The organism is Pseudomonas svalbardensis (assembly GCF_030053115.1).
Lineage (GTDB): Bacteria > Pseudomonadota > Gammaproteobacteria > Pseudomonadales > Pseudomonadaceae > Aquipseudomonas > Aquipseudomonas svalbardensis.
This window is the reverse complement of sequence record NZ_CP125619.1, coordinates 525360-640702: the sequence shown is the minus strand read 5'-3', so window position 1 is coordinate 640702 and position 115343 is coordinate 525360. Positions and strand designations below refer to the sequence as shown.

The 115343-nt window shown below is 59.4% G+C and carries 99 protein-coding genes, 2 tRNA genes and 1 riboswitch (2 of these 102 cut by a window edge); of the genes, 33 read left to right on the top strand and 68 right to left on the bottom strand.

Annotation, left to right across the window (positions count from 1 at the left end):
* Positions 1-1888, bottom strand: the 5' portion of a protein-coding gene (locus QFX16_RS02840) for an AsmA family protein (RefSeq protein WP_283182746.1). The gene continues 188 nt to the left of window position 1, outside the view; the window shows 1888 of its 2076 coding nt (coding positions 1-1888); its start codon is at positions 1886-1888; the stop codon falls past the left edge of the window.
* A gap of 386 nt (positions 1889-2274) precedes the next feature.
* Here QFX16_RS02840 and QFX16_RS02835 point away from each other — a divergent pair, with 386 nt between their 5' ends.
* From QFX16_RS02835 to QFX16_RS02805, 7 genes are all read left to right on the top strand, one after another.
* On the top strand, positions 2275-2787 hold the full coding sequence (locus tag QFX16_RS02835) for a WD40 repeat domain-containing protein (protein WP_283182745.1): 513 nt from the start codon (positions 2275-2277) through the stop codon (positions 2785-2787).
* A 156-nt stretch (positions 2788-2943) separates the two neighbouring features.
* Positions 2944-3576 (top strand): TetR family transcriptional regulator, encoded by a 633-nt coding sequence (locus QFX16_RS02830; protein WP_283182744.1) that lies wholly within the window; start codon positions 2944-2946, stop codon positions 3574-3576.
* A 285-nt stretch (positions 3577-3861) separates the two neighbouring features.
* On the top strand, positions 3862-4362 hold the full coding sequence (ureE, locus tag QFX16_RS02825) for an urease accessory protein UreE (protein WP_283182743.1): 501 nt from the start codon (positions 3862-3864) through the stop codon (positions 4360-4362).
* Complete coding sequence (locus QFX16_RS02820; RefSeq protein WP_283182742.1) at positions 4359-5033, top strand: urease accessory protein UreF; 675 nt, start codon at positions 4359-4361, stop codon at positions 5031-5033. The genes ureE and QFX16_RS02820 overlap by 4 nt, the downstream gene beginning before the upstream one ends.
* Before the next feature lie 23 nt (positions 5034-5056).
* Positions 5057-5671 (top strand): urease accessory protein UreG, encoded by a 615-nt coding sequence (ureG, locus tag QFX16_RS02815; protein WP_008157381.1) that lies wholly within the window; start codon positions 5057-5059, stop codon positions 5669-5671.
* Between the two features lie 35 nt (positions 5672-5706).
* Positions 5707-6279 carry a HupE/UreJ family protein gene (locus QFX16_RS02810; RefSeq protein ID WP_283182741.1) on the top strand — a complete coding sequence of 191 codons (573 nt, stop codon included), beginning with the start codon at positions 5707-5709 and terminating at the stop codon, positions 6277-6279.
* Between the two features lie 189 nt (positions 6280-6468).
* Positions 6469-7596 (top strand): AGE family epimerase/isomerase, encoded by a 1128-nt coding sequence (locus QFX16_RS02805; protein WP_283182740.1) that lies wholly within the window; start codon positions 6469-6471, stop codon positions 7594-7596.
* 118 nt (positions 7597-7714) lie between these two features.
* Here QFX16_RS02805 and QFX16_RS02800 read toward each other — a convergent pair whose 3' ends face one another.
* The 9 genes from QFX16_RS02800 to amaB form a co-directional block, all read right to left on the bottom strand.
* Positions 7715-8485 carry an SDR family oxidoreductase gene (locus tag QFX16_RS02800; protein WP_283182739.1) on the bottom strand — a complete coding sequence of 257 codons (771 nt, stop codon included), beginning with the start codon at positions 8483-8485 and terminating at the stop codon, positions 7715-7717.
* 144 nt (positions 8486-8629) lie between these two features.
* A complete protein-coding gene (locus tag QFX16_RS02795) occupies positions 8630-8998 on the bottom strand; it encodes a hypothetical protein (RefSeq protein WP_283182738.1) in 369 nt (122 codons plus the stop codon).
* A gap of 235 nt (positions 8999-9233) precedes the next feature.
* The gene (locus QFX16_RS02790) at positions 9234-9950 is read right to left on the bottom strand and encodes an ABC transporter ATP-binding protein (RefSeq protein WP_283182737.1); all 717 of its coding nucleotides are present in this window, start codon (positions 9948-9950) and stop codon (positions 9234-9236) included.
* Positions 9947-10822, bottom strand: a complete 876-nt coding sequence (locus QFX16_RS02785; RefSeq protein WP_283182736.1) for an ABC transporter ATP-binding protein — start codon at positions 10820-10822, stop codon at positions 9947-9949. Before QFX16_RS02785 ends, QFX16_RS02790 begins: the two co-directional genes overlap by 4 nt.
* Entirely contained in the window at positions 10819-12102 is a 1284-nt protein-coding gene (livM, locus tag QFX16_RS02780) for a high-affinity branched-chain amino acid ABC transporter permease LivM (RefSeq protein WP_283182735.1), read from the bottom strand. Before livM ends, QFX16_RS02785 begins: the two co-directional genes overlap by 4 nt.
* A gap of 3 nt (positions 12103-12105) precedes the next feature.
* Positions 12106-13020, bottom strand: a complete 915-nt coding sequence (locus QFX16_RS02775; RefSeq protein ID WP_283182734.1) for an ABC transporter permease subunit — start codon at positions 13018-13020, stop codon at positions 12106-12108.
* 168 nt (positions 13021-13188) lie between these two features.
* The gene (locus QFX16_RS02770) at positions 13189-14322 is read right to left on the bottom strand and encodes an ABC transporter substrate-binding protein (protein WP_283182733.1); all 1134 of its coding nucleotides are present in this window, start codon (positions 14320-14322) and stop codon (positions 13189-13191) included.
* A 363-nt stretch (positions 14323-14685) separates the two neighbouring features.
* Positions 14686-15969 carry an L-pipecolate oxidase gene (amaA, locus tag QFX16_RS02765; RefSeq protein ID WP_008153371.1) on the bottom strand — a complete coding sequence of 428 codons (1284 nt, stop codon included), beginning with the start codon at positions 15967-15969 and terminating at the stop codon, positions 14686-14688.
* Positions 15970-16116: 147 nt separating this feature from the next.
* Positions 16117-17607 carry an L-piperidine-6-carboxylate dehydrogenase gene (gene amaB / locus QFX16_RS02760; protein WP_223431766.1) on the bottom strand — a complete coding sequence of 497 codons (1491 nt, stop codon included), beginning with the start codon at positions 17605-17607 and terminating at the stop codon, positions 16117-16119.
* A gap of 174 nt (positions 17608-17781) precedes the next feature.
* Between amaB and QFX16_RS02755 the strand changes: the two genes are divergently transcribed.
* The 3 genes from QFX16_RS02755 (at position 17782) to nadE (ending at position 20990) form a co-directional block, all read left to right on the top strand.
* A complete protein-coding gene (locus QFX16_RS02755; protein WP_283182732.1) occupies positions 17782-18693 on the top strand; it encodes a LysR family transcriptional regulator in 912 nt (303 codons plus the stop codon).
* 229 nt (positions 18694-18922) lie between these two features.
* The gene (pncB, locus tag QFX16_RS02750) at positions 18923-20158 is read left to right on the top strand and encodes a nicotinate phosphoribosyltransferase (RefSeq protein ID WP_283182731.1); all 1236 of its coding nucleotides are present in this window, start codon (positions 18923-18925) and stop codon (positions 20156-20158) included.
* A 4-nt stretch (positions 20159-20162) separates the two neighbouring features.
* On the top strand, positions 20163-20990 hold the full coding sequence (gene nadE / locus QFX16_RS02745; RefSeq protein WP_283182730.1) for an NAD(+) synthase: 828 nt from the start codon (positions 20163-20165) through the stop codon (positions 20988-20990).
* Between the two features lie 64 nt (positions 20991-21054).
* Here nadE and azu read toward each other — a convergent pair whose 3' ends face one another.
* A complete protein-coding gene (azu, locus tag QFX16_RS02740) occupies positions 21055-21501 on the bottom strand; it encodes an azurin (protein ID WP_283182729.1) in 447 nt (148 codons plus the stop codon).
* 343 nt (positions 21502-21844) lie between these two features.
* On the opposite strand from azu, the gene QFX16_RS02735 reads away from it, so the two are divergent.
* Both QFX16_RS02735 and QFX16_RS02730 read left to right on the top strand, forming a co-directional pair.
* Positions 21845-22432, top strand: a complete 588-nt coding sequence (locus tag QFX16_RS02735) for a cytokinin riboside 5'-monophosphate phosphoribohydrolase (protein ID WP_095127382.1) — start codon at positions 21845-21847, stop codon at positions 22430-22432.
* Between the two features lie 68 nt (positions 22433-22500).
* Complete coding sequence (locus QFX16_RS02730) at positions 22501-22692, top strand: hypothetical protein (protein ID WP_018928487.1); 192 nt, start codon at positions 22501-22503, stop codon at positions 22690-22692.
* Positions 22693-22930: 238 nt separating this feature from the next.
* On the opposite strand, the gene QFX16_RS02725 is transcribed toward QFX16_RS02730, so the two are convergent.
* The 11 genes from QFX16_RS02725 to rnr form a co-directional block, all read right to left on the bottom strand.
* Positions 22931-23821 carry a transglutaminase family protein gene (locus QFX16_RS02725; RefSeq protein WP_283182728.1) on the bottom strand — a complete coding sequence of 297 codons (891 nt, stop codon included), beginning with the start codon at positions 23819-23821 and terminating at the stop codon, positions 22931-22933.
* Positions 23821-26307 (bottom strand): circularly permuted type 2 ATP-grasp protein, encoded by a 2487-nt coding sequence (locus tag QFX16_RS02720; protein ID WP_283182727.1) that lies wholly within the window; start codon positions 26305-26307, stop codon positions 23821-23823. The genes QFX16_RS02725 and QFX16_RS02720 overlap by 1 nt, the downstream gene beginning before the upstream one ends.
* 88 nt (positions 26308-26395) lie before the next feature.
* A complete protein-coding gene (locus QFX16_RS02715) occupies positions 26396-29671 on the bottom strand; it encodes a transglutaminase family protein (RefSeq protein WP_283182726.1) in 3276 nt (1091 codons plus the stop codon).
* Between the two features lie 233 nt (positions 29672-29904).
* Positions 29905-32208: a YgiQ family radical SAM protein gene (locus QFX16_RS02710; protein ID WP_033055554.1), complete on the bottom strand. Its 2304-nt coding sequence runs from the start codon at positions 32206-32208 to the stop codon at positions 29905-29907.
* 191 nt (positions 32209-32399) lie between these two features.
* Entirely contained in the window at positions 32400-33794 is a 1395-nt protein-coding gene (gene dnaB, locus QFX16_RS02705; protein ID WP_282376703.1) for a replicative DNA helicase, read from the bottom strand.
* A 121-nt stretch (positions 33795-33915) separates the two neighbouring features.
* Complete coding sequence (gene rplI, locus QFX16_RS02700) at positions 33916-34362, bottom strand: 50S ribosomal protein L9 (RefSeq protein ID WP_003197251.1); 447 nt, start codon at positions 34360-34362, stop codon at positions 33916-33918.
* Between the two features lie 19 nt (positions 34363-34381).
* Positions 34382-35275 (bottom strand): YybS family protein, encoded by an 894-nt coding sequence (locus tag QFX16_RS02695; protein ID WP_283182725.1) that lies wholly within the window; start codon positions 35273-35275, stop codon positions 34382-34384.
* A gap of 36 nt (positions 35276-35311) precedes the next feature.
* Positions 35312-35542 (bottom strand): 30S ribosomal protein S18, encoded by a 231-nt coding sequence (gene rpsR, locus QFX16_RS02690; protein WP_002551829.1) that lies wholly within the window; start codon positions 35540-35542, stop codon positions 35312-35314.
* Between the two features lie 28 nt (positions 35543-35570).
* Positions 35571-35993 (bottom strand): 30S ribosomal protein S6, encoded by a 423-nt coding sequence (gene rpsF, locus QFX16_RS02685; RefSeq protein ID WP_003217491.1) that lies wholly within the window; start codon positions 35991-35993, stop codon positions 35571-35573.
* A 314-nt stretch (positions 35994-36307) separates the two neighbouring features.
* Entirely contained in the window at positions 36308-37075 is a 768-nt protein-coding gene (gene rlmB, locus QFX16_RS02680; protein ID WP_282376701.1) for a 23S rRNA (guanosine(2251)-2'-O)-methyltransferase RlmB, read from the bottom strand.
* Entirely contained in the window at positions 37072-39711 is a 2640-nt protein-coding gene (gene rnr / locus QFX16_RS02675; protein ID WP_283182724.1) for a ribonuclease R, read from the bottom strand. The genes rlmB and rnr overlap by 4 nt, the downstream gene beginning before the upstream one ends.
* A gap of 226 nt (positions 39712-39937) precedes the next feature.
* On the opposite strand from rnr, the gene QFX16_RS02670 reads away from it, so the two are divergent.
* The 4 genes from QFX16_RS02670 to QFX16_RS02655 all read left to right on the top strand — a co-directional run bounded on the left by QFX16_RS02670 (position 39938) and on the right by QFX16_RS02655 (position 43044).
* Positions 39938-40024: transfer RNA gene (locus QFX16_RS02670), tRNA-Leu, on the top strand.
* Positions 40025-40190: 166 nt separating this feature from the next.
* A tRNA-Leu gene (locus QFX16_RS02665) sits at positions 40191-40277 on the top strand.
* A 191-nt stretch (positions 40278-40468) separates the two neighbouring features.
* A complete protein-coding gene (locus tag QFX16_RS02660; RefSeq protein ID WP_283182723.1) occupies positions 40469-41479 on the top strand; it encodes an iron ABC transporter substrate-binding protein in 1011 nt (336 codons plus the stop codon).
* Positions 41479-43044: an ABC transporter permease gene (locus tag QFX16_RS02655; RefSeq protein WP_283182722.1), complete on the top strand. Its 1566-nt coding sequence runs from the start codon at positions 41479-41481 to the stop codon at positions 43042-43044. Before QFX16_RS02660 ends, QFX16_RS02655 begins: the two co-directional genes overlap by 1 nt.
* A gap of 107 nt (positions 43045-43151) precedes the next feature.
* Here the strand turns inward: QFX16_RS02655 and QFX16_RS02650 are convergent, their stop codons facing one another.
* The 12 genes from QFX16_RS02650 to QFX16_RS02595 form a co-directional block, all read right to left on the bottom strand.
* The gene (locus tag QFX16_RS02650; RefSeq protein ID WP_283182721.1) at positions 43152-45086 is read right to left on the bottom strand and encodes a methyl-accepting chemotaxis protein; all 1935 of its coding nucleotides are present in this window, start codon (positions 45084-45086) and stop codon (positions 43152-43154) included.
* Positions 45087-45236: 150 nt separating this feature from the next.
* The gene (locus QFX16_RS02645) at positions 45237-46529 is read right to left on the bottom strand and encodes an adenylosuccinate synthase (RefSeq protein WP_010464193.1); all 1293 of its coding nucleotides are present in this window, start codon (positions 46527-46529) and stop codon (positions 45237-45239) included.
* A gap of 54 nt (positions 46530-46583) precedes the next feature.
* Complete coding sequence (locus QFX16_RS02640; RefSeq protein WP_007939588.1) at positions 46584-47771, bottom strand: ATP phosphoribosyltransferase regulatory subunit; 1188 nt, start codon at positions 47769-47771, stop codon at positions 46584-46586.
* A gap of 318 nt (positions 47772-48089) precedes the next feature.
* Positions 48090-48959 (bottom strand): protease modulator HflC, encoded by an 870-nt coding sequence (hflC, locus tag QFX16_RS02635; RefSeq protein WP_283182720.1) that lies wholly within the window; start codon positions 48957-48959, stop codon positions 48090-48092.
* Positions 48959-50131, bottom strand: a complete 1173-nt coding sequence (hflK, locus tag QFX16_RS02630) for an FtsH protease activity modulator HflK (RefSeq protein WP_283182719.1) — start codon at positions 50129-50131, stop codon at positions 48959-48961. Before hflK ends, hflC begins: the two co-directional genes overlap by 1 nt.
* Positions 50132-50227: 96 nt before the next feature.
* Positions 50228-51529, bottom strand: coding sequence for a ribosome rescue GTPase HflX (gene hflX / locus QFX16_RS02625; protein ID WP_283182718.1), 1302 nt, complete (start codon positions 51527-51529; stop codon positions 50228-50230).
* 12 nt (positions 51530-51541) lie between these two features.
* Positions 51542-51802: an RNA chaperone Hfq gene (gene hfq / locus QFX16_RS02620; protein WP_007902656.1), complete on the bottom strand. Its 261-nt coding sequence runs from the start codon at positions 51800-51802 to the stop codon at positions 51542-51544.
* Between the two features lie 94 nt (positions 51803-51896).
* Positions 51897-52868 (bottom strand): tRNA (adenosine(37)-N6)-dimethylallyltransferase MiaA, encoded by a 972-nt coding sequence (miaA, locus tag QFX16_RS02615; RefSeq protein ID WP_283184510.1) that lies wholly within the window; start codon positions 52866-52868, stop codon positions 51897-51899.
* Positions 52868-54778 (bottom strand): DNA mismatch repair endonuclease MutL, encoded by a 1911-nt coding sequence (gene mutL / locus QFX16_RS02610; protein ID WP_439900102.1) that lies wholly within the window; start codon positions 54776-54778, stop codon positions 52868-52870. The genes miaA and mutL overlap by 1 nt, the downstream gene beginning before the upstream one ends.
* A complete protein-coding gene (locus tag QFX16_RS02605) occupies positions 54775-56202 on the bottom strand; it encodes an N-acetylmuramoyl-L-alanine amidase (RefSeq protein ID WP_283182717.1) in 1428 nt (475 codons plus the stop codon). Before QFX16_RS02605 ends, mutL begins: the two co-directional genes overlap by 4 nt.
* Positions 56203-56673, bottom strand: a complete 471-nt coding sequence (tsaE, locus tag QFX16_RS02600) for a tRNA (adenosine(37)-N6)-threonylcarbamoyltransferase complex ATPase subunit type 1 TsaE (RefSeq protein ID WP_283182716.1) — start codon at positions 56671-56673, stop codon at positions 56203-56205.
* Complete coding sequence (locus QFX16_RS02595) at positions 56661-58160, bottom strand: NAD(P)H-hydrate dehydratase (protein WP_283182715.1); 1500 nt, start codon at positions 58158-58160, stop codon at positions 56661-56663. The genes tsaE and QFX16_RS02595 overlap by 13 nt, the downstream gene beginning before the upstream one ends.
* 63 nt (positions 58161-58223) lie before the next feature.
* Between QFX16_RS02595 and queG the strand changes: the two genes are divergently transcribed.
* Positions 58224-59288, top strand: a complete 1065-nt coding sequence (gene queG / locus QFX16_RS02590; RefSeq protein ID WP_283182714.1) for a tRNA epoxyqueuosine(34) reductase QueG — start codon at positions 58224-58226, stop codon at positions 59286-59288.
* 107 nt (positions 59289-59395) lie between these two features.
* On the opposite strand, the gene QFX16_RS02585 is transcribed toward queG, so the two are convergent.
* Together QFX16_RS02585 and orn are read right to left on the bottom strand one after the other, a co-directional pair.
* Entirely contained in the window at positions 59396-60007 is a 612-nt protein-coding gene (locus tag QFX16_RS02585) for a trimeric intracellular cation channel family protein (protein ID WP_008153267.1), read from the bottom strand.
* 92 nt (positions 60008-60099) lie between these two features.
* Positions 60100-60642, bottom strand: coding sequence for an oligoribonuclease (gene orn / locus QFX16_RS02580; protein ID WP_008035288.1), 543 nt, complete (start codon positions 60640-60642; stop codon positions 60100-60102).
* Between the two features lie 107 nt (positions 60643-60749).
* On the opposite strand from orn, the gene rsgA reads away from it, so the two are divergent.
* From rsgA to QFX16_RS02560, 4 genes are all read left to right on the top strand, one after another.
* Positions 60750-61781: a small ribosomal subunit biogenesis GTPase RsgA gene (rsgA, locus tag QFX16_RS02575; RefSeq protein ID WP_283182713.1), complete on the top strand. Its 1032-nt coding sequence runs from the start codon at positions 60750-60752 to the stop codon at positions 61779-61781.
* A gap of 212 nt (positions 61782-61993) precedes the next feature.
* A complete protein-coding gene (locus QFX16_RS02570; RefSeq protein ID WP_123369060.1) occupies positions 61994-62401 on the top strand; it encodes a TIR domain-containing protein in 408 nt (135 codons plus the stop codon).
* Between the two features lie 3 nt (positions 62402-62404).
* On the top strand, positions 62405-63364 hold the full coding sequence (locus QFX16_RS02565; RefSeq protein WP_283182712.1) for a caspase family protein: 960 nt from the start codon (positions 62405-62407) through the stop codon (positions 63362-63364).
* Positions 63364-63849, top strand: coding sequence for a toll/interleukin-1 receptor domain-containing protein (locus tag QFX16_RS02560; protein WP_283182711.1), 486 nt, complete (start codon positions 63364-63366; stop codon positions 63847-63849). Before QFX16_RS02565 ends, QFX16_RS02560 begins: the two co-directional genes overlap by 1 nt.
* Positions 63850-63890: 41 nt before the next feature.
* On the opposite strand, the gene QFX16_RS02555 is transcribed toward QFX16_RS02560, so the two are convergent.
* The 3 genes from QFX16_RS02555 to motA form a co-directional block, all read right to left on the bottom strand.
* Complete coding sequence (locus QFX16_RS02555; protein ID WP_283182710.1) at positions 63891-64160, bottom strand: hypothetical protein; 270 nt, start codon at positions 64158-64160, stop codon at positions 63891-63893.
* Between the two features lie 409 nt (positions 64161-64569).
* Complete coding sequence (gene motB, locus QFX16_RS02550) at positions 64570-65598, bottom strand: flagellar motor protein MotB (RefSeq protein WP_283182709.1); 1029 nt, start codon at positions 65596-65598, stop codon at positions 64570-64572.
* Positions 65599-65601: 3 nt separating this feature from the next.
* Positions 65602-66453, bottom strand: a complete 852-nt coding sequence (gene motA, locus QFX16_RS02545; RefSeq protein ID WP_283182708.1) for a flagellar motor stator protein MotA — start codon at positions 66451-66453, stop codon at positions 65602-65604.
* A gap of 166 nt (positions 66454-66619) precedes the next feature.
* On the opposite strand from motA, the gene QFX16_RS02540 reads away from it, so the two are divergent.
* Genes QFX16_RS02540 through asd form a run of 3 tightly spaced genes read left to right on the top strand, consistent with a single transcriptional unit; the run spans position 66620 to position 69895 of the window.
* Positions 66620-68158 (top strand): HDOD domain-containing protein, encoded by a 1539-nt coding sequence (locus QFX16_RS02540; RefSeq protein WP_283182707.1) that lies wholly within the window; start codon positions 66620-66622, stop codon positions 68156-68158.
* A 42-nt stretch (positions 68159-68200) separates the two neighbouring features.
* Positions 68201-69016, top strand: a complete 816-nt coding sequence (locus QFX16_RS02535) for a rhodanese-like domain-containing protein (protein WP_283182706.1) — start codon at positions 68201-68203, stop codon at positions 69014-69016.
* Between the two features lie 18 nt (positions 69017-69034).
* Positions 69035-69895, top strand: a complete 861-nt coding sequence (gene asd / locus QFX16_RS02530; protein WP_140677185.1) for an archaetidylserine decarboxylase — start codon at positions 69035-69037, stop codon at positions 69893-69895.
* 55 nt (positions 69896-69950) lie between these two features.
* Here asd and QFX16_RS02525 read toward each other — a convergent pair whose 3' ends face one another.
* Complete coding sequence (locus QFX16_RS02525) at positions 69951-70352, bottom strand: lectin OAA family protein (RefSeq protein ID WP_042932429.1); 402 nt, start codon at positions 70350-70352, stop codon at positions 69951-69953.
* A 199-nt stretch (positions 70353-70551) separates the two neighbouring features.
* Between QFX16_RS02525 and QFX16_RS02520 the strand changes: the two genes are divergently transcribed.
* Positions 70552-72330, top strand: a complete 1779-nt coding sequence (locus tag QFX16_RS02520) for a cyclic-di-GMP receptor FimW-related protein (protein ID WP_283182705.1) — start codon at positions 70552-70554, stop codon at positions 72328-72330.
* Between the two features lie 129 nt (positions 72331-72459).
* Here the strand turns inward: QFX16_RS02520 and serB are convergent, their stop codons facing one another.
* A complete protein-coding gene (gene serB, locus QFX16_RS02515) occupies positions 72460-73674 on the bottom strand; it encodes a phosphoserine phosphatase SerB (RefSeq protein WP_283182704.1) in 1215 nt (404 codons plus the stop codon).
* Between the two features lie 135 nt (positions 73675-73809).
* Between serB and QFX16_RS02510 the strand changes: the two genes are divergently transcribed.
* On the top strand, positions 73810-75342 hold the full coding sequence (locus tag QFX16_RS02510; RefSeq protein WP_283182703.1) for an AhpA/YtjB family protein: 1533 nt from the start codon (positions 73810-73812) through the stop codon (positions 75340-75342).
* A 158-nt stretch (positions 75343-75500) separates the two neighbouring features.
* Here QFX16_RS02510 and QFX16_RS02505 read toward each other — a convergent pair.
* From QFX16_RS02505 to QFX16_RS02460, 10 genes are all read right to left on the bottom strand, one after another.
* Positions 75501-76681 (bottom strand): IS3 family transposase gene (locus tag QFX16_RS02505; protein ID WP_283182702.1). Its coding sequence is split into 2 segments (ribosomal slippage): positions 75501-76426 and positions 76426-76681, totalling 1182 coding nucleotides; the frame shifts between segments, so codons are not numbered across the junction.
* A 289-nt stretch (positions 76682-76970) separates the two neighbouring features.
* Positions 76971-77684: a PqiC family protein gene (locus tag QFX16_RS02500; RefSeq protein WP_283182701.1), complete on the bottom strand. Its 714-nt coding sequence runs from the start codon at positions 77682-77684 to the stop codon at positions 76971-76973.
* Between the two features lie 176 nt (positions 77685-77860).
* Positions 77861-80128, bottom strand: coding sequence for a DNA topoisomerase IV subunit A (gene parC, locus QFX16_RS02495; RefSeq protein WP_283182700.1), 2268 nt, complete (start codon positions 80126-80128; stop codon positions 77861-77863).
* A gap of 7 nt (positions 80129-80135) precedes the next feature.
* Positions 80136-80660: a retropepsin-like aspartic protease family protein gene (locus QFX16_RS02490; protein WP_033055504.1), complete on the bottom strand. Its 525-nt coding sequence runs from the start codon at positions 80658-80660 to the stop codon at positions 80136-80138.
* On the bottom strand, positions 80657-81646 hold the full coding sequence (locus tag QFX16_RS02485; protein WP_283182699.1) for an esterase-like activity of phytase family protein: 990 nt from the start codon (positions 81644-81646) through the stop codon (positions 80657-80659). Before QFX16_RS02485 ends, QFX16_RS02490 begins: the two co-directional genes overlap by 4 nt.
* Complete coding sequence (gene parE, locus QFX16_RS02480; protein WP_150656652.1) at positions 81646-83550, bottom strand: DNA topoisomerase IV subunit B; 1905 nt, start codon at positions 83548-83550, stop codon at positions 81646-81648. Before parE ends, QFX16_RS02485 begins: the two co-directional genes overlap by 1 nt.
* A gap of 54 nt (positions 83551-83604) precedes the next feature.
* Complete coding sequence (locus QFX16_RS02475; RefSeq protein WP_046056736.1) at positions 83605-84213, bottom strand: YqiA/YcfP family alpha/beta fold hydrolase; 609 nt, start codon at positions 84211-84213, stop codon at positions 83605-83607.
* 172 nt (positions 84214-84385) lie between these two features.
* Positions 84386-85201: a 3',5'-cyclic-AMP phosphodiesterase gene (cpdA, locus tag QFX16_RS02470; protein WP_283182698.1), complete on the bottom strand. Its 816-nt coding sequence runs from the start codon at positions 85199-85201 to the stop codon at positions 84386-84388.
* Positions 85202-85300: 99 nt separating this feature from the next.
* Positions 85301-85753 carry a DUF1249 domain-containing protein gene (locus tag QFX16_RS02465; protein WP_008153350.1) on the bottom strand — a complete coding sequence of 151 codons (453 nt, stop codon included), beginning with the start codon at positions 85751-85753 and terminating at the stop codon, positions 85301-85303.
* The gene (locus QFX16_RS02460) at positions 85744-86361 is read right to left on the bottom strand and encodes an NUDIX domain-containing protein (RefSeq protein ID WP_283182697.1); all 618 of its coding nucleotides are present in this window, start codon (positions 86359-86361) and stop codon (positions 85744-85746) included. The genes QFX16_RS02465 and QFX16_RS02460 overlap by 10 nt, the downstream gene beginning before the upstream one ends.
* 228 nt (positions 86362-86589) lie before the next feature.
* Here QFX16_RS02460 and QFX16_RS02455 point away from each other — a divergent pair, with 228 nt between their 5' ends.
* Entirely contained in the window at positions 86590-87336 is a 747-nt protein-coding gene (locus QFX16_RS02455; RefSeq protein WP_283182696.1) for an RsiV family protein, read from the top strand.
* On the opposite strand, the gene cytX is transcribed toward QFX16_RS02455, so the two are convergent.
* Positions 87305-88597 (bottom strand): putative hydroxymethylpyrimidine transporter CytX, encoded by a 1293-nt coding sequence (gene cytX, locus QFX16_RS02450; RefSeq protein WP_283182695.1) that lies wholly within the window; start codon positions 88595-88597, stop codon positions 87305-87307. The two genes, QFX16_RS02455 and cytX, sit on opposite strands and share 32 nt — an antisense overlap.
* A 150-nt stretch (positions 88598-88747) precedes the next feature.
* Positions 88748-90637, bottom strand: a complete 1890-nt coding sequence (gene thiC, locus QFX16_RS02445) for a phosphomethylpyrimidine synthase ThiC (protein ID WP_282376652.1) — start codon at positions 90635-90637, stop codon at positions 88748-88750.
* Positions 90638-90801: 164 nt separating this feature from the next.
* Positions 90802-90907, bottom strand: a riboswitch (TPP riboswitch).
* Positions 90908-91099: 192 nt separating this feature from the next.
* On the opposite strand from thiC, the gene QFX16_RS02440 reads away from it, so the two are divergent.
* A complete protein-coding gene (locus tag QFX16_RS02440; RefSeq protein WP_283182694.1) occupies positions 91100-92533 on the top strand; it encodes a TolC family outer membrane protein in 1434 nt (477 codons plus the stop codon).
* A 196-nt stretch (positions 92534-92729) separates the two neighbouring features.
* On the opposite strand, the gene QFX16_RS02435 is transcribed toward QFX16_RS02440, so the two are convergent.
* From QFX16_RS02435 to QFX16_RS02425, 3 genes are all read right to left on the bottom strand, one after another.
* Positions 92730-93659 (bottom strand): IS110 family transposase, encoded by a 930-nt coding sequence (locus QFX16_RS02435; RefSeq protein WP_283182693.1) that lies wholly within the window; start codon positions 93657-93659, stop codon positions 92730-92732.
* Positions 93660-93904: 245 nt separating this feature from the next.
* Positions 93905-95182, bottom strand: a complete 1278-nt coding sequence (gene waaA / locus QFX16_RS02430; RefSeq protein ID WP_283182692.1) for a lipid IV(A) 3-deoxy-D-manno-octulosonic acid transferase — start codon at positions 95180-95182, stop codon at positions 93905-93907.
* Between the two features lie 11 nt (positions 95183-95193).
* Positions 95194-96096, bottom strand: a complete 903-nt coding sequence (locus tag QFX16_RS02425; RefSeq protein WP_283182691.1) for a LysR family transcriptional regulator — start codon at positions 96094-96096, stop codon at positions 95194-95196.
* Positions 96097-96199: 103 nt separating this feature from the next.
* Between QFX16_RS02425 and QFX16_RS02420 the strand changes: the two genes are divergently transcribed.
* The 4 genes from QFX16_RS02420 to QFX16_RS02405 all read left to right on the top strand — a co-directional run bounded on the left by QFX16_RS02420 (position 96200) and on the right by QFX16_RS02405 (position 99721).
* On the top strand, positions 96200-96532 hold the full coding sequence (locus QFX16_RS02420; protein ID WP_008027887.1) for a DMT family transporter: 333 nt from the start codon (positions 96200-96202) through the stop codon (positions 96530-96532).
* A 203-nt stretch (positions 96533-96735) separates the two neighbouring features.
* A complete protein-coding gene (locus tag QFX16_RS02415) occupies positions 96736-97911 on the top strand; it encodes an NAD(P)/FAD-dependent oxidoreductase (protein ID WP_283182690.1) in 1176 nt (391 codons plus the stop codon).
* Positions 97908-98720, top strand: coding sequence for an aldo/keto reductase (locus tag QFX16_RS02410; protein WP_283182689.1), 813 nt, complete (start codon positions 97908-97910; stop codon positions 98718-98720). Before QFX16_RS02415 ends, QFX16_RS02410 begins: the two co-directional genes overlap by 4 nt.
* Positions 98721-98752: 32 nt before the next feature.
* Complete coding sequence (locus tag QFX16_RS02405; protein ID WP_283182688.1) at positions 98753-99721, top strand: metal ABC transporter ATPase; 969 nt, start codon at positions 98753-98755, stop codon at positions 99719-99721.
* A gap of 48 nt (positions 99722-99769) precedes the next feature.
* Here the strand turns inward: QFX16_RS02405 and hldE are convergent, their stop codons facing one another.
* From hldE to QFX16_RS02390, 3 genes are all read right to left on the bottom strand, one after another.
* A complete protein-coding gene (gene hldE / locus QFX16_RS02400; protein WP_283182687.1) occupies positions 99770-101194 on the bottom strand; it encodes a bifunctional D-glycero-beta-D-manno-heptose-7-phosphate kinase/D-glycero-beta-D-manno-heptose 1-phosphate adenylyltransferase HldE in 1425 nt (474 codons plus the stop codon).
* 247 nt (positions 101195-101441) lie between these two features.
* Complete coding sequence (gene msbA / locus QFX16_RS02395) at positions 101442-103247, bottom strand: lipid A export permease/ATP-binding protein MsbA (protein ID WP_283182686.1); 1806 nt, start codon at positions 103245-103247, stop codon at positions 101442-101444.
* Positions 103248-103262: 15 nt separating this feature from the next.
* Positions 103263-104435 carry an O-antigen ligase family protein gene (locus QFX16_RS02390; protein ID WP_283182685.1) on the bottom strand — a complete coding sequence of 391 codons (1173 nt, stop codon included), beginning with the start codon at positions 104433-104435 and terminating at the stop codon, positions 103263-103265.
* A 112-nt stretch (positions 104436-104547) separates the two neighbouring features.
* Between QFX16_RS02390 and QFX16_RS02385 the strand changes: the two genes are divergently transcribed.
* On the top strand, positions 104548-105153 hold the full coding sequence (locus tag QFX16_RS02385) for a BUD32 family EKC/KEOPS complex subunit (protein WP_283184508.1): 606 nt from the start codon (positions 104548-104550) through the stop codon (positions 105151-105153).
* Here the strand turns inward: QFX16_RS02385 and QFX16_RS02380 are convergent.
* From QFX16_RS02380 to QFX16_RS02340, 9 genes are all read right to left on the bottom strand, one after another.
* Positions 105148-106242 (bottom strand): glycosyltransferase, encoded by a 1095-nt coding sequence (locus tag QFX16_RS02380; RefSeq protein ID WP_283182684.1) that lies wholly within the window; start codon positions 106240-106242, stop codon positions 105148-105150. The genes QFX16_RS02385 and QFX16_RS02380 overlap by 6 nt on opposite strands.
* A gap of 215 nt (positions 106243-106457) precedes the next feature.
* On the bottom strand, positions 106458-107414 hold the full coding sequence (locus QFX16_RS02375; protein WP_283182683.1) for a glycosyltransferase family protein: 957 nt from the start codon (positions 107412-107414) through the stop codon (positions 106458-106460).
* Positions 107411-108841 (bottom strand): PIG-L deacetylase family protein, encoded by a 1431-nt coding sequence (locus tag QFX16_RS02370; RefSeq protein WP_283182682.1) that lies wholly within the window; start codon positions 108839-108841, stop codon positions 107411-107413. Before QFX16_RS02370 ends, QFX16_RS02375 begins: the two co-directional genes overlap by 4 nt.
* 8 nt (positions 108842-108849) lie before the next feature.
* Entirely contained in the window at positions 108850-109746 is an 897-nt protein-coding gene (locus QFX16_RS02365) for an antimicrobial resistance protein Mig-14 (RefSeq protein WP_046045681.1), read from the bottom strand.
* Complete coding sequence (locus tag QFX16_RS02360; RefSeq protein ID WP_283182681.1) at positions 109746-110876, bottom strand: glycosyltransferase; 1131 nt, start codon at positions 110874-110876, stop codon at positions 109746-109748. Before QFX16_RS02360 ends, QFX16_RS02365 begins: the two co-directional genes overlap by 1 nt.
* Entirely contained in the window at positions 110860-112617 is a 1758-nt protein-coding gene (locus tag QFX16_RS02355; protein WP_008146248.1) for a carbamoyltransferase family protein, read from the bottom strand. The genes QFX16_RS02360 and QFX16_RS02355 overlap by 17 nt, the downstream gene beginning before the upstream one ends.
* 176 nt (positions 112618-112793) lie before the next feature.
* Complete coding sequence (locus tag QFX16_RS02350; protein WP_283184507.1) at positions 112794-113126, bottom strand: YceK/YidQ family lipoprotein; 333 nt, start codon at positions 113124-113126, stop codon at positions 112794-112796.
* A 167-nt stretch (positions 113127-113293) separates the two neighbouring features.
* Positions 113294-114745 carry a lipopolysaccharide kinase InaA family protein gene (locus QFX16_RS02345; protein ID WP_283182680.1) on the bottom strand — a complete coding sequence of 484 codons (1452 nt, stop codon included), beginning with the start codon at positions 114743-114745 and terminating at the stop codon, positions 113294-113296.
* Positions 114745-115343: the 3' portion of a lipopolysaccharide kinase InaA family protein gene (locus tag QFX16_RS02340; protein WP_283182679.1), read on the bottom strand. Its footprint extends 154 nt past the window's final position; the window shows 599 of its 753 coding nt (coding positions 155-753); its start codon lies off the right edge, out of view — the gene reads right to left on this strand; its stop codon occupies positions 114745-114747. The genes QFX16_RS02345 and QFX16_RS02340 overlap by 1 nt, the downstream gene beginning before the upstream one ends.

The following is a 115343-nucleotide window of genomic DNA, read 5'->3' as shown; positions in this document are numbered from 1 at the left end:
CATCAGGCTTGATGAACTTGCCCCGCACGTACAGCGGCGAACGCAGCGATATCAACCGCCAGCCCTTGGATTCCGGGGTGATGGTCAGGTCCAGTTGCTCAGTCGCCATGTTGGCCGTGCCATCGATGTAGATGATCGCGTTTTCGGTATCGAAGACGAACAGGCGCGTGGTCGCCAGTCCGGTCTTGATGTCGAAGTCGGCGGCAGCGCAGTTGATCTTCACTTCCTTGTCGCCAAAGATCTTGCTGACCACATAGTTGCCGACGTTGAGCCCGGCCAGCTCCATCAACTCGCGACTGATAGCGCCATCGTTAATCAGCATCTTCAGATTGCCATTGGCGGTTCCCAGCAGCTTGGCCACCGAGTTGCCACGACCGGTGATGTTGGCATCGCCATTGAGCTCGCCGAAACTGGTTTTCATCGGTTCAAAGGTCGGGAACAGCTGCTTGAGTTTGAATTTGCGCGCGGTGAGTTTGGCCTTGCCTTCCAATGGTTCGGTTCGGCCATTGAGGCGAATCTGAGCATCGAGATTGCCACCGGCTACGCCGAAGCGCAGGGGCTCAAGGCTGAGCACGCCGTCAGTGAGTATCAGGTGGGTGTAGAGATCCTTGAACGGCAGTTTTTCGCTGTGGACGATGCGCTTGCCAGTGAACTCGACGTCAGCGTCCATATCGCGCCAGCGTTCGGTTTTAAACTCTTCGACCGGCAATACCTTGTCCGCCGGCTGCTTGCTTTCACCGCCACGGGCCTTTTGTTTGGTGTTGGAATCGGCACCGATCAGCGGGGCCAGGTCGGCAAACAGCAGTTGATTGGAAACCAGCGATCCGCTCAGCTTCGGGCGCGGCTGACTGGCGACATAGGCCAGGCTGCCATGGATGTCGCTCTGACCGATCTTGCCGTTGAATTCTTCGTAACGGAACACTGCACCATCCGCTTCATTCAGCTTGGCGATCAAGTGGCCGTCAGTCTCGTACGGCGGTGTATCCGGCAGGGTCACGCCGGTCAGCGGGTAGAGATTGCCCAGGCTGGTGCCGGCCAGTTTCAGGCGCAAGTCCATGGCGCCGAGGTTCAGTGGATCGGTGAGGGTGCCGGCAAGTTCGACGCGGGTGTCAGCGATCTTCATTTGTGCCTGAAGCGGGAACGGTCTGGCCGCGTCCTGCAACGCCAGCAGGCCGCCGATTTTGCCTTCGCCCGCGAGTTTCTGGCCGTGGTATTGGCCTTTGACCTTCAGCGCGAATGCGTAATCCTGCGGCGCAGCGCCCTTCTCCGACGCGGTTTTCGCCGCTTTATCACCGACGATGTCACTGAACGGAATCGGTTTGCCCAGCGGGTCGATGATCAAGTCGAGCTGAGTCTTCAGGTTCTGGTCGTCGAGGGTGACGTGGCCTTTGTCGAAGCCGATCGCACCGATGTCCACCACCCAGCTTGAAGGCTCGGCGTTCGGGTCTTTGGGGTCGAATTTGAAGGTCCAGTTGGCGCGACCATCGGCCAGGCGCTGGAGGTCGGCATTCGGCTCGATCAGGTCAATACGCGGGATCACCACGCGTCGAGCCAACAAGGCTAAGGGCGAGATGCGCAACTCGACGCGTTTGAGGGTGACCATCTGCGGCTTCTTCGACCAGTCCGGGTTGCCCAGGCTCAGGTCCTCCGCCACGACATGCGGCCACGGCACCCACGCGCGCCAGCCGCCCTCATCGGGTTCCTGCTGCCAGACCACCGCGAGGTTGCCGTTGATGGCGAACGGGCGGTGCAGCTCTTCGGAAATTTTGGCGTTAAGCGGTGGTTTGATCCGGTTCCAATCGAAGAACGCGATGATCAGAACCAGTACGGCCAGCAAGACAACAAGGCTGGCGAGGCTCCAGGTAACAACTTTACGAGTGCGCGTCATTGCACAGGGCTCCTGATACGACTGAGCGCCCTGACTGCGACGCACGTTTGAAACGTTAGGACAGAACCGGCCTGCCATGGAGTCTAGGACTGGGAAATGGCGCGCAGGTTTAACCGAAATACCGCTTAACGCTCAAATAATCGGTCGGCGACAGGATACCCCTCAATCCAGCGTTACCGGACCCGCACTTTTGCAAGGCGCAAGTGAGTCGAAAATACCCATCTCAGCGCAAAAGCGTCCGCCGGAAACGCCCGATTTAGAGCCGTCTCACGGAACAATCAATTCCGTTGATTATTACCATTGCGTTTATGAACTTTTATATCGACTTATCGAGAGTAGCATTGCCCTCGTACCCACTTTATCGCCCTCCTACGGAGCACCCAATCATGAAACGCCAATTACTGTTTAGCCTTACCCTCTCGATGCTGGCCAGCACAGCTTTCGCCCTGCCGGCTGCTGACCAGGCAACCCCACAAGTCAAATCCACCCACTCGGTGTTCAGCCAAACCGTCGCAGCCGATGGCTCCGACCGCACTCCACAAGGCCAGACCCTTGCCGAAGGTGGCAATGATCGCCTGAAGGAAAAAGGCCTGATCACCCAGGATGGTTCGGACCGTACGCCACAAGGTCAAACCCTGGCTGCTGATGGTTCCGATCGCACTCCACAAGGTCAAACCCTGGCTGCTGATGGTTCCGATCGCACTCCACAAGGTCAAACCCTGGCTGCTGATGGTTCCGATCGCACTCCACAAGGTCAAACCCTGGCTGCTGATGGTTCCGATCGCACTCCACAAGGTCAAACCCTCGCTGCTGATGGTTCCGATCGCACTCCACAAGGTCAAACCCTGGCCGAAGGTGGTGGTGACCGTGTCATCGAACGCAACAGCGCTTTGAGCTGAGCCGATGGCGGCCCTGAAAAAAAGCCCAATCTCCGGATTGGGCTTTTGACGTTATAGATGCCTCACTTCCCCGCTTGATCCCCCGATAGTCGTTCGACGCCGGTAAAGCCGATTTGCTAGAGTGCGCCGCTGTCTTATCCAGAAAATACCCTTGCGATGCTGCCCCGCGCCGAACAGAAACAACAGACCCGCAACGCCCTGATGGACGCTGCCCGCCACTTGATGGAATGCGGCCGAGGATTCGGCAGCCTGAGCCTGCGCGAAGTCGCCAGAACCGCCGGGATTGTGCCCACCGGTTTCTACCGGCATTTCTCCGATATGGATGAACTGGGCCTGGTGCTGGTGAGTGAAGTCGGTCAGACCTTCCGCGAAACCATTCGCTTGGTGCGCCACAACGAGTTCGTCATGGGCGGCATCATTGACGCCTCGGTGCGGATCTTTCTCGACGTGGTTACGGCCAATCGCTCGCAGTTCCTGTTTCTGGCCCGCGAGCAGTACGGCGGTTCGCTGCCAGTGCGCCAGGCCATCGGCCGTTTGCGCGAAGACATCAGCTCGGACCTGGCGGCCGACTTGTCCTTGATGCCGAAACTGCAACACCTGGACATCGCCGGCCTGAGTGTCATGGCTGATCTGATTGTTAAAAGCGTGTTCGCGACCTTGCCGGACATCATTGATCCGCCGGCGCAGGCGCTGCCCGAGCATCTGACGCCGCAGGCAAAAATCACTCAGCAGTTGCGCTTTATCTTTATTGGCCTCAAACACTGGCAAGGCTTGGGCAGCACCGAGTAACCCTGTGGGAGCGAGCTTGCTCCGGGCGGCGTTCCGACGATAGCGTCAGTGCAATCAACACTTCATGCGACGGATACACCGCCATCATCGCGAGCAAGCTCGCTCCCACAAAAAACAATCAACGCATCAATTCGGTGCAACTCAAACATCCACGCACCACTCCCGCTCAAAATTCTGCGACATCCAGAAATGACCACCAAGCTCCGACAGGCATTTCCCACGCATCACCCGATTGGCAAGCCCCTTGCTCTAGCCTAAGCATTGTCCATTGCTGGAAGCCTTCCGATGCTGGTGATTCATCGCAGAATCGACCCTCAACCCGTCTGGGCCGCCGAGTTGCACCTGATCTTCGAAGCCCGGAGCAAAAGCCGTTTGCGCTGTTTCAGTGCCGAGGGTGAGGACGTCGGATTGTTTTTGGAGCGCGGTCAGCCGCCCCTGTATGACGGCGAGTGCCTGCAAGCCGAAGACGGGCGCATCGTCCGCGTCTGCGCCCGGGCCGAACAACTGCTGCACGTCACCTGCGCCAATGCTTTCGAACTGACTCGCGCCGCCTATCACCTCGGCAACCGCCACGTCGCCCTGCAAGTTGGCGACGGCTGGTTACGCCTGCTCGACGACTACGTGCTCAAGGCCATGCTCGAACAGCTTGATGCCAAGGTCGAGAACATTGAAGCGCCGTTCCAGCCGGAACACGGCGCCTATGGCGGCGGCCATCACCATTCGCGCCACGGCGATGAAGACTTCAACTACCCGCCGAAACTGCACCAGTTCGGCGTGCGGCTATGAACCCAGCCTGGGCGCTGCTGCGCCTGGCCAGTCCGCAGTTGCCGATTGGCGGTTACAGCTATTCCCAAGGCCTGGAAATGGCTGTGGATAACGGTCGGGTGAATGGTCCTGACAGCGCCCGTCGCTGGATCAGTGATCAGTTGCTGCTGAACCTAGCGCGTTTCGAAGCGCCGTTGCTGCTCGCCCATTGTGTGGCCGCGGCAGAAGAAAACTGGGCCGAACTGCTGCAACGCTGCGAAGAACATCGCGCCAGCCGGGAAACTCGCGAGCTGCATCAGGAGAGCCGGCAGATGGGCTATTCGTTGCAGCAACTGCTCAACGGTTTGCCTGAGCTTGATGCTCCGGCCCGCGCCTTTCTTGAACAACGTCCCGAGCCGCACTTGGCCCTCGGCTGGGCACTGGCCGCTAGCGCCTGGAAAATCAGCCCGCAGGACGCGCTGGCGGCGTGGCTCTGGAGTTGGCTGGAAAACCAACTGGCAGTGCTGATGAAAACCCTGCCGCTGGGCCAGCAAGCCGCGCAACGCCTGACCAGCGAACTGCTGCCGCTGCTGCAAGAGGCTCAGCAGAACGCCACCCGAATCAACCCCGAACACTATGGCAGCGCCGCTTTCGGCCTGTCCCTGGCGTGCATGGCCCATGAGCGCCAGTACAGCCGTCTGTTCCGTTCCTAGGGCCTTTATTTTTGGAGAATCACATGAACACACAACCTCTGCGCGTCGGCATCGGCGGCCCGGTCGGTTCCGGCAAAACCGCTTTGACTTTGGCCCTGTGCCTGGCGCTGCGCGACCGCTACAACCTGGCGGTGGTCACCAACGACATCTACACCCGTGAAGACGCCGACTTTCTGGTGCGCAACGAGGCCCTGGCGCCGGAGCGGATCATCGGCGTGGAAACCGGTGGCTGCCCGCACACGGCGATCCGCGAAGACGCTTCGATCAACCTCGAAGCCGTGGACCAACTGAACCGCCGCTTTCCGGGGCTGGACCTGATCCTTGTGGAATCCGGTGGCGACAACCTGTCTGCCACCTTCAGCCCAGAGCTGTCCGACCTGACCATTTATGTGATCGACGTCTCGGCCGGCGACAAACTGCCGCGCAAGGGCGGCCCGGGAATCTGCAAATCGGATCTGCTGGTGATCAACAAAATCGACCTCGCGCCATTGGTGGGTGCGTCGCTGGAACTGATGGACAGCGACACCAAGCGCATGCGCAACGGCAAGCCGTTCGTTTTCAGCAACCAGAAAACCGGCCTCGGCCTGGAAGAAATCATCGCCTTCATCGAACGCCAAGGCCTGCTGACAGCGGCGTGAACACGACCAACTTTTATCAACAAGGAAGCTTATCCATGACACTTAAACGCATTCTGGGCGCCATGGCCCTGCTGCTGACCCCGGCCATCGCCTTCGCCCACCCGGGGCATGGCGACAACGGTTTGATCGCCGGCATCAGCCACCCGGTCGGTGGCCTCGATCACTTGCTGGCAATGGTTGCGGTCGGTTTGTGGGCGGCACAACAGAAAGGCGCTGCACGCTGGGCGCTGCCGTGCACATTCGTCGGCATCATGCTGATCGGCGGGTTGCTGGGGTTTGAAGGGCTGAACCTGCCGGCGCTGGAGAGCGGGATTGCGGCGTCGGTGCTGGCACTGGGTCTGGCGGTGGCTTTGGCCGTGCGTCCGCCGTTGAGCCTCGCCGTTGCGGCAACCGCTTTGTTTGCGCTTTTCCACGGGGTGGCGCACGGGCTGGAGTTGCCGCAGATGTCGAGCCCTTGGGCATATGCGGCGGGTTTTATAGCGGCGACGGCTGCGTTGCATGGATTGGGTTATGCCGTGGTGCGGGTGTTGCCGCAAGCGGCGGCGCCGTTGGTTCGACTGGCGGGTGCGGCCTCAGCGGCGACTGGCGTGTGGTTGTTGGCGGGCTGATTTCTTTATCGCCTGTGATGGCCTCATCGCGAGCAGGTCGAATCGTCGCACCGTCGCTCCCACCTTTGTTCTGTGTGCACAGTTCCAGTGTGGGAGCGAGCCTGCTCGCGATATAGGTCTGACAGACACCGCATCTCTCAGGCCTGATAACATGTCGCGCAATCAACCCTGCCGTGACGACGCCAGCCAATGCCGCCTGTTTCCCGCTCCGCCTCCCAGCCTGAATTGACCGCTCTGTTTGCCTCAGTGCAACAGCACTTCCAGGACGTGATCGTGCCGCTCTGGCAAGGTCCCGGCTGGAATGCCGACATGGCGCTGCCCTATGAGGCGCTGGACGCCGAGCACCAACCGCTGCCGCCCCAACGCTATCGCGCCATGGCCTGCGCGCGGCAGCTTTACCTGTTTTCCAGCCTGATCGGCCAGGTACCGGCCGCCGAAGAGCGCGCCGCAGCGCTGTTCCATTCCCTGCAGCAGCATTTCCACGATGCCGAGCATGGCGGCTGGTTCTATAGCGTTGACCCTCAGGGTGCGCCCCTGGATCAGCGCAAAGACCTCTACACCCACGCTTTCATCCTGTTCGCCTGCGCCCATTACTGGGACAAAGTTCGCGAACCGCTGGTGGAATCGGTGCTCAACGCCGTACTGGAAGTGGTCGCGCAGCGCTTCGCCACGGGCGACGGCCTGTACGAAGCCAACCTCGACCGTGACGGGTCCTCGCTCGAGTCCGGGCCGCTGCAAAATCCCCTGATGCACTTGGCCGAAGCCTTCCTCGCCACGCTGTCGGTGCGCGAAGACGTCGCCGTGCAAGACGCGCTCGTCGAGTTATGCACAGCCATGCAGAAGCGTTTTATCGACCCGCAACACGGTGTGTTGATGGAGAAACCGCTGGGCGCTGTGGATAACTGGTTTGAACCGGGGCACCAGTTCGAGTGGTATTTCCTGCTGGAATCGTCTTCGTTGCTGCGCGGTTCGACACTCCACGCCTCTCTGGAACGCGCCTTTGCGTTCACCGAACAGCTGGGTGTCGATCCGCAAACCGCCGCAGTGCGGGCGTCGCTCGATCTGGATGGCCGTCCCAAGGATGCCACCCAACGCATATGGGCCCAGGCTGAATACCTGCGCGCTCTGACCTTGCGTCCGAACAGCGAAGGTTCGGTACAACGCCAATTGCAGGCGTTGCAGCAACACTTTCTGCATGTGGGCGGATGGTATGAGTGTCGGGATGAGAATGGCGATGTCAGTCGCAATGACATGCCTTCGACGACGCCTTATCACTTGGCAACCTGCTATCGCGGATTAGCCGATTATCTGCGCTGACTGACACATAGCTATCGCGAGCAAGCTCGCTCCAACAGGGTTTGTGTCGTTCGCGAAATGGGCATTCAACACAAAACCTGTGGGAGCGTGGCTTGCCCGCGATGGCCGTTACGCGGACTTAAACCTTGCCAGCATTACGCTCAATCGCAAACCCGCTCCACGTCTGGCTCACCGGCATCAGCTCCAGGCTGTTGATGTTGATGTGCGCCGGGGCATTGAGCACCCAGAAAATGGTGTCGGCGATGTCTTGCGGCTGGATCGGCTCAGCACCGGCGTAGGTCGCGTTGTAACGCTCCTGGTCACCGGCAAAACGCACCAGTGAGAACTCGCTTTCGCATAAGCCCGGCTCGATATTGCTGACCCGCACGCCCGTACCTTGCAGGTCGCAGCGCAAGTTCAGGGAGAACTGTTTAACGAACGCTTTGCTCGCGCCATACACATGGCTGCCCGGGTACGGGTAGTTGCCGGCGATGGAGCCGAGGTTGACGATGCCGGCGCCACGACCGTGAGCGATCAGGCGGGGCAACAACAGACGCGTGCTGTACATCAGGCCTTTGATGTTGGTGTCGACCATGGTGTCCCAATCGTCGAGGTCGCACTTGGGCGCCGGGTCAACACCCAGGGCCAGCCCGGCGTTGTTGATCAGCCCGCGCAGTTTGGCGAAGGACGGCGGCAGGTTGGCAATCGCCTCCTCCATGGCCTTGCGATCACGCACGTCGAGCACCAGGCCGTGGACCTCGGTCTGCTTCGACAACTCGGCGCACAGCGCATTGAGGCGCTCTTCACGACGGCCGGTCAGCACCAGTTTCCAGCCGGCTTCGGCAAAACGACGGGCGCAGGCTTCACCAAAACCGGAGGTCGCGCCGGTAATAAACAGGGTGTTGGACATCGTGTTCTCCTTGCTTCGGCTGATCGTTAGCCACTGGAATAGAAAATCAGCAGCCAGCATGCCCGGCCTTGCCCACAGCGGCAACTACCGCAGAAGCTGTACAAAAAACGTCCAACCGTTGCCACGCCTTGCCCGCCGTGGCTTTCAGCCATGTGCGCGCACCTTATCCACAGGTCGGTCCACAGTTTCCGGGGGCAAGTGGAAAAGCTGTAAGCCGCTGTGCACAAGGCTTTGCGGGCAAATTGGAAATTTTTTTGCTTGACCCTGGAACGTCGGCTGTGTAGCCCATGGCATTTTGCACGATTGACCGGTCATGCCGACGATGGCGCCAAGCCAGTAACTACGGCCTTCAGCCGAGTCTTTCCAGAGTTTAACCACAGACTTATCCACAGGCAGCTCTACCCTGTTTTGGCCCGTTTTCGTCATCAACAAAAAGGTTGACAAAGCCCGCTCGCGGTCCCGCAAAAACGCCTGATCAAAAAACAACCACAACTCTGCAAGCCACGTTTTCAAAGGCTTTCAGCCAGCTACTCCCACGTTATTCACAGCCAGCTCCACAGCAAACGGGGACAAGTCAAAACCGTGACAAAACAACTATTTGCAGCGGCTTTATGTCGCGGTTTGAGAGCTTGTGAATATTGTTTTCCACAATTTCCAGAAAGCTCACTCCCACAGGGATTAGTGGTGTTTTGGAGGTGTAAAAAAGCCCCGGCGATTGCTCGTCGGGGCTTGTTGTTGCAGCGCAGACTCAGTGGCCGCCGAGATAGGCGTTGCGCACTTCCTCGTTAACCAGCAGCTCCTTGCCGGTGCCCGTGAGGCGGATCTCGCCGTTGACCATCACGTACGCCCGGTCCGACAGTTTGAGGGCGTGGTTGGCGTTCTGCTCCACCAGGAAGATGGTCATGCCGGTTTTCGCCAGTTCCCGCAGAGTCGCGAAGATCTGTTTCACCACAATCGGTGCCAGCCCCAGGCTCGGCTCATCGAGCAACAGCAATTTTGGACGGCTCATCAGCGCACGGGCGATGGCGAGCATTTGCTGTTCGCCGCCGGACATGGTCATGGCCCGCTGGGTACGTCGCTCCTTGAGCCGCGGAAACAGCTCGAACATGCGCTGCATGTCCTCGGTGGCGTACTTGTCACCGATAGGGATGGTACCCATCAACAGGTTTTCCTCGACGGTCATGTCGGGGAATACCCGCCGGCCTTCCGGCGATTGAGCGATACCGTGGGAGGCGATGTAGTGGGATGACTTGTGAGTGATATCCACACCCTGATAGATGATCTGCCCGTCCGCCGCCCGCGGCTGACCGAAAATCGACATCAGCAGGGTAGATTTTCCGGCACCGTTGGAGCCGATCAGGCTGACGGTTTCACCTTCATTGATGTGCAGCGAGACTTTCTTCAGGGCCTGGATCGGCCCGTAAAACACGTCCAGTTCCTTGAGTTCGAGGATGGGTTGGCTCATAGCACCACTTCCTCTTCATCGGCGCCCAGATAGGCCGCAATCACTTTCGGATCGCGGCGTATATCGTCGGGGCCGCCCTCGGCGATGACGATACCGTGGTCCAGCACCACGATGTGGTCAGAAATGCTCATTACCATGCCCATGTCGTGTTCGATCAGCACCACGGTCAGATCGTGCTCGTCGCGCAGCAGCCGGATCATCGCGCTCAGCGCTTCGGTTTCCTGAGGGTTGAGGCCAGCGGCCGGTTCGTCGAGGCAGATGATCTGCGGACGGGTACACATGGCCCGGGCGATTTCCAGACGGCGTTGCTGCCCGTAGGACAGTTCACCGGCCAGACGGTTGGCGCAGTCCACCAGGTCGACGACTTCCAGCCAGTAGAAGGCGTGGTCCAACGCATCGCTTTCGGCCTTGCGGTAGCCCTTGGTGTTGAGGATACCGGCCAGCAGGTTGCGGTTGACCCACATGTGTTGGGCCACCAGCAGGTTTTCCAGCACCGACATTTCCTTGAACAGGCGAATGTTCTGGAACGTCCGCGCCAGGCCGGCCCGGTTCACCAGATGGGTGCCGCCGAACATTTTGTAGTACATCCGGCTGGCGAAAGATTTCGGCGAGACGAAATCGGTCGGTTTGAACGATTCACCCAGCAGCTTGATGACATTGGTCTCCTCGCCACGCACATTGAGTTCGATCTTGCCGCCCGAGGCCTTGTAGAACCCGGTCAGGCAGTTGAACACGGTGGTCTTGCCGGCGCCGTTGGGGCCGATCAGGGCGAAGATCGAGTTGCGTTCGACCTTCAGGCTGACATCGTTCAACGCCTTGATGCCGCCGAAGTGCATCATCAGCTTCTCGACCGAGAGTACGACTTCGCTCATGGCGCTACTCCTTTACGCGGGGTCACACCGGTACGGCTGATCCGAATCAGGCCGCGCGGTCGCCAGATCATCATCAACACCATCAGGATGCCGAACAGCAGCACGCGATATTCCGCGAAACCCCGCAACAGTTCCGGGGCGACGGTCAGCACGAAGGCCGCAATCACCACGCCGATGGTCGAGCCCATGCCGCCGAGTACCACGATGGCGAGGATCAATGCCGATTCGAAGAAGGTGAACGAGGTCGGGTTGACGAAGCCTTGGTAGGTGGCGAAGAACACACCGGCCAGACCGGCCGTCGATGCACCGATGGTGAACGCCGAGAGTTTGACCAGTACATGGTTCAGGCCCATAGAGCGGCAAGCGATTTCGTCTTCACGCAAGGCTTCCCAGGCGCGGCCGACCGGCATGCGGGTCAAGCGGTGCTTGACGTACAGCACGGCCAGCACCACCAGGAACAACACCGCGTAGATGAAGAAGTACTTCACGTCCGGGTTATAGGCGATGCCGAAAAACTCATGAAACGGCACCCCGCCCTCTTTAGCCCTTTTGCCGAACTCGATGCCGAAGAAGGTTGGCAACGGAGCGGCCATACCATTCGGGCCGCCGGTCAGGGACAGCCAGTTATTGAGGATCAACCGGATGATTTCACCGAAGCCCAGGGTCACGATTGCCAGGTAGTCACCGTGCAGGCGCAACACCGGAAAACCGAGAATGCAGCCGGCAAGGCCAGCGATGATCGCCGCCAGCGGCAGCACCGTCCAGAAGCCCAAGCCAAGGTATTGGTAACCGAGCGCCAACCCATAAGCACCGATGGCGTAGAACGCCACGTAACCCAGGTCGAGCAGGCCAGCCAGACCGACCACGATGTTCAGCCCCAGGCCCAGCAGCACGTAGATCAGCCCGAGGATGACCACGCCCAGCAGGTAGGAGTTGGAGAAAAACGGGAACACCACGGCTACGACGATCAACACCGGAATGATCCAGCGCAACCGGGATTTATAGTCAGGCGGCAATACATGCACCCCGGAACCGGTGCTTTCAAAGCCTTCGAGAATTCTCAGGCCCTTGGGGGTTTGCAGGAACAGGCTCAGGGCGAAGCGGCCCGCCATGACGATGGCGACAATCAACGCCACACGGGTCGTTTCCAGGTTGAAGCCATAGCCATCGAGGACCACGCCGACAATCGGGCCGAACACAATCAGGGCGACAAGGCCGGCAAGAATCGCGTCAACCAGGCTTCTTTTGAGATCAATGGTTTTTTTAGTGGTTGAAGACATCGCTTACACCTTCGACACAAGAGGACGGCCGAGCAGGCCTTGGGGCCGAAAGACCAGAACGAGAACGAGCAGCGAGAAGCTGAAAACGTCTTTGTAGTCCGAGTTCACCAGACCTGAGAACAACGACTCGGAAATCCCGAGAATGATCCCGCCGAGCATCGCACCGGGTAGCGAGCCAATCCCGCCGAGTACCGCTGCGGTGAACGCTTTGATCCCGATGATGAAGCCGGCGTAAAAGTCGAACGTGCCGTAGTTCATGGTGATCAGCACGCCGGCCAGGGCCGCCATCGCTGCACCGATGATGAACACGTAGGAAATCACCCGATCGGTGTTGATCCCCAGAATCGAGGCCATCTTGCGATCTTGCTGGGTAGCGCGGCACATGCGGCCGAGCTTGGTGTACTTGATGACGTAGGTCAGCAGGGCCATCCCGGCAAACGCTGCGACCAGAATGAAGATCTTGGTGTAGGTCAACTGCACAAAACCTGTACCGATTTCGACGCGCCAGGCACCCGTGAGCAAGGTCGGAACCCCTTGTTGCTTCGCGCCTTGAGCGATCTGTGCATAGTTTTGCAGGATCAGTGAAATGCCGATGGCGCTGATCAGCGGTGCCAGTCGGGTGGAGTTACGCAGGGGTTTATAGGCAACCCGTTCGATGACCCAGCCATACACCGCCGTGACGATGATGGTGAAGATCAGTGTGCCAAGCATCAGCAGAGGGAAGGATTCAATACCGAAGTATGCCAGCAGAGCCAGACTGATCGCCGCGAGGTAAGCGGAAATCATGTAAACCTCGCCGTGGGCGAAGTTGATCATGCCGATGATGCCATAGACCATTGTGTAGCCGATGGCGATCAGGCCATAGACCGACCCGAGGGTCAGGCCGTTGACCAGTTGCTGCAGGAAAATACCATCCATAACGCAATCTCACGCATTTGAGAGACTGCACAGAAGCCGGGTACGACGGACCGGGGTTCAGCCGCCGGCGTAACACGGTTGTGTGCAGCTCTACGAGAAAAGACAGGTACTGCACGGACATGTTGATTGATTGCCCGGCGCAAGGCGCCGGGCAATCAGCTGTTCATATCACTTCTGTTTTTCCAGTTGGTGGTATTTGCCGTCCTTGTCCCACTGGTAAACCACGTAGTCGGAGACTTTCAGGTCGCCCTTGGAATCCCAGGCCTTCTCGCCCATCACGGTTTTGACCGTGTTGGCTTTCAGCCATTTGGCAGCTTCTTCGCCTTTGTTGGACTTGGCGCCATTGAAGGCAGCTGCCAGGGTCTGAACCGAAGCGTAGGCGTACAGGGTGTAGCCTTCAGGCTCGGTACCGGCTTTACGGAACGCGTCAACCACGGTCTTGCTGTCTGGCAGCATGCGCGGGTCAGCGCCGAAGGTCATCAGTACGCCGTCGACGAATTGCGGGCCACCAGCGGTGGTCACCAGTTCGTCGGTTACGATGCCGTCGTCGGACATGAACTTGACGTCTTTGAGGCCTTGCTCACGCAGTTGGCGAACCAGAGGACCGGCTTCCGGGTGCAGACCACCGAAGTAGACGATGTCGGCGCCAGCGCCGCGGATTTTGGTGACGATGGTGCTGAAATCTTTCTCGCCACGGGTCAGGCCTTCATACAGCACCGGTTTCACACCGCGTTTTTCCAGCTGGGCCTTGGTAGCGTCCGCCAGGCCTTGACCGTAGGTGTCCTTGTCGTGCAGGACCACGACTTTCTTGCCCTTGAGCACGTCGACGATGTAGTCGCCGGCCACGATGCCTTGCTGGTCGTCACGCCCGCACATACGGAACATGGCACTCAGGCCGCGCTCGGTAACAGCCGGGTTGGTGGAGCCAGGAGTGATCGCGATGATGCCCGCTTCGTCGTAGATCTCCGAAGCCGGGATGGTCGAGGAGGAGCAGAAGTGACCGACTACGCCAGCGACTTTCTGGTTGGTCAGGTCCTTGGCGACCGTCACAGCCTGTTTCGGTTCGCAGGCGTCATCGCCCTTGACCAGTACGATTTTTTCCCCGTTTACGCCGCCCGCTGCGTTGACCGCATCGGCCGCAGCCTGTGCACCCTTCATGTACTGTTCGCCAAATGCCGCGTTGGCGCCTGTCATTGGTCCCGCCACACCGATTTTCACATCAGCCTGTGCAAACGCAGAAACACCCAACGCAGTTGCCACTGCGAGGGCCAAAAAGCCTTTTTTGTAAAACGTCTGGGACATGAGGTGGTGCTCCAAGGTTTTTTTTAGTTAGCACTGCGACTTCCTGAATGCTCAGAGCAAGGGCCGTGCCATCGGTTTTTTATTCTGAAAAAAGTCGCTGCTTTATTGTTATTTCGACTGTTTCGATCCCATTTTCATTGGGCGTGCAACCGTCTAAACCGCGGAAGGTGAAACCATTTATTTTTAAAGGCGCAACCCTAGCGCGCCATCATTGCAACCGCGGCGCCAAACGACGTGCAACCAGCCTGTAACAACGTGCGTCACCGAAGTGCACACTGCTGGTGCGCAACTGCTACAACCCGCACCTTTTACAGGCTAGTCGCTGCGCGAAAAAGCGCCGCTTTCAGCAACAAATTTCAACAATCAAATAACGATCCGCAGGCACTGGCCTGCGTGATACAGCGAGAATCCGGCCTCGTACAGACAGCTGCGCAATCCCACGCCCGCCAATGGCTGCATGGGCGCAAAGGGAATCGGCAGTGCTTGAGGATTTCCGTTACACAGATAATCGGCAAAGGCTTTGCCGACGACTGTGCCGGTAGTGACGCCCCGGCCGTTGTAACCGGTGACTGCCACCAAACCGGGCGCCGGCTCGAACAAACGCATCAAATGATCGGGGGTGAAGGCGATGCAACCGGTCCAGGTACATTCCCATTCCACCGGTTTGAGATAAGGAAAGTAGTGCTGCTGAACCCGGTCGGCCCAGGCTTTGAGGAACCAGGTCGGCTTCTGATTGCCATTACCGAGACTGCCGAGCAGCAGACGGCCATCCTTATCGCGACGAACACTGCTGAGGACCTGGCGGGTGTCCCAGGAACCCTGGCCACCCGGGAGAATTTGCTGCGCAGCCTCTTCGGTCAGCGGGACCGACGCCACTTGATAGTAATAACCGGGGAAGAAGTTACGCCGCAATTCCGTCCAGTCACCTTCGGTGTAGGCGTTAGAAGCAATCACGACTTGCTCGGCAAGCACTGAACCCTGAGCGGTTTGTACCGACCAGCGCTGGCCCTGACGTTCGAGTCGGGTCACCGGGGAATGATCGAACAACTGACCGCCGAGACCGATGGCCGCTTTGGCCAGCCCCGTCGTGTAAGCCATTGGGTTGATCGTGCCGGCACGTCGATCGAGCAGCGCAGCGGCGATCTTTTTGGTACCCGTCGCTTGTTCGCAGGCTTGACCGGTCAGCAGTTCAACCGGCGCGCCGCGACGTTTCCATTGTTCTTCACGACTGCGCAAGTCCGCTTCGCCACGGGCGTTGTGCGCCATGTGCAATGTGCCTTCACGGCGTAACTGGCAATCGATGTTGTACTTATCCACAAGGCTGAACACCAGGGACGGTGCTGCACCGAGCATGCGATTAAGCTGACTGCCGACCGCCTCGCCAAACCCAGCTTCGATCTCGTCCGGTGGAATCCACATTCCGGCATTGACCAGCCCGACATTGCGCCCCGATCCGCCATGACCGGCGCGATGGGCCTCCAGTACACAGACGCTTTTGCCTTTTTCCAGCAGATGCACCGCCGCCGACAGACCGGTGAAACCGGCGCCGATGACGCAGACATCCACCGTCACCTCGCCCTTGAGCGCCGCGTTGTCAGGCCTTTGCGGCGTCAGTTTTTCCCACAGACACTCTTCGCGTAACGGCATTGCCAGACTCCAACAGAAACCTAACAGATACACAATTCAAGTGTGGGAGCGAGCCTGCTCGCGAATGCGGTCTGTCAGTCACATCAATGATGGATGTGCCGCCGTCTTCGCGAGCAGGCTCGCTCCCACAGGTGTTCGACTCGAAATTTAGTCGAACGTAATGCCCTGAGCCAACGGTAACTCCAGCGAATAGTTCACGGTGTTGGTCTGACGGCGCATGTAGCCGCGCCATGCATCGGAACCAGATTCACGACCACCGCCCGTTTCTTTTTCACCGCCAAACGCCCCGCCGATTTCCGCGCCGCTCGGGCCGATGTTGACGTTAGCGATGCCGCAGTCACTGCCCACCGCCGACATGAACTGTTCGGCTTCACGTACGTCAGTGGTGAAGATGCACGAGGACAAGCCTTGTGGCACGGCGTTGTTCAGGCGCAGCGCTTCGGCGAAATCCTTGTAACCGACCACGTACAGAATCGGTGCGAAGGTTTCGCTGCAAACCACGTCGCTCTGCTCCGGCATTTCGACGATGGCCGGCGAGACGTAATAAGCGTTAGGGAATTTGTCTTCCAGCTGGCGCTTGCCGCCAAACACCCGGCCGCCTTCGCTCAAGGCCTGCTCAAGCGCATCCTGCATGTTTTCGAAGCTGTGCTTGTCGATCAGCGGACCAATCAGATTGCCTTCCAGTGGATTGCCAATGCGCACTTTGGAGTAAGCGGCTTTCAGGCGGGTGACGATTTCTTCTTTCACCGATTCATGGGCAATCAGGCGACGCAACGTGGTGCAACGCTGACCGGCAGTGCCGACGGCGCTGAACAGGATGGCTCGTACGGCCATGTCCAGGTCGGCGCTTGGGCCGAGGATCATTGCGTTGTTGCCGCCCAGTTCCAGAATGCTGCGAGCGAAACGTGCGGCGATTTTCGGTGCCACTTCGCGGCCCATGCGGGTGCTGCCGGTGGCGCTGATCAGCGCGACACGCGGGTCATCGACCAGGGCTTCGCCGGCATCACGGCCGCCGATGATCACTTGGCTCAGGTGCGGAGGCGCGTCGCTGAAGTTCTTCAATACGCGGTCGAACAGCGCCTGACAGGCCAGTGCGGTCAGCGGAGTTTTCTCCGACGGTTTCCAGATCACCGGGTTGCCGCAGACCAGCGCCAGCGCGGTGTTCCAGGCCCAGACCGCCACCGGGAAGTTGAACGCGCTGATGACGCCAACGACGCCCAGCGGGTGCCAGGTTTCGCGCATGTGGTGGCCAGGACGCTCGGAAGCGATGGTCAAACCGTACAGCTGACGGGACAGGCCGACGGCGAAATCGCAGATGTCGATCATTTCCTGAACTTCACCCAGACCTTCCTGAGTGATCTTGCCGGCTTCCCAGGACACCAGCTCGCCGAGGTCGGCCTTGTATTCACGCAAGATATCGCCCAGTTGGCGGACCAGTTCGCCACGGCGCGGGGCCGGGACCTTGCGCCACAATTCGAACGCATGATCTGCACGACTGATGTGCTGCTCGACTTCAGCGGCGCCTTCCCAGTTCACGGCGGCGATCTGGCTGCCATCGATCGGCGAATGCACCGGCACTTTGCCGTTCTGGTACAGGGCCGGGTTCACACCAAGACGATCAAGCAATGCGGCAACCATGGGTCACTCCTCAAGCGAAAAACAGAAAACGTGCAGCCGGATTGATTCGGCTGGTGAGGCCTGTAGTTTTAGCGCTCCGGAGGTTACCCAACAAACGACCTTTAAGAGAGATATCATTCCGTTTATTCATGCTGCGAATTGCTGGTAAGAAAGAAACAAGCAAAAGGACAACCAATGCTGAATAAACGCTACTTGCCGTCGATCACCGCGCTGCAGTGTTTTGAGGCCGTAACCCGGCATTTGAGCTTCACCCGGGCGGCTGAAGAGCTGAACCTGACCCAGAGCGCTGTCAGCAAACAGGTCGCGCAACTCGAAGAATTGCTGCAGCACCTGTTGTTCCGCCGGGTTCGCCGACGCCTGCAAATGACCCCGGCCGGTGACTTGTACCTGGTGGAGGTAAGAAAAATCCTCACGCAGGTCGAGATGTCGACCCACTACCTTCGCTCCTACGGCGGTGAAACTGAAGTCCTGCGCGTCTCGACGCCTCCAACCTTCGGCGCGCGCTGGCTAGTGCCACGTTTGAAAGGCTGGCGCCTGCGCCATCCCTCGATCCATCTGGACCTGTGCAGCGAGCAGGAAGCCGACGATCTGCTGCAAGGTCGCAGCGACCTGGCGTTTTATTTCGGCCAAGGCTCACGACCCGGCACTGAATGCCTGAAGCTGTTCGGCGAAGAGCTGGTGCCAGTCTGCGCACCGGGCAGTCTGCCGGACACGCCGTTCACCGATCCTACGCAACTCACCGACCTGGTCCTGCTGCAAAACGCCTCCCGGCCCCAAGCCTGGCACGACTGGTTCGACAGTCAGGGCTACCACACCGAACACAGCTACCACGGCCCGCGTTTCGAAACCTTTTACATGTGCATCCGTGCGGCCCAGGTCGGTTGTGGTGTGGCGCTGTTGCCGCGGTTTCTGGTGGAAGAGGAATTGGCCGACGGCAAACTGGTCATACCCTGGCAGCACGCGATGCCGAGCACCGATGCCTATTACCTGGCGTATCCGGAGCATTCGGCGGAAGTGCCCAAAGTGCGGGATTTTGTGAAGTGGATGTTGGAGCAAATCGATAATCCGGACATACCGCAAATTTGAAGCTACACAAAATCCCTGTGGGAGCGGGCTTGCTCGCGAAAGCGGTGGATCAGACGACATCAATATCGACTGACCGATTGCATTCGCGAGCAAGCCCGCTCCCACAGGGATCTGCTGCAGCCAAAAAAATCGCTGGCAATCACCACTGCTGATATGCGCCACTAGCCCATTCATTGAAACAGCTGCAACGTCGCTGCCACGGGCTGCGGCCAGCCTGGAGAACCCCGTTATGAGCGAGAGCGTGTTTGGCGATCGCATCGTGCAGAACCTGCTCGACACCGACTTCTACAAACTGACGATGATGCAGGCGGTGCTGCACAACTACCCGAACGTGGAAGTCGAATGGGAGTTTCGTTGCCGTAACAGTGAAGATTTGCGCCCGTACTTGGCGGAAATCCGCTTCCAGATTGAGCGCCTTGCCGAGTTGAGCCTGAGCGCTGACCAGTTGAGTTTCATGGAGCGCATCAGCTTTATGAAACCGGATTTTCTGCGCTTTCTCGGGTTGTTCCGCTTCAATTTGCGCTACATCCACACCGGTATCGAAAACGGCGAGCTGTTCATCCGCCTGCGCGGGCCATGGCTGCACGTGATCTTGTTCGAGGTGCCGCTGCTGTCCATCGTCAGCGAAGTGCGCAACCGCTATCGCTACCGCGAGATCGTCCTGGAGCAGGCGCGCGAGCAGCTCTACCGTAAGTTCGACTGGCTCACCGCCAACGCCAGCGCGGAGGAATTGTCTGAATTGCAGGTCGCCGATTTCGGTACTCGCCGTCGCTTCTCGTACCGCGTGCAGGAAGAAGTGGTGAACGTGCTCAAGCACGATTTCCCCGGTCGTTTTGTCGGCACCAGCAACGTGCACCTTTCACGTGAGCTGGACATGAAGCCGTTGGGCACCATGGCCCACGAATGGATCATGGCCCACCAACAACTCGGCCCGCGGCTGATCGACAGTCAGATTGCCGCCCTCGATTGCTGGGTCCGCGAGTACCGTGGCCTGTTGGGGATCGCCCTCACCGACTGCATCACCACCGATGCCTTTCTCAGCGATTTCGACCTGTACTTCGCCAAGCTGTTTGACGGCCTGCGCCATGATTCCGGTGATCCGGTACTCTGGGCGGAAAAGGCCATCGCTCACTATCACAAGCTCGGCATCGACCCGATGAGCAAGACGCTGGTGTTCTCCGACAGCCTGACGCTGCCCAAGTCTCTGGAAATATTCCGGGCGTTGCGCGGTCGGATCAATGTCAGCTTTGGCATCGGCACCAACCTGACGTGCGATATTCCGGGTGTCGAACCGATGAGCATCGTGCTTAAAATGGCCGCCTGCAACGGCCAGCCGGTGGCAAAGATCTCCGATGAGCCTGGCAAGACTCACTGCAAAGACCCGAATTTCGTCGCCTATTTGCGACACGTTTTCAAAGTACCTGCCGCCCTTTCCAGTACATCAAGCACATCTAGCAAGGAGTGAATTCATGCAAGCCGAACAGCGTGAGATTGCTGAACAGCTCAAGGTCCAGCCGCCGTTCGCCGACCAGGCCGCCCTCGAGGCTGAAGTCGCCCGGCGGATTACCTTCATCCAGGACTGCCTGGTCAATTCCGGGCTCAAGAGCCTGGTACTCGGCATCAGCGGCGGCGTCGATTCCCTGACCGCCGGCCTGCTGGCCCAGCGTGCCATGCGCGAACTGCGCACCCGCACAGGCGACGACAGCTACAAGTTCATCGCCGTGCGCCTGCCGTACGAAACCCAGTTCGACGAACACGACGCCCAGGCATCGGTGGATTTCATCGCCCCGGACGAGCGCCACACCGTGAACATCGGCCCGGCAGTCAAATCCCTGGCCAGTGAAGTCGCAGCCTTCGAAGGCAAGCACGCGGTCTCGGTGGATTTCGTGCTGGGCAACACCAAGGCTCGGATGCGCATGGTGGCCCAATACACCATCGCCGGCGCGGCCCATGGCCTGGTGATCGGCACTGACCACGCGGCGGAAGCGGTGATGGGTTTCTTCACCAAGTTTGGTGACGGCGCTTGCGACCTGGCGCCACTGAGCGGTCTGGTGAAAAACCAGGTCCGGGACATCGCCCGCAGCTTCGGCGCGCCGGAGTCGCTGGTGGAAAAGATCCCGACGGCCGACCTTGAAGACCTGTCGCCCGGCAAGCCGGACGAAGCGTCCCACGGCGTGACCTACGCCGAGATCGACGCGTTTTTGCATGGCGAGCCGGTGCGTGAGGAAGCGTTCAAGATCATTTGTGAAACGTATAAAAAGACTCATCACAAGCGAGTGATGCCGTTTGCGCCTTGATTGAGCGAACAGACAGGCACAAAAAAAGCGTCCGGTGGACGCTTTTTTTATGAGCTCGATTCGATTACTTCAGGGTAACCGTGCCTTTCATCATCGAGATGTGGCCAGGGAACGAGCAGAAGAAGCCGTACTTCTCGCCAGCATCGAGCTTCGACACGTCGAAGGTCACCGAGTCGGTTTCCTTGGCGCCAATGATTTTGGTGTGGGCGATGATGCGCGCGTCGCCTTCCGGCAAATAGTTCTTGTCGATGCCAGCGGCCAAGCCAGCGGTAGCGATTGGCTGCATATCAGCCTCTTTACTCAGCACCCAGTTGTGACCCATGACGTTTTTTGGCAGGTTGCCGGAGTGTTTCAGCTCCACGGTGAACGTCTTGCAGCTTTTGTCGATTTCAATGGCCTTGGTATCGAAGGACATTTGATCAGTCGAGTCGACAGTGACCTTGCATTCGGCAGCCATCAATTGGCTGCTGGCCAGTGTCAGCAGGGATACCGCAACAAGTTTGGCAAACATGGTGAATCTCCAAGGCAGGGTTAACAAAAGTGCTAATGGACAGAAGACTGCCTGAAAACGTCGCAAGTTCCTATGACCTGAATCATAAATTGTATACAACTTTCGGGCTATGACACCTATCGAAACAATCTACCAACCAGACGTCTGGGGCGGCCCTATCATCAGGTCGTACTCACTCATATGGAGCGTCTGTCATGTCGATCAATAGCCTGTTGTGCAGTTTGCTTGCCGCCTACGCCTGTGGCGCCAGCGGAACCTGTGAAACACCTGCACGCGAAGTGTAGACCTTGGAACGCCGTGTGCCTGCCTTTACTCTGTGGCCATCCTGACCATGGAGTAAGGCATGTCTTTAGCGTCCGTTTGTGTATTTTGCGGTGCCAGCACTGGCACCAACCCGGCTTATCGTGAAGCGGCTGTCGCCTTGGGGCGAGCATTGGCCGAACGTAAGCTGACTCTGGTCTATGGCGGCGGTGCCGTCGGGCTGATGGGCATCGTCGCCGATGCTGCGCTGGCGGCCGGCGGTGAAGTAATCGGGATCATCCCGCAAAGCCTCAAAGACAAGGAAATCGGTCACAGCGGCCTGACTCGTCTGGAAGTGGTTGACGGCATGCATGCGCGCAAGGCGCGGATGGCCGAGCTCAGTGACGCCTTTATCGCCCTGCCCGGCGGCCTGGGCACGCTGGAAGAACTGTTCGAGGTCTGGACCTGGGGCCAGCTCGGGTATCACGGAAAACCGCTGGGGCTGCTGGAAGTGAACGGTTTCTATAGCAAATTGACCTCTTTTCTCGATCATATCGTCGGCGAAGGCTTCGTTCGCGCACCGCACCGTGACATGCTGCAAGTGAGCGAGTCGCCGCAAACCCTGCTTGATGAACTGGATGCCTGGCAGCCGACAGTGGTGCCAAAGTGGATCGAGCAAAAACCCAGCTAACGGCTGGGCATCGATACAGGGCAGAATACGCGCCGCTCAACCTCACCTTCGACCCCAGAGGATCGCCCATGGCTAAACCCAATTATTCCTTCGCCAAACGTCAGAGAGACTTGGCCAAGGAGCAGAAGAAAGAGGAAAAGCTTCAGCGCAAGAAAGCTACAGCTGAAGAAGAAGCCGCCGCACTGAACCCGGATGCAGAAGGTGAAGTGGCCGCAGAAGATGATGTTGAAGCACCGAAAGATCAGGCGCCCGACGCCTGAGACCCTCAGGGCCCGATGATCTGATCAGGCCCACCGGATCTGTGTCCAGGGTCAGCAACGATGTTGCTGACCCTCACAGGCCAATCTGAAATACCCCCTCCAGAACTGACTTGCACATCCCCATGTGGGAGCGAGCCTGCACGCGATGACGGCGGCACACTTAGCAATTATTTGACTGATACACCGCTATCGTCGGAACGCCGCCCGGAGCAGGCTAGCTCCCACAATTTGATCTGCGTTAATCCAGTGGCATCACGGTGACACGGACTTCGGGGTCATGGTTGCCGCCGCCCAAAATCACCCCACGCAACGGCGAGACATCGGAAAAATCCCGGCCCCAGGCCAAGGTGATGTGTTCCAGCGCCGGCTGCACGTTATTGGTCGGGTCGAAATCCACCCAACCGAGCACCGGGCAAAACACTGAAACCCAGGCATGTGACGCATCGGCGCCGATCAGTCGCGGCTGGCCCGGTGGTGGCTGGGTCAGCAGATAGCCACTGATGTACCGCGCCGCCAACCCACGGGAGCGCACACACGCGAGCATCAGGTGAGCGAAGTCCTGACAAACACCGCGCCGGCGCTCCAGCACTTCCACCAGCGGCGTCGCCACTTGGGTCGCCTCGGCATCGAAGGTGAACTCGCTGAAGATCTTCTCCATAAGCGCCTGTACACCCAACAGCAGCGGCCGACCCGGTGGAAAACAGCTTTCGGAAAACTCGACGAAGTTGCGCTTCAAATGCACGTAGGGCGATTCGAACCGGTAACGACACGCTTCCAGCAATTCGGGGGAGAGCGGCTGACTGCTGTAGGTCAGCGCCTTGCGGGTTTCTTCCCAGGCGGGGGATTGATTGAAATCCAGCGCAGGCCGGGCCAGCACTTCGACGGTGAGCCGGGCATTGACCAGCAATTCATCATGCGGCCGCTCGAACGCCAACCGGGTCAGCGGATTGCCGAACACATCCAGTTCATCGCGGCGGGTCGTCGGGTCGGGACTGATCCGCAGTTGCTGCTCGGTGCAGCGCTGCCAGGCACACGACCGCGGCCACAGGTGCGCAAGCTGCTGAGCCAGAGAGACCGGGCTGTCGTAGTGATAATGGGTGTCGTGGAGAATCTGGTAATGGGCGCTCATCAGACGGACACCGTGCGCTGGCTGACGTCATCGACATGGGCGAAATGGCGCAAGGCCAGACGATCCGACACTTGCCCGCTGGCGTCCGCGATCTCTTGCAACAGGTCGGCCAGCCCCTCAATGGCCGCCCGAACGCTGGCTTCGCCGAACAGCGAGTTCTCCAGGCATCCCAGATCGAACTGTGCCAAGCGTTCCACCAACTGTGGCAACCCCGCTTCGCGAGGCACGCCGAAGTCGTCATTCAAGCGTTTCAAGGTTCGAGTCACCAGTTTCAACTGAAACAGCACGGCGTGGGGGTTCTGCTCGTCGAGCAGCAACAGGTCAAGCACCGGGATCAGTTGCGCCACCGCCAGATACCGCGAACGGTAAGTGATGCTGCTGTTGCCCAGTTCCAGCAGCCATTCCAGGCCGGCCTGATCGAAAGCACTGGCTCCGCGCAGAAACGCCGCCAAGCTGGCGCTGAGAAATTGCAGGCGTTCGATCCGGCGGCCAATCATCAGGAAGCGCCAGCCTTCGTCCCGGGTCATGTCGTCGAGGGCGAAACCGGATAACGCCGCCAGGGACATCACCAGACGGTTGAGGAAATCCAGCAACTCGCCGAAATCCGGCTCTTCGGCTTCCAGCTCCATGGCTTCGCGCTGCAACTCCACCAGCGCTTGCCAGTTTTCCCGCGAAAGCTTGCCGCGCACCTGCGAGGCCGCCCACTGCAAACGTTGCAGGTTGGAGCGCAGGCTGAACGACCAGTCATCACCGAGCAATGCCGCCAGCAAACGCTCCGGCAACTCGCCTTCATCAGGCAACAACATCAACCGCTCGCCCAAGTCGACTGCCGCCTCCAGGGCTTGCGGGTCGTCGCCATCGACATACCGTGCCAGCATGATTCGCAGCAGCCGCGCGCTGTCATCACAGCGCTCGCAATAACGGCCGAACCAGAACAGGTTTTCCACCACTCGCGAAGGCAGATACGGATCCCGTCGCACCAGGTCGTGCACACCGATCGTGCGCTGGGTTTTCCATTGCTCACCGCTCGGCGGGCGATCGCCCAACACCCAGGTGTCTTTGCTCGCGCCACCACGCTGCATCGACACCACTTCGGCGTCAGCTTCGGCGGCAACCCGGGTGAGGCCGCCAGGTAGAACCCGATAACCCTCACGGCTGGCCACTGCGTACACGCGCATGCCGATGGCCCGAGGTTGCAGATGACCGTCTTCAGCCTGCCAGATCGGGGCTTGAGAGAGCTGAGCCAATTCTTGCGCAACATAGGCGTAAGGCCGGGCCTGCATGCGCTCGGCCAGTTCCTGACGCTGTTTTTCACTCAAATCGCGACCAAATATTGGCGTGAAGCTCTGTGACGGGAACGCCGGTTTGATCAACAACTTCGGCAATTTTTCCAGGGCCTGAGCCAGCACCGGTGCTTCACCGCACCACCAGGTCGCGATGGAGGGCAGAATCAGTTCTTCGCCGAACAGGAATTGATTGATCTTCGGCAGAAAGCCCAACAACCCCGGCGACTCCAGCACGCCGCTGCCGAGGGCGTTGGCCACCAGCACCCGCCCTCGACGTACCGCTTCCAGCAATCCCGGCACGCCAAGGGCCGAGTCAGTGCGCAGCTCCAGCGGATCGCAGAAGTCATCGTCGAGGCGCCGCATGATCGCGTGGACCCGGCGCAGTCCGCTCAAGGTTTTCAGGTAGACCGTGGCATCCCGGACGGTCAGGTCGCCGCCCTCTACCAGCGGGTAACCGAGCTGACGCGCCAGATAGAGGTGTTCGAAATAGCTTTCGTTGAAACGTCCCGGTGTCAGCAGCACGATCAGCGGCGCTTCGTCATCACTCGGCGCCTGACGGGCCAGGGTTTCCTGAAGCGTGCGGAAGAACCCGGCCAGGTGCTGCACTTTCAAATCTCGGTACAACTCGGGAAAGGCCCGGGACACGATGGTGCGGTTTTCCAGGGCGTAACCGGCACCGGATGGCGCTTGCGTCCGGTCCGCCGTGACCCACCAGCGACCGTCGGGTGTACGCGCCAGATCCACGGCATACAGATGCAGAAAAGCCCCGTCGGGCGGCCTGATGCCCTGACAGGGCCAGAGGAAATTGTTGTGACCGAAAACCAGCTCAGCAGGCAGCAGGCCCTCGGCGATCAAGCGTTGCGGGCCGTACAAATCTGCCAGCACAGCATTGAGCAAGCGTGCCCGCTGGGCGATCCCGGCCGATAACTGCTGCCATTCATCCGCAGCAATCACGTGCGGTAGCAGATCGAGTTCCCACGGCCGATCGGCACCCTTGGGGTCGGCGTAGACGTTGTACGTCACGCCGTTTTCCTGGATCTGCCGGGTCAGCAGCGCCTGACGCTGCACCAATTGCGTTGGCGTGCTGCGTTGCAGTTGATCGAACAACCCCCGCCAGTGCGGGCGTACAGCACCACTGTCGTCGAGCAGTTCGTGATAAGTGCCCGCCGTCAGCGGGTAGCGGTCAAGCAGGTCAGGCATGGAAAGCTCGGCAGACAGCAAAGAACGGTCAGACTAACGCAGGCTCATGACGCCCGGATATACGAAAAATCCGAGCGTCGCGTACGGTTTAGAAACGTCGTAAATCGAGTGTCATCGGCAGCTCGTCGTTAATTTCCACATTCGGTATAGGAAGTTTCCCAGGGCTGTGTCCGATGCGGAAGAAACGCGCCATGCGCCGGCTCTCTGCCTCATTGGCGTTCACCGGCAAGCTGTCGTAGTTGCGCCCGCCCGGATGGGCGACGTGGTACTGACAGCCACCCAGCGAACGCTGCATCCAGGTGTCGAGCAAGTCGAACACCAACGGCGCGTGGACCGGGATGGTCGGCTGCAGGCAGTTGGCCGGTTGCCAGGCGCGGAAACGCACGCCGGCCACAAATTCGCCGACCCGCCCGGTGGGTTGCAACGGCACCGGGATGCCATTGCAGGTCAGAAGATAACGCTGCGGCGCCAGGCCCGTGAGTTTGACCTGCAAGCGTTCCAGCGACGAATCCACATAACGCACCGTGCCGCCGACTGCGCCCTCTTCGCCCAGCACATGCCAGGGTTCCAGCGCCTGACGCAATTCCAGTTCGATCCCGCTGACGGCGTAATCGCCGACTTTGGGAAAACGGAACTCCAGATGTGCCGCAAACCACTCGGCGCGCACGGGATAACCGGCGGCATTGAGGTCGACGATGACGTCGGCGAAATCCTGTTCGATAAAGTGCGGCAACAGGAAACGATCGTGCAGCTCTGTGCCCCAGCGCGCCAGTTTCGGCGGCGCATAAGGCTCGCGCCAGAATCGAGCCACCAACGCCCGCAGCAACAACTGTTGCGCCAGGCTCATGCGCGCATGGGGCGGCATTTCAAAGGCGCGCAATTCGAGCAACCCCAGACGCCCCGTCGCGCCATCCGGTGAATAAAGTTTGTCGATGCAGAACTCGGCACGGTGCGTGTTGCCGGTCACGTCGATCAGCAAGTTGCGCAGCAGCCGATCCACCAGCCACGGCGCGCACTCCTCACCCGGCTCAGGCATCTGGGCGAAGGCGATTTCCAATTCATACAACGCATCATTACGCGCTTCATCGACCCGTGGCGCCTGAGACGTCGGGCCGATGAACAATCCGGAAAACAGATAGGACAAGGACGGATGGTTATGCCAATAGCTGATCAGGCTGCGCAGCAGATCGGGACGGCGTAGAAACGGTGAGTCAGCCGGTGTCGCGCCGCCCAGGACGAAGTGGTTACCGCCGCCGGTGCCGGTGTGCCGGCCATCAATCATGAATTTCTCGGTGGTCAGTCGGGTCTGGCGTGCCTCTTCGTAAAGAAACTCGGTGCGCTCGACCAGTTCATCCCACGTGGCGGACGGCTGCACGTTGACCTCGATCACCCCCGGATCGGGCGTGATGCGGAAGTTGCTCAGCCGAGGATCGCTCGGCGGCTCATAGCCTTCCAGCAACACCGGGCAATGCAATTCCTCGGCGGTGGCTTCGATGGCGCTGACCAGTTCCAGGTAATCCTCGACCCGTTCCAGCGGCGGCATGAACAGGTACAACCGCCCTTCTCGCGCTTCGGCGCAGAACGCCGTGCGGGTCAGCCAGTCGGCAGATTCGTCGATCTTTGGCGCGCGTTCATCAGCAACCGCAGGCTCGCCTTGGCTCTGAAGTTGTGCCGTGTCGGGCAAAGCGGGGAAATCCTGATTCGGGTCCACAGGATGAATGAACGGGTACTCCGCCGCTTTCACCCAAGGCTGCGAGCCGAGCGGCAAGCGATAGCCCAGCGGCGAGTCTCCCGGAACCAGTCGGCAGTGTTCGTCGCGCAGATACCAACGGCCGCTTTGCCACTGATCACCCTTGGCGGTGCGCGCCAGCGGCAGGACCTGGCCGATGACTTTGTCCAGCCTCTGGCTGAAGACTTTGCGCAGGCGTGCACGCTCCAACGGTTCTTCGAGACGTGAGTCTTCGGCGCTGACGTTCTGCGGCAACGTGCCTTCGCGCCAGAGGTAATAGAAATTGTCTTCGTAGGCTGGAAACACAAAACGTGTGGGGATTTTCAGGCGTTCGGCGACGCTGGCCAGAAAACGCCCGGCCAGCTCGCCATTGGCACCGTAGTCTTGCTGCTCATCGGCAATCAGCGCGCTGTTGTGCCAGATCGGCACATCGTCGCGGCGCCAGTAGCAGTTCAGCGACCAGCGCGGCAATTGCTCGCCGGGGTACCACTTGCCCTGACCGAAATGCACCAGGCCTTTGGGTGCGTAGCGCTTGCGCATGCGCTGGAACAGTTCGGCGGACAGACGCCGCTTGTCTGGCCCAAGTGCCGCCGTGTTCCACTCGGCGCCATCTGGATCGTCGATGGAAACAAACGTAGGTTCGCCGCCCATGGTCAGGCGTACATCACCCTCCAGCAGGTCGGCATCGATCTGCCGACCCAACGCCTGGATCGCCAGCCATTGGTCGTCGGTGTAGGGCTTCGTTACCCGTGGTGCTTCCCAAATCCGTTCCACCGACATTTCGTGGATGAATTCGCACTCGCACGGTTCAACCAAGCCACTGATCGGTGCCGCAGAGCCAGGATCGGGGCTACAGGCCAACGGAATGTGTCCTTCACCGGCAAACAGCCCTGACGTCGCGTCCAGGCCGATCCAGCCAGCACCGGGCAAATAGACCTCGCACCAGGCGTGCAGGTCGGTGAAGTCCACGTCAGTGCCCGACGGGCCGTCGAGGCTTTTGACGTCGGCGGTCAGTTGAATCAGATAGCCGGAGACGAAACGCGCCGCCAGACCGAGGTTACGCAACAGCTGCACCAGCAACCACGCGGAGTCGCGGCAGGAACCGGAGGCATGTTCCAAGGTGTGTTCGGGCGTTTGAACACCTGGCTCCATGCGGATCAGGTAGCCAATGTCTTCACTCAGGCGCTGGTTAAGTGCGACGAGGAAGTCGACGCTGGGTAGCGGCGTGCGGTCGATGCCGTCCAGATAGGCCTTGAACTTCGGCGTCAGGGGCAAGGTTTCCAGGTACGGCGCCAGCTCCTTGCGCTCATCCGCGGCGTAGGTGAACGGGATCTTTTCCGCGTAGGGCTCAAGGAAGAAGTCGAACGGATTGAAGACCGCCATCTCTGCCAGCAGATCGACTTCGATCCGCAGTTCATCGGTTTTCTCCGGGAACACCAATCGCGCCAGGTAATTGCCCTGGGGGTCTTGCTGCCAGTTGATGAAGTGCTGCTCCGGCGAGACTTTCAGCGCGTAGGACAGTATCCGCGTGCGACTGTGGGCGGCCGGGCGCAGGCGAACGATCTGCGGACCGAGCTCGACGGCGCGGTCGTAGCGGTAATGCGTGACGTGGTGCAATGCGACATGAATCGACACGGCGTGCCTCCTGCGAGCCTTAAGCGTATTGGAAAGCGCGCAAGACTTATGCCATCCAGCAGCGCTGGCGCTTTCTCCGGTTGCTTGAGGCAGTACAGCACCAAAATCGGGCGATGCGGGAATTTGGTTTGGGGGAGTTGCACGGAAATGTTGCGGAGGGAGGGCTGGGAACGATCAGCAGACAAAAAAAACGCCAACCCGAAGGTTGGCGTTCTGTTCAGCTCAAACGTGGCTTAGCGCGGCACTACCGGCTTACGCGCAGGCTTGGGCCCTTTGCCTTTGGCCGCGTCCTTGCGATCCTTGGCCGCCTGCTGGTTGCGGGCGAATGCCGCTGCCTTGGCCTGTTCACGCTTGTCCCACGGGTTGCCGCCATCGCTGGCGCGCGGTGGCAAGCCAGTGTGCTGGGTCAGGATCTTGGTGGTCTTTTCCCCTGCCACTTTATGGCTGCCGGCCGGTGTCGAGTTCTTGCGACGGGCGCTCTGGTAGCTGTCGGTCGCCGGTTGGTGCAGCGGGATCAACTGGTTCTTGCCCGGCCCGATCAGGTCGGCGCGGCCCATGCGAGTCAGCGCTTCACGCAGCATCGGCCAGCCTTTCGGGTCGTGATACCGCAAGAACGCCTTGTGCAGACGACGCTGCTCTTCGCTCTTGACGATGGTCACGGCGTCACTCTTGTAAGTGACTTTGCGCAGCGGGTTCTTGCCCGAGTGGTACATCGCGGTGGCGGTGGCCATCGGCGACGGATAGAACGCTTGCACCTGGTCGGCACGGAAGCCGTTCCCCTTGAGCCACAAGGCCAGGTTCATCATGTCTTCGTCGGTGGTGCCCGGGTGAGCGGCGATGAAGTACGGAATCAGGTACTGCTCTTTCCCGGCTTCCTTGGAGTACTTCTCGAACATGCGCTTGAACTTGTCATAGCTGCCGATGCCCGGTTTCATCATCTGATTGAGCGGACCTTCCTCGGTGTGTTCCGGGGCGATCTTCAGGTAACCACCAACGTGGTGGGTCACCAGCTCTTTGACGTATTCCGGCGACTCGACTGCTAGGTCGTAGCGCAGACCGGAAGCGATCAGGATCTTCTTCACACCCGGCAAGGCACGGGCGCTGCGATACAGCTGGATCAGCGACGAATGGTCGGTGTTCAGGTTCGGGCAAATGCCCGGGAACACGCACGAAGGCTTGCGGCACGCGGATTCGATTTCCGGGGTCTTGCAGGCGATGCGGTACATATTCGCGGTCGGGCCGCCGAGGTCGGAAATGACGCCGGTAAAGCCGGGGACCTTGTCGCGGATCTCTTCGATTTCGCGAATGATCGACTCTTCGGAACGGTTCTGGATGATCCGGCCTTCGTGCTCGGTGATCGAGCAGAAGGTGCAGCCGCCGAAGCAGCCACGCATGATGTTCACCGAGAAGCGGATCATGTCGTATGCAGGGATCTTTTCCTTGCCGTACGCCGGGTGCGGAATGCGCGCATAGGGCATGCCGAACACGTAGTCCATTTCTTCGGTGGTCATCGGAATTGGAGGCGGGTTGAACCAGACGTCGACTTCGCCGTGCTTCTGCACCAGCGCACGGGCGTTGCCCGGGTTGGTTTCCAGGTGCAGCACGCGGTTGGCGTGAGCATAAAGAACCGCGTCACCGCGGACTTTCTCAACCGAAGGCAGACGGATCACGGTCTTGTCGCGAGTCATTTTCGGGCTCGCCAGAATCTGCACGACCTTGGCTTCGCTCGGGTCTTCAACCGGACCCTTTTCCTGCTCGATAGCGCAAGCCTGGGTGTCCTGGGTGTTGACGTACGGGTTGATGATCTTGTCGATCTTGCCCGGACGGTCGATGCGCGTGGAATCGACTTCGTACCAGTCTTTCGGCGTGTCGCGACGGATGAACGCGGTGCCGCGCACATCGGTGATGTCTTCGATCTTGTGACCGTATGACAGACGCTGGGCGACTTCGACGATCGCACGCTCGGCGTTGCCGTAGAGCAGGATGTCGGCACAGGCGTCGATCAGGATCGAGTTGCGAACCCGGTCCTGCCAGTAATCGTAGTGGGCGATGCGGCGCAGGGAAGCTTCAATGCCACCGAGAACGATCGGCACGTTTTTGTAGGCTTCCTTGCAGCGCTGGCTGTAAACCAGGCTCGCGCGATCCGGACGTTTGCCCGCCAGGCCACCGGGGGTGTAGGCATCATCGGAACGGATTTTTTTGTCGGCGGTGTAGCGGTTGATCATCGAGTCCATGTTGCCGGCCGCGACGCCGAAGAACAGGTTCGGCTCGCCGAGTTTCATGAAGTCGTCTTTGGACTGCCAGTTTGGCTGGGCAATGATCCCGACGCGGAAGCCTTGCGACTCCAGCAGCCGGCCGATGATTGCCATGCCGAACGACGGATGGTCAACGTACGCATCACCGGTGACGATGATGATGTCGCATGAATCCCAGCCAAGCTGATCCATCTCCTCCCTGCTCATCGGCAGGAATGGCGCTGGACCGAAACATTCGGCCCAGTACTTGGGATAGTCAAATAACGGCTTGGCTGTTTGCATGACGATGACCGGTGTTGAGATGAAAAATCGCGGGCGCGGAATATAGCACAAAAAATAACCAATTCCGACGGCTATGGTCGGAAATTGCGCGTAACCCATGTGGGAGCGGGCTTGCTCGCGAAAGCGGTACATCAACCAACATTGATGTCGACTGACACTCCCTCTTCGCGAGCAAGCCCGCTCCCACAAGGTTACTCGTCGTCGAAGTTATAGCTGCCCGGCGCCAGGTTTTCGAAGCGGGTGTACTTACCGATGAACGCCAGGCGTGACGTACCGATCGGACCGTTCCGCTGCTTGCCGATGATGATCTCGGCGATGCCTTTGTGCTCCGTTTCCGGGTGATACACCTCGTCCCGGTACACGAACATGATCACGTCGGCATCCTGCTCGATCGCTCCGGATTCCCGGAGGTCGGAGTTGATCGGGCGTTTGTTCGGGCGCTGCTCCAGGGAGCGGTTGAGCTGGGATAACGCCACCACCGGGCAGTTGAATTCCTTGGCCAGGGCTTTCAAGGAACGGGAGATCTCGGAAATCTCGTTGGTCCGGTTGTCACCGCTCGAACCCGGGATCTGCATCAATTGCAGGTAGTCGATCATGATCAGGCCGACATCGCCGTGCTCACGCACCAGACGCCGAGTCCGCGCTCGCATTTCCGAAGGGCTGATACCGGCCGTATCGTCAATGAACAGCTTGCGATCGTTGAGCAAGTTGACCGCCGAGGTCAGGCGCGGCCAATCGTCGTCGTCCAGGCGACCGGCACGAACTTTGGTCTGATCGATCCTACCAAGGGACGACAGCATACGCATGATCAGCGATTCGCCTGGCATTTCGAGCGAGTAGACCAGTACGCACTTGTCGCTGCGTAACACGGCGTTTTCCACCAGGTTCATCGCAAAGGTGGTTTTACCCATGGATGGACGGCCGGCGACGATGATCAGGTCGGACGGCTGCAAGCCGCTGGTCATGCCGTCGAGATCGGTGTAACCGGTGGAGAGGCCCGTAATCGCGTTGTCAGTGTTGAACAACGTATCGATACGGTCGATGGCCTTGGTCAACAGGTCATTCACGCTCACCGGGCCGCCGGTTTTTGGCCGGGCCTCGGCGATCTGGAATATCTGGCGTTCGGCTTCGTCGAGAATCTCTTCAGCCGAGCGGCCTTCCGGGTTGAAGGCGCTGTCGGCGATTTCGGTGGCGATGCCGATCAACTGCCGCAACGTTGCTCGTGCGCGAACGATCTGCGCATAGGCCTTGATGTTGGCGACGGACGGCGTGTTTTTCGCCAGCTCACCAAGGTAACCAAGGCCGCCGACCTGCGAGGTCTGACCTTCCTTGTCCAATTGCTCGGCAAGGGTCACGACGTCGATCGGCGAGTTCTGGTCGGCGAGCTTGGCGATCGCGCGGAAGATCAGACGGTGGTCATGCCGATAGAAATCGCCGTCGGAGACTTGATCGAGCACGCGTTCCCAGGCGTTGTTGTCCAGCATCAGACCACCGAGCACGGCCTGTTCGGCCTCGATGGAATGCGGCGGCACCTTCAGGGAAGCGGTTTGCAGATCGTATTGCTCGGGAGCGGAGATATCGTTCATGGCCACTTGAATAGTTTTGTGAAAATCAGGAACTGCAGAAAGACAAAGGGCACGACCTGTAAACAGGATCGTGCCCGATGTTACCGGCAAGCACCCGAGGGTGCCAGCCGACAAGTGCTGCTTAAGCTGCTACCACGACAACGCGTACGGTGGCTTCAACTTCGGCGTGCAGGTGCACGGCTACGTCGAATTCGCCTACGTTGCGGATGGTGCCGTTCGGCAGACGAACTTCGCTTTTTGCAACTTCAACGCCAGAGGCGGTCAGTGCATCAGCGATGTCGTGAGTACCGATCGAACCGAACAGCTTGCCTTCGTCACCAGCGGTGGCAGTGATAGTCACTTCCAGCTCAGCCAGTTGGGCGGCACGGCTTTCAGCCGAAGTTTTACGATCTGCTGCGGCTTTTTCCAGCTCAGCGCGACGCTCTTCGAACGCAGCCAGGTTGGCAGCGGTCGCAGCGGTAGCTTTGCCGTAAGGCAGCAGGTAGTTACGACCGTAACCAGCCTTAACGTTCACTTTGTCACCCAGGTTGCCCAGGTTGGTGACTTTTTCCAGAAGGATCAGTTGCATGTGAAAATCCTCTTAACTTTTAACCTTCACCGTTCGCGCTATCGACGTCTTTCGGCGTCGAACGACCGCGAAAATCAATCAGGCTGTCGACGATGGCCAAGACCACCAGCAACGGATAGATCAGCTGCATGAACAGCAACAGCGTGACGTACAACCCCACCAGCCAAAACCTGGCCAGTCGCTTTTGCGCCACCAGCCCGTGAATCAGGGCCAGCCCGGCGAACACCAGCGGCACACTGCACAACGGCGTCAACATGGCCATCTGCGGACCGATGTTCGGTCCCAGAAGCATGAACGCCAGCAGTAACATCGCCAGCCCCAGCGGGAATCGGATGGCGCGAAACTCGCGACCAAAACCACCCGGGTTGTACAACAACGCCTGCCAGTAGCGCCCGACAATCAGGCTCAGCACACTGACGATTTGCAACAAGGCCGCAATCAGGCCGGTCAGGACCGGTGCGATCAGGGACGCAAAATGCGCTTGCTCGTCTACCGACAACTTCTGGTAGACATCACCGAGTAGCGACGGCATGACTTTTATCAAAGCCTGCGCCAGCATCTCGATTTGGGGACCAAAAACCGTCCCCAGCACCACTGAAAACACCACTCCCATCGCTATGCTGACCAGCAGCACGCGGTTCCAGGACTCGCTTGCGCGCAAAACCAACGCAAGGCTCCAAGACCCCAGCAGCACCAGAAGTGCCCGTGGGTCATCGGCGTAAAGCCACCAGATCAACGCCGGCAGCAGTCCCAGAGCAAGAACACCAATGGCGTCCTTCAATCCGCGCCGCAGGAGCACAAAGCATCCAGCGGCAGCACCCAACCAATACAACAACGGCAATGTTGCGCATCCAGCCACTACCAGAGTGGCCTGCATACGGCCGCGCATGATGAACTCAGCTATGGCTCGCATGCATTCAATCCTTTGCTACGTGTCGACTGCCCGATCTCAGCGGCCGTGGCTGTCGGTGTAGGCCAGCAGGGCCAGGAAGCGGGCGCGCTTGATAGCGGTGGCCAGCTGACGCTGATAACGTGCTTTGGTACCGGTGATGCGGCTTGGAACGATTTTGCCGGTCTCGGATACATAAGCTTTCAGAGTGTTGAGATCTTTGTAATCGATCTCTTTCACGTCTTCAGCGGTGAAGCGGCAGAATTTACGACGACGGAAGAAACGTGCCATTTGATAGGCTCCTTAAAAGGTCCGTGGATTACTCGTCAGCGTTATCGCTGTTGTCGCTGTCATCACTATCAGCGCTTTCAGCGCCTTCGTGCTCAGGACGGTCGCGACGCTCACGGCGCTCACTGCGGTTTTCTTCAGCCTTGAGCATCTCGGATTGGCCAGTAACGGCTTCTTCGCGACGGATGACCAGGTTACGGATCACTGCATCGTTGTAGCGGAAGTTGTCTTCCAGCTCGGCCAGGGCCTTGCCAGTGCACTCAACGTTCAGCATCACGTAGTGAGCCTTGTGAACATTGTTGATTGCGTAGGCCAGTTGACGACGCCCCCAATCTTCCAGACGGTGGATTTTGCCGCCGTCTTCTTCGATCAGCTTGGTGTAACGCTCTACCATGCCGCCGACTTGCTCGCTTTGATCCGGGTGGACCAAAAAGATGATTTCGTAATGACGCATGAATGCTCCTTACGGGTTGTAGCCTGCCGCTAAAAAGCGGTCAGACAAGGAGTGAATGACACTTATGGACTTGCTTGCGATAGACACATGCGTGCCTGCCGTCACAGCAAGGGGCGCAATTGTAGAGAAGGGACAGAAGAGGCGCAAGGCAATTGGTGATTATTTGAACAGTTCGTTCACACACCAATTTTTGCTTTACCACAAACCACTGTGGGAGCGAGCCTGCTCGCGAAGGGGATACAACATTCAACATTGATGCTGAATGTTACTCCGCTATCGCGAGCAGGCTCGCTCCCACAGGGATTACAACTGGATCAGGACTTTTTGGCGGTCCCGGCAGCTTTGACGCTGCGCTGGCGCTGAGCCTCGAACAGGCAAACGCCAGTCGCCACAGACACGTTGAGGCTGCTGACGCTACCGGTCATCGGCAGGTGCACCAGATAATCGCAAAGATCGCGAGTCAGGCGACGCATGCCGCTGCCTTCAGCACCCATTATCAGGATGGTCGGGCCAGTCATGTCTTGCTGATACAGACTCTGCTCAGCCTCGCCCGCCGTACCGACAACCCACAAGCCGCGCTGCTTGAGTTTTTCCAGGGTGCGAGCCAGGTTGGTTACGGCAACCAGCGGAATCACTTCCGCCGCACCACAGGCAACTTTCCGTACCGTCGGGGTCAGCGTGGCTGACTTGTCCTTCGGAACGATCACCGCCAGTGCGCCCGCCGCATCGGCAGAACGCAGGCAGGCACCGAGGTTGTGCGGGTCGGTCACGCCGTCGAGCACCAGCAGCAGCGGCGCGCCTTCGGTGCGATCGAGCAGCTCGTCGAGCATTGCTTCGCCCCAGACCTGGCTCGGACTCACCTCCGCGACCACGCCCTGGTGCACGCCTTCGACCCAGGCATCCAGCTCGCGACGCTCGGCGTTGCCGACGGCTACGCGATTTTCGTTCGCCAGCTGGATCAGCGTCTGGACCCGCGGATCGCTGCGGCCTTCAGCCAGCCAGATCTGCTTGACGCGTTTCGGGTGGTGACGCAGCAACGCCTCTACTGCGTGCACGCCGTAGATCTTTTCCAACTGACTCATGACTTGGCCTTAGGTTTACGCGCCCCGCCACTTTTGGCAGCAGGAGCGGAACCCGCTTTTGGCGGGCCTTTACGGTGTTTGCTCGGTTTGGCTGGCTTGCCGCCGGGTGCCTTGTCAGGCGCCGACCGTCCGGTCTTTCCCCCAGACGCCGCTTTACCGCCGCTTTTCGCTTCAGACAGCAACGTCTGCTTCATTTCGCGGCTTTTGCGCAGCTCGGCATTTTTCGCCGCGGCATCGCTCGGGCGATAGGCTTCGACAGCCTTTTCCTTGGCAGGACGACGACCGGTTTTAGCCGGGGCCGGTTCTGCAGCTGTTTTTGTAGACGCGGCAGCCGGTGCAGTCGCTTCAGTCCCGCGTTTCTTGCGACCGATCGGCGCGCTGATGGTCTTTTCAGCCATCTCGAAGTCGATCTTGCGCTCATCGAGGTCGACGCGCATGACGCGTACTTCAACGGTATCGCCAAGACGGAAGCTGCGACCGGTACGCTCACCGGCCAGGCGGTGGTGCACAGGATCGAAGTGGTAGTAATCGCCTGGCAGCGCGGTGACGTGCACCAGGCCTTCGACGTAGATATCGGTCAGCTCGACGAACAGACCAAAACCGGTCACGGCAGTGATCACACCCGGGAACGACTCGCCCACACGGTCTTTCATGAACTCGCACTTGAGCCAGTTCACAACGTCGCGGGTCGCTTCGTCGGCACGGCGCTCGCTCATCGAGCACTGCTCGCCGAGCTGCTCAAGAATCGCTTCGTCGTAGGGATAGATGCGCGCTTTAGGAATGGTCATCGCGCCAGCACGGCGAACGTGCGGGGTGTCCATTTTCGAATGGATGACGCTGCGAATCGCCCGGTGCGTGAGCAAGTCCGGGTAGCGGCGGATCGGCGAGGTGAAGTGGGTATAGGCTTCGTAATTCAGGCCGAAGTGGCCCTGGTTATCAGCGCTATACACCGCCTGACTCAACGAACGCAGCATAACGGTCTGGATCAGGTGGAAATCCGGACGATCCTTGATGCTCGCCAGCAATGCCTGGTAGTCCTTCGGCGACGGGCCGTCCTTGCCTTTGTGCAGGGACAGGCCGAGCTCGCCAAGGAAAGCGCGCAGTTTTTCCAGACGCTCCGGTGGCGGGCCATCGTGGACGCGGTACAGCGCAGGGATTTCGTGCTTTTTCAGGAATTCGGCGGTGGCCACGTTGGCCGCCAGCATGCATTCCTCGATCAGCTTGTGCGCATCGTTACGAACGGTCGGACGGATTTCGGCAATCTTGCGCTCGGTCCCGAAGATGATCCGGGTTTCCTGCGTTTCGAAATCGATCGCGCCACGCACGTGACGAGCGGCCAACAGCACTTTGTACAGCGCGTAAAGCTGCTTGAGGTGCGGCAGAACGTCGTTGTACTCACCACGGAGCTGACGCGCCTCGGTGATTTTCGGCGTTTCCAGCATCGCGCTGACTTTGTTGTAGGTCAGGCGAGCATGGGAGTGAATCACCGCTTCGTAGAAGCAGTAGTCGGTCATCTCGCCGGATTTGGAGATGGTCATCTCGCAAACCATGGCCAGGCGATCGACATGCGGGTTCAGCGAGCACAGGCCGTTGGACAACTGCTCAGGCAGCATCGGCACGACGCGCTCGGGGAAGTACACCGAGTTGCCGCGAACCTGGGACTCATTGTCCAGAGCCGAACCGATTTTCACGTAGCTGGAAACGTCGGCGATCGCCACGTACAACTTCCAGCCGCCGGAGAACAGGCGCAGCTTACCCGGCTTGGCTTCGCAGTAGACCGCATCATCGAAGTCGCGCGCATCTTCGCCGTCGATGGTCACGAACGGCAGATGGCGCAGGTCGATGCGCTTCTCTTTGTCTTTCTCTTCGACTTCCGGCTTGAGCTTGGCGGCTTCTTTCAGCACAGCCTCAGGCCAGACGTGAGGAATATCGTAGGTGCGCAGGGCGACATCGATTTCCATGCCCGGTGCCATGTAGTTGCCCACGACTTCGACCACGTCACCTTGCGGCTGGAAGCGTGGTGTCGGCCAGTGAGTGATCTTCACTTCGACGAACTGACCGATCTGGGCGTTGGCGTTACGGCCCGGCGTGACCAGCACTTCTTGCTGGATTTTCGGATTGTCCGCAACGACGAAACCAATACCGCCCTCTTCGAAGTAACGACCGACGATGGTCTCGTGGGCACGGGAGACCACTTCGACGATCATGCCTTCGCGGCGACCGCGACGGTCAAGGCCGGAAACACGGGCCAGGGCACGATCGCCATCGAACACCAGACGCATTTGCGCCGGGCTCATGAACAGGTCGTCACTGCCGTCGTCCGGGACCAGGAAGCCGAAGCCGTCACGGTGACCGCTGATGCGGCCCAGGATCAGGTCGAGCTTGTCCACCGGCGCATAGGTGCCGCGACGGGTATAGATGAGTTGAGCGTCGCGCTCCATGGCGCGCAGGCGGCGGCGCAGGGCTTCGATCTGGTCTTCTGTCGTCAGACCAAACTCTTCGACCAGCTGCTCGCGGTTAGCAGGCGAACCCCGATCAGCAAGGTGCTGAAGGATCAGTTCGCGGCTAGGAATAGGGTTTTCATATTTTTCCGCTTCACGAGCGGCCTCGGGATCGAGGGACTGCCAATCGGCCATTAGAGAGTTTTCACCTTGTCTATATGCGGGTTAGTTTGGCATAGGCGTAATGAAACGGGAAATTTCAGGTTATGACAGCCCATCTAAAGCCCTTTATCGACAGCGCGAAGCTGAATTAAATGCCACTGGTAAAATTTTCCAGGTTTTTTCGACCTCAGGGGTTTACAGTTAAAAAGACGCTCCGTATAGTGCGCGCCATCGACGAAGCAGACGCATTGTCGATAATGCCCAGATGGTGAAATTGGTAGACACGCCAGCTTCAGGTGCTGGTGACCGCAAGGTCGTGGAAGTTCGAGTCTTCTTCTGGGCACCAATTTCGAGCTTGAGATTAGATCAATTTCAAGGCTCACACAAAAACCCGCGAAAGCGGGTTTTTTGCATTCTAAGCCTCTGATTTATTAAAACTAAATCAGGGGTTTACAGATCAAAAAGCTCTCCGTATAGTGCGCCACATCAACAGCGGCAACGCTGAAGATTATGCCCAGATGGTGAAATTGGTAGACACGCCAGCTTCAGGTGCTGGTGACCGCAAGGTCGTGGAAGTTCGAGTCTTCTTCTGGGCACCAATTCAAATTCAAGGTCACGATCTTGAATTTCACAGAAACCCGCGAAAGCGGGTTTTTGCGTTTCTGGGGTTTGAGAGTTTAATCCCGGACGCTCCAGCAAAACCTTCTCGACCCCGCAAGGCGCACTTGAGAAACAATATCGTTTATCATTGTTTCAAGTTTTTGCAATGCGACAGTGAGGAACCTTGCGAATGATGTTTCGAAATACCCTGCGCCGCGGCCTGACCATAACCCTGCTCGGCCTGGCACTCGCCACTCCCCTCACCCAAGCCGCCGAACCGGTTTCCCTGACACTCTATAACGGTCAACACAAAGAAGTCGGCGATGCCATCGCCAAAGCCTTCGAAGCCAAGACAGGGATTCACGTCAATGTGCGCAAAGGCAGCAGTAACCAGCTCGCCAGCCAGGTCGTCGAAGAAGGCGATCGCTCCCCTGCCGACGTGATCTACACCGAAGAATCGCCACCACTGAACAAACTCGGCGAACAAGGCCTGCTGGCACAGACCGACGCCACCACCCTAGCCGTTCTGCCGAAAGACTACGTCGCCGGCAACGGCACCTGGATCGGTGTCACCGCACGGGTCCGCGTGGTCGCCTTCAACCCTAAACTGATCGATGAAAAAGACCTGCCAAAGTCGGTCATGGAGTTCTCCGATCCGAAATGGCAAGGCAAGGTCGGCTTCGTGCCTACCAGCGGCGCGTTTCAGGAACAGGCCGTGGCGATCATCAAAGTACACGGCATGGACGCGGCCGAAGAATGGCTGACCGGTTTGCGTGCTTTCGGCAAGACCTACAGCAACAACATGGTTGCACTGAAGGCGGTGGAAAACGGCGAAGTCGCTACCGTGCTGGTGAACAACTATTACTGGTTCGCCTTGCAGCGTGAAAAAGGCCAGCTCGATTCGAAACTGCATTATTTCACCGGCGGCGACGTCGGCGGGCTGATCACTGTTTCCAGTGCGGCCGTGCTGAAATCCAGCAAGCACCCAAAAGAAGCCCAGCAATTCCTCGCTTACATGGCCAGCGAAGAAGGTCAGCGCGTGATCACCCAGACCACCGCCGAATACCCGCTGCACAAAGGCATGGAATCGAATCGTGGGCTCAAGCCGTTCAGCGAGCTGGAAGCACCGAAAGTCACGCCAGCCGACCTCGGCAATGCCGAAGAAGCCCTGGACCTGGAACGTGACGTTGGCTTGAACTGATGAGCGCATCGTTATCCGCCCCCGTCGCGCGTGGGGGTTATGTGCCACGGCGCAAGCGGCCATCGACCTGGCTGCTGCTACCGGTTTTGCTGCTGGTGATGCTCAGCCTGTTGCCGCTGGCGTATGTAGGGTTCAAAACCTGGCAGGCCGGCTGGGCTGAGGCGCTGCATTTGTTGTGGCGTCCTTATGTGTTTGGCCTGCTGCGCAACACCCTGGCGCTGATGGTCGGTGTGACGCTCGCCTGTGGCGTGATCGGCCTGTCGCTGGCTTGGCTACTTGAGCGCAGCAACTTGCCGGGGCGGCGCTTGTGGGGGGTGATTCTGTGCCTACCGTTCGCGGTACCGGCATTTGTCAGCAGCTTTACCTGGGTCTCGCTGAGCGCTCATTTCGAAGGCTTGGGCGGCGCGATCCTGGTGATGACCCTTTCCAAGTATCCGCTGATCTTTCTGCCGGTCGCGGCGACCCTGCGCAATCTCGATCCCTCCCTCGAAGAGTCCGCCCGCACTCTGGGCCAGAATCGCTGGGGTGTATTTTTCAGAATTACCCTGCCGCTGCTCTGGCCATCACTGCTCGCAGGCTCGCTGCTGATCGCCCTGCACATGCTGGTGGAATTCGGTGCGCTGTCGATCATCGGACTGCAAACCTTTACCACCGCGATCTATCAACAGTTCGAACTGGAATTCAGTAACGCAAATGCTGCGATGCTTTCCGCCGTGTTACTGGCGCTGTGTCTGATGCTGCTGTGGTTGGAACTGCGCGTACGCGGCAAGGGCCGACACGTGCGCACCGGTCAGGGCGCGGCCCGGTATGCGGAACAGGTTCGGCTGGGGCATTGGGCTACTGCCGGACAACTTTATTGCCTGGCGCTGGCGATCATTGGCAGCGGTATTCCGCTCGGGATGCTGGCGTACTGGCTGGCAGTGGGTTCGTCGGCAGCATTCCCGGTGGCGGCGATCAGCGAGGCGCTGCTCTCCTCCCTGGCGTTGTCACTGGGCGGCGCGGCGCTGTGCCTGGTGCTGGCAGTGCCGGTGGGATTGCTGGTGGTGCGCCACAAGGGCCAATTGGCGATCTGGGCCGAACGCTTGCCGTATCTACTGCATGCGCTGCCAGGACTGGTGATCGCGCTGACGCTGGTGTATTTCGCCCTGCACTATGTGCCGGCGCTGTACCAGACTTCTGCGCTGCTGCTGATTGCTTATGCGCTGTTGTTTCTGCCGCTGGCGCAGGCACCGATTCGTACGGCGCTGAACAAGGCTGCGCCGCAACTGGAAGAGGCTGCACGCACGCTGGGCGCATCGTCCTTCAGTGCGTTTTGCCGGGTGACGTTGCCGATCATCTTTCCAGCGCTCGGCGCGGCGTTTGCGCTGGTGATTCTGGATGCGATGAAGGAATTGACGGCGACGTTGCTGCTGAGCCCGACCGGACTCAATACGCTGGCGACGGAAGTCTGGGCGCATACCGCGAATGTGGAGTTTGCGGCGGCGGCGCCTTATGCGGCGTTGTTGATTTTGGTGTCGGGGTTGCCGGTTTATCTGCTTACTACCCGGATGTATTTGAGCCGCTGACATTGCCTTCGCGAGCAAGCCCGCCCCCACATTTGATCGCGGTCTAATGTGGGAGCGGCGGTGCGACGATTCGACTTGCTCGCGAAGGGGCCAGACCAGAAAACCGATCAGGCCCGGAACTGCCCCAGGCTCGCCTTCAACTGCGCCGCCAATCCATCCAGCACCTTGCCGCTGGCCGTGGTTTCCACCACCGCTTGAGCCGCTTTCTCAGCCTGTGCATGAATAGTTTCAACCCGACCGCGCACCGCTTGCGCGCCTTGCGCCTGATGCGCCGCTGCCTGCGTTGCCAGACCTATTGCCGCATGCACTTGCTCGACCGACGCCTGCACCGATTGCTGCAACCGCGCACTGTCACGCAACACCAGCAAACCTTCGCTGGCCTGGCGCCCGGCCTGACCGATCGCGGCCACCGCCTCACGCGCACCTTGTTGCAAGGCAACGATGTGCGCCTGAATGTCGCCGGTAGAGCTTTGCGTCTTGCTCGCCAGCGCCCGCACTTCGTCCGCCACCACAGCAAACCCGCGACCGGTCTCGCCCGCACGCGCTGCTTCGATGGCCGCGTTGAGCGCCAGCAGGTTGGTTTGCTCGGCGATCCCGTGAATCACCGTCAGCACCACTTCAATCTGCTCACTCTGCTGCGCCAGCCGCTCGATGACTTTCGCCCCGGTGTCGACCTGCCCGGCCAACGCCTCGATCAGGCTGCCGACTTTTGCCGAAGTCCGCGTGTTTTCATCCGTGGCCGAACGAATATCCACCACTTGCTGCAAGGCTGCCTGCATGGCATGACTTTCAGACTGGGCTTCGTCAGCCATTTGCGACAACGCACGCAGGCTCTCCGCCACTTCATCGCGTTGCATGCCCGCCGCTTTATCGGCCCCGGCATTGCGTAAAGTCATGGCGCCGATTTCCACGCCAGTGCGCTGAGCCACATCGCCCGCTTCGCGCACGATCGGCTGCAACTTATCCACAAAGCGATTGACCGCCGAGGCCATGTCGCCGATTTCGTCCTTGCTGTTGATCTGCACACGCTTGGTCAGGTCGCCCTCGCCCGCCGCTAGGTCATCCATGGCAGCGATGAGCAATTTCAAGCGATTGACCACACGACGACCCAGTACCACCGCAAGCAACAGCAGCACACCGCACCCTACCAGCGCCAGGCCCATGCCGATGCGCCAGCGCAAAGTGCCCGCCGCTTCCTGAACAGTGCTGGTGGTGTTGACTTGCATTTCAGAGGCCGTGGATTGCGCCGACTGCAAGCGCGCGCCCATCGCGGCTGCGCTATCAGCTGCCGCGCCCTTGAGGCTGTCACCCACCAATTGATCACTGCTGGCGATCAGCGTGGTAAAGCGCTTGTCCAAGGCCGCCAGATCGGTTTCCACCGAGGCGGTCGAGACGCCCATCAAGACCTTGCCGATTTCCACGCCGTTAGGATTGATCGAGGCTTCCAGGTAATAGACCGATGGATCGTTCTTCGCCGCATCCAGCACCTTGTCCAGCGCCCGTTCGCCCTGGCCTTTTTCCAGAAGGGCTTTGTTGATCGGGTTCTCGCGGTTGAGGTAGCGCGTCAGGTGCTGCCCCGTCGCGTCGTCGTAGACCACGAATAGCACGTTGGGATTACGCTGAGCCCGGCGGGCGAATTCGGACAGGGTTGGAACGTCGCTGTCCCACATGGCGCGAGGTGCGACCGAAGCCAAAAGCTGCGCCATATCATTGGCGGAGTCCTTCAGATCCTTCTCCAGCGTCGCACGCAGTTGTGCCTGCTCGTCTTTCAATCGCGAGGACAAGCCCGCCGTAAGGCGCTGACGAGTACTGGTGGAGAGGCTGTCGAGACTCGACGTGACTTCACGCCCCGCTTGCTCCAACTCACCGGAAAGTTTTTGACTGTCGGCACCCAGGCGCACACCCAGATCGGCTTCCAGTGCGGTCACTGTGCTCCGGGTCAGGGCGACAGCCACCAGCACCTGCACCAACAGTGCGATACCTAGAGTAACGAACACGGGCCGCAATAAACGGCTTTGTAACAATGAGAGAACGGCCGACACTTAGAATCCCTCTGCTTTAACGCCATTAAATTGATGGCACGCTAGAAGCGATGCGCTTAATGAAGTTCACAGCAAGGGTCGTGCCGTCTAACAGACACAAACGACAAAGGACCCAATTAAGGGCCCTTTGTGTTTTACATCAACGACTTATTAAGCGAACGGGTGACGCAGAACGATGGTTTCGTTGCGGTCCGGGCCCGTCGAAATAATGTCAATCGGCGCACCGACCAGCTCTTCGACGCGCTTGATGTAGTTGCGTGCAGCCTGTGGCAGCTCTTCCAGGGTCTTGGCACCGACGGTGGATTCGGTCCAGCCCGGCATCTCTTCGTACACCGGCTCCAGGCCGATGTAGCTGTCGGCGTCAGTCGGTGCGTCGATCACTGCACCATCCTGGTTCTTGTAGCCAACGCAGATGTTGATGGTTTCCAGACCGTCCAGCACGTCCAGCTTGGTCAGGCACAGGCCCGAGATGCTGTTGACGTCGATAGCGCGACGCAGGATGACGGCATCGAACCAGCCGCAACGACGGGCACGGCCAGTGGTAGCGCCGAACTCGTGGCCACGCTTGGCCAGGAAAGCACCCACATCATCGAACAGCTCAGTCGGGAACGGACCCGAACCGACGCGAGTGGTGTAGGCCTTGGTGATGCCGAGGATGTAATCCAGGTACATCGGACCAAAACCCGAACCGGTAGCGATGCCGCCCGCAGTGGTGTTGGAGCTGGTGACGTACGGGTAGGTACCGTGGTCGATGTCCAGCAGGGAGCCTTGGGCGCCTTCGAACATGATGTCTTTGCCAGCGCGACGCAGCTCGTGCAGCTCAGCGGTGACGTCGAGCATCATCGGCTTCAGCAGCTCGGCGTATTCCATGCACTCGTCGAGTGTTTTCTGGAAGTCGATCGCAGGCTCTTTGTAGTAATTGACCAGAACGAAGTTGTGGTAATCCAGCAACTCGCCCAGCTTGGCGGCGAAACGCTCGCGGTGGAACAGGTCGCCGATGCGCAGGCCACGACGTGCAACCTTGTCTTCGTACGCCGGGCCGATGCCGCGACCGGTAGTACCGATCTTCAGCTCGCCACGGGCCTTTTCACGCGCCTGGTCCAGCGCTACGTGATAGGACAGGATCAGCGGGCAGGACGGGCTGATACGCAGGCGCTCGCGCACCGGTACGCCTTTCTCTTCCAGCTTGATGATTTCCCGCAGCAGAGCGTCGGGTGCAACCACCACACCGTTGCCGATCAGGCACTGCACGCCTTCGCGCAACACGCCCGACGGGATCAGGTGCAAGACGGTTTTTTCGCCATCGATCACCAGGGTGTGACCCGCGTTGTGGCCACCCTGGTAGCGCACTACGGCGGCAGCATGTTCGGTCAGCAGATCAACGATCTTGCCTTTGCCCTCATCACCCCATTGGGTGCCCAGGACTACGACATTCTTACCCATAACACTTGTCCTCATTCGCGCAAACTTGGTGCCGGCCGCGGCCGGCAGGAAAACTCAAGAAGCCAGTGGCGATACTTGCCAAAGCCCGTTCTGCTGAATCAATTGCCGGTCGCAGTCCGCTTCACGGGCGGCGGCCAAAGGTTGCCCAGGCAACGCCTGAACGACACGCTGACCCTCACTGCGCAACTGGCAAACCTGCTGCCAGAGTGCCGCATCCGTACTGTCAGGCATCCAGATACCGCCAGACGGTAACTCGATCTCAGCACGCCCCAGGGTCACCAGGGTTTTCAAATCGGTAGAGAAGCCGGTTGCCGGACGGGCGCGACCGAAGTCGGCACCGATGTCGTCGTAACGACCGCCCTGAGCAATGGACTGGCCAACACCCGGTACGAACACCGCGAATACCACACCGGTGTGGTAGTGGTAGCCGCGCAACTCGCCCAGGTCGAAATACAACGGCAACTCAGGGAAGCGCGTGGAAAGACGCTCGGCAATCGCCAGCAAATCGTCCAGAGCGGCCAGTACCGGCGCTGGCGCATTCGCCAGACGCTCGCGGGCAGCGCTCAATACTTCACGGCCGCCACACAGATCAACCAGCGCCCGCAACATACCCGACAGATCGGCAGGCAGGCCTTCGGTCAAGGTAATGACCTCGTCGATAGCTTTACGTTGCAACGCATCGAACAACTGCTGTTCAACTTCACCGGACAAACCGGCGGCGCGAGCCAGGCCGCGGTAGATACCCACATGACCGAGGTCCATGTGCACATCCGGCACATCGGCCAGTTGCAGCATAGCCAACATCAGGCTGATGACTTCCACGTCGCTGCTCGGGCTGGCATCGCCGTACAACTCGGCACCCAGCTGGATCGGGCTGCGCGAGGACGACAAGGCGCGCGGCTGAGCGTGCAGCACGCTCCCGGCATAGCACAGACGGCTCGGGCCTTCGCGACGCAAGGTGTGCGCATCGATGCGCGCCACTTGCGGCGTGATGTCGGCACGGAAACCCATTTGCCGACCCGATTGCGGGTCGATGACCTTGAAGGTACGCAGATCGAGGTCCTGGCCCGCGCCGGTCAGCAGGGATTCCAGGTACTCGATATGGGGAGTCACGACAAACTCGTAACCCCAGCTCTGGAACAGATCCAACACCTGACGACGCGCGACTTCAATGCGCGCCGCTTCTGGTGGCAGTACTTCTTCGATGCCATCTGGCAGCAGCCAGCGGTCTACCGTTGCCATTACGCCATTCCCCTATGATCCGGGCGGCAAGCCTTTGGGCGAGCCTTGAGTGAAGCAGAAAATGATCGGCTCATGCGCACAAACCACGCGCATGAACAACGGGGCGAAAAGCCTGAAATCGGCTTCGCCAACCACTTTCCTCGAAAAATCTGTCGAGTCATTCAACTCGGACGCCTGCATAAAAAACAGCAATCAAACGTGCAGACGCAAAAAAGCCGGGAATTTCCCGGCTGCCGCATCATACACACGTTTTCCCAAAGGATCACCCCGCCCGAGGTGTTAGCCGTCAGGCGGGGGATGATTCAGTTCAACGCCGTATCAAGGCTTGGCTTTTTCCAGGTAACGGAAGAAGTCGCTGCTTGGGTCCAGGACCATGACGTCGGATTTGTTCGCGAAGCTTTCACGGTAGGCACGCAGGCTACGGTAGAAACCGTAGAACTCCTGATCCTGGCCGTAGGCCTTGGAGTAGATCGCAGCGGCCTGGGCGTCACCATCACCGCGAACCTCTTCAGATTCACGATAGGCTTCAGCCAACAACACGCGGCGTTGACGATCAGCGTCGGCACGAATGCCTTCTGACAGTTCGTTACCCTTGGCGCGGTGCTCGCGAGCCTCACGCTCACGCTCGGAACTCATGCGCTCGAACACGCTGCGGTTCACTTCTTTCGGCAGATCGATGGCCTTGACCCGAACATCGACAACTTCAATGCCCAGCTCTTTTTCCGCCATCTTGTTCAGCGAAGCCGTGATATCGGTCATCAGCGCATCGCGCTCACCGGAAACCACTTCGTGCAGCGTGCGCTTACCGAACTGGTCACGCAGGCCCGATTCCAGACGACGTGAAAGACGCTCGTCAGCAATCTGCTTGAGGCCGGACGTCGCGGTGTAGAAGCGCTCGGCATCTTTCACGCGCCACTTGGCGTAGGCATCGACCATGACGGCTTTCTTTTCCAGCGTCAGGAAGCGTTGCGTCGGTGCATCCAGCGTCATCAGGCGTGCGTCGAATTTGCGCACCTGGTTAACGTAAGGCACTTTCACATGCAGGCCCGGCTGAACATCAGTCTGCACCACACGACCGAACTGCAGCAGCACCGCACGCTCGGTCTGAGCCACGATGTAGAAGCAGTTCCAGGCTGCGATCGCCACGACGACGACGACAATAAGGGTGATCAGCGATTTATTGCTCATCAGCGACTCTCCCTGGTACGTGCTGGCTGTTGCTGCAGATCGGCTGCCGCACGCGCACTCGCTTCATTGCTGGTGGCTGCCGCGCCGGTCACCGGAGTGCTGGTATTGCGACTACCTTCGACCATCTTGTCCAGCGGCAAGTACAACAGATTGCTCTGGCCATTCTTGTTGCCGGTCACGAGAACCTTGCTGGTATTGCTGAAGACTTCCTGCATGGTGTCCAGGTACAGACGCTCGCGGGTGACTTCGGGTGCCTTGCGGTACTCGGCGACCAGCTTGGTGAAGCGATCGGCCTCACCTTTGGCGCGCGAGACGGTTTCGTCACGGTAACCATTGGCATCTTCGATGATGCGCTGGGCCTGACCACGGGCTTCCGGCACGACGCCGTTGGCGTAGGTTTCAGCCTGGTTGCGCGAACGCTGCTCGTCTTCACGGGCGCGGATCACGTCATCGAAGGCTTCCTGCACTTCACGCGGTGCCGCTGCGCTCTGCACGTTGACCTGAGTGACGGTGATACCGGTGCGATAGGTATCCATGAAGCGTTGCAGACGCTCCTTGATTTCGCTGGCCATCAATTCACGACCTTCGGTCAGCACCTGATCCATCGCGGTGGAACCCACCACATGGCGCAAGGCACTTTCGGTCGCATGCTGCAGGCTGATTTCCGGCTGATCGACGCTCAGCACGAAGTCCTGCAGATTGCTGATCTTGTACTGCACGGTCAGCGGCACTTCAACGATGTTCTCGTCTTCAGTCAGCATTTGACCCTGCTTGGTATAGGCACGCTCACGCGTGACGTTTTCCAGGTACTTGCGATCAAGCGGCGGGAAATAGATGTTCAGGCCCGGACCGACGGTTTCGTAGTACTTGCCGAAGCGCAGCACCACGGCTTGCTCCTGCTCGTCGACGACATAGACCGCGCTGTACAGCCACACGGCCGCCAACACGACCAGGCCGATGCCGAGCAGACCGCCGAAGCCGCCACTCCTGCCCGAACCGCCACCGTCATCACCGCGTTTTTTACCACCACCGAACAACCCGTTCAGGCTTTCCTGCAGCTTTCGAAAGGCCTCGTCGAGATCCGGTGGTCCCTTGCGGTCGCCGTTATTGCGGCGTTTGCCACCCCAAGGATCCTGATTATTCGAGTTGCCACCCGGCTCATTCCAAGCCATAGCGCTCTCCATCTGATAAAGCAAAGACGCACCCACGGCGCGCCGACCAATGCTACAGAATGCCTGTCACCGCGGCACAACCGCTTTCTCAGGCTTTTATTGCAAAGTGTGTTGCTCGATGAAATCCATCGGCTGCAATCCTTCGCGGCTCACCAGTCGATTCAACTCGATCCGTGGCAAACGAACGGCCAGCAGGCAGATGCCTTCCTCGTCGTGTTCTTCTTTCTGCACCGCACCGAGTTCGAAAAACTGCGCACGCAGTCGAGCAAAACGTTGCGGCAAGCGCAAGGTGCCAACAAACAAATCACCGCCCAGCAACTCGGCAATGGCTTGCTCAAGCAATTCCAGACCACTGCCATCACGCGCCGACAGCCAGACCCGTTGGGGCTTGCCGTTTTCGTCGCGCTGGATTTGTGGCTCAACGCCTTCAAGCAAATCGAGTTTGTTATAGACCTCGAGTATCGGCAAGTCCTGGGCACCAATCTCGCCCAGCACCACCATCACCTGCTCTATCTGCAACATGCGATCCGGTTCGGCCGCATCGATCACGTGCAACAGCAGGTCCGAGTTGCTCGACTCTTCGAGCGTAGACCGAAACGCCTCGACCAGTTTGTGGGGCAAGTGGCGTATGAAACCCACCGTGTCGGCCAGGACAATCGGCCCCAGATCGTCGAGTTCCAGACGGCGCAAGGTCGGGTCCAGCGTGGCAAACAACTGGTCAGCCGCGTACACGTCGGATTTCGTCACGTTATTGAAGAGCGTGGATTTGCCGGCGTTGGTATACCCCACCAGGGACACGGTAGGAATATCCGCACGCGAACGACCGCGTCGCGACTGTTCGCGCTGACTGTGCACTTTTTCCAGTCGGCCCTTGATCTGTCGCAGGCGAACCCGCAGCAAACGGCGGTCGGTTTCCAATTGGGTTTCACCCGGGCCACGCATGCCGATACCGCCACCTTGGCGTTCAAGGTGAGTCCAGCCACGAACCAGCCGAGTGCTCATGTGGTCAAGCTGGGCCAGTTCTACCTGGAGCTTGCCTTCATGGGTACGGGCGCGTTGGGCGAAAATATCGAGAATCAGACCGGTGCGGTCGATCACGCGACACTCGAAAACACGTTCGAGGTTACGTTCCTGACTGGGCGTGAGGATGTGATTGAAAATCACCAGATCGGCCTCTTCGGCCTTGACCAGGTCGCGTAGTTCCTCGACCTTGCCACTGCCAATGAGGAATTTGGCGGTTGGCCGATGACGCGGCACGTTAAAAAACGCAACGGTCTCGGCGCCCGCCGAATTAGCCAGTTCCTGAAACTCCTGCGGATCTTCGCGCGCCTCAGGGTCCTGTCCATCCAAGTGAACGAGGATTACTCGCTCACCACCACCGTGGCGCTCAAAGAACAAAGGAGACTCCTATCAGGCGTTACCTGGCTCAGCGTCACCTGCTTCGGATTCGGTTGCGCTAGGCAGACGAATTGGACGAACCGGCACCACTGTAGAGATAGCGTGTTTGTAAACCATCTGGCTGACGGTGTTTTTCAGCAGGATAACGAACTGGTCGAAAGATTCGATCGTACCTTGCAGTTTGATCCCGTTGACCAGGTAGATGGAAACCCCCACTTTCTCTTTACGTAAAGTATTCAAGTAAGGGTCTTGTAGCGAATGCCCTTTTGACATGTGCCGCACTCCTTTAAGGATTCAATATAAAAAATAGGTAAACAGATGGCTTGTGGCCGTCAGACCCCCAAGGATAGACGGCAATTGCAAAGACTCAGCTCAATATGGAGATGGTCCCCAGGTATTTCAAGGCGCGCGGCAGATTGTCGCAATCCAGGCTGTCCAACCAGTGTAAATCAGCCCAACTGCGCAGCCAGGTGAACTGGCGCTTCGCCAATTGGCGCGTGGCAATGATTCCACGCTCCTGCATCTCGGCTTGCGTCAGCTTGCCATCCAGGTAGTCCCAGACTTGTCGATAGCCTACTGCACGTATAGACGGCAACCCGGCATGCAGGTCACTTCGCTTACGCAGGGCTACGACCTCGTCAATGAATCCCTGTTCCAACATATTCGTGAATCTTTGTTTAATTCGCTCGTGCAATACCTGGCGATTTGCCGGAGCAATGGCCAAGTTCGCGACAGTATAGGGCAATTGTTGCAGTCCCGAAGCGGCTGCTTCAGTACTTTGCGCAGATTGTCGCAACCTTAGCGCAGTCATGCTCTGACCACTGACGCGATAAACTTCCAGCGCTCGACTGAGTCGTTGTGGATCGTTCGGGTGAATACGCGCCGCAGATTCCGGATCAATGACTGCCAATTGTTCGTGCAAGGCTTGCCAGCCAAGGCGTGCAGCCTCTTCTTCAATCTGTGCGCGAATGGCCGGGTCAGCCGCCGGCATGTCTGCCAGACCTTCAACCAAAGCCTTGTAATAGAGCATTGTGCCGCCCACCAGCAGCGGAATTTTGCCCCGCGCGGTGATCTCGGCCATGGCTTCGAGGGCATCACGACGGAAATCGGCGGCCGAATAGCTCTCTGCCGGATCAAGAATATCGATCAAACGGTGTGGAAATTCAGCGAGAAGTTCTTTTGAAGGCTTGGCGGTGCCGATGTCCATGCCACGGTAGACCAGCGCCGAATCGACGCTGATCAACTCACAAGGCAAGACTTTGGTGAGTTCGATGGCCAGGTCGGTCTTGCCGGCGGCGGTCGGCCCCATCAGGAAAATCGCAGGAGGGAGCTGTTTCATCAACGACCGCGCAAGAACAGTTTGTCCAGATCGTCCAGACCCAGTTGGGTCCAGGTCGGTCGGCCATGGTTGCATTGACCGCTGCGTTCGGTGTTTTCCATATCCCGCAGCAGACCGTTCATTTCCGGCAGGGCCAGACGCCGATTCGCACGAATCGCGCCATGGCAGGCCATGGTCCCGAGCAATTCGTTCAGGTGCGCCTGAATCCGGTCGCTGGTGCCGTATTCCATCAGGTCCGCCAGAACGTCACTGACCAATCGATTGGCTTCAGCTTGCTTGAGCAAGGCCGGTATCTGCCGAATGGCCAGGGATTCCGGGCCCAGACGCTGCAATTCAAAGCCCAGGCGCTGAAACCACGCGACGTGTTCTTCGGCGCAATCGGCTTCGCGCTGACTGACTGCCAGCGACTCCGGCACCAGAAGCGGCTGACCGCTCAGGCCTTCGCTGGCCATGGCGATTTTCAGGCGTTCGTACATGATCCGCTCGTGAGCGGCATGCATGTCCACCAGCACCAGCCCTTGGGCGTTTTCCGAAAGAATGTAAATGCCTTTGAGCTGCGCCAGTGCATAACCCAGCGGCGGAACATCGTCCTGCCCGGCCGGCAGCGCTACCGCGTTGGCTTCTGGCAGCGGCGCAAAGAACTCACGGTAGGCGGCCTGAGCCTCAGCCGCAGGCACGCCCGATTGAGGGCGCGGCGAGTACTGATATTGATAACCGGCACCAGCGCCCGAGCCTGCCGGCGTATTGAACGACGGCTGAGCCTGAGGCTGTTCCAGCAAGGCATTGGCCGCCAAACGCATTTCGCCCTGTGGGCCGAACTCACCAGCATCAATGCCGGTCGGTCGAACGATGGTCGTCGCGACAGGCGCGGCCAGATGGTCCTCCGGCCGCACATCGCCCAAGGCGCGGTGCAGGGTGCCGTAGAGGAAATCGTGAACCATGCGCCCGTCACGGAAGCGCACTTCGTGCTTGGTCGGGTGCACGTTGACGTCAACGCCTGCCGGATCGACTTCGAAAAACAGCACGAACGTCGGGTGCCGACCATTGAACAGCACGTCGCGATAGGCCTGACGCACCGCGTGGGCCACCAGTTTGTCGCGTACGGCACGGCCGTTCACAAAGAAATACTGCAAGTCCGCCTGACTGCGGTTGAACGTCGGCAAACCGACCCAACCCCACAAATGCAGGCCATTGCGCTCGATCTCGATCGGCAGCGCCTGCTCGAGGAAACCCGAACCGCAAATTGCCGCCACACGCCGGGCACGAGCCGCGTCGTCATGGGCTTCATGCAGGCTGAGGATGGTCTTGCCGTTGTGGCGCAGATGGAACGCCACGTCGAAGCGCGCCAACGCCAGACGCTTGATCACTTCTTGCAGGTGATCGAATTCGGTTTTTTCGGTTTTGAGAAATTTGCGTCGTGCCGGGGTATTGAAAAACAAGTCACGCACTTCCACCGACGTGCCCACCGGATGGGCCGCCGGCTGCACGCGAGGCGCCATGTCCCGGCCTTCGGTTTCGACCTGCCAGGCCTGATCGGCATCTTTGGTGCGAGACGTCAGGGTCAGGCGTGCCACGGAGCTGATCGACGCAAGTGCTTCACCGCGAAACCCAAGGCTCATGACCTGCTCGAGGTCTTCCAGGTTACGGATTTTACTGGTGGCGTGACGCGCCAGGGCCAGCGGCAAGTCATCGGCAGAGATCCCGCTGCCATCGTCGCGCACCCGCAACAGCTTGACGCCGCCCTGCTCCACATCGACATCGATACGCTTGGCGCCGGAGTCGAGGCTGTTTTCCAGCAGCTCCTTGATCACCGAGGCCGGGCGCTCAACCACCTCACCGGCGGCAATCTGGTTCGCCAGTCGCGGGCTGAGCAGCTCGATGCGAGCTGTATTGGTCAGCACCTGGTTCATTCTTTGGCCGCCAGTTCAGTGCCGGGAATGGTCAAGTGCTGACCGATTTTGAGCTCATCACTCGACAGCTTGTTGGCGCTGCGCAGCGTGGCCGGAGACACCTGATATCGCACGGCAATCATCGCCAGCGTCTCACCGGGGTTCACCCGATGGTCACGAGGACCTTGTGCAATCCCACCGGAATCACGCAGCCAGGCGATGTAGGTGCCCGGTGGCGGATTCTGCTGGAAGAACTGGCGCACGCCGCTGCTGATCGAACGCGCCAGCGCTTGCTGGTGGTTCGCAGCGGCAAGCTTGTTAGCTTCGTTGGCGTTGGAGATGAACCCGGTTTCCACCAGGATCGATGGAATGTCCGGCGACTTCAGCACCATGAACCCGGCCTGCTCCACGCGCTGTTTGTGCAGTGGCGTGACGCGGCCGATGTTGCTCAGCACCTTCTGGCCGACATTCAGGCTGGAGGTCAGCGACGCGGTCATCGACAGGTCAAGCAGCACGCCCGCCAGCATGCGGTCCTTGTCGTCGAGGCTGACGTTGCCGGCACCACCGATCAAGTCGGAACGGTTTTCGCTGTCGGCCAGCCAACGGGCCGTTTCCGAGGTAGCGCCGCGATCAGACAGGGCGAACACCGAGGCACCGAAGGCTGCGGCCGAAGGCGCGGCGTCGGCGTGAATCGAAACGAACAGGTCGGCGCCCTTCTTGCGGGCGATTTCGGTACGGCCGCGCAGTGGGATGAAATAGTCGCCGGTGCGGGTCAGTTCGGCGCGGAAGCCTTTCATGCCATTGACCTGACGCTGCAGTTCGCGGGCGATGGCCAGTACCACGTCTTTTTCACGCTGGCCGCGAGAGCCCGAGGCACCCGGGTCTTCGCCGCCGTGACCGGCATCGATGACCACAATGATGTCGCGCTTGCCGGCTGGGGCTGGCGGCAGCTTCACCGCAGGCTCCACCGGAGTGACCGGCACCGGGGCGACCGTCGCGACGTTGGTCGGCACCGGAATTGGCGCGGCATCGGCGGCGTTATCGAACAAGTCGACCACCAGGCGATTGCCGTACTGGGCGTTTGGCGCCAGGGTAAAACTTTTCGGCGTCACGGCTTTTTTCAGGTCGATGACTACCCGCAGGTCGGTCGGCGTACGTTGAGCCGAGCGCATGGCGGTGATCGGAGTGTTCGAGCTGTTGACGTTCAGCGGCGCCCCCAGTGACGCGCCATTGATGTCGATGACCAGCCGATCCGGGGCGGTCAGGGTAAAGACACTGTGCTGGACAGGACCGGTCAGGTCGAACACCAGTCGTGTGTTGTCTGGAGCCCGCCACAGGCGAACGCTGTTGACCTTTGTCTCGGCCACAGCGTCGACGGTCACCGCCAAAAACAACAATCCTACGGCAGCTACCATCGCGCGAAAGCGCATACCTAACCCCATCATTTAATTGGTTTCCAATGCCAAAGCGGCACACCACAACTCGCCACGCGAGCCCTGGGACAAAATTTTCAGCGAACGCCCGCTGTCTTGCGGGCTAATGGTAATGGTCAGGTCGGGCTTTGGCAAAAAGCCTGCACCCTTTTCGGGCCACTCGATCAGGCACAACGCGTCGTCTTCGAAGTAGTCGCGGATACCGAGGTACTCCAGCTCTTCAGGGTCGACCAAGCGATAGAGATCGAAATGAAAGGCCCGGATGTCGCCAATCTCGTAGGGTTCGACCAAGGTAAACGTAGGGCTTTTTACCGACCCTTCATGCCCCAGCCCCCTGATGATGCCCCGGGACAGCGTGGTTTTCCCCGCGCCCAGATCTCCCTCGAGAAAAATCAGACCGTGCCCTTCAGTGGTTTGTGCGATGCGTACGCCAAATGCGGTCATCGCCTCTTCATCAGCCAGGTACAGGGTTACTTCAGACACGGTGCTTGCTCCTCCAACAACTGACGAATGGCCGGAATCAGATCACTGGCCGCCAGCCCACGGCCCGATTTACCTTCTTGCGCGCCAGCATTGGCGTGCAGCCAGACGGCCAGGCAGGCGGCGTCGAACGCCTCCATGCCTTGCGCCAGCAACGCGCCGACCAGACCGGCCAGCACATCACCCAAACCGGCGGTGGCCATGGCCGGATGGCCCTGATGACACAACGCCAGGCGCCCATCGGGGCTGGCGATCAGGCTGCCGGTGCCTTTCAGCACCACGACAGCTGTATATTTTTTGCTCAATGCGTGAGCCGCAGCGGGGCGGTCAGCCTGAACTTCGGCAGTGCTCATCCCCAACAAGCGCGCCGCTTCGCCCGGATGCGGAGTGATCACACAATCCTTGGGCAAGCTCAGGTGCTCTGTGGCCAGCAGATTCAATGCGTCGGCGTCCCAGACTTGCGGCAGCGGCGCGTTGGCAGCCGCCGACAAAAGGCTGCGCCCCCAGGAAGCCTGACCTAAGCCTGGGCCGACAACCAGCACGGAAACCTTTTGCAGCAGTTCCATCAGTTGATTGGCCGACGAAGTGCCCAACACCATGGCTTCGGGGATTCTCGCCAGCGCGGCCGAAACATGTTCACTGCGCGTCGCCACCGACACCATTCCCGCACCACTACGCAGCGCACTTTGCGCGCTCAGCAGGATGGCGCCGCCAAAGCCGCGATCACCGCCGATCAGCAATACATGGCCGAATTTGCCTTTATGGGAGGTTGGAGCCCGGCTCGCCAGACGCGGCAAGGAACTGGCCGTCAGGCGACGTGCACTGATGGCGACTCCGTTAAACGACTCGGGGGAGGCTTGCAGATCGTTGAACACCAACTCGCCGACCACGTCTGCAGCATCGCCGGTGAACAGACCCAGTTTCAGGCCGATGAACGTCACGGTCAGGTCAGCCCGCACCGCAGCGCCGAGTATTCGGCCTGTATCAGCACACAACCCCGAAGGGATATCCACTGCCGCAACCGGCAGCCCGCTGCCATTGATCGCTGCGATGACGCCCGCGTAGGGTTCTCGCACCTCTCCCATCAGACCGGTGCCGAGCAAGGCATCCAGCACGATACCGCGCAACTCGGACTGTGCGCTCCAGGCTTGAACCGCGACACCTTCGGACACCGCCTCGGCATGGGCCAATGCCGCATCACCCTGCAAACGCTTGGGATCACCGGCCGCCAACACCCGCACATGCCAGCCGGCACGTCTGGCCAGCACGGCCACCAGATAACCGTCGCCGGCGTTATTGCCGTGGCCGGCCACGACACTCAATTCGTTCGCCGTTGGCCAATGACGGACCAGCGCACGCCAGGTCGCCCGCGCCGCGCGCTGCATCAATTCGAAGCCCGGTGTACCGGCCGCGATCAGGCTCGCATCGAGGGCTCGCACTTGCGCGGCGCTATACAGCACGTCGGGTAAATCATCTTTAGTGTGCGGCATGCGTCTTCGGGCTCCGATGTCTGGCAGAATTATACGCATCTCAGCTCCGGTTTCTCTCGCCTCATGCCCGCAATTACCACAGACCTGTCCGCCCTCGCCCAATCCATCAAGGATTGGGGCCGCGAGCTGGGCTTTCAGCAAGTCGGCATCAGCGGCCTCGACCTGGCCGAGCATGAGCAGCACCTGGAGCGCTGGCTCGCGGCCGGCTACCACGGCGAAATGGACTACATGGGCGCCCACGGTAGCAAACGCTCACATCCGGAAGAGCTGGTGCCCGGCACACTTCGGGTGGTTTCCCTACGCATGGACTACCTGCCGGGCGACACCGAAATGGCCAAACGTCTGGCACAACCGGAAAAAGCCTACGTCTCGCGTTATGCCTTGGGCCGCGATTACCACAAATTGATCCGTAAACGCGTGCAACAACTGGCCGATAAAATTCAGGCCGAAATCGGCCCGTTTGGTTTCCGCGCCTTCGTCGACAGCGCGCCGGTGCTGGAAAAAGCCATCGCGGAACAGGCCGGTCTTGGATGGATCGGCAAAAATACCTTGGTCCTGAATCGCAAGGCGGGCAGTTATTTCTTTCTCAGCGAACTGTTTGTCGACTTGCCGCTGCCGGTTGACCCGCCACACAGCACCGAACATTGCGGCCGTTGCACCGCATGCCTCGACATCTGCCCGACCAACGCCTTCGTCGGCCCTTATGTACTCGACGCCCGACGCTGCATTTCCTACCTGACCATCGAACTGAAAAGCGCGATCCCGGAGGATTTGCGGCCATTGATCGGCAATCGGGTGTTCGGTTGCGATGACTGCCAGATCGTCTGCCCGTGGAACCGCTTCGCCCGTCCGTCCGGCGAAAGCGACTTCAAGCCACGGCACAACCTGGACAACGCCGAACTGGCCGAGCTGTTCATGTGGGACGAGGACAAGTTCCTCAGCAGCACCGAAGGTTCGCCGTTACGCCGAGCAGGTTACGAGCGTTGGCTGCGAAACCTGGCGGTAGGCCTGGGGAACGCGCCGTCAAGCATTCCGGTGCTGGAAGCGCTGAAGGCGCGGCGCGACTATCCATCTGAATTGGTCCGAGAACACGTCGAGTGGGCCCTGAAACAACACGGACTCCTGTAGCAGCTGCCGAAGGCTGCGTTCGGCTGCGGAGCAGTTGTCATCCTGCAAAGGGAGTCTTGCGGACTCGAACGCAGCCTTCGGCAGCTGCTACAGGGACCGTGCTGAACTCAGGCTTCGTCGTTGTAAACGAATTTCGGCATTTCCCAGTGAAAACGGATTGCCAGTAACCGCAACAGGAAGCCGCCAAACAAGGTGATGAGAATCGCCTGTTCACCCGGCAATTGCAGGTAAATGCAGAGCATGTAGCACCACGCCGCAGCGAACGAGACGCTGGCGTAGAGTTCGCGGCGGAAGATCAGGGGGATGTCGTTACAGAAGATGTCGCGCAGGATGCCGCCGAAAACCCCGGTGATCACACCGCTGACGGACGCTACGAGCATTCCGTGGCCCATTTCCAGCGCGGTCATGCAGCCAATGAGGGTGAACGCCACCAGGCCCACGGCGTCGAGCACCAGAAACAGCGAGCGCAGGTGGCGCATCCAGCGCGCAGCGAAGACCGTGAACATCGCCGCCACCGAGGTCAGCACCAGGTATTCCGGGTGCTTGACCCACGTCAGCGGGTAGTGGCCGAGCAGCACATCACGCACCGAACCTCCACCTAACGCCGTGACGCAGGCGATCAGCACCACGCCAAACCAGTCCATCCCGCGACGACCGGCAGACAGGGCACCGGTCATGGCTTCGGCGGTAATGGCGATCAGGTAAAGCATCAGCAACATGGCGGCGGTCCTTGCAGGAAGGCGCGCAGTCTAGCCATTTAGGGACGGCACCAAAAGAGGGCATTGCACATTCCGTGCAGCCCTCAATTCCATCAGAACTTGATGAAATGCTTGCGGTAATGCTGCAGCTCGGCGATCGATTCGCGGATGTCGTCCAGGGCCAGGTGAGTGCTGCCCTTTTTGAAGCTGTCGCGCACGTCCGGCGCCCAGCGTGCGGCCAACTCTTTCAGCGTCGAGACGTCGAGGTTGCGGTAGTGGAAGAAGCTTTCCAGCGATTTCATGTGGGTATAAAGGAAGCGACGATCCTGGCAGATGCTGTTGCCGCAGATCGGTGACTTGCCCTTCGGCACCCATTTCTCCAGGAAAGCGATAGTTTCGGCTTCAGCTTCGGCCATGCTGATACGGCTGTCGCGAACGCGCTGGGTCAGCCCGGAGCCGCCGTGTTGACGGGTATTCCACTCGTCCATGCCGGCGAGAATTTCGTCGCTGTGATGGATGGCGATCACCGGACCTTCGGCCAAGGTGTTCAGGTCACTGTCGGTGACGATGGTGGCCATTTCGATGATGACGTCGGTATCAGGGTTCAGACCGGTCATTTCCAGGTCGATCCAGATCAGATTCTGCGGGTTTTGCATGTGTCGGCTCCTAGGCAATGCTGCGCAGTTTAGCCTAGGGCGGCAGCCGGGCGTGCTAAACTCGCGGCCGTTTTACCTAATCGCTGCATTCTTGATACGGAACACCTATGGCCAAACGCCAACTCAATCGTCGTCAAAACTGGCGCATCGAAAAGATTCAGGGCGAACGCGCTGCCCGCGCCGCCAAACGCGAGTCCTCGGCTGTCGAGGCACTTGAGGGTGGCGATCTGGGTCCGGAACAGACAGGCCTGGTGATTGCGCACTTCGGTGTGCAGGTCGAAGTCGAAGCCCTCGATGGCGATTTGGCCGGCCAGGTGTTCCGCTGTCACTTGCGCGCCAACCTGCCGGCGCTGGTGACCGGCGATCAAGTGGTCTGGCGTGCCGGCAACCAGGGCATCGGTGTGATCGTGGCGCAACTGCCGCGTAAAACCGAACTCTGCCGTCCGGACAGCCGTGGTCAGCTCAAACCTGTAGCCGCCAACGTCGACATGATCGTCATCGTCTTCGCGCCACTGCCCGAGCCCCATGCCAACTTGATCGACCGTTATCTGGTTGCTGCAGAGCACGCCGGCATCCGGCCGCTGCTGTTGCTCAACAAGTTCGACCTGATCGACGAGCAGAACGCCCCCGCGTTGAACGCCTTGCTGGCGGTTTACCGCACCCTGGGTTACCCGGTGCTGGAAGTCTCGGCGCACCACGGCAACGGCATGGAGCAACTTCAAAAGCAATTGGACGGACGCATCAGCGTGTTCGTCGGCCAGTCCGGCGTCGGCAAGTCGTCGTTGGTCAACAGCCTGTTGCCTGAAGTCGAAGCCCGTGTCGGCCCGCTGTCCGAGTTGTCCGGCCAGGGCACTCACACCACCACTACCGCGCGGTTGTTCCACTTCCCCGGTGGCGGTGAGTTGATCGACTCCCCGGGTATCCGCGAATTCGGCCTGGGCCACGTCAGCCGTTCCGACGTCGAGGCCGGTTTCATCGAGTTCAACGACCTGATCGGCACCTGCCGCTTCCGCGACTGCAAGCACGACCGCGAGCCGGGTTGCGCTCTGCTCAAAGCTCTCGAAGAAGGCCGCGTGCAGCAGCAACGGATGAACAGCTACCGCTCGATCATCGCTAGCCTGCCGGAAACCAGCTACTAAACAGACGCGCCCGCTGCCTCGACACTGACGGGGCGGCGCGCCGCTTGTACCATCCTACAAATATCCTCACCCTTTAAACGTCAGAGACTTCTGTAAGGCTCTTGCACGCCTGTTTGTAGGGGAATTCTCTTTATCCGTGCAGGTCTTGTTGCGACCACTCAAGTGCATACATTCGAGCCCTCTTCGCATTTTGGCGATACCGAGGGATACCCATGCAAACCTATCATTTGTTCATCAGCCATTCGTGGAACTACCCCCACGCCCACGACAACCTCGTGCGGCTGCTCAACGCTAAACCCGGCTTCACGTTCAAAAATTTTTCGGTGCCGCCGGACAACCCTATCATCGGCGCGAAAACCGACAAGCAGCTGGAAGAAGCCATCGAAAACAAAATCCGGCCCTGCTCGGCAGTGCTGATCATGGCGGGGATGTATTCGACCTACAGCAAGTGGATCAACAAGGAAATCGAGATCGCCAGGCGAATGGGCAAGGTGATCATTGCGGTGAAGCCGTTTGGTGCGGAACGGATTTCTACCGTGGTGCGCCGGGCAGCACACGCAGAGTGTGCGTGGAACACCAACAGCATCATCAGTGCCATTCGCACTCACGCGGCGGGTTGAACCATGCGCAAGGGATTGTTCATCGGCATTAATAACTACAGCCATGTTTCGCAATTGAGTGGCTGCAACAACGACGCGATGGCCATGGCTTCGGTGCTGAAAACCGACGCCAATGGCGATCCGAATTTCAAGAACCTGGTCCTGACCTCCGCCGAAGATTACCTGAGCCGCGAAAAGCTCGAAGGGCATATCCAGGAATTGTTTTCAGGCGATTGCAGCGTTGCACTGCTGTACTTCGCCGGTCACGGCAACTTCGACGTCGACACGGACGAAGGCATGCTGATCCCCCAGGACTACAAATCCGCCAAGGATGGAATTCGCATCAGCGACATCCTGAATTGGGCGACCAAAGCGGTAAAAATCAAAAACAAAGTAATTATTCTCGACTGCTGCCAGGCGGGCTCGGCGGGCGAAGTGCGGGCGCTACGCAGCGAAAGCAGCATGGTGTGCGAAGGCATGACCATCCTCACCGCGTGCAAAAAGGAAGAGCCGGCGATGGAAGGCGCCAACCACGGGGTTTTCACGGGGCTGTTGCTGCAAGCACTGCACGGCGGCGCCGCAAACATATTGGGAAAGATAACCCCAGGCAGCCTCTATTCATTCGTCGACAACGCTCTCGACGCGTGGGAACAGCGCCCGGTGTTCAAGACCAATGTGTCGCAGTTCATTTCATTGCGAGAAGTCTCGCCGCTGATCCCCAAAGAGATTCTGCGCAAACTGCCTGATTGGTTCGCCGAAGCCGAATCAATGTTTGCCCTCGACCCCAGCTACGAACCTACCGAAGCCACGTTCGATCCAGAACACGGCGAAGTCTTCTCCCAACTGCAAAAGTGCAACCGCCACAGCCTGATCGAACCGGTGGACGCCGAGCACATGTACTACGCGGCCATCCACTCCACCGGTTGCCGCCTCACCGCCCTCGGCGCCTATTACCGCGAACTCGCGATCAAGGGACATTTCTGATGCCTGTGTTTATCAGCTATCGCCATAGCGATCGGCCCCACGCCATCGCCATCAACACCCGTCTTATTCAGGCCAACATCAAGACGTACTTCGACGTGCTGGATCCGGAATCACAGACCACTGACGACATCACCGGGGTCATCACCCGCAACATCACCGCGTGCACGCACTTGCTCGCCGTGATTTCGGAGAACACCGCACAGTCCTGGTGGGTGCCGTTCGAGATCGGAGAAGCGACCATCAGCAATCGCCGCATCTGCTCGTACCAGGTTGGCCCCAGCGCTTTACCGTTGTACCTCGACAAATGGCCGAAACTGAGCGGCGATACGGACATCAATTTTTTCATTGATGCTTATCGTGAGGAGTTGATAACCAAACGCTCGATAGGACTGGAATCGATCAGTGAGTCGGTTCGCGGCATCTACAAAGGAAATGCAGACCTGTTCCACGACCAACTCAAGAACCGCATCCGACGCGGTTTCTGACAGCTCACAAAAAAGCCGCGAATACCGCGGCTTTCTGATCTTCAGCGCGTTGCTTTTTCCAGCCTCCAGCCCAGCGCATCCAAGGCGTCGCAGCCATCCTGTATCAATATGTGAGCAGCATTGGCGAAATGCTCTAGATCATGACCTTCGGCATCCTTCACGCACAGGCAGGTGACGCTGTTGAGCAGATTACGCGCGGCTTTGAGTCGGTGGACGGCGGTTTCAAGAAGATCGGAAGCGCGGGCTTCGGTGTCGATGTACAGCGTCGGGCCGACGCTGAAGTTGCCTTGGAGGGGGTGGAATTTAGGCATGGCTTGAATCTCATCTGATAGGTGAAGCTCCCACCCTTTCGCGGCTAAACGAATTAGGTGGTAGCTGTGCGCGGGTTTAGCCGACCGGACAGATGACCCGGTACACCCGAAGGTGTCCCACACACAGCCACCATAGACATGTAGTTGCCAGGCAGCAAAAAGCGCCGCGATTATACGGGCGCTTGTGCATCATCTGATACGACCGGCTAAAGTCGATCACCGATTCGTCGGCGACGGACAAACTATAGGCGAGCCTTAAGCGAAGAAAAACCCGGTTTATATGTCTCGGAGACTTCCTACACCTTTCTCGGACATGCCCTCATTCCTTGATTTTTACCGCGATCAGGTAGATCTAAATACATTCTTGCAGGCACAAAAAAGCCGACATCGCTGTCGGCTTTTTTGCGGGTCACTGCTTCGGTGGTTCTGCTGGCTTCGGAGCATCAAACAAATTCAAACGCTCGCGAAGCTCATGTGCCGGCAACGGCTCTTTATCTGCCGGCAACGCGTTCGGGTCGGCTGGCGTGGCGGGCACTTCGCCCGGGCCGCCCTGCCCTTGAGTCGGCGTTGGTTCTGGAGCCGGTTCGGCACCTTGCGAACCTTCGATGGCACGCTGGGCTTTCTTGGTCAGCACCACGATGTCGATACGGCGGTTGACCGGATTGAACGGGCTCTCGCGATCGAACAGTGCCGACGAGGCATAACCGACGACCCGCGCCACCTGTGCATCCGGATAGCTGCCAGCGATCAGCGCACGACGTGCCGCGTTGGCACGGTTGGCCGAGAGTTCCCAGTTACCGAAATCACCCGTGCTCGAATACGGCTTGGCATCGGTGTGGCCGCTGATGCTGATCTTGTTCGGCACCGCTTTGATGGTGTCGGCCATGGCCAGCAGGATGTCTTCGAAGTACGGCTTCAGACGGGCACTGCCGGAGTCGAACATCGGTCGGTTTTCGGCGTCCACGATCTGGATGCGCAAACCGTCCGGTGTGATTTCGAACAGGATCTGGTCTTTGAATTTCTTGAGTTGCGGATTCTCTTCGACTTTGTTCTGCAGTTCTTGCAGCAACAGCTCGAGACGCTCCTTCTCGACCTGCTCGGCCATGCCTTCAACCTGCTCGGTGTCGATGGTCACCTTGTCTGGCTGCGGCTGAGATTTCACCTCGGGGTTGAGGGTGTTCTCCGGCGCCAGGGTCGGCGAGCCGCCCAGGTCGATGATGTACGGCGTGCCGCTTTCCGAAAAGCCGACCGGGTCCTTGAAGTAACCGGCGATGGCGATTTTCTGTTCGGGTGTTGCGGTGGACAGCAGCCACAGCACCAGGAAGAACGCCATCATCGCCGTCGCGAAGTCCGCGAAGGCGATTTTCCAGGCGCCCCCGTGATGCCCGCCGGCGATGCGCTTGACGCGCTTGATGATTATCGGCTGGTTATTTTCCATGACTTAGCGACCGCGAACCGCTTGTTCCAGCTCAGCAAAGCTAGGACGGTGCGCCGGGTACAGAACCTTGCGGCCGAACTCTACCGCCAGCGATGGCGGCATGCCGGAGGCCGAAGCGACCAGCGAGGCCTTGATGGCTTCGTAGACGTTGAGTTCTTCCTTGGCATCGTGGGCCAGGGAAGTGGCCAATGGGCCGAAGAAGCCGTATGCCGCGAGAATACCGAAGAAGGTACCGACCAGGGCTGCACCCACGTGTAAACCGATGGATTTCTGGTCGCCTTCGCCCAGGGAGGCCATGGTCACCACGATACCGAGCACCGCCGCGACGATACCGAAACCCGGCATGGCGTCGGCAATGCCGTTCACCGCGTGGGCAGGGTGTTCCAGGTCTTCCTTGAGGCTGTAAAGCTCCATGTCGAACAGGCCTTCAAGCTCATGGGGAGCCATGTTGCCGGAGGACATAATCCGCAGGTAATCGCAGATGAACGCGGTCATGCGCTCGTCTTTGAGCACGACCGGGTACTTGGCGAAGATCGGGCTCGCGGCGGCATCTTCGATGTCGCCTTCGATGGCCATCATGCCTTCGCGACGGCTCTTGTTGAGGATCTCGTAGATCAGGCCCAGCACTTCCAGATAGAACGTGTGGTTGAAGCGCGAACTGAACATGCCCAAGGACTTCTTGAGCACGTGCATGGTCATGTAACCGGGGTTGGCCTGCAGGAATGCACCGAGGGCCGCACCACCGATAATCAACACCTCGAAGGGCTGAATCAGGGCGGCAATTTTGCCATGGGAGAGCACGTATCCGCCGAGCACGCTCGCGAATACGACGATGATGCCGATTATTTTAGCCATAGGTAGGAGAGCACTTACTGAGTCGGGTTCAAGGTCATATTCGGAAGTTAAAAAATCTCTTCTTCTACTTATCGGCAAAACTGCGCCAGACTATAGCCAGTTCAGGCGAAAAGCCAATTTGGCCCGCTCCGGGCATAGGTAATGCAGACGATGATCGCGTCCAACCATGGCTAACGAAACGAACGTTCCAATTCCAAAACCGACCACTCTCGAAGGCTGGGTCAAGCTTCTCGATGGCGTGCGCCTGCCGGTTCCGCAAGTCAGTCATGACCGTGTCTGCAAAGCCATCGCCAACAGTCGCAGCTCCCTGCGCGATATCGCCGAACTGATACAGGACAGCCCGGCGCTGGCGCTGAGCGTGATTCGCGAAGCCAATCGCCACACCCATGGCAGCATGACCGAGCCTGCGGAGAACCTTGAGGTGGCGATCAATCGCCTCGGTTTGAAGCGCACCGAAGAACTGCTAGCCCGCCTGCCTGCCCAGCCGCAATCGGAGATCCCGATCGCCCTGCGTCAGCTGCAGCTGATCAGCCAGCACGCGACCCAACAGGCCAACGGTTTTTTCGCCAGTCGCCTGGCGCGGCTGTGGCAGGACATCCACTGGGGCAGCCTGCTGTTTCTCTCGCCGCTCTGGCCGATGGCGTTGACCCATCCGCAGCTGCTCGAAGAGTGGGAGCTGCGGGTCATCCACAAAGGCGAGTCAGCGCGCAAAGTCGAAAAGCAATTGTTCGGCGCGCGCCTGCTGGACATCTGCCTGGCGCTCGTGGACATCTGGCGCCTGCCAATCTGGGTGCAACAGGGTTATCGGCTGCTGCTCAACGAGCAACGTGAGCTGGTGAAAGTGCTGCGCATCGCGCGCGACAGCGATCATCCATTGCGCCAACAGAACCGCCTCGATGACGATCCGACCCTGCGCCGCTGGCTCAATCAACCGGCCAATACGGTGCTGCTGGCCAACGGTCTGGCGCTGTCGGCGCAACAGGCCTGGGACAGTCCGCACAGTGAACGCTGGCAGTACCTGACCAGCCTTTACCTGCAAATGCCGATGGACGAAGTGCAGCAGCAGTTGCACCAACAGGCCGCCAACAGCGCCCGCCATCACGCCATGCCAGACCTTTGGCACCCGGCCGTTTCACTGATCTGGCCGTGGGGCATGAACCGCGTTCACGCCGGATTGCTGCCAGCCCCGGCACCGACTGCCGAAGACCTGGCGAAATGGCGCAGACAGTGTGCCGAGTTGCTGGTTGAGCCGAGTCGCTTCACCAATGCCATGCACTTGACCACCTCTGCCCGGGACGCTTTGGTCGCGTGCGGCATGCGTCGGGTGATGATCCTGATGGCCGACCGCACCCATGACAATCTGCGGGTGCACCAGACGGCCGGGCTGCCAAAAGAAGTGGCCGGTCTGAACTTCGTCGTCAGCCAGAGCACCGTGCTGCAACGCCTGCTCTCGCAACAAGCCCAAGTGCGCCTGACGCCGGCCAACAACGCACAATTCTCAGCCCTGTTGCCGGCCAGCCTGCGCTCACAGTTCGGCGGTGAACACTTGCTGTTGCGCTCACTGGTCAATAATGGTCGGGTGATCATGATTGTGGTGGCGGATCAGGGCGGCGGGCCGTTCTCGGAAATCACCGTGCAAGCCTTCGGCAAAACCGCGCAGTGCATCGAGAAAGCCCTGCACAGCTTTAGTCACCGCGGCCAATGACGCTGCTATACAATCCTCCCCTTTGTGTTCTGGAGACCTCACATGCCTGACTTCTCTGGCTTGCCGCTGGTGATCGAGCCGAGCGATTTGCTCGCTCGTCTCGACGCCCGCGAACTGATTCTGGTGGACCTGACCAGCAGCGCCCGCTATGCCGAAGGGCATATCCCCGGTGCGCGTTTTGTCGATCCGAAACGCACGCAACTCGGTCAGGCGCCTGCGCCGGGACTGATGCCGCCGCAAGCGGCACTCGAAGCGTTGTTCGGTGAACTGGGGCACAACAAAGACGCGGTCTACGTGGTCTATGACGACGAGGGCGGCGGTTGGGCCGGGCGCTTTATCTGGCTGCTGGATGTCATCGGCCACAGCAAGTACCACTATGTCGACGGCGGCCTGAAGGCCTGGCTGGCAGAAGGTTTGCCCATGTCGATCCAGATCCCGGCTCCGGTCGGCGGCCCGGTTGCGTTGACCCTGCACGACGAACCCACTGCCACCCGCGAATACCTGCAAAGCCGTCTCGGTGCCGCCGACCTGGCAATCTGGGACGCACGCGGGCCGCTGGAGTACTCCGGCGAGAAAGTCCTGGCGGCCAAGGCCGGGCACATTCCCGGCGCGGTCAATTTCGAATGGACCGCGGGCATGGATCAGTCGCGCCACCTGCGCATCCGCACCGACATGCCGCAGATCCTGGAAAAACTCGGGATCAGCAAAGACAAAGAAGTGATTACCCACTGCCAGACTCACCATCGTTCTGGCTTCACCTATCTGGTGGCCAAATCCCTCGGTTATCCGCGGGTCAAAGGCTACGCCGGTTCCTGGGGCGAATGGGGCAACCACCCCGATACGCCCGTAGAGATTTAAGGTTTTTAAGGACAGTTAATGAATAAGCGTTTGTTTATCCTCAGCCAATACCTGCTGCCCCATCACCTGTTGTCGCGACTGGCCGGCTGCATTGCCGAATGCCGCGTGCGCTGGTTCAAGAATGCCTTCACCGCCTGGTTCGCCAAGCGTTATCAGGTGGACATGTCGCAGGCGCTCGTTGAAGACCTGACGGCCTACGAGCACTTCAATGCATTCTTCACTCGCGCCTTGAAGGACGGCGCTCGCCCGCTGGACGAGACGCCAGGCGCGATCCTCAGCCCGGCCGACGGTGCGGTCAGCCAACTCGGCCCGATCGAACACGGTCGCGTGTTCCAGGCCAAGGGCCACAGCTTCAGCGTGCTGGAATTGCTGGGCGGCGACGCTGCCAACGCGGCGCCGTTCATGGGCGGTGATTTCGCGACTATTTATCTGTCGCCGAAGGACTACCACCGCGTGCACATGCCGCTGGCTGGCACCCTGCGCGAAATGGTCTACATCCCGGGCCGGATCTTCTCGGTCAACCAGACCACCGCCGAAAACGTTCCGGAACTGTTCGCCCGCAACGAGCGTGTGGCGTGCATTTTCGACACCGAGCGCGGGCCGATGGCCGTGGTGCTGGTGGGGGCGATGATCGTTGCGTCGATCGAAACCGTTTGGGCCGGGTTGGTCACGCCGCCTAAACGCGAGCTGAAAACCTTCCGCTACGACGAAGCTGCCCGTGCGCCGATCCATTTGGAGAAAGGTGCAGAGCTGGGTCGGTTCAAACTGGGTTCGACCGCTGTCGTGCTGTTCGGGCCTGATCAAGTGCAGTGGGCTGAAGAACTGGCGGCCGGTTCGCCGGTACAAATGGGCCAGGGTATGGGCCTGGCAAAAGCCTGATCGCTGATCCGACCCCGCGAACGTCTTCGCGGGGTCGGACATTTCGGTGGTGCCGCTACTCTATCTGTCCACGGAAGCCGATCGGCCCTTCGTTGGCGTAGGTATTGGTGCCACTGAGGTTTTTCCCTCCATCACTGGAGGTCACGCTCAACGCCACAACGTTCTGATTATCCCGGCCTCCGATGACCCATTTGCCACCCGGATGCCACGGGGCATCGTTGCCGCCCCACTGATTTTCAACGTTGTACTGGTTCTGGCCCGTGCGCTGAGCCTTGAAGCCAATGGGACCTTCACCCGCATACGTCATGGTGCCGGTGAAACTCTTCCCGCCATCGCCCGATTTGATCTCGATCGCGACAACGTTCTGGTTGTCCCGCGCGCCTAGCGTCCAGTCTCCGCCCGGATGCCAAGGTGCCGAACTACCGCCCCATTGATTTGCCACTACATATCTAGACATAAACTTCATCTCCTTGAAGTTACAAAGAGACCTGCCCTGCGTAGGCAGCAGGCCATACGACTTTGCGTTTCCAGTCGCACGACTGTCAGATTAGTAGTACGCCCGGAGGGCACTCGACTGACAGACAAACGGTAGAAACCCATAGCTGCTACAGTCAGGTCATTCACTGCCCATTTACCGGTTGGAGTTTTTCCACGGCATGAATGAGACCAGCCCCCACCTCCTGCTACGCGCCCCGATCCCGACGCAGTTGCGCCTGTCGTTCTGTGAAGCCACCCCGCGTGATCTCAAGCGCTGGATCGCCAATCTACCCAAAGCCAACATCGGCGAAACCGCTCGTCAGCTGTATCAAGGCTTGAGCGAACTCAACCAGCTGCTCACGCCCAGCGACAATCGCCTGCAATTGCTCGAACTGCTGCGGCCCGAGGTGTATTACGTCTGCAAACACCTTGAGCAGCATTTCCTGCATCAGTCGATTGTCCTCGAGGAGCGTTCGCGCAAGATCGCCAACCTCTGCCAGGCGCTGCAAAGTCACTTGGCCATTGGTTATAAACAGATTGTCGTGCGCATCACACCGAAGTTCAGCAAGGACCGTGCGCCGCTGCTGACCCAGGCGCTGCAACGGGCGATCCATTGCCTGAACGGGCCGCTGATTCGCGCTACCAAACTCTATTGCCCGGTGCCGGAAGGCTTGTGGCTGGAGCTGCATCAGCTTTACCGGATCGCCTGCGCGCACCGGCTCCAGCACACGAGCCTGCGCGATGAGCTGGCCAGCCAGACGCAAAACCTGAGTATCGAACAGACTTACGTGGTCGCCTTGCTGCTGGGCGCCTCACGCTGCAACCAACTGCGCCAGCACCAGATTGCCCGGGTAGCCGAGGTGCTGGAGCCCTGGAGCCAATGGATCAAGCTGCAACCCGACAAACCGGCCACCGGGCTGTTTGCCGTCGTGCCAGACCTCGACACCGGACCGCGTTACCGCACCAAGTTCCGGGCCGAGCAGCAAGAGAGCTTATTGGGGATTGATCCGCAGCCGTTGGTCGCGGCGATTGAAGCTCATTTGCAAAAAAATGACAGTTCATCACCGCTGCCCGTGCCAGCAGGGTTAAGCCTGGATACGTTGCAACACCTTCATGCCGCCTGGGGCCAGACTGCCGAGCGCAGTTTCCAGCGCACCGTCGGCCAAGGCACGTTGACCCTGTGCATAGGCATGAGCGCGCTGCACTTTTATCTGGGTGGGCAACGCTCATTCAGCGACATCCTGAAAAACCACGGCGCCCGGCCTGCACAATTTTCGGTAACGTCGGCGTCCGGCCGGGAAAAGGACCAATGGCACCAGGCCTTCGACGCCGCCCCCCAAGTCAATGCAGACGCTCTATTGCCCTACGAAGAGATCGAATACCCGCAGCTTCAGAATGACGACAGCCACGAAGCATCCGACCGCAATCAGCACTTCCCGACCCATGTCCTGTCAGTAGTCAATCACAGCCCCGGCGGTTACTGCCTGGCCTGGCCTGGCGCTGTACCGGCCGAGTTACAGGCGGGTGAGATGGTCGGTATCGAGGATTCTGCCAGTCAGGGCTGGAGCATCGCGGTGGTGCGCTGGATCCGCCAGGTGCGCGGCGGTGGCACGCAGATGGGCATCGAGCAGGTTGCCCCCTTCGCCGAGCCTTGCGGCCTGCAACTGGTGCGCACCCGTGATGACCACAGCCAATACCTTCGCGGTCTGTTGCTGCCGCAAATCAGCGCCATCGACCTGCCGGCCACTCTGCTCGCACCGCGCCTGCCCTTTCAGGAGGGCAACAAGGTCATGATCAATACCCACGGCGAGGAACGCCGGGTCGGGCTGGAGCGGCAGGTGGCGAGCACCAACAGCTTTAATCAGTTCGCCTACCGTCCACTGGAAGCAGTCAGAAACGACAACGCCGCGGTGAGCGGCGCTGAGGAGGATTTTGATTCGTTGTGGAAAACGCTTTGAGGGTGAATCTGTAAGACCGTGGCGCGGCCTTCGCGAGCAGGCTCGCTCCCACAATTGATCTATGTCTATAACACGATCAATGTGGGAGCGAGCCTACTCGCGAAGGGGCCAGATCAGGCAGCAAATACCTCAAAGTTGCCCGTCGCGATCCCGGAAACCCAGCAGATACAGCACGCCATCCAGCCCAAGGGTGGAAATTGCCTGCTTCGCCGACTGCTTGACCAGCGGTTTGGCACGGAACGCCACGCCCAACCCGGCAATCGCCAGCATTGGCAAATCGTTGGCGCCGTCGCCGACCGCAATGGTCTGCTCCAGACGCAAACCTTCCTTGTGCGCCAGTTCCTTCAGAAGATCCGCCTTGCGCTGCGCATCAACAATCGGCTCGACGGCCACGCCGGTGACCTTGCCATCGACCACTTCCAGTTCATTGGCGAACACATAGTCGATGCCCAGCTTGGCCTGCAATTGCTTGGCGAAGTAGGTAAAGCCGCCCGACAGGATTGCGGTCTTGTAGCCCAGACGCTTGAGTTCGGCGAACAGGGTTTCGGCACCTTCGGTCAGGCGCAGGGAAGCGCCGATGGAATCCAGCACGCTGACGTCCAGCCCTTTCAACAAGGCCAGGCGCTCCTTGAAGCTGGCGCGGAAGTCCAATTCGCCGGCCATCGCCCGCTCGGTGATCGCCGACACCTGATCGCCCACACCGGCAGCCTTGGCCAGTTCGTCGATCACTTCGGCTTCGATCAGCGTCGAGTCCATGTCGAACACCGCCAGACGGCGGTTACGACGGAACAGTGAATCTTCCTGGAAGGCGATGTCGACGTTCAGTTCCTGCGCAACGCTGAGGAATTCGGCCCGCAGCGCTTGCGGATCAGCCGCTTCACCACGAACGGAAAACTCGATGCAGCCCTTGCCCTGATCGGCCGGGGTGTCCAGCGGCATGCGCCCGGACAGACGATCGATATGGTCGATGTTCAGGCCATATTTAGCGGTGATCGAACTCACGGCCTGCAATTGCCCGGCAGTCACTTTGCGGGTCAACAGGGTCACGATGTGGCGTTTCTTGCCCTGATTGCCAACCCACTGCTGATAATCCTCTTCGGAAACCGGCGTGAAACGCACCTGCTGATCGAGCTTGTAAGCCGTGAACAGGATGTCCTTGAGCACCGACTTGCCTTGCTCGGAGTCAGGAATTTCAACCAGGATGCCGAACGACAAGGTGTCGTGGATCACCGCCTGACCAATGTCGAGAATGTTCACACCACCCTGGGCCAGAACGCCGGTAATGGCCGCAGTCAGACCCGGACGGTCGACTCCCGTGATGTTTATCAGGACGATTTCGCGCAAGGCGCACCCCCGCAAGTGGAAAAAAACCGCATTCTACCCACATTCAGTGACCATCGGGCACCGTGAGCGCTTTGACGGTCTAGGGCCTGTCGCTATACTGCGCGTCAACTTCACGGACAAAAGAGCCGAGCTCAAGTGAACCGGCCCACGCCAGTAAAAACCGATAACTTCTTTCTGCTGATCTTCCGTGCACTGCGCCACCGCCGTGTACCGATTGCATTGCGCATCGCCAGCCATAACGTGATCCTGGTCGCTCTGGCCCTGGTGATCTATGCCTGTGTGATGGGTTTGCAGTTCAAGCAGGCCATGCACGAGCAGGCAGATGCCCTGGGTGAAAGCCTGACCACGCAGACGGCCACGTCCGCCACGGAGCTGTTGGTGTCCAACGACATCCTCAGCCTCAACGTGCTGCTCAATAACCTGACCAAAAACAAGTTGGTGGCCCATGCGGCCATTTATAGCGTGGATAACCGCATCCTCGCCGAAGCCGGTCAGCGCCCCAAGCATAGCCTGCTGGGCGAAGCCGAAGGCATGTACCAGAGCAAGATCACTTTCCAGGACGTGACCGCCGGGCAACTGCGCATCAGCCTGGACATGGATCAGTTCCAGCAGCCGATGACCATCAGCCTGCAAAGCATGGGCATTTTGAGTGCGATTCTGCTGGCGCTGTCCCTGGCCTTGAGCCTGCGCCTGGGTCGGCACATCTCCACGCCGTTGCTGCAATTGCGGGTGTGGCTGCGCCATATCGACGAATACACCCCGGCCACCGAGCGTCAGGATGAGATCGGCGATCTGGCTCGCCAGCTGCACGCCGACTTCGCGCCAGAGCCCGCCGAGCCGGAACCTGCTCCAGAGCCTGAGTACGACGAAAGCGACTACGAAGACGCTGACGATAACGAGCCCACCTTCGAAATGCGCAATTTGCGTGACCCGAGTTTCGATGAAGCCAAGCCTGTGGCCGGCCTCAAACCTGCGCCACGGCGCATTGTCAGCACCGTTGAAGACGATGATGACGACGATGCATTTGCCGACCTGCGTGATGAATCAGCGTTGACCGCGCCGAAACCGGTAGCAAAACCGCAACTATCGAACGTGCCGCAGCACAGCGCGGTGCTGGCCGTACAACTGGGCGCCCAAGATCAGCTGCGTCGCCTGCCCCGCACACGTCTGGAAGAACTGCTCAAACGCTATCGCGACTGCCTCGATCAGGCCGCCTCGCTCTACCAGAGCGAGCTGCACACCCTGAACGATGGCAGCACGCTGATGCTGTTCCACACCGAAGACAGCGGCGACGACTACCTGACCAACGCCATCTGCTGCGGTGAATTGTTGCGAGCTCTGGGCCATCAGTTACAGATCGAAGTCGCCGACAGCGGCATCACCCTGCAATTGCAACTGGGCCTGACCCTGGGTGACGAGCTGTTCGGTCTGAGCCAGATTGATCTGCTGCTGACCGAAACCGCTCAGGATGCGCTGGCCCTGTCGCAACACAGCCGCAACTTGCTGCTGGTGGAGCGCAAGATCGGTGACGACGCGCTGATCCGCCAGCGCGCACGAATCCGACCGATCGCAAGCCCGGAAGGCGCTTGTTGCGTAGAGCGACTGATGGAACCTTATCCGTCGATGCTTGAGCGGCAACTGGCGCGGATGCACGAACGTCGGGCGTAAGTAGCCCCGTTATGAAAAAGCCCGCAGACGAGTAATCGTCTGCGGGCTTTTTGTTGATTCTGAAAAATGCGCTTGCCTCTAGAGCCACCCCTCACCCTAACCCTCTCCCCAGAGGGGCGAGGGGACTGACCGAGGTGTCTTTCGAGGTACTGTCGTGGTCAACTAATTCCGGACACCTCGATAGGTGATTTTGATGCCATCGCCCGTTCATAAACTGTCGGTGGCAGATATCCCAGTTTCGAGTGCAGCCGTTCGTTGTTGTAAAACCCAACGATGTACTCAGTGATGTCGCGTATCGCCTCGCCATGGTTGGCGTAATCACGTCGCCATACCCGCTCCATTTTCAAGCTCAGGAAGAAGCGCTCCATCACTGCGTTATCCCAGCAGTTACCTTTACGGCTCATGCTTTGCTGCATGTCACTTCTTGCCAGCAGCGCTCTGTAGCTCGCACTCGCGTACTGGCTGCCGCGATCCGAGTGGGCGATCAAGCCGGGTGGCGGTTGACGTTGAGCAACCGCCAGCTGCATTGCACTGCACACCAGTTCAGCGGGCATGTTCGGCGCCATTGACCAGCCCACTACCTTGCGTGAGAACAAGTCCAGCACCACAGCCAGATACAACCAGCCACTGCGGGTTCGGATGTAGGTAATGTCTGCTACCCAGGCCTTGTTCGCCGCCTCGGGTTCAAATTGGCGGTTCAATACATTTTCAGCAATCGGCAGGTCATGTTTGCTGTCGGTGGTGTGCACAAATTTACGCTTCCAGGCCGAACGCAGGCCGTTGACGCGCATCATGCGGCGAATCTTGTAAATGCCTACTTCCATACCCTTTGCACGTAACGCTTTACGCAATGGGCGACTGCCATAGCAGCCGCCACTTTCAGCAAACGACGCCTTGAGTTGCAGAGCAACGGGGCAGATCGATGCAGGAGCCTCAGCGCGCTTGTTGGCCTCGTAGAAGCCGGATCGACTAACCCCCAACAAACGACACACATACGCCACCGAATAAGCCTTCTGTTGCAGCTGCCGAACCAAGCGGTACGTTACTTCAGCTCGCGGGCAAAGAAGGCGGTGGCTTTTTTTAGTACATCGTTATCCATCTTGAGTTGACGGTTTTCTTGCTCCAACTGACGAATACGCTGTTGCTCAGAGGTCAGCGGCTTGCCGATCCCGGCTTGTCCCAACTTCTCGGCCTCATACTGTTGTACCCAGCGTCGAACGGCCGTATCACCAATATCAAGATCACGACAAACCTGTGAAACACTCAGGCCCTGGTCCTTGATCATCTTTACAACTTCCAGCTTGAAGCTGTCGTCGAATACTTTACGTTTGTCGGTCATGGAGAACTCCTCAATAGGTGCATTTTCCACCTATCGGGGTGTCCGGGGAAATTAGACCACTGCAGTACATCGACCTGAGATTCCGAGTCGAACTCAGGCTTGAAAAGCTTGAAGATCCGCTCCCTTTCCCCCTCTCCCCTCTGGGGTGTTTGTACCGGACACATGGTGGACAGGTGTTCGGAGACATGGTGGATCTCAAGCCGTACACATATTCGAGGCACTCACCAATCAATCCTCAGAAACAACAAAACCCGCATCAATGCGGGCTTTGCTTCGGATCAATCCAGGCTTAGAACCTGAACACTTCCATATCGGTCCGGATCGGCGAAGCCATCGGAATCTTCGGTTGCTTATCCTTTTCTGCCGCAGGCGCCACAGGCTTGGCAGCCGGTTTTTTTGGCGCTTCGGCAATCGGTGGCTGATTGGCCAGCGGCTTGAGTGCCGTCGACAGTTGTTCGGCCAGACGCTGCAGCAATACACCCTGAGCCTGAACCTGAGCCGCCGTGCCACCGGCATGCTGTTCCTGCAGATGAATGATGCGGTTATCACGAACATGGCCACGACGGTCGATCAAACGCCATTGCGCATCAAGGATCGCCGGTTGCGCCTCACCCGAGTCCAGGCGAGTAATCGTCAGCAGAACCTGCACATCCGGCGTGAAGCCCACTGTCGCTGGCGCCAGCACTACGCGCTGACTGTCCAGATGACCGGCGACCTGACGCAGCAGCAGCTGATCGATATCCGACGACAGGCTACCCGCCCAACGACCATCAGCCGAAGCTTGCAGGCTGCCATCCGGCTGTCGCTGCAACAACGTTTCGCGTTGCAGGTAATCAGCTACAGTTACCGGACCCAGCAATACAGCCATGCCCGCGCTTTGCGCAGGCTGAGCCGGACTTCCGCTGTCCAGCTGATACAGCGACACCGGTTGGTGAGTGCTGCAACCCGCCAGGCCAAGAACGCCGGCGAGCATCAAAATAAAAGGAAGGCGCAGAGCAGTCATCGTCCCATCCAGGTGGTTGCCACAAGGCTAACCACAGTGAAAATACTCAATAAATATGAAGAACGCTCGGCCACGCCGGCGCTTGAAAGGCCATATCATCCGTGAATATGCGTTCCGACTCCAGCGCCAAAGCGTCGATCTACGCGTTAAATCGTAGATCGAGCGCTCTAGGACGCTTAATTGAGGTTTTCGACGAGCAGCGCATCTACCCTCTGAAAGCCACGTGGCAATTTGTTACCACGACGTCCACGCTCACCTTTGTAGTGTTCGAGGTCGTCTGCTTTTAGTGACAAGGTACGTTTTCCGGCCTGCAGCACCAATGTGGCGCCATCCGGCAGAACGGCGATGTCCGTGACATATTCTTCGCGGCTGGCAACACGCTCACCGGAAATCCCGATGATCTTATTACCTTTACCTTTACCTAATTGTGGCAGATCGCTGATTTTGAAGATCAGCAGGCGACCTTCGGTGGTCACCGAGGCCAGCCAGTTCTGCTCACGATCAGCCACCGGACGCGGCAGAATCACCTTGGCGTTGTTCGGCAGGCTCAACAGCGCCTTGCCCGCCTTGTTCTTGGCTTGCAGGTCTTCACCTTTTACCACGAAACCGTAACCGGCGTCGGAGGCGATCACGTACAGCGAATCGTCTTCCGGCATCAGCACGCATTCGAAGCTTGCCCCTGGCGGCGGCGTCAGACGACCGGTAAGCGGTTCGCCCTGGCCACGGGCCGATGGCAGCGTGTGCGCGGCCACCGAATAGCTGCGACCGGTGGAATCGATAAACACCGCAAACTGGTTGGAGCGCCCGGGCGCCAGAGCCTTGAAACCATCCCCGGCCTTGTAGGAAAGCCCGGTGGCGTCGATTTCGTGCCCCTTGGCAGAACGAACCCAGCCTTTTTCCGACAGGACGACGGTCACTTTCTCGTTCGGCAGCAGATCGTGCTCGGTCAGGGCCTTGGCTTCGGTGCGCTCGACGATTGGCGAGCGACGGTCATCGCCGTAGGTTTCAGCGTCCTTGATCAGCTCGGTGCGGACCAGTTTTTTCAGCTTGGCTTCGCTCCCCAGCAGGGCTTGCAGCTTGGCCTGCTCCTTGAGCAGTTCATCTTGCTCGGCACGCAACTTCATTTCTTCCAGTCGCGCCAACTGACGCAAACGGGTGTCGAGAATGTAGTCGGCCTGGATTTCGCTCAGGGCGAAACGCTCGATCAGCGCGGTTTTCGGGTGCTCCTCGGTGCGGATGATGTGAATCACTTCATCCAGGTTGAGGTAGGCAATCAACAAACCGTCCAACAGGTGCAGGCGACGCTCGACCTTATCGAGGCGGAATTGCAGGCGACGACGCACAGTCTGGACCCGGAATTCCAGCCACTCGACCAACAGCGCGCGCAGGTTTTTCAACTGCGGCTTGCCGTCCAGACCGATGATGTTGATGTTGACCCGGTAGCTCGACTCCAGCTCGGTGCTGGCGAACAGGTGCTGCATCAGAGCGTCGTGATCAAAGTTTTTGCGTGCGCCCGGAATAATCACGATCCGGCACGGGTTCTCGTGGTCGGACTCGTCTCGCAGGTCAGCGATCTGCGGGGCTTTCGACGGTTTGGCCTGCATCATGGCCGCGATCTGTTCCAGCACCTTGGCGCCCGACACCTGATGCGGCAGCGCGGTGACGATGATATCGCCGTCTTCGATGTGGTACACGGCGCGCATGCGCACCGAGCCCTTGCCGGTTTCGTACATTTTCAGCAGGTCGGCACGTGGCGTGATGATTTCCGCTTCGGTCGGGTAATCCGGGCCCTGGATGTGCTCGCAGAGCTGTTCGACCGTGGCTTTCGGTTCATCCAGCAAACGCACGCAAGCCGTGGCGACTTCGCGCAGATTGTGCGGCGGTACGTCGGTGGCCATGCCCACGGCGATGCCGGTGGTGCCGTTGAGCAGGATGTTCGGCAAACGTGCTGGCAACACCAGCGGTTCGTCGAGGGTGCCGTCGAAGTTCGGGCCCCAGTCTGCCGTGCCCTGGCCCAGTTCGCTGAGCAGCACTTCGGAATAACGCGACAGCCGCGCTTCGGTGTAACGCATGGCGGCGAAGGACTTGGGATCATCCGGCGCACCCCAGTTACCCTGGCCGTCGACCAGCGTGTAGCGGTAGCTGAACGGCTGGGCCATAAGGACCATGGCTTCGTAGCAGGCCGAGTCGCCGTGCGGGTGGAACTTACCGAGCACGTCACCGACGGTACGCGCCGACTTCTTGTGCTTGGAATCGGCGTCCAGCCCCAACTCGCTCATCGCATAGATAATGCGTCGCTGTACCGGTTTCAGGCCGTCGCCAATATGCGGCAAGGCACGGTCCATGATCACGTACATGGAATAGTTGAGGTAGGCATTTTCGGTGAAGTCAGCCAGTGACCGGCGTTCTACACCGTCCAGGCTGAGATCAAGGGAGTCGCTCATGCGGGCCTCATCGGTTCGTTGTCTGGCGCAGCAGCATGGTGCCACCGCGCTGGGTAAATTCAAGTTTGTTCAGCGCGCTCATTCCGAGCAGCACTTGTTTGCCATCCAGGCCTGGCACGACGAGGGCGCGCACATCGCGCAGCACAATGTCACCCAGTTGCAGCCGGTCGATGCGGGTTCGGTAACCCTGGGTGCGACCGTTGGCTGTGCTCAGGGTCACCCCAAAGCCTTTTTCCAGTTTCAGCCGTTCGGCCATTTCCGCCGGGATCGACACGTCGGTCGCCCCGGTATCGAGCATGAAATCCACCGGTTGGCCGTTGATCTGGCCGCTGGCGACGAAGTGACCCTGCGTGTTGCTGGCCAGTTTCACTTCGATAAAACCTTCGCCCTGCTCAGAGCTGACGACGGTGTTGGGATTCTGCTGACGCGCTTCCCACTGACCGAAAAACCGCGTCGCCAGAAACAGCGCCGCGCACCAGGCCAGCACCATCAACACACGACCGGCGCGTTTGCCCGGCGGCTGCTGACTCATGACTTGGCGCTCCAGCCACCTTCAGGTGCGGCAAAGCGCCAGACGATCGGACGTTCCTCGCCATCGGCGCGGGCATCGTTGTTGTTGTCGGTGCCAATCCACGCGCCCTCGGCGTCAACAATCAACGCTTCAGTCAGGCCGTAAGGATTTGAATAGCGGCGATGCGCCTGCAAGGCTTCATCGGCAAACGACCAGCAGCGCTCGAGCTTGGCCGTCACCGAATCACGGCGGCAGATCTGGTAAGCGTTGCGCTCAAGGGTAAACAGCTTGCCGTTGAACAGCGACAGGTCGGCAAAGTCTCGGGACACTGCTTTGGCTCGGGGAAACTGCGCCGGCTGCATTTCTTTCCCGGCTTCGCTCAGCAACACACAGCCACCATCGCAATCCCATACCGTTTGTTTGCGCTTGATCAGCAACAATCCACGGCTTTGACGCTCGGCGGCGAGCCACAATTGATCACCCGCCGGATTGATCGCCAGGCCCTCGAACAACGCATTGAAGTGCAGCAGCATGCCGCTGGCCCGGGCTTCGCGAATCAGAATCGGCGAGATCTTCAGCCAGGACGATGGCCCAACGGGTGGCACTTGCAGAATCGCAGCATGGGATTCGCTGACGATGTAGCGATTCCCGGCGTTGTCGCAGGTGATGCCTTCAAAATCCAGATCCCCACCACGGACAAACGACGCCACCCAGGTTCGCGAACGCAAGCCCCAGGGCAAACCGCTGTCTGGCACCGGTGGTACACCGATGCCCACGGTTTCGGCTTGCCATACCCTGTCGCGGGTATCGAGCCGGTAAATCTGATCATCGTCGCGATCCGACACCGTCCACATATCCTTGCCGCACTGGGCCAACCCTGACAGGTTGCCGCCGCGCATACCGTCAATGGGATGCTCGGACAACAGGCGCAGTTCCGGCACCGGCTCGGCAAACACCGAAACCGAGGTCAGAAGTAACGCACACGCCAGGGCAAAGCCAACCCGCATCAGCCAAGAACCTCGGCCAGGTTACCTTTGGATTCCAGCCAGGATTTACGGTCACCGGCGCGTTTCTTCGCCAGCAGCATGTCCATCATTTCCGAGGTCGCTTCAAAATCCTCCAGCGTCAGCTGCACCAGACGCCGAGTGTTCGGGTCCATGGTGGTTTCGCGCAGCTGCGGCGGGTTCATTTCACCCAGACCTTTGAATCGTGTGACCTGCGGCTTGCCGCGTTTCTTCTCGGCCACCAGACGATCGAGAATGCCATCGCGTTCGGCTTCGTCCAGGGCGTAGTAAATCTCTTTGCCCAGGTCGATACGGTACAACGGCGGCATCGCGACGTAGACGTGACCGGCATCCACCAACGGGCGGAAATGCTGAACGAACAACGCGCACAGCAAGGTGGCGATGTGCAGACCGTCGGAGTCGGCGTCGGCGAGGATGCAGATCTTGCCGTAACGCAGCTGAGCGATGTCCGCCGAGCCCGGATCGACACCGATGGCCACGGCGATGTTGTGCACTTCCTGGCTGGCCAGCACTTCGCTGCCGTCGACTTCCCAGGTGTTCAGAATCTTGCCGCGCAACGGCAGGATTGCTTGAAATTCTTTGTCTCGCGCCTGCTTGGCCGAACCGCCGGCGGAATCACCTTCCACCAGGAACAGCTCGGAACGCATCGGGTCCTGTCCGGCGCAGTCGGCGAGTTTGCCCGGCAGTGCCGGCCCCGCCGTGATGCGCTTGCGCTCGACCTTCTTGCTGGCCTTCAGACGACGGCCGGCATTGTTGATCGCCAGTTCCGCCAGCAACATGCCGGTTTCCGGGTTGGCGTTGAGCCACAGGCTGAAGGCATCCTTGACCACACCGGAAACGAACGCGGCCGCTTCACGGGACGACAGACGCTCTTTGGTCTGGCCGGAGAATTGCGGCTCTTGCATCTTCATCGACAGCACGAAAGCGATGCGCTCCCAGACGTCTTCCGGCGCCAGTTTCACGCCACGAGGGAGCAGGCTGCGGAATTCGCAGAACTCGCGCATCGCGTCGAGCAAACCCTGACGCAGACCGTTGACGTGGGTACCGCCCTGCGCCGTCGGGATCAGGTTGACGTAGCTTTCCTGAACGCTGTCGCCACCTTCCGGCAACCACAGCAGCGCCCAATCGACCGCTTCTTTGTTACCGGCCAGGCTGCCGCAGAACGGTTCGTCCGGCAGACGCTCGAATCCGTTGACCGCGTCCACCAGATAGGAGCGCAGACCGTCTTCGTAATGCCATTCGACTTTCTCGCCGGTGGCTTTGTCTTCAAAACTGACCAGCAGCCCCGGGCACAGAACGGCCTTGGCCTTGAGTACGTGCTTGAGGCGGCTGATGGAGAATTTCGGCGAATCGAAGTATTTCGGGTCCGGCGCGAAGAATACGCTGGTACCCGTGTTGCGCTTGCCGACGGTACCAATGATTTCCAGCTCGGTTTTCTTGTAACCGTCGGCGAAGGTCATCTGGTATTCGTTGCCGTCACGCTTTACGCGCACCCGGACTTCGTTCGACAAGGCGTTGACCACGGAAATACCCACCCCGTGCAGACCGCCGGAGAACTGGTAATTCTTGTTGGAAAACTTGCCACCCGCATGGAGCTTGGTGAGGATCAGCTCGACGCCCGAGACGCCTTCTTCGGCGTGGATATCCACCGGCATGCCGCGACCGTCATCGCTGACTTCCAGGGAGTGATCGGCGTGCAGGATGACCTGCACCGAGGTCGCGTGCCCGGCCAAGGCTTCGTCGACGCTGTTGTCGATGACTTCCTGGGCGAGGTGGTTCGGCCGACTGGTGTCGGTGTACATGCCGGGGCGTTTGCGCACCGGGTCGAGGCCCGAGAGGACTTCGATGGCGTCTGCGTTATAAGAGCTAGCGCTGGGAGTGGCCATGGGGTCTCGTCGTCCGCCTGTAAAAAGAGTGTTCTGTGAAAAAGAGGCGACGACTCACAGTGCAGTGAAATCAATCGCCTGATACAAATCTGCGCCGATGCCGGCAAAACTGAGCATTGCCGGAAGTTGCGCGGCAAAACCCTGAAAACTATGGTCGCCGCCGGCCTGGATACGCAAGGCACAGGCCCGGTAGTACTGCTGGGCGAGGCGATAGTCCAGCGTTTCATCGCCGGTCTGCAACCACACCTGATACCGCTGCGGGTCCTGGGGCGCCGGCACTTCCAGCTCGGCCAGGGCCGTCACGTGGTCGTGGGTCAACTCCCAGGCCTCATCGGTATACAGGTTTTTCTGCGTCCCCAGATACCCGTCGAACATCCGGTGCGGACTGACGGCAGGGTTGATCAACAGGGCCTTGAGGCCATGGCGCTCGGCCAAGTGAGTCGCATAGTAGCCGCCGAGTGAGCTGCCGACCAGCAGTGGTCGCCCAAGCTCCTCAATCGCCTTGTTTAGCTGACCGATGGCCTCACGCGGATGGTGATGCAAGGCCGGAACGCGCAACTGATCGCTCAAGCCCAGACGTTCCATCACTTGTACCAACTGCGTAGCCTTTTTAGACGAGGGCGCGCTGTTGAAACCGTGGATATAAAGGATCGAACCAGACATTTGAGCTCCCTGTGCGTCGGGTAAAGAGGCGCAGTTTACAGGGTGCCGGGAAATGTTGGGCGCCAGCATCCATCGAAATGTACGCGCACCTTTAGGAGCAAAGCTTGCTCGCGATGGCGACTTCAAAGACGCCATCGCCGGCAAGCCGTGCTCCTACAGGGGGACGGGGTGATCAATAGCCGTTGGAGCCGTAATCAACCTCGAAGTCGAACCCGGTAACGCGTTCCACGCCGGTTTCCAGCTGGCCATCAGGCAAAAGCCGCAACCAGCGATACCCCGGCGCCTGGTCACTGACCTTGAAATCATCACTGCCCGGTTCGAACTGAATACACGTGGAAGGCGAGGCAATCAGCCGCACACCCTTGCGAACCTGGTCGATCTCTTGATGCACATGCCCCCATAAAACAGCGCGCACCTGCGGAAACCGATCCAGCACGGCAAACAACGCGTCTGGATTGCGCAATCCAATCGGCTCCATCCACACACAGCCAATCGACACCGGATGATGATGGAAGCACACCAGATGATGGCGCTCCGGCGCCTCACTCAACGAACGGGCCAGCAACTGTAGCTGCTCATCTTGCAAATACCCCGGCACCGAACCCGGTACGGCCGAATCGAGCAATGTGACGCGCCAGTTAGCGACATCCACCACCGGCTCAAGCAACGCGCTCTGCACGGCGGCCTCCGCCATGATCCGCGGCTCATCATGATTACCGGGAATCCAGCGCGCCGGCGCATCGAGCTGCCGCGTCAGGTCGCGAAATTGCTGATAGGACTCCAGCGTCCCGTCCTGAGAAAGATCGCCACTGGCAATAATCAGGTCGATCTGCGGCTGCTGAAGCCGCACCAGCTCAATGACTTTTTGCAGGCTGTCACAGGTATTCATGCCCAACAACGTCCCGTCCGTCTCGGCAAACAGATGACTGTCGGAAAGTTGCACCAGCAACGCCGAATCGGCGGTGGTCGATGTGGATACGCTCGGCAAGGCGTTCTCCCAGGGCTGAATCACGGGATTGGATGAGTGCCGCAATTATGCTGGGGGATGATCAAAAGGGGAAACCTGTGAACTTGATGCAGTTCACACTCAGCGCACAACGGCGTACTCGTGCCCGCAGGCCAGGCAATGGCTCAGCCATTCGCCCAGAAACATATTCAGCTGGGCCTTTTCGTCCGGCTGATGCATTGAGGCATTCGGGTAAGGATAGATGCCGCGAAAGCGTCGCGCATGTTCGGCGCTGACGACTTCGGCCATGCACGCGTCGTGATAGACCTGAACTTCCAGTTGCGGCACCGGCAGCCACGGCAGGCTGTGTTCCTGGCGCACTTGCAAGGTTGTGGTGTACGGGCAGACTTGAAGGACTTCAAGGGCCAGCACGCCGAGCATCTGGTCGCCGTGGGTCACGGCAATGCGCCGCGCCTCCGGCTCGTTGCGCATGTCCGGTAGCAGTCGCATCAGGCGCGCGTAGTTGGCCTCGCAGGAGGCTTGCAGCCCCACGAGGTCGACCCGATAACGATCGCGCAGTTTGTTTACGACCATAACCCCCTCACTTCAACGCGGTTCAAAGCTAGCCATTGCAAGGCAATGATGCTGGCCGCGTTGGCAATTCGTCCGTCGCGTACAGCCTGCAGGGCATCTTCGAACGCCCAGACCGTGACGCGGATATCTTCTGCTTCTTCCTCCAGCCCATGCAGGCCGCCGACGCCGGTGCTGTCGCAACGCCCCAGGTACAAGTGCACAAATTCATTGCTGCCGCCCGGCGATGGAAAGTACTTGGTCATCGGCCAGAGCGCCCCGAACACAAGCCCAGCTTCCTCCTGCGCCTCGCGGTGAGCAACTTCTTCCGGCACTTCATCCTTGTCGATCAGACCGGCGACCAGTTCGATCAGCCATGGATTGTCGGTCTTGCCCATGGCGCCGACGCGAAACTGCTCGATCAACACCACTTCGTCACGCTGCGGATCGTAAGGCAGTACGCACACCGCATCGTGGCGAACAAACACTTCACGATTGATCTCGCGACTCATGCCACCGGCGAACAATTCGTGACGCAAGTGCACACGATCAAGCTTATAGAAGCCCTCGTAGCACTTTTCGCGCCGGACGATATCAACGGCGGTCGGAATGGCGTTGGCAAAATCAGTCATGACTATCCTCTTTACTGCAAATCCGTTACGAGGCTCCTTTTTGTTACTTGCAACCTCGACTTCGCGCCATCCTAACGCGCCCGCGACCTTTGATGCAGCCCCTTTACAGTCAGCGGGATAGACGGTGAGGGCGAAACCAACTCTAATTAGCTTAGTGGCGAACTGACTGCTTCGTTGAGAGTCGAAGCGGATAACTTTTTGCCTTTCCCTGTTTTATGAAGGACGCCCATGTCGCTTTTTAAAATCGCCTCCGTGGCCGCAATCGCCCTGACCCTGGGCGCCTGCCAGAGTTTGTTCCAACCCAACTACCGGACGCCGCTGGAAACCACCCGCGACGCTTCCGAACAACTGAAACCGGGTTGCACAACACCTGACTGCCCACTGGTGAACATCGATACGCTGCGCTTCCCAGACGAACCGCAGTTGGACGGCATTATCGAAAAACGCCTGCTGCAAATGACCCGCACCTCGCCCGATGCCCCGGTAGCGCCGACGCTGGCAGCGTATCGCGAGCAGTTTTTGAGCAGTGCCGGCCCGCGCTACAGCAGTTACCTGCAAGCCAAGGTACGTGAGCAGCATGACGGCTTGGTGATCGTTGAATTCTCCAGCTACCTGGACACCGGCGGCGCCCATGGCACGCCGGGCCGCAGCTTCATCAACTATTCACGCCAGCAACACAAAGTGCTGACGCTGTCGGACATGTTAGTGCCCGGGCAGGAAGAGGCGTTCTGGAAAGCCGCGCAGGTGGCACACAACAGTTGGCTGATCAGCACCAAGCTCGATCAGGAACCGGAGTTCCTGAAGAACTGGCAATTCCAGAAAACCCAAAACGTGGCGCTGACCTACGGCGGCGTGATCCTCAAGTACGAAACCAGCACCATCGCGCCTTACGCGCTGGGCCACATCGAACTGAAGATCCCCTACCCTCGCCTGAACGGCATCATCAAGCCCGAGCTGTTTCCTGGCCGTAACTGAAGGCCTGACCCAGCACGAGTTGCAGCAGCCCTGCCAGAATCAGTGACGGCAGGGTTGCGCCGATGTCCGGGTACAGATTAGCCAGCAAATGATAGGTGCTTACTCCGCCCAACCAGGCGAGCAACGCAGGCCAGCGCAATGTGGCTGACGCCACGCGAGCACTGCGTTTGCGCAGGATGAAGTGATCCACCAGCACCACGCCGAACAGCGGCGCAAACACCGAACCGATCAACAGCAGGAAGTTTTGATACTGGGCCAATGGCGCCAGGCACGCGATCAGTGTGCAGATCACGCCGATGGCCAAGGCCAGATGCTCGACTTTCAAGCGCAACAGAATTCCGCTGGACACCGCTGCCGAGTGAATATCGGCAAAGGCATTTTCCGACTCATCCAGCAGGATCAGCAGCAGCGGAATCCCGAGGCCAGCACCGGCCAATGCCAACAGCAAGGCATTCACTTCTCCGCTCGGCGCAAACGCCAGGGTGTAGGCCACGCCCAGGCTCATCAGCCAGAAGTTACCAACAAAGAAACCCACTGCCGTGCCGCCGAACACGTTTTTCGCACGCTTGCCGAAACGCGAGTAGTCGGCAATCAGTGGCAGCCAGGACAGCGGCATGGCGATGGCAATGTCGAAGCCCACGGCGAACGACATCGAACCATCACCGGCCTGCGCCCACAACGTCGCCAGATCAGCCTTGGCGAACAGGTTCCAGGTCAGCCAGATGCACGCGGCCAGGAGCACCCAGATGCCCCACTTGCGCAGGATCTGTCGCACGAATGTCAGCGGACCACTGACGGCCAGCAAGGTCGCCAAACCACCAAAGAACACAGTCCAGAGCAATGGACTGGACAACAGACTGCCTTCGCTGAACGCACGCGCGCCGAGCAGGCTGGCGGCATCGCGCATGACGATGATTTCGAACGAGCCCCAACCGATCAGTTGCAGCAGGTTCAATACGGCAGGCAGGCTCGCGCCTTTTGCACCGAGGCTGAGTTTGAGCGCGGCCATCGACGACAGGCCGGTGTCGCTGCCGATCACGCCGACCGCAGCCAGCAGCAGAACACCGACCAGCGTACCGAGGAAGATGGCCAGCAACGAGCCGGACAGGCCCAGACCTGGTGCGAGCAGAGCGCCGGTCTGCAGGACCATCAGACCGATGCCGAGGGAGAACCACAGGGAAAACAGATCGCGGCCGCCAAAGACACGTTTGTCTTTGGGCACCGCGATATCTGGGGAATAAGTGCTGGGTTGAATGCTCAAGGGTGTTATCTCAGAGGGACATTTGTTGTTATGTGATCGCTATCGCCAGCAGGCTGGCTCCCACAGGGGACTTGTGAACACCACAAATCCAGTGTGGGAGCCAGCCTGCTGGCGATGGGGCCCTTTCTGGCCCCACCTTTTCAGGTCAGATCAAACCTTCTTGTACAGCTGACTGCCTTCCTGTTTGAACCGCTCGGCCTGTTCCGCCAGTCCCTGGGCGACTTCGGCGTCGACGGTTTCGATACGCTGGTTGGCTGCGTATTCGCGGACTTCCTGGGTGATCTTCATCGAACAGAATTTCGGCCCACACATGGAGCAGAAGTGCGCGACCTTGGCCGAATCTTTCGGCAGGGTTTCATCGTGATACGAACGCGCAGTGTCCGGATCAAGGCCCAGGTTGAACTGGTCTTCCCAACGGAATTCGAAACGCGCCTTGCTCAAGGCATTGTCGCGAATCTGCGCACCCGGATGCCCTTTTGCCAGATCGGCGGCATGCGCGGCGATCTTGTAGGTGATGATCCCGGTCTTCACGTCATCCTTGTTCGGCAGACCCAAGTGTTCCTTCGGCGTCACGTAGCAGAGCATGGCGCAACCGAACCAGCCGATCATCGCCGCACCGATGCCCGAGGTGATGTGGTCGTAGCCTGGCGCGATGTCAGTGGTCAGCGGGCCGAGGGTGTAGAACGGCGCCTCGTCGCAGCATTCCAGCTGCTTGTCCATGTTCTCTTTGATCAACTGCATTGGCACGTGGCCCGGGCCTTCGATCATGCACTGCACGTCGTGCTTCCACGCGATCTTGGTCAGCTCACCGAGGGTTTCCAGCTCACCGAATTGTGCCGCGTCGTTGGCGTCGGCAATCGAGCCCGGACGCAGGCCATCGCCCAGCGAGAAGCTGACGTCGTAGGCCTTCATGATTTCGCAGATGTCTTCGAAATGGGTGTAGAGGAAGTTTTCTTTGTGATGCGCCAGGCACCACTTGGCCATGATCGAACCGCCACGGGAAACGATGCCGGTCACGCGTTTGGCGGTCAGTGGCACGTAGCGCAGCAGCACGCCGGCGTGGATGGTGAAGTAGTCGACGCCCTGCTCGGCCTGTTCGATCAGCGTGTCGCGGAACAGCTCCCAGGTCAGGTCTTCGGCAGCGCCGCCGACTTTTTCCAAAGCCTGATAAATCGGCACAGTACCGATCGGCACCGGCGAGTTACGGATGATCCACTCGCGGGTTTCGTGAATATGTTTGCCGGTGGACAGGTCCATGACCGTGTCCGAACCCCAGCGAATGCCCCAGGTCAGTTTCGCCACTTCTTCTTCGATGGACGAACCCAACGCGCTGTTGCCGATGTTGCCGTTGATCTTCACCAGGAAGTTACGGCCGATGATCATCGGTTCCAGTTCGGTGTGGTTGATGTTGGCCGGAATGATCGCGCGACCGCGGGCGATCTCTTCACGGACGAATTCGGGGGTGATGATTTTCGGCACGCTGGCGCCGAAGCTGTGACCGGCGTGTTGCTGGTCCAGCAGGCCAGCGGCGCGCGCCACTTCAAGCTTCATGTTTTCGCGGATGGCGACGTATTCCATCTCGGCGGTGATGATGCCTTTGCGGGCGTAGTGCATCTGGCTCACGTTGGCACCGGCCTTGGCGCGGCGCGGGTTGTTCACGTGGGCGAAACGCAGCTTGGTCAGCTCCGCATCGGCGAGGCGTTCCTGGCCGAAGTTGGAACTCAGACCCGGCAGACGCTCGGTGTCGCCACGGGATTCGATCCACGGCGAACGCACATCGGCCAGGCCTTTGCGTACGTCGATGATGACGTTGGGGTCGGTGTACGGGCCCGAAGTGTCGTACACAACGACAGGCGCGTTGATCTCGCCGCCGAAGTCGGTCGGGGTTACATCAAGGCTGATTTCGCGCATCGGCACGAGGATGTCCGGGCGAGTGCCCTGAACATAGATTTTTTGCGAGCGAGTAAAAGGCTGAACCGATTGCTGATCGACCTTGGCCGAGTCACTCAGATTGGTTGCGATTTTTGGTTTTGTAGTCATCACGGGCTCTCCGAACACATCCAGGCAGTGGATTTTTTGTCGGAGCGAACCTGTCATCGAATGGACGCACGCGCGCTGGGAAAACCAGCTGTGCTGTGCTCAGTGCTCGAGGGGTGTTCGATTGTCGAACAACATCCCGGACGAAGCACAAGAGGACTCGCCGGGTGACGAGAAATCTTGTTCCCTACGCAGGCGCTAACCTGATCAGGTTCAACGGGATCCGAAATTATTCGATCTCAGCCTCATAGCAAGGCACCCCGACAAGAACCCGGCCAGTCTAGACACAACTGGCAAAGAACGCCAACACCGCGGCAAACACCATGATGAATGGCGCAATTGCAGGATTGTTGCCGTCGTTGCTCACAACTACACTCGCTACGCCATACCGCGCCTTGACGCTGTATGAGCCGCGCCGTAGCCTTGGCGCTCAAATTATCAGCGTAATTTTTTAGGGATGGCCTCATGCTGCGCAAACTCTCACTGGCCCTTGCCGTGTCTTGTGCGTCCAACGGAATGGCCTGGGCAGCAGAAGCGCCCTTATCGACCAAAACCGATCTGGTCAGCGTCTATCAGGAAGCGGTGGACAACAACGCCGACCTGGCTGCCGCTCGCGCTCAGTACGGCGCGCAGAAAGAAGTCGTGCCCCAAGCCCGCGCCGGTTTGTTACCGAACATCTCTGGCGGTGCCCAGGTGGCCAACGTGCGCACCGACCTCGATCAACCGTCAGCCGTTGCCAATCGCAGCGCCCATTCCTATCAGGCGACCTTGGCCCAGCCACTTTTCCGTGCCGATCGCTGGTTCCAGTATCAGGCCGCCAAGGACGTCAACGAACAGGCTGCACTGCAACTCTCGGCGACCGAGCAGAACCTGATCCTGCAAACGTCCGAAAGCTATTTCAACGTGCTGCGCAGCCAAGACAATCTGGCCTCGACCAAGGCCGAAGAGGCAGCGTTCAAGCGTCAGCTCGATCAGTCCAACGAGCGCTTCGACGTCGGCCTCTCGGACAAGACCGACGTGCTGCAATCGCAAGCCAGTTACGACACCGCGCGAGCCAACCGGATCGTCGCGCAGCGTCAGGTCGATGATGCGTTTGAAGCGTTGATCACCCTGACCAATCGTCAGTACAACTCGATCCAGGGCATCGTCCACACCTTGCCGATTCTGCCTCCGGCACCGAACGACGCCAAAGCCTGGGTCGACACCGCCGCCAAACAGAACCTGAATTTGCTGGCCAGCAACTACGCCGTCAGCGCCGCCGAAGAAACCCTCAAGCAGCGCAAGGCCGGTCACGCACCGACCCTGGATGCCGTGGCGAAATACGAGAAGGGTGACAACGACGCCATGGGTTTCAGCAACCCGAACGCCTTCGGTACGCCTTACGGCGGTAACGTCGAGCAACGCACGCTGGCCTTGCAATTGAGTATCCCTATCTACAGCGGCGGCCTGACCACTTCACAGGTTCGCGAGTCTTACTCGCGCCTGGATCAAACCGAACAACAGCGCGAATCCCTGCGTCGGCAAGTGGTAGAAAACACCCGCAACCTGCACCGCGCGGTGAACACTGATGTGGAGCAGGTGCAAGCGCGCAAGCAGTCGATCATCTCCAACCAGAGCGCGGTGGAAGCGACCGAAATCGGTTATCAGGTGGGTACGCGAAACATCGTCGACGTGCTGGATGCGCAGCGTCAGCTGTACACATCGGTGCGCAACTACAACAACACCCGTTACGACTACATCCTCGACAACCTGCGCTTGAAACAGGCCGCGGGCACCTTGAACCCAGGGGATTTGCAGGACCTGGCGCGTTATCTCAAGGCCGACTACAACCCGGATAAAGACTTCCTGCCGCCGGACCTGGCCAAGGCTGCGGCAGAGCAACTCAACGCCCGTCCCTGACAGCAAAAGCAAACAGCATTCGCGAGCAAGCCCGCTCCCACATTAGCCCCCCGTTCTACACAAATTTTGTGTTCGCAGGAGATCCAATGTGGGAGCAACTGTCTTGATGATCTTTATTTTGAAGGCATATTGATAGACAGCTGAATTCCCACAGCTTTACGCCATGCGATGCCCTACAGGAACACCGCGACCCGTTTTAGGCCAAGGGTTGTTTCCACTCAGTTCGGTCTCGGATCATGGCGTTCAGTCGTATCAGCAGCACGCGCATACAGGCGATGAGCGCTACTTTTGCGCATTTGCCCTTACGACGCAGTGCGTCATACCGCGCTTTGAACTCAGGCTGTCGCTGAATCACCACCCAGCACGCCATGTACATCGCGCGACGCGCAGCAAACCTGCCGCCGCTAATATGGCGCGGACCTTCATGCTTGCCGCTGTCATCGTTGTAGGGGGCTATGCCTGCCAGCGCTGCAATCTCGTGCCGTCCAACCTCGCCCAGTTCGGGTAAGTAGGCCATCAAGCTGGCTGCCGTCACGAGCCCTATACCCTTGACCGAGCACAAACGGGCCGTTTTATCACTGTCCAGGTCTTTAGCAGTTTGACGGATCAGCTTTTCTATCGACTTTATGGCTTGGCATAAATAGTCGATATGCCTCTGCAGACAGGGTTTTACCCGGTCTACAGAGGCTGTTTTAAGGCGCCGTATATCGTCGCCTTGCTGCTGAACAAAATTTTCGCGCTGCTGTACCAGCGCACGTAAGTTGTCCTGTTCAGGGCTGGTGATTCGGTTGCTTGGCGACTTTATGACTTCGGCAAACTGCGCGAGAAGCCGCGCATCTATCGGGTCGATTTTAGCGCGCTGCCCCATGGCCTTGGCAAAATCCCTGGCTCGGCGAGGGTTGATCCGCAAGACTTCGAAGCCGGCAGCCTGAAGCGCTTTCATGGCCTCTCGCTCATAGCCGCCGGTGGCTTCCAGCAATACGCGGTTGACCTGGTGGCGCTTTAACCAATCAATCAGCGCAAGGAAGTCACTGGCGGTATTGAGGTAACTTGCGCCAACGTCTTGCGGGTTAATCCGAACCTCAAGAGTATCTTTGGCAACGTCGATGCCTGCGCAGGAAAACATAGCTGAATCCTCTTACACTCAAAGGTGAGAGCACTCTGGCTGGGCACCACGCTTGTAAATGTTCGAGGTAGGCTCGTTCAACTGTTCGGGCTCAATAACCAGAGTGGAGAGGTGAATGGCAGCATGGGCTCCCACACGTGCTTTAAGCACTCCGGGCATTCAGCTTGCCATTCACCGCTCTCATCCTCAGTCTAATTCCTGCGCAAGACACAAGCGGGCTTGCTCGCGAATGAAGACAACCCGGTCTAACGCTCGATCAACCGCCCCAACCCATCCAGCAATCGCTGCAACGCGCCCTGATTGGTGCGCATCACTTTCAACCCCGCCTCCGCCATCCGCTGCGCATCGCGCGGCAATTCGAACAGTCGCTGCACCGCCAGCGCCAGACCTTCGGCATCCTCTACTTCCTGCAACGCCCCGGCACTGCGCAACTGCGCGGCGATTTCGAGGAAGTTAAACAGGTGCGGCCCGCTCAACACCGGTTTGGCCAGAGCCGCCGGCTCCAGCAGGTTGTGCCCGCCGTTCGGCACCAGACTGCCGCCAACAAAAGCGCTGTCGGCCAAGGCATACAGAAACAGCAACTCACCCATGGTGTCGCCCACCAGCACCGAAGTTTGCGCGGTGACCGGGTCACCAGTGGACCGACGCACCGTGGCGAACCCCTGCTGCCGACACAACTCGAACACCGGGTTGAAACGCTCTGGATGGCGCGGCACCAGAATCAGCAACGCATCGGGATGATTGGCCAGCAACTGACTATGAGCCGCCAGCACCACTTCGTCTTCGCCTTCGTGGGTACTGGCAGCGATCCACACCGGACGTTCCTGAGCCTGCCATTGCATACGCAACTCGGCGGCACGCTGAAGCAGTGCCGGGTCGATGGTCAGGTCGAACTTGATCGAGCCGGTCACTTCCACGGTTTGCGAACGCGCGCCCAAATCGCGGAAGCGCTGCGCCTCGGCATCGGTCTGCACCGCGAACAGGCTCATCTCGGCAAGCATCGGCTGGGTCAGTTTGCCGAAGCGGCCATAGCCCCTGGCAGAACGCTCGGACAGTCGAGCGTTGGCCAGGGCCACGGGAATCCCGCGCTTGGCGCACTGATGGATATGGTTCGGCCAGAGTTCGGTCTCCATGATCACCGCCAGTTTCGGCTGGACCCGATCAAGGAATCGCTTCGCTGCGCAAGGCAAGTCGTAAGGCAAATAGCAGTGCTGGATGCGCGGCTCATTGGCGAACAGCGCCTGAATGCGCTCCGAACCGGTCGGGGTCATGCAGGTCACGGTAATGGGCAACTGTGGATAACGCTGCAGCAAGGCGCGAATCATCGGCGCCGCGGCAATGCTTTCGCCCACCGACACCGCGTGCACCCAGATGCCGCCCGTTTTCATCGCTGGTAACCCGACGGAGAAACGTTCGCCAATGCGCTTGGCGTACGCCGGCGCCTTGCGCGCCCGCAGCCAAAGCCGAATCGCTACCAATGGCAGCCCCAGGTAAAACAGCGCGGTGTAGAGAGTTCTATTCATGGCGGCGGAGTTTATCGGCTTTTTTCACCGATCGTCTGCAAGTGCACGGCAAAACGTTCGGCCAACCAACGAGCTGCCGGCCCCAGAGGCTCATCGCGGCGCCAGACCAACTCCACCACCAGCGCTGGCGGGGTCCATTCGCTGACCAGTTCGACCATCAGATCCTGATACGCCGGGTACTGCACCACGTGGCGCGGCAGCCAGGCCCAACCGAGGCCGCGCACCAGCCATTCAGCCATCACGTAGAAACTGTCGGCCCGCCAGACTTGCGGGCTGGCAGGTTCGCTACCGGGATAGACACTCGACTGTGTGGACATCAGCAACTGACGATGCCGCGCCAGTTGCTGACAATCAACCTGAGCCTGTTGCGCCAATGGGTGGCCGACGCCGCACACCGTGACCATTTCGACGCTGCCCAACACCCGCCGCTCGAGCGCTTCGGGAATCTGGTCGTGATAAAACAGCAACCCCAGATCGGCCCGACGCTCCACCAGTTTGCGCGCCACATCACCTTGGGCGGCGCTGGTCAATTGCACTTCAAGGCTGGGAAATTGTTGAGCCAGGGCTTCGAAGCTTTCGATGATCGGCTGATAGGGCATCGCCTCATCCTGGGCCACACGCAAACGCGCCTCCTGGCCGCGCATCATGGCCAACGCCCGACCGTTAAGGCGTTCGCATTGGCGCAGCACTTCCCGCGCCTCATCCAGCAATGCGTTGCCGGCCTCGGTGAGTTTCGGCTGGCGGCCGCTGCTACGGTCGAACAGGCTGACGCCCAAGTCCTCTTCCAGCAGCGCAATCGAACTGCTGACCGCCGACTGCGCCTTGCGCTGATCCCGCGCTACCGCAGAAAACGAACGCTGCTCCGCTACGCTGACAAACAGCCGCAGCTGCTCCAGATTCCATTGCGTGTTCACGGCTCAACCCATCTTCAGAACAGATAGGTAATGACTTTACCGCATCTGGAGAATCTCTAAAATGCCGACCTCAGAAAGCAACACTTCACACGAGGATGCACCTATGACCGCTTACTACTATCTGGCCATTGCCATCTGCGCCGAAGTGATCGCCACCGTTTCGATGAAAGCGGTCAAAGGCTTCAGCACTCCGCTGCCGCTGATTCTGGTTATTGTCGGTTACGGCATTGCCTTCTGGATGCTCACGCTGGTGGTGCGTAGCGTTCCGGTGGGCGTGGCTTACGCGGTGTGGGCCGGCATGGGGATCGTGATGGTCAGCGTCGCGGCGCTGTTTATCTACGGGCAGAAACTGGATGTGCCGGCAATGCTGGGGATGGCGCTCATCGTGTTGGGCGTCGTCGTCATCCAGCTCTTCTCCAAAACCGCCGGGCACTAAAGCCCGAAGCACGATCCATTGTGGGAGCGAGCTTGCTCGCGATAGCGGCCTGGCAGGCAACACTTAGTTTGAATGTACTGGCCTCATCGCGAGCAAGCTCGCTCCCACAGGGTTTGTGGTTGGTCATCGATTGATTACCGACAAATCCCCCTCTTCGTCGAGTCTGTATACTGCGCCCTCGTCTTGAACACTGAGGTCGCTGCATGCCATCCGTTATTTCCACCGACGTTCTGATTGTCGGCGCTGGTGTCGCCGGCCTCTGGCTGAATGCGCGCCTGCGCCGCCAGGGTTTTTCGACCGTGCTGGTGGAAAGCGCCAGCCTCGGTGGCGGGCAAAGCGTGAAGTCCCAAGGCATCATCCATGGCGGCGCCAAGTACGCATTGCATGGCGCCCTGACCGGTGCCTCGGAAGCCATCGCCGACATGCCTCGGCGCTGGCGTGAAGCCCTGGCCGGTGACGGCGAGCTGGACCTGACCGGTGTGCGCCTGCTGTCCGAAGCTCATTACCTCTGGTCCCCCGGCACGATCGCCGGCAATCTCACCAGTTTCTTCGCCAGCAAGGCCGTGCGCGGCCGTGTCGATCAGGTCAAGGGCGAGCAACTGCCGCCAGCCCTGCAAGACAAACGCTTCAAGGGCAAGGTCTATCGTCTGGCGGAACTGGTGATCGACGTGCCGAGCCTGATCCAGCGCTTGGCGGACCTGGCCGGCGACGGTTTGCTCGCCGGCCAGAAGATCGAACCGTTGCTGGAGGGTGGAGTACTGGTCGGCCTGAAGGTTGACGAGCGCGAGATTCGCGCCCAGCGCATCGTCTTGAGTGCCGGTGCCGGTACGGCAGCGCTGCTCGAAGCGCTGGGGCTGAGCCAACCCGCCATGCAACGCCGGCCGTTGCACATGATCATCGCCAAAGGTCCTGGCCTCAAACCGCTGTATGCCCACTGCCTGGGTGGCGGCACCAAACCGCGCATTACCGTGACTACCCACCCGGCCGCCGATGGTCAGTGGGTCTGGTATCTGGGCGGCGATATCGCTGAAGCCGAAGGTGTCGCCCGCGAACCTGCCGAGCAAATTGCCACCGCACAGAAAGAACTCGGCCAGTTGCTGCCATGGATCGACCTGAGCACAGCGCGATGGGCCACCCTTCGAGTGGATCGCGCCGAGCCACTGCAATCGGGACTGACTCGTCCTGACAATGCATTCCTTGCCGAAGAAGGCCGGCTGCTGGTCGGCTGGCCAACCAAACTGGCGCTGGCTCCGGACTTTGCTGATCGCGTCATCGCGTCCTTGCAGAGCGACGGCATCCAGCCAAGCCATCCGACACCGCTGCCCGACCTGCCAAAACCGCCGATGGGCGTCCCTGCCTGGGAGCAACTGCTGCCATGAGCCAACCGACCTTGCACAATCTGCATCGCCCTTTGGGCAGCACCGGCCTGCTGGTCTCGCCGTTAGGCCTGGGCACCGTCAAGCTTGGCCGCGATCAAGGCGTGAAGTACCCCAGCGGCTTCCAGATTCCCGACGATGACGAAGCGCGCATGCTGCTCAAACTCGCCCGCGACATGGGCATCAACCTGATCGACACCGCCCCGGCTTATGGCCGTAGCGAAGAGCGACTCGGCCCATTGCTGCGAGGGCAGCGTCAGGAGTGGGTGATCGTCAGCAAGGTTGGCGAAGAGTTTACCGACGGCCAGTCGAGCCACGATTTCAGCGCCGCCCACACGCGATTGTCGGTGGAGCGCAGCCTGCAACGCCTGGAAACGGATGTTATCGACCTGGTGCTAGTGCACTCCGACGGCAACGACCTGGCGATCCTCAACGACAGCGAAGTCTATGCGACCCTCGCGGCGCTGAAGAGCGAGGGCAAGATTCGCGGCTTCGGTTTTTCCGGCAAAACCGTCGAAGGCGGTTTGAAGGCTCTGGAACAAGGCGATTGCGCCATGGTCACCTACAATCTGAACGAGCAGAACGAGAAGCCAGTCATTGACTATGCTGCTGCTCACGGCAAAGCCATTCTGGTCAAAAAAGCCCTCGCCAGCGGCCACGTCTGCCTGAGTCCGGGCGTGGACCCGGTGCGCGCCAGCTTTGAGTTGTTGTTTGAACATCCGGGTGTTGCCAGTGCTATTGTCGGGACCATCAATCCGCTGCACCTCGCCCACAACGTCGCGACCGTTGCCCAGGTCCTACGTAGAAACTGATGCCGCCCACGCGGCCTTAAGCAGGAGCCGACATGCCGCGTACGCTCATAAGAAAGAACCCGAGCAACTTCAAGACCCTGCCGTTATTCGTCGAAGCGACTCCCGAAGGCCTGAGTTATCAAAGCGTCGGGATGCCGCTCAATTTCTCTCAGACGCTGCAACGTCGCCGCCCGGTGACGGTCACCGACACTCAGCGGTTTTCGCTGGAGCTGGCCAACCTCGGGGTTTCGGTGCGCCTGACCCTGCATTGGCAAAACCGCGATTATTGGGTGTTAGTGCGTCAGCGTCGGCAAGACCGCGGCGACGTGGTGCTCAAACTGATCTCCGGTTACGTGCCCGCCCATGAGCTGAACCTGCCGCTGCACACCGCGATTCAGGAAATTGCCGAAGAGTGCCTGCTGGAAACCCCGGAAGGCTGGCTCGGCGGGCGCTTCAACGACACTTGGCTGCCGGCGCCCTACTCGTCCGCGCTGCATTATCGCGAAGCCCTGCCGTTTCGCCTGACGCCGTTGTCCGGTTCGGCGCGGCCGGTGCGGTGCGCCAAGATGCAGTTGATCGAACGCCCGAGGGCTTACGTGCATTTGCCGACGGCTTCGCTGCAATTGATCTATGACTTGCGTCTGGACGTACCCAAGGAAGCCAAATCCCTGAGTTTGTTTCATGTCGACGAACGACTGGAAGGCGATCAACTGGTGGCCCGGCTCGATCGAAAACGTCCCGATTTGTACTTGATGCCGCTGCAGGACGGCCAACCGATGGCCGAGCTCTATACCTTGAAAAAGGATCAGCTGTACCCGGCGAGTACTCGCGGGTTGTACCTGGCAGAGAGTTTTGCCCAGCAGGAAGGCTGGCTGGTGAGGGAAGAGCGGATTCGCTGGAAGGATTGGGTGCGGCAGCAGGGCTTGAGCCCGCCGGGGAAAGATTCAGGTTTGGCGCGGTTGCGTGGGAAGGCGAAGCAATTGCTGAAGAGAATCGTACCGCGTAAAAAAGTCAGTTCCTGAGCTTGATCGTTCCCACGCGGACAGTTCGACGTGGGAACGATCAACGCGTTACTCGGACTTGCGGATCTTCTCGACAATCGCGGTAGTCGAGCTGTTTTCCACCAGCCCCAGCACTTTCACCGTTCCGCCGTAAGCGGTCACGATGTCCGCGCCGACAACCTGCTCGATTCCGTAGTCCCCACCCTTGACCAGCACATCCGGCTTGACCTCGCGCAGCAGGTTTTCCGGAGTGCCTTCAGCGAAGCTGATCACCCAATCCACGGCGCCCAGACCTGCCAGTACGGCCATGCGACGGTCGACGCTGTTGATCGGACGACCCGGCCCTTTCAGGCGGCTGACCGACGCATCGTCGTTTACCGCGACGATCAAGCGATCGCCTTGGGCCCGTGCCTGTTCGAGGTAGGTCACGTGGCCGGCGTGCAAAATGTCGAAGCAGCCGTTGGTGAAGACGATCTTCTCTTTATGCGCACGCGCATCATCGACCGCCAGCAGCAGCTGCTCGAGGCCCAGCACACCGCGCTCGGAACCTTCTTCACGCTGGATCGCGCGACGCAGTTCCGGTGCGCTGATGGCCGCCGTACCCAGTTTGCCGACCACGATGCCCGCCGCCAGGTTGGCCAGGGCCACAGCGTGGGGCAGTTCTTCGCCCGCGGCAATGGCGGCCGCCAGGGTGGAAATCACCGTGTCGCCGGCACCGGTCACATCGAACACTTCACGGGCACGGGCCGGCAGGTGCAGCGCCGGATGATCCGGACGCAGCAGGGTCATGCCGTGTTCGCCGCGGGTCACCAGCAATGCGCCGAGGTCGAGGTCGTGCATCAGCTGCGCGCCCTTGCTCACCAGCTCGTGCTCATCGGCGCAACCGCCGACGATGGTTTCGAACTCACTGAGATTCGGGGTGATCAGGCTCGCACCCCGATAGATCGAGAAATCCTTGCCCTTGGGGTCGGCCAGCACCGGAATGCCACGGGCACGGGCTGCCTGGATCAGCGCTTGATGGTTTTTCAGCGCGCCTTTGCCGTAGTCGGACAGCACCAGCACCTTGATGCCTTCGAGCAACTCGTCGACTTGCGCGCCCAACGCCAGGGCGTCGGTGGCGAAAGGTTCTTCGAAGTCGATACGCAACAGTTGCTGGTGACGGCTCATGACCCGCAGCTTGACGATGGTCGGCTGGTGCGCGATGCGCTGGAACAACGCTCGTACGCCAGCGCCCTTGAGGCTATTGGCCAGGCTGTCGGCGGCTTCATCGTCGCCGGTCACGCCGACCAGCGAGGCTGGGGCGCCGAGGGCGGCAATGTTCAACGCAACGTTGGCGGCACCGCCCGGGCGGTCCTCGATTTGCTCGACCTTGACTACCGGTACCGGCGCCTCAGGGGAAATCCGTGAGGTACCACCATGCCAGTAACGGTCGAGCATGACATCGCCGACCACCAAGACAGGGGCTTGATCGAATCGCGGCATGGACAACTTCATGGAGCAACCCACATACAAAATGAACAGGGGCGCGATATTAACACAGGGTTGGCGTGGGCTTGTGTGACGGCTGCAATGGGATGATTCGGCGGGGCTTTCTGCTCATTTATTGATCAGAAAATCCGTCCGCGGTGCGCAGATTTATTCAGGCTTGGTCAAGTAGGGTAAAGGTCTGGGTACAAATCACCGGACGCATTGCACGCCAGGTGTGCAAAAGGGGTGAGCCAGGCTCACCCCTTTTGTGGGGTCAGGCGATGTCGCCAACCGGGGTGTCGAGGCCCATTGCATGCAGGCGCGAGTAGTAGCCGTTTTGCGCCAGCAGTTGAGCGTGGGTGCCGCGCTCGACGATTTCGCCATGATCCATGACCAGGATCAGGTCGGCTTTCTCGATGGTCGTCAACCGGTGAGCAATCACCAGCGTGGTGCGACCTTTCATGACCTGATCCAGTGCCGCCTGAATGTGCCGCTCGGACTCGGTATCGAGCGCCGACGTTGCCTCGTCGAGAATCAGCAACGGTGCATTCTTCAACAAGGCCCGGGCAATCGCCAGGCGTTGACGCTGACCACCGGACAGCAACACGCCGTTTTCCCCGACCTGGGTGTCCAGGCCTTGCGGCATTTCCGAGATGAAGTCCATCGCGTAAGCATCCGTCGCGGCCTTTTCAATGTCGGCACGTGGGGCGCCGGCCAGGTCACCGTAAGCGATGTTGTTGGCGATGGTGTCGTTGAACAGGGTCACATGCTGTGTCACCTGCGCCACGTGTCGACGCAGATTGCGCAGACGATAGTCTTCGATTTCCACGTCATCGAGCATGATTTCGCCGGTTTCGTGGTGATAGAAACGCGGAATCAGGCTGGCCAGGGTCGACTTGCCGCTACCCGAGCGCCCTACCAGGGCGATCATTTGCCCCGGTGCCGCCGTGAAGCTGATGTTCTTCAGCACCTCACGCTCGGTCCCCGGATAGGTGAAGCTCAGGTTGCGCACGTCCAGATGGCCGCTGACGCGATCGCGCTCGACGGTACCCTTGTCAATCTCTGGTTCGACGTCCAGTTGCTCGAAAATGCTTTCGGCACCTGCAACGCCTTTCTGGATTGTCGAGCTGACTTCCGACAGTTGACGAATCGGCTTGGGCAACAGGCCGGCCGCGGTGATGTAGGCCACCAGGTCACCGGCGGTGGCGTCGCCGCGCAGGAACAGCACCAGGAACATCAGCACCGCCATGGCGGTGTAGATCACCAGTTGCAGCATCGGCGTGTAGACCGCGCCGGTCTTGGTCATGCGCAGTTGCTTGTCAGTGTTGCTCTGACTGGCTTCGGCGAAACGACGCTCTTCATAGCTTTCGCCACCGAAGCTGCGCACCACGCGATAGCCCTGGATGGTCTCGGAGGCTACGTGAGTCACGTCGCCCATCGCCACCTGGATCTTCTTGCTCTGCTTGCGGAATTTTTTGCTGGTGCTGCTCACCATGATCGCGATGATGGGCAGGATCGCCAGCATCACCAGGGTCAGTTTCCAGTTCATCCACAACAGGTAAGCAAACAGGAACACCACGGTCAGGCCTTCACGAATGACCACTTTGATAGCGTCCGTGGCCGCACCGGTGACCATGGTCACGTTGAAGGTGATGCGCGAAATCAGGTGCCCGGAGTTATGGGTGTCGAAATAACGGTTGGGCAATACCAATAATTTGTTGAACAGTTCGACACGCAAGTCGTGGACCAGCCCAAGGGAGACTTTGGCCAGGTAATAGTTACCCAGGAAAGACCCCAGGCCTTGCCAGGCGGCGATCAGGATGATGAGCAGCGGCACGGCCATCAGCAACTGCAAGTCTTGCAGATAGGGAACAGTCGGGAAGAGCACCGCTTCGGGGTTGCTCAGGCCATCGACGAAATATTTGAGAATCCCTGCGAGCATGGGCTGCGTCGAGGCAAAGATCACGAAGCCGACGATACTCACCAGGAATAGGCCGATATAGGGTTTTACATACCCCAATAGCCGAAAATAGATTTTCAGGCTGGAATCCTGTCCCGCTTTGGGCGGTGCGTCACTCATCGTAGAGCTCACTCGTTAGGAAGAACGCGAAATTTTATCACAATCGTCGGAATTGACCCGCGCCCATACCAACACACTGGCCAGGCCAACGGGTAACCAACTGATGAACCACTCGGCCCTTGGCGTTCCGGCCAGGCTGGCCGCATCGAATTGCATGGCCAGGGATGAAAATACCCATATGCCGATGACGCCTTGACCATATAGCGTTTCCCGGGCTTTCCAGGCCTCCCGTAAAACTGCAAGCCATACCGCGCACCACAACAACAGCCCCGGCAGACCCAGTTCGATGGCGACATGAGTGAAGAGGTTATGGGCGTGGTCAAAGGACAAGCCTTCGGCGAGCACTTTATAGCTGCCGCCAAGGCCCAGACCGCGCCATGGGTGCTCGGCAATCATTTGCAAGCTTGCCATCAGGATTTGTGGACGATAGGAAACACCGCGAGCCATAACCAAAGGCTCGAAGAACCAGAAAGCCAACATCGCCACTGTCAACGCAGATACCGCAACGACGCGACTGCGTCGATCGCGGCACCAGATCGGCATGACGAGCAACGTCAGGAACAACGCCAAGGCAGCACCACGACTCTGGCTAAGCACGACAAACACGCCAAGGAAACCCAGCGCTACGACCCAGACCGCTTGCATCCAGCGCCCGCGCGGTACCCAATGAACAAGCCACACGGCCGCCAATCCAATAACGTAGCCACCCAGAATCGGGTGAGACAACTCACCCAAACCTTCAACACGCGCGTACCAGACGTTGCCATCGACCCCATAAAATTTGACGGTGGCAACCAACGCAGTCAACGCCAGCCCAATACCGCCCCATTGCATGATACGAATGATTCGGTCGGGCCGGGTATTGGCAAAAACCGGAAAAAAAAGCAGGAATACGCCGATGTACAACAACCGCTTGACTTCGCGACTCGGCACCTCGTCGCTCGTCCAAGAGAGACTAATCAATGACCAGACCAGCAGACCGAGCATCGGCAGGTAGACCCAGCGCTGCTCATATAGGAGTTCTCTGATCCGAGCCCGCGCTGGCCAGCTGAACACCATGGCCGGCAGCCATAGCAGTGCGACCAGCCCTTGCTGATAAAGTTTGTTGGTAGGCGCAACGGCGATAGCCATCAGAAACCACAACAGACCTGACGTCATCCATACTTGCGCCCAACGTGTTTCTTGCATCAAATTGCTCCTTAGACAACCCACCCTACCTAACCCGGCATGGTTAAAACTGAAACTTTTCGGCATCATTGCCCGCCACAGTGCCCGCGCAATTCCAACAAGGCTTTCTATGATGCAATGCTCCCGGCTTCCGCAAGACGCTTTAAATCAAATGATTGAAGCCGCCAGAGTACTGGAGGCCGACAGCTACGGCCCGAAAGTTTACCTGTTGCAGGATGGGAATATCCTCAAACTGTTTCGTCGCAAGCGTATTTTATCTTCCGCGTTGTTTCGTCCGTACTCGAAACGCTTCATCGACAATGCCGCCGAACTGCACAAGCTTGGCGTACCCACCCTTCAGGTCCTGCAGTTCTATCGACTGCAAACCCCAGGCATGACGGCGGTGCTTTACCAGCCCCTGCCGGGAGAAACCCTGCGCCAGATCGCCAGCAAGGAAGGGTTCAACTGGCAGCAGACACTGCCGGCTCTGACGGGGCTGATACGTAGCCTTCATATGTCGGGGATCTACTTTCGCTCACTGCACCTGGGCAACATCGTAGTCACACCGGACAACCGAATGGGCCTGATCGATGTAGCGGATATGCGTTTCTTGCGGGCGCCACTGCCCAAGCATCTGATCAAGCGCAACCTGCAGCATTTCGCTCGCTATATTGCGCGCGAAAACCTGAACGACAGCTTTCCAATGCAGGCACTCGAGCAAGCTGTTCTGGCATCATGAAAGCAATGCACGGGCCGTCTGGCTGAAGTTCAGCCAGGCCTGGTCAGGGGCCAGCTCCTGATATTGGCCTGCCGCGATATCTTTCGCAGAAGCGCTGGACGCTCGCACAATAATATCGCTCCAGGTACTGACATCCTCTACGGGGGCATACCAACCCGTGTCGGCCAACTGCTCGCGAAACACTGGCAATTCGCTGGAAATTACGGGGACACCCGCCATCACCGCCTCTTGCATAATCAGTCCCAGGCCCTCGTCCAGTGAAGGGATAGCGACCCAGTCGAAGGCCCTGTAAAGCCGCGCGGCATCATTCAGATGGCCGGGCAAGGAGACACTCGCGCGCAACCCCAGGTGATCAATGCGTGCTTGCAACGCGTCTCTGGAAGGCCCTTCACCGATAATCACCAATCGCAGATCGGGTCGCTGCTTCAATGCAGAGGCAAAGGCCTCAATCAGACAGGCAAACCCCTTATTTTCCACCAATCGCCCCACCGCACCGAGCACAGGCGTGTCATCCAGGGGCAACCCCAACCGGGCTCGGGCCTCCTCGCGAGGGAGTACCGAGGAGCGAAACGCGGCAGGGTCGAACGCACTACGCAATGTCATGACCGGCATTTGAAGGTCTCGGCCCAGCGAGGCCGCCAAGGTGTTCGACACTGCGACCAATGTCAGCTGGGACGTCGAGAACTGGTGGAAGAGCGCTCGATCTCCGGTACGAACTCGCGTGGAACCATGAACAATCACCACCGCATGGATGTTTGGCAATGTTTTGAGAAGGGGTAAAAGTGTGCGAGCTACTCCCAAGCCATCGAGCAGCAAAAGGTGCGCCCCACTCTGCTTGAGGGCTCTCTTGAAAGAGGCCTGCGTCCAAGGCGTCATCAGCCGCCAGAAATGCCGCCCTTTCAAACGGGCGGAGGACAGTTTCCATTCCCGGGTTTCGCCAACATTCACTCCAGACCCTGACGCGCTGCCCTGAAGCAACCAGGTCTTGACCGATGCGGCAGGGCCGGCCTGCGACAGTATTTGCTGATGAACCTTGTGAATCGATGCGAACGGCGCACCGCCAGACCACATAACGTTAAGGATACTCATAAGGCAACAAGCCAACGCATGGAACTATGCAGGTACGCAGCGGCGCACTTAATTGATAAAACAACCAATGCAGACTCCCGGCATTAGAGGCAATGCAAACTTGATGTGTTCGCGACGAACGCGCGCCTTGCGCTGATGCTCAATCGACAGCCTGTACGTGGAGGCCAAAACCGGCATGCCGAACGACATCTCCTTCCAGCGCCACAGAAACCCTGTCAAACGCCCAGCTTCAGACGCACTTTTTCCAGCAGACTCAACGGCGCGTGAGGACGCAATGCTGGTTCGAGTTCCTCGACGATACGCTTCCCGATACGCGCAAAGCTGAACTGGCCAACCACCAGTTCACGACCATTGCGAGCGATACGCTGCGCCAGCTCCGGGTCAGCCCGTAGCCTCGCGAGTTTTTCCTGAAGCTGCGGGATACTTTGATAGAAAACAACGTTGTGCATATCGTGCAAACCCAGCGCGCTGCTTTCAGCCGCACCCTGATCATAGGCCAGCAGCACACAACCACACGCCATGGCCTCGAAATTCTTGATCATGAATTCGCCCATACCGACGTCGGCGCTGACGAAGTAGCGGATACGGTTAAGCGTATCGCAGTATTCCTCACCCGACTTGGTACGCGTCACCACCAGAGGTTCGACGCGCGCCAACTCATCGAGCAGTGCTTTGCGGCCGCTATAGGCGACGCTGTTGGTACTGCCTACAAATGCCAGTTCGATATCTCGCTCACGACCTTGATCTTGCAGCAGCGACTGGTCGTAGCCCTTGGGAACAAACACCGCATCGAAACCTTCCTCGCGCAGGCGGTCTGCGACCATGAAACCCGAGCTGATCACCCGCGCCCAAGGCAGCTTGCGGTAATGCGCACTGAACTTGCCGGTGTACTTGCACGGGATGTAATTCTGGTACGCATCGTGTTCCAGAATAACCAGATTGGGCAGGGTTTGGATGAACCTCACCTGTCTGATTTCTTTTTTGAAACGCAGAAAAAAAACAATCCGGTCGTAGCGGGCCACATCGACATGCTTGCGAAAGTATCCACGCAAGTCGTCCTGCTCCGCGCTGGTCAGCTCGCGCTTGTCGCAGTCGCAGTGCTCGGCGATACCCTCATACAGTCGATCGAGGATCGCTCGCTGCTCTTTCTGCACCAGAAACAGAACTTTCAATTGGTCTCTCTCTTTCCAGACAGCTCTTGGACCCAGAATAATTCGTGGCGTCGCACCGCTTTACGGAAGAACTCGTTTTCGCCGAAAGCCGGCCAGCGTCGGGCCGCCAGACAACGTTGTATCGCCCGGCGAAGTAGACGCTTGAGGGGAAGTCGGGGCTGAAGGTCGTGCATCATGCCCAACGACATAGCCTTGTGCCACTGTTTTTCGGCCGATAGGCAAAGCGCCCAAGGACGCAACGGTTCGTGATTATTGATCTGTGGCGGCAGTGTCAAACCGGTACCGGCATCACCCATTGGCCAGCGATCGTTGTCGTGTAGATGATTGGCGTAATGCAACAAGGTTTCGGGCTGCCAGGCTGTAGCGTTCAGTGCCTGCATCACTGCTTGCTGTGAGCATAGATGGTCTGGGTGCGGGTCGAAACGCGGATGTGGCAAAACGATGACCTGAGGCTGGATACGCTCGATCAACTCACTCAGGTCGGCCAGCAGATTGTTCCAGGACGGTAGGCCATCGACGTCACTGCCCAGGGCAAACGGATTGAACCGTCGAAAATATCGAGTATCGCCAAGCTGTGCCTCACGGGACACCACGGCCTCGGCCGGCGCGCTTTGCATGGCGGACAATTGCAGGCAGAAATACCCCAACTGCATGCAGCGCTCCTGAGGTACGCCGCCCCACAGCGGCACGCTGATGCTATCCCAGGCGCGAAGCGAGCCTTTCAACCGGGACGCTTCGACGCCATTGAGCCCCATCTGCTGATAGTGCCCGGCCTCGATTTCACCGGCGGTCATAGTGACGATCCAGCTTTGACTGGCGCTGCTGTACAACCCGAATGCGGCCAACTCGGCATCGTCGGCGTGGGGCGCGATCACCATCACCCGTTGACGGCTGTAATCCGGATGCTCGAACGCCCAGAGCACCGGCTCCCCCAGCAATCGGCAGAAACGCCCGCGCAGACGTAACTCGCCTTGCGACAGAACCTGCGCCTGACCACTGAGGTTCAGGTAACGCAGGCCGTTCACTCCCCGTTCGAAGGTTTGTCGGTCCGGGTTATCCCCCCCCGACAACTCGACCACAGGATCGATGAAGCGTCCCAGCCAAGTGCTTTTTATCCGCAGCGCCAACACCAGGGTGGCGTCGTCGACCAGCATGACGCCGTCGTCCAGGCGCAAACGCTCACCGTCGAGGTGAACCTTGGGCTGCTGGGTATACGGTGGAAAGCTGTACTGATAATCGTCTTTGGGCGAATAAAACAAATGGTCGGCAAACCATGCCTCGTGGGCAATCCAACCCAGAACCGCGAGCACCAACGGCAGCCACCAGGTCACCAGCACACCCATGGCAATCAATAGCACCAGCGCGATGAGCAGACCAATGCGTTTGTTGCGCCGATGGCGCTTGAGCAATTGTTGTTTGCGGTTCATGGGCTGACTCATACGGTGAACACCGGCACAGGATTGCACCAGCGATCCTTGTACTCACGGTCGGCGCGACCGAAAGAAAAGCGCAACGGTTTGTCCAACGCCCGGGCATGCTCCCAGGCGCTTTGCGTATTGAGAAAGCTCAGCACGCTGCCCGGACTGAATTCGCGGGTTTCGGGATCGACGCCGCCATTGATGTACTCGACGCTGATCCACTGCGGTGTCTCGACACGGTAGACCAGTTGAATCGCTATTGGCGCATCGTTGAGGAAAATCACCGAGCCAATCAGCAAATCACGCAGCAACTCGATGACCTCAGCCATGCGCTCGGCCCCCGTCGCCGGGAAGCCCCAGCGACGCTGGAACAGGTCGCAATAGATCGCCGCCAGTTCACTGCTGGAAAACTCCGCGACCGGCCGGACCACTCCGCCCGCTTCTTCCAGCAATCGCAATTCACGGCGCTGGTTGTAGCGAAACTTCTTCGACAGTTCTTCGGGAGTGCGGGCCATCGCCAGCTGTTCAGCCTGCAACTTGATGCCGGTGAAGCGGCCTTCATTCAGAGCCGACAGGTAGCGCCCACGATGACGCAGCGGCGCTTGTGCATCGGCAGCGGCCGGCAGGATGAACTCGGCATTACCGAGGTCGAACAGACCTTTTTTTCCGCAGCGCTTGAGCACGTCCTTGGACAAGGCGAGGTCGCGGCCCCAGGTCGGGATCGCGGCTTTGACTTCACCGTTTTGCTCCCAGGCCAGGTAGCGCACAGGAATGTCGGCCAACTGCGCCAGCCGCTCGACCACCATGGGATGAGTGGCGACGCTGCCGCCATAACGTTGCCAGGCATCGGCATATGTCGATGCGTCGACTACCGCCCAGCCACGTTCGCGCCAGCCTTGAAATCGGTTGAGCATCAGCCCCTCGGTGCCAGTTCGGTAACGTGCGGCAAACGCCAGAAAGCATCGCGCACCGCGCGGTCGGAGAAGCGCTCACGCAAGCGATCGAGCATCAGCTCGGCGCACTGGTGACGTTGCTGCTCGTCCATCGCGGCCAGATGTTGCAGCCCTTGAGCCAAGTGTTCGGCATCGCCCAGCGGGAACAGAATACCGACGCCCTCGACCACTTCCTTCGCCCCGCCACACGCCGTGGCGAGCAAGGGCACACCGGCAGCCATGGCCTCCAGCAGCACCATGCCGAACGGTTCGTGATCGGAACTCAGTGCAAACACATCGAAGGCACGGAAATAACGTCGGGCTTCAGGCACCTGACCGAGGAACAGCACGCGGTCGCCGATACCCAACTCACGGGCCAGGGCCTTGAGGTCCTGTTCCAGTCGACCGGCACCGAGCATTACCAACTGGCTGCTGGCCGGCAAACCCGGCAACGCCGCAGCAAAACCGTGCAGCAGCGTGGTCTGATCCTTGTCCGGATGCAGCCGTCCGACATTGCCGACAACCCAGGCATCCGGCGCCAGGCCGAGGGATTCCCGGGCCTCGCGAACCGAGACCTGGCTGTCCTGCAAGGTCTGCACATCGATACGGTTATAGAGCGTCTGAATCCGCGCCGCCGGCCACTTCGGCAGGCAATGGCGCATGTCGTCGCGCACGGCATCGGAAACCCCGAGCAGGCTCAGGCGCTTGCGGAAAATACTCGCGAAGAGTTTGCGTGTGCCGCGCTTGTAATCGTCAAACGCGTGATGCACGCCAATCACCGGCAACGACGTGCCGAGCAGGGCGATATAAATAGGCTTGAAACGGTGAGCGATGCAAAAACTGAAATTGCGCGAGGCGGCGATCTTACGCAGATCGCCGATGGCGCCCAGCTTCAGGCCACGAATGGCCTTGGAGCTGTATTCCATGAAAAGCACTTCATCAGAGGCGCAGCCCGCGGCGACTTCAGCATCGGCAGCCCCGGTCAAAAACACCGTGGTCACTCGATAACCGGTCCCCGCGAACAGGCTGGCGTACTGCCGGGCGCAGTCCAGAAACGGCCCGTCATAGCCGTGACAGAACTGCAGCACATGGCGTTCAGCCGAGCGTGTCATATGCGTCCGCGCCCTCTTTGACCACCAGGATGTCTTCCATGATCAGATACTGTAGATCGGAACCGAAGAACATGTTCAGGGCGTCCGTCGGCGAACAGATCATGGGTTCGCCACGACGGTTGAGCGAGGTGTTCAGCGACACGCCGTTACCAGTCAGCACTTCCAGCGCCTTCATCATGTCGTAGTAGCGCGGGTTGTATTCGCGCTTGAGCACCTGGGCCCGGGACGTACCGTCTTCATGGACGACTTCCGGCACGCGGGTCTTCCACTCTTCCGCCACTTCGAAGGTGAAGGTCATGAACGGCGCCGGGTGATCGATCTTGATCATCTGCGGTGCAACGGTGTCGAGCATCGACGGGCAGAAAGGCCTCCAGCGCTCGCGGAACTTGATCTGGTGGTTGATGCGGTCAGCCACGCCAGTCGCACTCGGGCAACCGATGATCGAACGACCGCCCAAGGCGCGCGGACCGAATTCCATGCGGCCCTGGAACCAGGCCACCGGGTTGCCATCGACCATGATCTTGGCGATGTTTTCCGGCATGTTCTCAAGCTTGCGCCATACCGGCTTGCTCGGGTGACGGGCACATGCGGCGAGGACGTCTTCGTTGGTGTACGACGGACCGAGGTAGACGTGTTCCATCTTCTCGACCGGCACACCACGGGCGTGGGACACATAGGCCGCCGCGCCAACCGCGGTGCCGGCATCGCCGGACGCAGGCTGCACGAACAGTTCTTTAACGTCATCGCGGGCGATGATTTTCTGGTTCAGCTTGACGTTCAACGCACAGCCACCGGCGAAGGCCAGCTTGCCGGTTTCCTTGAGCACGTCACCCAGGTAATGGTCGATCATCTGCAGCGAGATCTTTTCGAACAGCGCTTGCATGCTCGCGGCGTAATGGATGTACGGCTCGTCGGCGATGTCGCCTTCGCGCTTCGGACCCAGCCACTCGATCAGCTTCGGCGAGAAGTAGAAACCTTTGCCCTTCTCTTTATAACGACGCAGGCCGATGACGTTGGCGTAGTCGGTGTTGATTACCAGCTCGCCGTTCTCGAACGAAGCCAGGCGCGAGAAATCGTATTTGCTGGCATCGCCGTACGGCGCCATGCCCATGACCTTGAACTCACCGTCGAGCATCTCGAAACCGAGGAACTCGGTGATCGCGCCGTAAAGGCCGCCGAGAGAGTCTGGATCAAAGAATTCCTTGATCTTGTGGATCTTGCCGTTTTCGCCGTAACCGAAAAAGGTCGTGGCGTACTCACCCTTGCCGTCGATCCCGAGGATCGCGGTTTTCTCTTTGAAACCGGAGCAATGATAAGCGCTGGAGGCGTGGGCCAGGTGATGCTCGACCGGCTCGATCTTGATTTTCTTCGGATCGAAACCCAATTGCTCGAGGCACCAGACAATCTTGTTGCGATAGCGCTTGTAGCGACGGTTACCCATCAGGATCGCGTCGAGCGCACGGTCCGGGGCGTACCAGTAACGCTTGGCGTAATGCCAGCGAGCCTTGCCGAACAGGCTGATCGGCGCGAACGGAATCGCTACCACATCAACGTCGGATGGCTTGATGCCGGCCTGCTCGAGGCAGAACTTCGCCGACTCGTAAGGCATGCGGTTCTTTGCATGTTTATCGCGCACAAAGCGCTCTTCCTCAGCCGCCGCGACCAGCTTGCCGTCGATGTACAAAGCTGCGGAAGGATCATGGCTAAGGGCGCCGGACAGGCCAAGAATCGTCAATGCCACAGGGGTCTAGCCTCTTTAGTCTGCATGCAGGCGCAAGGCGCCTCAAAGATTAATGTGCCCTCGCAAAGGGCGAGTGGCAGCTAAAGGGCGGGATTATAGCGTAAACATGGCGGGAATGACCCAGCGCTTATTACCCCTGTAAATATGACCCGGGCGAAAGCAGGCGGCATTGCTCATCAGCGGCCTGCTCTCCAGTAAATACTGATATTGCCGTCAGTAGCCTGCCGGTAAACCGTATAGGGCAGGAGGACGGTGTCGAAAACACCCGACAGGGTGAAATCCACCAATACGAACGGCAAAAGAATACCCGTGGGATCAGGCGCTGCATTCAATACGCAAAAGTCGAACGCCAGACCACTGTAGATACGTGGGATGGACTGACAATAGGTCTTTTGCTTTCTAAGGCTACGAGCCGCGTCTTCGTCATCCTGCAGCACCGTAACAGCGGTCCCACAGCCTGATAAAACCAGTGCAAAAGTGCTCAGTAACACCGTCATTTTTATCGTCAAAATCTGCCCTCCGTGAACGTCAGGCAAACTAGCATCGCGGCTATTCAGGGCACAGTTCATGGGCTCTGTAGATCATGTAGGACGATTCATAAAAACCTGTCTCCCATGACATCGAAAAGCCCGCACAAGGCGGGCTCGGTACTACAGGGTTGTGGGCAAGCTCCGACTTACGCGGCGCTGTCGGCATCTTTGGGAAGACGCTGATCAATGAGCCGATACAGCGCACTGCTCTCAGGCCAGTTACGCATGAACCTTGCCCGATCCCGCGCATAGGCCGCGGCGAAGCTGCTGAGCGAGGCATGCTGACACATCGAATCCAGATCAATCAGCGCCCAGCGATCATGCTGCCAGAACAGGTTATGCCCCTTGAAATCCCCGTGACTGATCCGCTCGCCAATCAGCTCGGCAAACAAATGATCCAGCGCCAGCAATTCGGCTTCCGGTGCCTCACCGCTTTCAACATAAGGCGCAAACCGCTCGATGATGTCCGGTCCCGGTAAATACTCGGTCACCAGATAAGCCCGACTGCGCAACCAGAGAAAACGCTTCTCCAGCAACGCCAACGGTTTGGGCGTGGCGATGCCGAGAAACGCCAGGCGATTGCCTTCATGCCAGGAGTGCCAGGCACGGCTCGGGCGCCAGAAGCGTTTGAGCCAGTGGGCAAAACCTTTGATGTTGTAGCGCTTGATCACCAGCGTACGACCAGCCACCTCGACCTTGCCGACGCTCGCCGCGCCGCCAGTCTTGTACAGATGGCCCTGATCGAGCAACGCATCGGCCTGCGCCAGCACCGGCAGCATCGTCGCCTCTTCCTCGCGGCGAATCGCCCGTAAGCCGAACGCTCCGCGCTGGACACTGAACAGCGTGCATTCGCGGCCGACCTTGATCAGGAAGTCCTTCAGGCGCCAGCTGCGCACCTTGCTGATCTGCTTCTGCAACGCTTCCATCGGCAAGGCATGCTCGCCGTTGCTCAGCAGGTAATACACCAGCAATTCTTCGGTGTAGGGTTCCAGCGTCTTGGGCAACTGGGCAAAAAACACCCCGAGGTTTTCCAGGACTTTCTGCCGCGAGAGCGGCTGGCCAGGGGTTTCGGAGCAGACGCCGCCGCCATCGATCAAATACAACCGGCCGCGCTGGCGCAAGAGGTTGTCCAGGTGCAGGTCTTCCTGCCAAAGCCCCTTACGATGCATTTGGCCGATAGCGCCCAACGCCTCGGCCAGCACAGCCCCTTGCATATCCGCCAGCACCGGCAAATGCTCGACCTGTTTCCAGGTTTCACCGAGGCTTTCGGCGCCCTCGATGAACTCGAACAGCAGCCAGCCGCCCTCGCCGTCCTTCAGGCCGTCGGCCAACAGTTGCGGCGTGGTCAGGCCCTGTGCGGCGAGCAAATGCACACCGTTGCGTTCCCGCTGAAAATGCCGCGCCGCTTTGCTGCCGACCAGCAACTTGGCCAGCACCGGCCGGCCACGCCAGACGCCGGCACCAACGTAACGCTGACCGGGCAACACCCGCAACAGACTCAGCAATTGCAGCTCGGCAGGGCCGGCGGCATCGGCCAGGGAAATGTTCAGCGGCAGGCTTGGGCTGCGGCCAGCGTTTTTCAGCTCAGACAAACGCATCAGCGCGTCTCCTTATGAGTGCGCCGCGCGGTCAGACGCGCAAGCCAGCTGTCGATCAGCGAACTGTTTTGCGATTGATCCAGATAGGCAGCCAACAGCTCGCGCAACTGCGCTTCGCTCCATTCAGGCGCCCGACGCAGCAACGGCTCCAGGTCTTTGGCCCGATCACGCAGACCAAACAGCAACGGCCGAGTCTTTTCCAGGTCGATCAGCTGGGCCAGGTAACCGTCGCCCGTGGCCTGGAGAAAAATGTGCTTGGGGTAGAAGCAACCGTGAACCTGACGCGCGCCGTGCAGACGCCGAGCCAATAGCCCACAGGCCTGCAGAATGGCCGAATGCTGCGCCGAACTCAGGTCCGACCAGTGCTGCAACAGCGAATCCAGGTCATCCCAACCGTCCAGGGCGCGGGTCAGCAGAATCGCCCGGACTTCGCCGTCGACTTTGCGCTCACCGAAAAACGCCGCTTTCAACGCCGGAATACCGAACTTTTCATAGCGACTGATATTGCGAAATTCACGGGCAAAGCTCGGCTCGCCAAAGGGCGCATGCAAGGTACGCATCTGGTAGTTGCTCTGGCGTTTGAGGTAGTAGCCATGAC

Bases quoted from the DNA above. Each gene is read 5' to 3' on its own strand.
- QFX16_RS02835 (WP_283182745.1), top strand. From the start codon at position 2,275: ATGAAACGCCAATTACTGTTTAGCCTTACCCTCTCGATGCTGGCCAGC.
- QFX16_RS02830 (WP_283182744.1), top strand. From the start codon at position 2,944: ATGCTGCCCCGCGCCGAACAGAAACAACAGACCCGCAACGCCCTGATG.
- ureE (WP_283182743.1), top strand. From the start codon at position 3,862: ATGCTGGTGATTCATCGCAGAATCGACCCTCAACCCGTCTGGGCCGCC.
- QFX16_RS02820 (WP_283182742.1), top strand. From the start codon at position 4,359: ATGAACCCAGCCTGGGCGCTGCTGCGCCTGGCCAGTCCGCAGTTGCCG.
- ureG (WP_008157381.1), top strand. From the start codon at position 5,057: ATGAACACACAACCTCTGCGCGTCGGCATCGGCGGCCCGGTCGGTTCC.
- QFX16_RS02810 (WP_283182741.1), top strand. From the start codon at position 5,707: ATGACACTTAAACGCATTCTGGGCGCCATGGCCCTGCTGCTGACCCCG.
- QFX16_RS02805 (WP_283182740.1), top strand. From the start codon at position 6,469: ATGCCGCCTGTTTCCCGCTCCGCCTCCCAGCCTGAATTGACCGCTCTG.
- QFX16_RS02800 (WP_283182739.1), bottom strand. From the start codon at position 8,485: ATGTCCAACACCCTGTTTATTACCGGCGCGACCTCCGGTTTTGGTGAA.
- QFX16_RS02790 (WP_283182737.1), bottom strand. From the start codon at position 9,950: ATGAGCCAACCCATCCTCGAACTCAAGGAACTGGACGTGTTTTACGGG.
- QFX16_RS02785 (WP_283182736.1), bottom strand. From the start codon at position 10,822: ATGAGCGAAGTCGTACTCTCGGTCGAGAAGCTGATGATGCACTTCGGC.
- livM (WP_283182735.1), bottom strand. From the start codon at position 12,102: ATGTCTTCAACCACTAAAAAAACCATTGATCTCAAAAGAAGCCTGGTT.
- QFX16_RS02775 (WP_283182734.1), bottom strand. From the start codon at position 13,020: ATGGATGGTATTTTCCTGCAGCAACTGGTCAACGGCCTGACCCTCGGG.
- QFX16_RS02770 (WP_283182733.1), bottom strand. From the start codon at position 14,322: ATGTCCCAGACGTTTTACAAAAAAGGCTTTTTGGCCCTCGCAGTGGCA.
- amaA (WP_008153371.1), bottom strand. From the start codon at position 15,969: ATGCCGTTACGCGAAGAGTGTCTGTGGGAAAAACTGACGCCGCAAAGG.
- amaB (WP_223431766.1), bottom strand. From the start codon at position 17,607: ATGGTTGCCGCATTGCTTGATCGTCTTGGTGTGAACCCGGCCCTGTAC.
- QFX16_RS02755 (WP_283182732.1), top strand. From the start codon at position 17,782: ATGCTGAATAAACGCTACTTGCCGTCGATCACCGCGCTGCAGTGTTTT.
- pncB (WP_283182731.1), top strand. From the start codon at position 18,923: ATGAGCGAGAGCGTGTTTGGCGATCGCATCGTGCAGAACCTGCTCGAC.
- nadE (WP_283182730.1), top strand. From the start codon at position 20,163: ATGCAAGCCGAACAGCGTGAGATTGCTGAACAGCTCAAGGTCCAGCCG.
- azu (WP_283182729.1), bottom strand. From the start codon at position 21,501: ATGTTTGCCAAACTTGTTGCGGTATCCCTGCTGACACTGGCCAGCAGC.
- QFX16_RS02735 (WP_095127382.1), top strand. From the start codon at position 21,845: ATGTCTTTAGCGTCCGTTTGTGTATTTTGCGGTGCCAGCACTGGCACC.
- QFX16_RS02730 (WP_018928487.1), top strand. From the start codon at position 22,501: ATGGCTAAACCCAATTATTCCTTCGCCAAACGTCAGAGAGACTTGGCC.
- QFX16_RS02725 (WP_283182728.1), bottom strand. From the start codon at position 23,821: ATGAGCGCCCATTACCAGATTCTCCACGACACCCATTATCACTACGAC.
- QFX16_RS02720 (WP_283182727.1), bottom strand. From the start codon at position 26,307: ATGCCTGACCTGCTTGACCGCTACCCGCTGACGGCGGGCACTTATCAC.
- QFX16_RS02710 (WP_033055554.1), bottom strand. From the start codon at position 32,208: ATGCAAACAGCCAAGCCGTTATTTGACTATCCCAAGTACTGGGCCGAA.
- dnaB (WP_282376703.1), bottom strand. From the start codon at position 33,794: ATGAACGATATCTCCGCTCCCGAGCAATACGATCTGCAAACCGCTTCC.
- rplI (WP_003197251.1), bottom strand. From the start codon at position 34,362: ATGCAACTGATCCTTCTGGAAAAAGTCACCAACCTGGGCAACCTGGGT.
- QFX16_RS02695 (WP_283182725.1), bottom strand. From the start codon at position 35,275: ATGCGAGCCATAGCTGAGTTCATCATGCGCGGCCGTATGCAGGCCACT.
- rpsR (WP_002551829.1), bottom strand. From the start codon at position 35,542: ATGGCACGTTTCTTCCGTCGTCGTAAATTCTGCCGCTTCACCGCTGAA.
- rpsF (WP_003217491.1), bottom strand. From the start codon at position 35,993: ATGCGTCATTACGAAATCATCTTTTTGGTCCACCCGGATCAAAGCGAG.
- rlmB (WP_282376701.1), bottom strand. From the start codon at position 37,075: ATGAGTCAGTTGGAAAAGATCTACGGCGTGCACGCAGTAGAGGCGTTG.
- rnr (WP_283182724.1), bottom strand. From the start codon at position 39,711: ATGGCCGATTGGCAGTCCCTCGATCCCGAGGCCGCTCGTGAAGCGGAA.
- QFX16_RS02660 (WP_283182723.1), top strand. From the start codon at position 40,469: ATGATGTTTCGAAATACCCTGCGCCGCGGCCTGACCATAACCCTGCTC.
- QFX16_RS02655 (WP_283182722.1), top strand. From the start codon at position 41,479: ATGAGCGCATCGTTATCCGCCCCCGTCGCGCGTGGGGGTTATGTGCCA.
- QFX16_RS02645 (WP_010464193.1), bottom strand. From the start codon at position 46,529: ATGGGTAAGAATGTCGTAGTCCTGGGCACCCAATGGGGTGATGAGGGC.
- QFX16_RS02640 (WP_007939588.1), bottom strand. From the start codon at position 47,771: ATGGCAACGGTAGACCGCTGGCTGCTGCCAGATGGCATCGAAGAAGTA.
- hflC (WP_283182720.1), bottom strand. From the start codon at position 48,959: ATGAGCAATAAATCGCTGATCACCCTTATTGTCGTCGTCGTCGTGGCG.
- hflK (WP_283182719.1), bottom strand. From the start codon at position 50,131: ATGGCTTGGAATGAGCCGGGTGGCAACTCGAATAATCAGGATCCTTGG.
- hfq (WP_007902656.1), bottom strand. From the start codon at position 51,802: ATGTCAAAAGGGCATTCGCTACAAGACCCTTACTTGAATACTTTACGT.
- miaA (WP_283184510.1), bottom strand. From the start codon at position 52,868: ATGAAACAGCTCCCTCCTGCGATTTTCCTGATGGGGCCGACCGCCGCC.
- mutL (WP_439900102.1), bottom strand. From the start codon at position 54,778: ATGAACCAGGTGCTGACCAATACAGCTCGCATCGAGCTGCTCAGCCCG.
- QFX16_RS02605 (WP_283182717.1), bottom strand. From the start codon at position 56,202: ATGATGGGGTTAGGTATGCGCTTTCGCGCGATGGTAGCTGCCGTAGGA.
- QFX16_RS02595 (WP_283182715.1), bottom strand. From the start codon at position 58,160: ATGCCGCACACTAAAGATGATTTACCCGACGTGCTGTATAGCGCCGCG.
- queG (WP_283182714.1), top strand. From the start codon at position 58,224: ATGCCCGCAATTACCACAGACCTGTCCGCCCTCGCCCAATCCATCAAG.
- QFX16_RS02585 (WP_008153267.1), bottom strand. From the start codon at position 60,007: ATGTTGCTGATGCTTTACCTGATCGCCATTACCGCCGAAGCCATGACC.
- orn (WP_008035288.1), bottom strand. From the start codon at position 60,642: ATGCAAAACCCGCAGAATCTGATCTGGATCGACCTGGAAATGACCGGT.
- rsgA (WP_283182713.1), top strand. From the start codon at position 60,750: ATGGCCAAACGCCAACTCAATCGTCGTCAAAACTGGCGCATCGAAAAG.
- QFX16_RS02570 (WP_123369060.1), top strand. From the start codon at position 61,994: ATGCAAACCTATCATTTGTTCATCAGCCATTCGTGGAACTACCCCCAC.
- QFX16_RS02565 (WP_283182712.1), top strand. From the start codon at position 62,405: ATGCGCAAGGGATTGTTCATCGGCATTAATAACTACAGCCATGTTTCG.
- QFX16_RS02560 (WP_283182711.1), top strand. From the start codon at position 63,364: ATGCCTGTGTTTATCAGCTATCGCCATAGCGATCGGCCCCACGCCATC.
- QFX16_RS02555 (WP_283182710.1), bottom strand. From the start codon at position 64,160: ATGCCTAAATTCCACCCCCTCCAAGGCAACTTCAGCGTCGGCCCGACG.
- motB (WP_283182709.1), bottom strand. From the start codon at position 65,598: ATGGAAAATAACCAGCCGATAATCATCAAGCGCGTCAAGCGCATCGCC.
- motA (WP_283182708.1), bottom strand. From the start codon at position 66,453: ATGGCTAAAATAATCGGCATCATCGTCGTATTCGCGAGCGTGCTCGGC.
- QFX16_RS02540 (WP_283182707.1), top strand. From the start codon at position 66,620: ATGGCTAACGAAACGAACGTTCCAATTCCAAAACCGACCACTCTCGAA.
- QFX16_RS02535 (WP_283182706.1), top strand. From the start codon at position 68,201: ATGCCTGACTTCTCTGGCTTGCCGCTGGTGATCGAGCCGAGCGATTTG.
- asd (WP_140677185.1), top strand. From the start codon at position 69,035: ATGAATAAGCGTTTGTTTATCCTCAGCCAATACCTGCTGCCCCATCAC.
- QFX16_RS02525 (WP_042932429.1), bottom strand. From the start codon at position 70,352: ATGTCTAGATATGTAGTGGCAAATCAATGGGGCGGTAGTTCGGCACCT.
- QFX16_RS02520 (WP_283182705.1), top strand. From the start codon at position 70,552: ATGAATGAGACCAGCCCCCACCTCCTGCTACGCGCCCCGATCCCGACG.
- QFX16_RS02500 (WP_283182701.1), bottom strand. From the start codon at position 77,684: ATGACTGCTCTGCGCCTTCCTTTTATTTTGATGCTCGCCGGCGTTCTT.
- parC (WP_283182700.1), bottom strand. From the start codon at position 80,128: ATGAGCGACTCCCTTGATCTCAGCCTGGACGGTGTAGAACGCCGGTCA.
- QFX16_RS02490 (WP_033055504.1), bottom strand. From the start codon at position 80,660: ATGAGTCAGCAGCCGCCGGGCAAACGCGCCGGTCGTGTGTTGATGGTG.
- QFX16_RS02485 (WP_283182699.1), bottom strand. From the start codon at position 81,646: ATGCGGGTTGGCTTTGCCCTGGCGTGTGCGTTACTTCTGACCTCGGTT.
- parE (WP_150656652.1), bottom strand. From the start codon at position 83,550: ATGGCCACTCCCAGCGCTAGCTCTTATAACGCAGACGCCATCGAAGTC.
- QFX16_RS02475 (WP_046056736.1), bottom strand. From the start codon at position 84,213: ATGTCTGGTTCGATCCTTTATATCCACGGTTTCAACAGCGCGCCCTCG.
- QFX16_RS02465 (WP_008153350.1), bottom strand. From the start codon at position 85,753: ATGGTCGTAAACAAACTGCGCGATCGTTATCGGGTCGACCTCGTGGGG.
- QFX16_RS02460 (WP_283182697.1), bottom strand. From the start codon at position 86,361: ATGACTGATTTTGCCAACGCCATTCCGACCGCCGTTGATATCGTCCGG.
- QFX16_RS02455 (WP_283182696.1), top strand. From the start codon at position 86,590: ATGTCGCTTTTTAAAATCGCCTCCGTGGCCGCAATCGCCCTGACCCTG.
- thiC (WP_282376652.1), bottom strand. From the start codon at position 90,637: ATGACTACAAAACCAAAAATCGCAACCAATCTGAGTGACTCGGCCAAG.
- QFX16_RS02440 (WP_283182694.1), top strand. From the start codon at position 91,100: ATGCTGCGCAAACTCTCACTGGCCCTTGCCGTGTCTTGTGCGTCCAAC.
- QFX16_RS02435 (WP_283182693.1), bottom strand. From the start codon at position 93,659: ATGTTTTCCTGCGCAGGCATCGACGTTGCCAAAGATACTCTTGAGGTT.
- waaA (WP_283182692.1), bottom strand. From the start codon at position 95,182: ATGAATAGAACTCTCTACACCGCGCTGTTTTACCTGGGGCTGCCATTG.
- QFX16_RS02420 (WP_008027887.1), top strand. From the start codon at position 96,200: ATGACCGCTTACTACTATCTGGCCATTGCCATCTGCGCCGAAGTGATC.
- QFX16_RS02415 (WP_283182690.1), top strand. From the start codon at position 96,736: ATGCCATCCGTTATTTCCACCGACGTTCTGATTGTCGGCGCTGGTGTC.
- QFX16_RS02410 (WP_283182689.1), top strand. From the start codon at position 97,908: ATGAGCCAACCGACCTTGCACAATCTGCATCGCCCTTTGGGCAGCACC.
- QFX16_RS02405 (WP_283182688.1), top strand. From the start codon at position 98,753: ATGCCGCGTACGCTCATAAGAAAGAACCCGAGCAACTTCAAGACCCTG.
- hldE (WP_283182687.1), bottom strand. From the start codon at position 101,194: ATGAAGTTGTCCATGCCGCGATTCGATCAAGCCCCTGTCTTGGTGGTC.
- msbA (WP_283182686.1), bottom strand. From the start codon at position 103,247: ATGAGTGACGCACCGCCCAAAGCGGGACAGGATTCCAGCCTGAAAATC.
- QFX16_RS02390 (WP_283182685.1), bottom strand. From the start codon at position 104,435: ATGCAAGAAACACGTTGGGCGCAAGTATGGATGACGTCAGGTCTGTTG.
- QFX16_RS02385 (WP_283184508.1), top strand. From the start codon at position 104,548: ATGCAATGCTCCCGGCTTCCGCAAGACGCTTTAAATCAAATGATTGAA.
- QFX16_RS02380 (WP_283182684.1), bottom strand. From the start codon at position 106,242: ATGAGTATCCTTAACGTTATGTGGTCTGGCGGTGCGCCGTTCGCATCG.
- QFX16_RS02370 (WP_283182682.1), bottom strand. From the start codon at position 108,841: ATGAACCGCAAACAACAATTGCTCAAGCGCCATCGGCGCAACAAACGC.
- QFX16_RS02365 (WP_046045681.1), bottom strand. From the start codon at position 109,746: ATGCTCAACCGATTTCAAGGCTGGCGCGAACGTGGCTGGGCGGTAGTC.
- QFX16_RS02360 (WP_283182681.1), bottom strand. From the start codon at position 110,876: ATGACACGCTCGGCTGAACGCCATGTGCTGCAGTTCTGTCACGGCTAT.
- QFX16_RS02345 (WP_283182680.1), bottom strand. From the start codon at position 114,745: ATGCGTTTGTCTGAGCTGAAAAACGCTGGCCGCAGCCCAAGCCTGCCG.